91 protein-coding genes and 1 pseudogene (1 of these 92 running past the window's edge) are annotated in these 115,343 nt (G+C 61.8%); 44 read left to right on the top strand and 48 right to left on the bottom strand.

Features of this window, described 5'->3' with window-relative positions:
- The first annotated feature begins 1,356 nt into the window (after positions 1-1,356).
- The 11 genes from O1W68_RS18690 (at position 1,357) to O1W68_RS18740 (ending at position 20,595) form a co-directional block, all read left to right on the top strand.
- Positions 1,357-2,178 carry a hypothetical protein gene (locus O1W68_RS18690; protein WP_269306115.1) on the top strand — a complete coding sequence of 274 codons (822 nt, stop codon included), beginning with the start codon at positions 1,357-1,359 and terminating at the stop codon, positions 2,176-2,178.
- A gap of 133 nt (positions 2,179-2,311) precedes the next feature.
- Positions 2,312-2,887, top strand: a complete 576-nt coding sequence (locus O1W68_RS18695; RefSeq protein WP_269306117.1) for a TerD family protein — start codon at positions 2,312-2,314, stop codon at positions 2,885-2,887.
- Between the two features lie 177 nt (positions 2,888-3,064).
- Positions 3,065-3,475, top strand: a complete 411-nt coding sequence (locus O1W68_RS18700; protein WP_269306118.1) for a hypothetical protein — start codon at positions 3,065-3,067, stop codon at positions 3,473-3,475.
- Positions 3,472-6,258 carry a hypothetical protein gene (locus tag O1W68_RS18705; RefSeq protein ID WP_269306120.1) on the top strand — a complete coding sequence of 929 codons (2,787 nt, stop codon included), beginning with the start codon at positions 3,472-3,474 and terminating at the stop codon, positions 6,256-6,258. The genes O1W68_RS18700 and O1W68_RS18705 overlap by 4 nt, the downstream gene beginning before the upstream one ends.
- Before the next feature lie 55 nt (positions 6,259-6,313).
- On the top strand, positions 6,314-9,919 hold the full coding sequence (locus O1W68_RS18710; protein WP_269306122.1) for a tubulin-like doman-containing protein: 3,606 nt from the start codon (positions 6,314-6,316) through the stop codon (positions 9,917-9,919).
- Positions 9,919-12,627, top strand: a complete 2,709-nt coding sequence (locus O1W68_RS18715) for a hypothetical protein (protein ID WP_269306124.1) — start codon at positions 9,919-9,921, stop codon at positions 12,625-12,627. The genes O1W68_RS18710 and O1W68_RS18715 overlap by 1 nt, the downstream gene beginning before the upstream one ends.
- Position 12,628: 1 nt before the next feature.
- Positions 12,629-15,040 carry a hypothetical protein gene (locus tag O1W68_RS18720; protein WP_269306125.1) on the top strand — a complete coding sequence of 804 codons (2,412 nt, stop codon included), beginning with the start codon at positions 12,629-12,631 and terminating at the stop codon, positions 15,038-15,040.
- On the top strand, positions 15,037-17,757 hold the full coding sequence (locus tag O1W68_RS18725) for a GAP1-N2 domain-containing protein (RefSeq protein WP_269306126.1): 2,721 nt from the start codon (positions 15,037-15,039) through the stop codon (positions 17,755-17,757). The genes O1W68_RS18720 and O1W68_RS18725 overlap by 4 nt, the downstream gene beginning before the upstream one ends.
- A 40-nt stretch (positions 17,758-17,797) precedes the next feature.
- A complete protein-coding gene (locus O1W68_RS18730) occupies positions 17,798-18,832 on the top strand; it encodes a hypothetical protein (protein ID WP_269306127.1) in 1,035 nt (344 codons plus the stop codon).
- Positions 18,829-19,986 (top strand): TRAFAC clade GTPase domain-containing protein, encoded by a 1,158-nt coding sequence (locus O1W68_RS18735; RefSeq protein ID WP_269306129.1) that lies wholly within the window; start codon positions 18,829-18,831, stop codon positions 19,984-19,986. Before O1W68_RS18730 ends, O1W68_RS18735 begins: the two co-directional genes overlap by 4 nt.
- A gap of 15 nt (positions 19,987-20,001) precedes the next feature.
- Positions 20,002-20,595 carry a hypothetical protein gene (locus tag O1W68_RS18740; protein ID WP_269306131.1) on the top strand — a complete coding sequence of 198 codons (594 nt, stop codon included), beginning with the start codon at positions 20,002-20,004 and terminating at the stop codon, positions 20,593-20,595.
- Between the two features lie 19 nt (positions 20,596-20,614).
- On the opposite strand, the gene O1W68_RS18745 is transcribed toward O1W68_RS18740, so the two are convergent.
- The 5 genes from O1W68_RS18745 to O1W68_RS18765 form a co-directional block, all read right to left on the bottom strand.
- Positions 20,615-20,923, bottom strand: coding sequence for a hypothetical protein (locus O1W68_RS18745; protein ID WP_269306132.1), 309 nt, complete (start codon positions 20,921-20,923; stop codon positions 20,615-20,617).
- 339 nt (positions 20,924-21,262) lie between these two features.
- A complete protein-coding gene (locus tag O1W68_RS18750; RefSeq protein WP_269306134.1) occupies positions 21,263-21,649 on the bottom strand; it encodes a hypothetical protein in 387 nt (128 codons plus the stop codon).
- Positions 21,634-22,857 (bottom strand): WXG100-like domain-containing protein, encoded by a 1,224-nt coding sequence (locus O1W68_RS18755; RefSeq protein WP_269306136.1) that lies wholly within the window; start codon positions 22,855-22,857, stop codon positions 21,634-21,636. Before O1W68_RS18755 ends, O1W68_RS18750 begins: the two co-directional genes overlap by 16 nt.
- Positions 22,858-22,919: 62 nt before the next feature.
- The gene (locus tag O1W68_RS18760; RefSeq protein WP_269306313.1) at positions 22,920-23,222 is read right to left on the bottom strand and encodes a WXG100 family type VII secretion target; all 303 of its coding nucleotides are present in this window, start codon (positions 23,220-23,222) and stop codon (positions 22,920-22,922) included.
- 2 nt (positions 23,223-23,224) lie between these two features.
- The gene (locus tag O1W68_RS18765; protein ID WP_269306138.1) at positions 23,225-23,548 is read right to left on the bottom strand and encodes a WXG100 family type VII secretion target; all 324 of its coding nucleotides are present in this window, start codon (positions 23,546-23,548) and stop codon (positions 23,225-23,227) included.
- A 453-nt stretch (positions 23,549-24,001) separates the two neighbouring features.
- Here O1W68_RS18765 and O1W68_RS18770 point away from each other — a divergent pair, with 453 nt between their 5' ends.
- On the top strand, positions 24,002-25,213 hold the full coding sequence (locus tag O1W68_RS18770) for a Fic family protein (RefSeq protein ID WP_269306140.1): 1,212 nt from the start codon (positions 24,002-24,004) through the stop codon (positions 25,211-25,213).
- A gap of 439 nt (positions 25,214-25,652) precedes the next feature.
- On the opposite strand, the gene O1W68_RS18775 is transcribed toward O1W68_RS18770, so the two are convergent.
- Entirely contained in the window at positions 25,653-26,579 is a 927-nt protein-coding gene (locus tag O1W68_RS18775) for an SMI1/KNR4 family protein (RefSeq protein WP_269306142.1), read from the bottom strand.
- 438 nt (positions 26,580-27,017) lie between these two features.
- Here O1W68_RS18775 and O1W68_RS18780 point away from each other — a divergent pair, with 438 nt between their 5' ends.
- A complete protein-coding gene (locus tag O1W68_RS18780; protein ID WP_269306144.1) occupies positions 27,018-27,635 on the top strand; it encodes a hypothetical protein in 618 nt (205 codons plus the stop codon).
- A 325-nt stretch (positions 27,636-27,960) separates the two neighbouring features.
- On the opposite strand, the gene O1W68_RS18785 is transcribed toward O1W68_RS18780, so the two are convergent.
- Positions 27,961-28,323 carry a hypothetical protein gene (locus O1W68_RS18785; RefSeq protein ID WP_269306145.1) on the bottom strand — a complete coding sequence of 121 codons (363 nt, stop codon included), beginning with the start codon at positions 28,321-28,323 and terminating at the stop codon, positions 27,961-27,963.
- A gap of 345 nt (positions 28,324-28,668) precedes the next feature.
- Here O1W68_RS18785 and O1W68_RS18790 point away from each other — a divergent pair, with 345 nt between their 5' ends.
- Positions 28,669-33,516, top strand: a complete 4,848-nt coding sequence (locus tag O1W68_RS18790; protein WP_269306147.1) for an AAA domain-containing protein — start codon at positions 28,669-28,671, stop codon at positions 33,514-33,516.
- A gap of 163 nt (positions 33,517-33,679) precedes the next feature.
- Here O1W68_RS18790 and O1W68_RS18795 read toward each other — a convergent pair whose 3' ends face one another.
- The gene (locus tag O1W68_RS18795) at positions 33,680-34,306 is read right to left on the bottom strand and encodes a DUF2510 domain-containing protein (RefSeq protein ID WP_269306150.1); all 627 of its coding nucleotides are present in this window, start codon (positions 34,304-34,306) and stop codon (positions 33,680-33,682) included.
- 243 nt (positions 34,307-34,549) lie between these two features.
- Here O1W68_RS18795 and O1W68_RS18800 point away from each other — a divergent pair, with 243 nt between their 5' ends.
- From O1W68_RS18800 to O1W68_RS18860, 13 genes are all read left to right on the top strand, one after another.
- Positions 34,550-36,301: a TerD family protein gene (locus O1W68_RS18800; protein WP_269306152.1), complete on the top strand. Its 1,752-nt coding sequence runs from the start codon at positions 34,550-34,552 to the stop codon at positions 36,299-36,301.
- 86 nt (positions 36,302-36,387) lie between these two features.
- Entirely contained in the window at positions 36,388-37,695 is a 1,308-nt protein-coding gene (locus O1W68_RS18805; protein WP_269306154.1) for a plasmid pRiA4b ORF-3 family protein, read from the top strand.
- 413 nt (positions 37,696-38,108) lie between these two features.
- Positions 38,109-39,167, top strand: a complete 1,059-nt coding sequence (locus tag O1W68_RS18810) for an ABC transporter substrate-binding protein (protein ID WP_210729889.1) — start codon at positions 38,109-38,111, stop codon at positions 39,165-39,167.
- Entirely contained in the window at positions 39,164-40,075 is a 912-nt protein-coding gene (locus O1W68_RS18815; protein ID WP_269306157.1) for an ABC transporter permease, read from the top strand. Before O1W68_RS18810 ends, O1W68_RS18815 begins: the two co-directional genes overlap by 4 nt.
- Complete coding sequence (locus tag O1W68_RS18820) at positions 40,072-40,908, top strand: ABC transporter permease (RefSeq protein WP_269306159.1); 837 nt, start codon at positions 40,072-40,074, stop codon at positions 40,906-40,908. Before O1W68_RS18815 ends, O1W68_RS18820 begins: the two co-directional genes overlap by 4 nt.
- Positions 40,905-42,011, top strand: a complete 1,107-nt coding sequence (locus tag O1W68_RS18825; protein ID WP_269306160.1) for an ABC transporter ATP-binding protein — start codon at positions 40,905-40,907, stop codon at positions 42,009-42,011. Before O1W68_RS18820 ends, O1W68_RS18825 begins: the two co-directional genes overlap by 4 nt.
- 32 nt (positions 42,012-42,043) lie before the next feature.
- A complete protein-coding gene (locus O1W68_RS18830; protein WP_269306161.1) occupies positions 42,044-44,089 on the top strand; it encodes an acetate--CoA ligase family protein in 2,046 nt (681 codons plus the stop codon).
- A gap of 54 nt (positions 44,090-44,143) precedes the next feature.
- Positions 44,144-44,950 (top strand): SDR family oxidoreductase, encoded by an 807-nt coding sequence (locus tag O1W68_RS18835; RefSeq protein WP_136171585.1) that lies wholly within the window; start codon positions 44,144-44,146, stop codon positions 44,948-44,950.
- Position 44,951: 1 nt separating this feature from the next.
- Positions 44,952-46,532: a thiamine pyrophosphate-binding protein gene (locus O1W68_RS18840; protein ID WP_269306165.1), complete on the top strand. Its 1,581-nt coding sequence runs from the start codon at positions 44,952-44,954 to the stop codon at positions 46,530-46,532.
- Positions 46,529-47,953 (top strand): aldehyde dehydrogenase family protein, encoded by a 1,425-nt coding sequence (locus O1W68_RS18845; RefSeq protein WP_269306167.1) that lies wholly within the window; start codon positions 46,529-46,531, stop codon positions 47,951-47,953. Before O1W68_RS18840 ends, O1W68_RS18845 begins: the two co-directional genes overlap by 4 nt.
- A 94-nt stretch (positions 47,954-48,047) precedes the next feature.
- Positions 48,048-49,205 (top strand): acyl-CoA dehydrogenase family protein, encoded by a 1,158-nt coding sequence (locus O1W68_RS18850; RefSeq protein ID WP_136171587.1) that lies wholly within the window; start codon positions 48,048-48,050, stop codon positions 49,203-49,205.
- A 4-nt stretch (positions 49,206-49,209) separates the two neighbouring features.
- Positions 49,210-50,181: a DMT family transporter gene (locus tag O1W68_RS18855; RefSeq protein ID WP_269306169.1), complete on the top strand. Its 972-nt coding sequence runs from the start codon at positions 49,210-49,212 to the stop codon at positions 50,179-50,181.
- A gap of 31 nt (positions 50,182-50,212) precedes the next feature.
- Positions 50,213-50,827, top strand: a complete 615-nt coding sequence (locus O1W68_RS18860) for a TetR/AcrR family transcriptional regulator (RefSeq protein WP_269306170.1) — start codon at positions 50,213-50,215, stop codon at positions 50,825-50,827.
- 182 nt (positions 50,828-51,009) lie between these two features.
- Here the strand turns inward: O1W68_RS18860 and O1W68_RS18865 are convergent, their stop codons facing one another.
- Positions 51,010-51,492, bottom strand: a complete 483-nt coding sequence (locus O1W68_RS18865; protein WP_136171589.1) for a DUF4188 domain-containing protein — start codon at positions 51,490-51,492, stop codon at positions 51,010-51,012.
- 108 nt (positions 51,493-51,600) lie between these two features.
- On the opposite strand from O1W68_RS18865, the gene O1W68_RS18870 reads away from it, so the two are divergent.
- On the top strand, positions 51,601-52,230 hold the full coding sequence (locus tag O1W68_RS18870) for a MerR family transcriptional regulator (protein ID WP_136171590.1): 630 nt from the start codon (positions 51,601-51,603) through the stop codon (positions 52,228-52,230).
- Positions 52,231-52,251: 21 nt separating this feature from the next.
- Here O1W68_RS18870 and O1W68_RS18875 read toward each other — a convergent pair whose 3' ends face one another.
- From O1W68_RS18875 to O1W68_RS18950, 16 genes are all read right to left on the bottom strand, one after another.
- Entirely contained in the window at positions 52,252-53,085 is an 834-nt protein-coding gene (locus tag O1W68_RS18875) for an NmrA family NAD(P)-binding protein (protein ID WP_269306171.1), read from the bottom strand.
- Between the two features lie 9 nt (positions 53,086-53,094).
- The gene (locus O1W68_RS18880; protein ID WP_442972415.1) at positions 53,095-55,026 is read right to left on the bottom strand and encodes a hydantoinase B/oxoprolinase family protein; all 1,932 of its coding nucleotides are present in this window, start codon (positions 55,024-55,026) and stop codon (positions 53,095-53,097) included.
- On the bottom strand, positions 55,026-57,125 hold the full coding sequence (locus O1W68_RS18885; RefSeq protein ID WP_269306173.1) for a hydantoinase/oxoprolinase family protein: 2,100 nt from the start codon (positions 57,123-57,125) through the stop codon (positions 55,026-55,028). Before O1W68_RS18885 ends, O1W68_RS18880 begins: the two co-directional genes overlap by 1 nt.
- Positions 57,126-57,396: 271 nt before the next feature.
- Positions 57,397-58,071 (bottom strand): SRPBCC family protein, encoded by a 675-nt coding sequence (locus O1W68_RS18890; RefSeq protein ID WP_269306175.1) that lies wholly within the window; start codon positions 58,069-58,071, stop codon positions 57,397-57,399.
- The gene (gene cutA, locus O1W68_RS18895) at positions 58,068-60,563 is read right to left on the bottom strand and encodes an aerobic carbon-monoxide dehydrogenase large subunit (RefSeq protein ID WP_269306177.1); all 2,496 of its coding nucleotides are present in this window, start codon (positions 60,561-60,563) and stop codon (positions 58,068-58,070) included. The genes O1W68_RS18890 and cutA overlap by 4 nt, the downstream gene beginning before the upstream one ends.
- Positions 60,560-61,198, bottom strand: coding sequence for a (2Fe-2S)-binding protein (locus O1W68_RS18900; RefSeq protein ID WP_269306179.1), 639 nt, complete (start codon positions 61,196-61,198; stop codon positions 60,560-60,562). Before O1W68_RS18900 ends, cutA begins: the two co-directional genes overlap by 4 nt.
- Before the next feature lie 2 nt (positions 61,199-61,200).
- A complete protein-coding gene (locus O1W68_RS18905; protein ID WP_269306180.1) occupies positions 61,201-62,118 on the bottom strand; it encodes an FAD binding domain-containing protein in 918 nt (305 codons plus the stop codon).
- Positions 62,119-62,198: 80 nt separating this feature from the next.
- A complete protein-coding gene (locus O1W68_RS18910) occupies positions 62,199-63,674 on the bottom strand; it encodes a uracil-xanthine permease family protein (protein WP_269306182.1) in 1,476 nt (491 codons plus the stop codon).
- Positions 63,675-63,816: 142 nt separating this feature from the next.
- Complete coding sequence (locus tag O1W68_RS18915) at positions 63,817-65,466, bottom strand: PucR family transcriptional regulator (protein WP_269306184.1); 1,650 nt, start codon at positions 65,464-65,466, stop codon at positions 63,817-63,819.
- A gap of 26 nt (positions 65,467-65,492) precedes the next feature.
- Positions 65,493-66,665, bottom strand: a complete 1,173-nt coding sequence (locus O1W68_RS18920) for an XdhC family protein (RefSeq protein ID WP_269306185.1) — start codon at positions 66,663-66,665, stop codon at positions 65,493-65,495.
- A gap of 147 nt (positions 66,666-66,812) precedes the next feature.
- Positions 66,813-68,207 (bottom strand): amidase, encoded by a 1,395-nt coding sequence (locus O1W68_RS18925; protein WP_269306186.1) that lies wholly within the window; start codon positions 68,205-68,207, stop codon positions 66,813-66,815.
- Between the two features lie 47 nt (positions 68,208-68,254).
- Complete coding sequence (locus O1W68_RS18930; protein ID WP_269306187.1) at positions 68,255-69,973, bottom strand: PucR family transcriptional regulator; 1,719 nt, start codon at positions 69,971-69,973, stop codon at positions 68,255-68,257.
- A gap of 41 nt (positions 69,974-70,014) precedes the next feature.
- The gene (locus O1W68_RS18935) at positions 70,015-71,511 is read right to left on the bottom strand and encodes an amidase (RefSeq protein WP_269306189.1); all 1,497 of its coding nucleotides are present in this window, start codon (positions 71,509-71,511) and stop codon (positions 70,015-70,017) included.
- A 96-nt stretch (positions 71,512-71,607) separates the two neighbouring features.
- A complete protein-coding gene (locus tag O1W68_RS18940; RefSeq protein WP_269306190.1) occupies positions 71,608-72,717 on the bottom strand; it encodes a ring-opening amidohydrolase in 1,110 nt (369 codons plus the stop codon).
- 142 nt (positions 72,718-72,859) lie between these two features.
- Positions 72,860-74,398, bottom strand: coding sequence for a carboxyl transferase domain-containing protein (locus O1W68_RS18945; RefSeq protein WP_269306192.1), 1,539 nt, complete (start codon positions 74,396-74,398; stop codon positions 72,860-72,862).
- On the bottom strand, positions 74,377-75,579 hold the full coding sequence (locus O1W68_RS18950; RefSeq protein WP_269306194.1) for a CaiB/BaiF CoA transferase family protein: 1,203 nt from the start codon (positions 75,577-75,579) through the stop codon (positions 74,377-74,379). Before O1W68_RS18950 ends, O1W68_RS18945 begins: the two co-directional genes overlap by 22 nt.
- Before the next feature lie 120 nt (positions 75,580-75,699).
- Between O1W68_RS18950 and upp the strand changes: the two genes are divergently transcribed.
- The gene (gene upp, locus O1W68_RS18955) at positions 75,700-76,323 is read left to right on the top strand and encodes a uracil phosphoribosyltransferase (RefSeq protein ID WP_269306195.1); all 624 of its coding nucleotides are present in this window, start codon (positions 75,700-75,702) and stop codon (positions 76,321-76,323) included.
- Positions 76,324-76,357: 34 nt separating this feature from the next.
- Here upp and O1W68_RS18960 read toward each other — a convergent pair whose 3' ends face one another.
- From O1W68_RS18960 to O1W68_RS18975, 4 genes are all read right to left on the bottom strand, one after another.
- Positions 76,358-77,740, bottom strand: a complete 1,383-nt coding sequence (locus O1W68_RS18960) for an outer membrane protein assembly factor BamB family protein (protein WP_269306196.1) — start codon at positions 77,738-77,740, stop codon at positions 76,358-76,360.
- On the bottom strand, positions 77,737-78,912 hold the full coding sequence (locus O1W68_RS18965; protein ID WP_269306198.1) for a hypothetical protein: 1,176 nt from the start codon (positions 78,910-78,912) through the stop codon (positions 77,737-77,739). The genes O1W68_RS18960 and O1W68_RS18965 overlap by 4 nt, the downstream gene beginning before the upstream one ends.
- 160 nt (positions 78,913-79,072) lie before the next feature.
- A complete protein-coding gene (locus O1W68_RS18970; RefSeq protein ID WP_269306200.1) occupies positions 79,073-80,299 on the bottom strand; it encodes a globin domain-containing protein in 1,227 nt (408 codons plus the stop codon).
- A 2-nt stretch (positions 80,300-80,301) separates the two neighbouring features.
- On the bottom strand, positions 80,302-80,775 hold the full coding sequence (locus O1W68_RS18975) for an RrF2 family transcriptional regulator (protein ID WP_269306202.1): 474 nt from the start codon (positions 80,773-80,775) through the stop codon (positions 80,302-80,304).
- Positions 80,776-80,931: 156 nt separating this feature from the next.
- On the opposite strand from O1W68_RS18975, the gene gdhA reads away from it, so the two are divergent.
- Complete coding sequence (gene gdhA / locus O1W68_RS18980) at positions 80,932-82,275, top strand: NADP-specific glutamate dehydrogenase (protein WP_269306204.1); 1,344 nt, start codon at positions 80,932-80,934, stop codon at positions 82,273-82,275.
- Between the two features lie 61 nt (positions 82,276-82,336).
- Here gdhA and O1W68_RS18985 read toward each other — a convergent pair whose 3' ends face one another.
- Both O1W68_RS18985 and aztA read right to left on the bottom strand, forming a co-directional pair.
- On the bottom strand, positions 82,337-83,962 hold the full coding sequence (locus O1W68_RS18985) for a long-chain fatty acid--CoA ligase (RefSeq protein WP_269306206.1): 1,626 nt from the start codon (positions 83,960-83,962) through the stop codon (positions 82,337-82,339).
- 93 nt (positions 83,963-84,055) lie between these two features.
- Positions 84,056-84,688 carry a zinc ABC transporter ATP-binding protein AztA gene (aztA, locus tag O1W68_RS18990; RefSeq protein WP_269306208.1) on the bottom strand — a complete coding sequence of 211 codons (633 nt, stop codon included), beginning with the start codon at positions 84,686-84,688 and terminating at the stop codon, positions 84,056-84,058.
- Positions 84,689-84,717: 29 nt separating this feature from the next.
- On the opposite strand from aztA, the gene aztB reads away from it, so the two are divergent.
- The 4 genes from aztB to aztD all read left to right on the top strand — a co-directional run bounded on the left by aztB (position 84,718) and on the right by aztD (position 89,094).
- Complete coding sequence (aztB, locus tag O1W68_RS18995; protein ID WP_269306210.1) at positions 84,718-85,620, top strand: zinc ABC transporter permease AztB; 903 nt, start codon at positions 84,718-84,720, stop codon at positions 85,618-85,620.
- Entirely contained in the window at positions 85,620-86,852 is a 1,233-nt protein-coding gene (locus tag O1W68_RS19000; protein ID WP_269306213.1) for a WD40 repeat domain-containing protein, read from the top strand. The genes aztB and O1W68_RS19000 overlap by 1 nt, the downstream gene beginning before the upstream one ends.
- Entirely contained in the window at positions 86,849-87,754 is a 906-nt protein-coding gene (gene aztC, locus O1W68_RS19005) for a zinc ABC transporter substrate-binding protein AztC (RefSeq protein ID WP_269306214.1), read from the top strand. The genes O1W68_RS19000 and aztC overlap by 4 nt, the downstream gene beginning before the upstream one ends.
- A 101-nt stretch (positions 87,755-87,855) precedes the next feature.
- Positions 87,856-89,094, top strand: a complete 1,239-nt coding sequence (aztD, locus tag O1W68_RS19010; protein WP_269306216.1) for a zinc metallochaperone AztD — start codon at positions 87,856-87,858, stop codon at positions 89,092-89,094.
- Between the two features lie 105 nt (positions 89,095-89,199).
- Here aztD and O1W68_RS19015 read toward each other — a convergent pair whose 3' ends face one another.
- Positions 89,200-89,475: a hypothetical protein gene (locus tag O1W68_RS19015; protein ID WP_269306219.1), complete on the bottom strand. Its 276-nt coding sequence runs from the start codon at positions 89,473-89,475 to the stop codon at positions 89,200-89,202.
- A 180-nt stretch (positions 89,476-89,655) separates the two neighbouring features.
- Between O1W68_RS19015 and O1W68_RS19020 the strand changes: the two genes are divergently transcribed.
- The 3 genes from O1W68_RS19020 to O1W68_RS19030 all read left to right on the top strand — a co-directional run bounded on the left by O1W68_RS19020 (position 89,656) and on the right by O1W68_RS19030 (position 93,109).
- The gene (locus O1W68_RS19020; RefSeq protein WP_269306316.1) at positions 89,656-90,291 is read left to right on the top strand and encodes a SanA/YdcF family protein; all 636 of its coding nucleotides are present in this window, start codon (positions 89,656-89,658) and stop codon (positions 90,289-90,291) included.
- A gap of 102 nt (positions 90,292-90,393) precedes the next feature.
- Positions 90,394-91,401 carry a class I SAM-dependent methyltransferase gene (locus O1W68_RS19025; protein ID WP_269306221.1) on the top strand — a complete coding sequence of 336 codons (1,008 nt, stop codon included), beginning with the start codon at positions 90,394-90,396 and terminating at the stop codon, positions 91,399-91,401.
- A gap of 112 nt (positions 91,402-91,513) precedes the next feature.
- Positions 91,514-93,109, top strand: a complete 1,596-nt coding sequence (locus tag O1W68_RS19030) for an ABC-F family ATP-binding cassette domain-containing protein (RefSeq protein WP_269306222.1) — start codon at positions 91,514-91,516, stop codon at positions 93,107-93,109.
- 75 nt (positions 93,110-93,184) lie between these two features.
- Here the strand turns inward: O1W68_RS19030 and O1W68_RS19035 are convergent, their stop codons facing one another.
- The 4 genes from O1W68_RS19035 to O1W68_RS19050 all read right to left on the bottom strand — a co-directional run bounded on the left by O1W68_RS19035 (position 93,185) and on the right by O1W68_RS19050 (position 96,444).
- Positions 93,185-93,985: an acyl-CoA thioesterase gene (locus O1W68_RS19035; protein WP_269306223.1), complete on the bottom strand. Its 801-nt coding sequence runs from the start codon at positions 93,983-93,985 to the stop codon at positions 93,185-93,187.
- A 99-nt stretch (positions 93,986-94,084) separates the two neighbouring features.
- On the bottom strand, positions 94,085-95,347 hold the full coding sequence (locus tag O1W68_RS19040) for an RNA polymerase sigma factor (RefSeq protein ID WP_269306225.1): 1,263 nt from the start codon (positions 95,345-95,347) through the stop codon (positions 94,085-94,087).
- Between the two features lie 4 nt (positions 95,348-95,351).
- Positions 95,352-95,783, bottom strand: coding sequence for a YciI family protein (locus tag O1W68_RS19045; RefSeq protein ID WP_269306228.1), 432 nt, complete (start codon positions 95,781-95,783; stop codon positions 95,352-95,354).
- Positions 95,784-95,910: 127 nt separating this feature from the next.
- Positions 95,911-96,444: a CGNR zinc finger domain-containing protein gene (locus O1W68_RS19050; RefSeq protein ID WP_269306230.1), complete on the bottom strand. Its 534-nt coding sequence runs from the start codon at positions 96,442-96,444 to the stop codon at positions 95,911-95,913.
- Positions 96,445-96,482: 38 nt separating this feature from the next.
- On the opposite strand from O1W68_RS19050, the gene O1W68_RS19055 reads away from it, so the two are divergent.
- The gene (locus O1W68_RS19055) at positions 96,483-97,514 is read left to right on the top strand and encodes an EamA family transporter (RefSeq protein ID WP_269306231.1); all 1,032 of its coding nucleotides are present in this window, start codon (positions 96,483-96,485) and stop codon (positions 97,512-97,514) included.
- A complete protein-coding gene (locus O1W68_RS19060; RefSeq protein ID WP_269306233.1) occupies positions 97,511-98,191 on the top strand; it encodes a nucleoside/nucleotide kinase family protein in 681 nt (226 codons plus the stop codon). Before O1W68_RS19055 ends, O1W68_RS19060 begins: the two co-directional genes overlap by 4 nt.
- 12 nt (positions 98,192-98,203) lie before the next feature.
- On the opposite strand, the pseudogene O1W68_RS19065 reads toward O1W68_RS19060, so the two are convergent.
- The 6 genes and pseudogenes from O1W68_RS19065 to O1W68_RS19090 form a co-directional block, all read right to left on the bottom strand.
- A pseudogene (locus O1W68_RS19065) lies at positions 98,204-98,561 on the bottom strand (VOC family protein).
- 107 nt (positions 98,562-98,668) lie between these two features.
- Complete coding sequence (locus O1W68_RS19070) at positions 98,669-99,166, bottom strand: SRPBCC family protein (RefSeq protein ID WP_269306235.1); 498 nt, start codon at positions 99,164-99,166, stop codon at positions 98,669-98,671.
- 40 nt (positions 99,167-99,206) lie between these two features.
- Positions 99,207-100,346: a serine hydrolase domain-containing protein gene (locus O1W68_RS19075; RefSeq protein ID WP_269306236.1), complete on the bottom strand. Its 1,140-nt coding sequence runs from the start codon at positions 100,344-100,346 to the stop codon at positions 99,207-99,209.
- Positions 100,339-100,965: a TetR/AcrR family transcriptional regulator gene (locus O1W68_RS19080; protein WP_269306238.1), complete on the bottom strand. Its 627-nt coding sequence runs from the start codon at positions 100,963-100,965 to the stop codon at positions 100,339-100,341. The genes O1W68_RS19075 and O1W68_RS19080 overlap by 8 nt, the downstream gene beginning before the upstream one ends.
- Positions 100,962-102,497, bottom strand: a complete 1,536-nt coding sequence (locus O1W68_RS19085; RefSeq protein WP_269306318.1) for a class I adenylate-forming enzyme family protein — start codon at positions 102,495-102,497, stop codon at positions 100,962-100,964. The genes O1W68_RS19080 and O1W68_RS19085 overlap by 4 nt, the downstream gene beginning before the upstream one ends.
- 58 nt (positions 102,498-102,555) lie before the next feature.
- The gene (locus O1W68_RS19090) at positions 102,556-103,215 is read right to left on the bottom strand and encodes a nitroreductase family protein (protein WP_269306240.1); all 660 of its coding nucleotides are present in this window, start codon (positions 103,213-103,215) and stop codon (positions 102,556-102,558) included.
- Positions 103,216-103,393: 178 nt separating this feature from the next.
- Between O1W68_RS19090 and O1W68_RS19095 the strand changes: the two genes are divergently transcribed.
- The 3 genes from O1W68_RS19095 to O1W68_RS19105 all read left to right on the top strand — a co-directional run bounded on the left by O1W68_RS19095 (position 103,394) and on the right by O1W68_RS19105 (position 107,239).
- The gene (locus tag O1W68_RS19095; RefSeq protein WP_269306242.1) at positions 103,394-105,301 is read left to right on the top strand and encodes a flavin-containing monooxygenase; all 1,908 of its coding nucleotides are present in this window, start codon (positions 103,394-103,396) and stop codon (positions 105,299-105,301) included.
- A 32-nt stretch (positions 105,302-105,333) separates the two neighbouring features.
- On the top strand, positions 105,334-106,302 hold the full coding sequence (locus O1W68_RS19100) for an isopenicillin N synthase family dioxygenase (protein ID WP_269306244.1): 969 nt from the start codon (positions 105,334-105,336) through the stop codon (positions 106,300-106,302).
- 88 nt (positions 106,303-106,390) lie between these two features.
- Positions 106,391-107,239: an aldo/keto reductase gene (locus O1W68_RS19105; protein WP_269306246.1), complete on the top strand. Its 849-nt coding sequence runs from the start codon at positions 106,391-106,393 to the stop codon at positions 107,237-107,239.
- Between the two features lie 12 nt (positions 107,240-107,251).
- Here the strand turns inward: O1W68_RS19105 and O1W68_RS19110 are convergent, their stop codons facing one another.
- Both O1W68_RS19110 and O1W68_RS19115 read right to left on the bottom strand, forming a co-directional pair.
- A complete protein-coding gene (locus O1W68_RS19110; RefSeq protein ID WP_269306248.1) occupies positions 107,252-108,802 on the bottom strand; it encodes an FAD-dependent oxidoreductase in 1,551 nt (516 codons plus the stop codon).
- A 50-nt stretch (positions 108,803-108,852) separates the two neighbouring features.
- Positions 108,853-109,869, bottom strand: a complete 1,017-nt coding sequence (locus O1W68_RS19115; protein ID WP_269306250.1) for an AurF N-oxygenase family protein — start codon at positions 109,867-109,869, stop codon at positions 108,853-108,855.
- A 171-nt stretch (positions 109,870-110,040) separates the two neighbouring features.
- Between O1W68_RS19115 and O1W68_RS19120 the strand changes: the two genes are divergently transcribed.
- Positions 110,041-110,985 (top strand): ADP-ribosylglycohydrolase family protein, encoded by a 945-nt coding sequence (locus O1W68_RS19120; protein WP_269306252.1) that lies wholly within the window; start codon positions 110,041-110,043, stop codon positions 110,983-110,985.
- Positions 110,982-111,491 (top strand): O-acetyl-ADP-ribose deacetylase, encoded by a 510-nt coding sequence (locus O1W68_RS19125; RefSeq protein ID WP_269306254.1) that lies wholly within the window; start codon positions 110,982-110,984, stop codon positions 111,489-111,491. The genes O1W68_RS19120 and O1W68_RS19125 overlap by 4 nt, the downstream gene beginning before the upstream one ends.
- A gap of 14 nt (positions 111,492-111,505) precedes the next feature.
- On the opposite strand, the gene O1W68_RS19130 is transcribed toward O1W68_RS19125, so the two are convergent.
- From O1W68_RS19130 to O1W68_RS19145, 4 genes are all read right to left on the bottom strand, one after another.
- Complete coding sequence (locus tag O1W68_RS19130) at positions 111,506-112,180, bottom strand: NUDIX hydrolase (RefSeq protein ID WP_269306256.1); 675 nt, start codon at positions 112,178-112,180, stop codon at positions 111,506-111,508.
- Positions 112,181-112,218: 38 nt separating this feature from the next.
- Positions 112,219-113,505 carry a T3SS (YopN, CesT) and YbjN peptide-binding chaperone 1 gene (locus O1W68_RS19135; protein WP_269306258.1) on the bottom strand — a complete coding sequence of 429 codons (1,287 nt, stop codon included), beginning with the start codon at positions 113,503-113,505 and terminating at the stop codon, positions 112,219-112,221.
- A 150-nt stretch (positions 113,506-113,655) separates the two neighbouring features.
- Positions 113,656-114,357, bottom strand: coding sequence for an excalibur calcium-binding domain-containing protein (locus O1W68_RS19140; RefSeq protein WP_269306259.1), 702 nt, complete (start codon positions 114,355-114,357; stop codon positions 113,656-113,658).
- A 155-nt stretch (positions 114,358-114,512) separates the two neighbouring features.
- Positions 114,513-115,343, bottom strand: the 3' portion of a protein-coding gene (locus tag O1W68_RS19145) for a hypothetical protein (protein WP_269306262.1). The gene runs 279 nt beyond the window's last position; the window shows 831 of its 1,110 coding nt (coding positions 280-1,110); its start codon lies beyond the right edge, outside the window; it ends in the stop codon at positions 114,513-114,515.

Below are 115,343 nucleotides of genomic sequence, written 5' to 3' on the forward strand. Positions count from 1 at the left end.
TTGCGCACGATGTCTTCCGCGGAGTTCCGCTTCCGTCCAGCCATGTTCTCCATAGTCCTATCCGCCCAGCTCATGGGCAACAAGACTCTAAAACATGATGGCCCCGTTCGCCGGGGACACGCCAGAACTGCTGTGACTCGTGGTCGAGCGTAGCTCTGAGGTCGTCATCGCTCGCGCCTCGCCGGATTGGCAACGCGGCCTTCACAGCGCACTTGACGATTTGGTCGGTCACGTCTTCCGCGGAAAAACGCCACGATTGCTCTATAAGGGCCGGCGACCATGATCTCGGTATCCGTAACCGTGTCTTGGCAGTCGATGTGGATGGGACCGGTCGCGGTCCGGATCGGTATCTAGCAGCTGATGGTCGTCTTGCCGGCGCCGGTGGTCTCGATCATGAGTCACCATGGTGCGCCTCGAGCACTCCAAGAGTCCGCCGCACTCGCCTGCCAGGTAGTCCGGTCGACGGATCCACACGTGCTGGATGCCTGAACGACGCCGAAAATGGCTCGCGTGCGCTGTTTCTGGAGATCGATGCGGTATAGATGGTTATTCTGCCTTTGCCCGAAGTGATGCTGCTCGAGCATTACTATCTCTTGACCGCGCGACCCCGGTCAATTGCACCCTGTAGTCAGCTGCTCTTCCAGCGCAGGCGCCCATCCTTCGCTGTGCCGCACACCATGGCGGTACCGGCCTTGGTTACTCCTGGGGCACCCGGCACATCACAGAATGACCCGGGTTGAACGACACCAGGAAGTGATTCGGACGGGTCTGGCACTGGTACAGCCGGCGGCGTGTAAGCCGGTGGTGGTGGCGTGTATGCGGGCGGAGGAGGCGTGTATGTCGGTGGCGCCGGCACATACACCGGCGGTTCTGTGGCGACCATCGGCGGGATCGTGGTAGCTGTCGTGGTGGTCGCTGTTGGAGTTGTAGTGCGCGTCGTTGTCGTTGTCGTTGTCGTTGTCGGTCGGGCAGTCGTGTCGACCTGGGGGAGGGGCGGCACGGTGACTTGTACGGGGTCGCCTGTTTCGACGTTCGAGTCTTCCGCTGAGCATCCCCCCAGCACAAGCGCGCTAAGCGACAAACAGACTGCAGTGGCAGTCACGCGCTGATGAAGCGAGGTTTTACGAGATACCGTACGGAACTTCAAGTAATCGCCTGCATTCGATTTGTGCGGGGCTGAGTGCGCCCACGTTCAGTAGGAGACTTCGGCTGGACATTACTATGCGTTACATCGCTACCTGATGAAACACATTGCCGCAGTTCCCCGATGCCCTGACGGACAACCTCTGACTGAACAGGACCACGATGCTGCCACCGTTTTCACCCAGCCTGAAGGAAAAGGACGCTACCAAGTGGATGGAGTCGCTTAGTGGTGTCATCGGCGAGGGAGAAGAAATACGGGCGCTGGCACGGATCAGCACGTTCAGACCGCTGACAGATGGACTGGCGATAACAAATCGTCGTTTGATTCTCTTCCTGAGCACAAGCCTGGATTCCAAGGGGCCGCTGGTTGAGATAAGTGCACTCGAGATCGGTGCCTGCGAGATCAAAATGCGTGCCGCAGGTCGCACTCTGGTGGTATGCGCCGATGGAAGAGAGCCGCGGAACGTCGCAACGGTGAAGGCTTCGGATGCAGACTTCGTCGTCGCTCGAGTGAACTCCATCGCCGACGCGCGGACAATCGAACGTCCAACAGTCGACGTTTACGACCCATTCACCACACCGTGGGTAGAGCCAACGGCTGCCCAAGGGTTCGGGCCGCCGGGACCGACCTCCCAGCCACCGCTTACATCGGAGCTCTCAGAGAACGTCGAAACCACTGAATGCTCGGTGAAAACCCCGTCAGCGGACGTAATCGTCGAGGGGCAGGCGCCTTCGCGGAAGCGTCTGGTACCACTCTGGAAGACGATTCCAGCCTGGGCTTTCATCGCGTTCTTTTCACTCGGTGTGGTGGCGGGTGCTTTTGCTGATAGTGACAACATCTCGCTGGTGGCGCTGTATCTGTCTTTGCTACTGATCCCACTCCTCGCCTTGTCGAGGGCACGACGTAACTCGATCCGGCGACGCGCGAAGTCGGCAGGCACGACTCCCAGGTTCGGGTTTGCGGAGAGGAACTGGCTTCCGGTTGGGATCGTTCTCGGTGCCGCTTTGTTTGTCGTGTTCGGCGTGACATCTTAGGGTCATTCAAACGGACTAATTGTGACTGTTCACAGTGTTCGCAAAGCATTTATCTGTTAAAAGTAAAGAGCTGTGCTCGTATGTAGTCCAAAACGATCGATCTCGATCTCTGCGTCGAAGAAGGAGTCGGATCATGAGCGTGACCTTGGCCAAGGGTGGAAACGTCTCCCTGAGTAAGCAGGCACCGAGTCTCACCGCCGTTACTATCGGACTGGGCTGGGATGTCAGGTCGACCACAGGTGGTGACTACGATCTCGACGCAAGCGCCATTGCTCTCGGGGGCAACAAGAAGGTTCTCAACGAGCTCTTTTTCGTCTTCTACAACAATCTGAAGTCGCCTGACGGGGCCATCGTGCACACCGGCGACAACAGAACCGGTGAGGGCGAGGGTGACGACGAAAGCATCGACATCGACCTCGCCGCATTGTCTCCCGAGATCGTATCCATTGTGTTCCCCGTTTCGATTCACGCTGCCGAAGAACTCGGACAGAACTTCGGGCAGGTAGTCAACGCGTTCATTCGCGTCGTGGACAAGGCGGACGGACGCGAACTGGCTCGATTCGATCTGAGCGAAGATGCCTCCACCGAAACAGCAATGGTGTTCGGTGAGCTGTATCGGCACGCTGAGGAATGGAAGTTCCGAGCCGTCGGCCAAGGTTATGCTTCGGGTCTGGCCGGAATCGCCCGCGACTTCGGAATCAACGTCTGAGGTAGGCCATAGGCCGCCGATGCGGTCGGCCGGCACTTGAAACGCCCGCCATCGCCGATGAATTCATTACGAATGAGTCTCAGCAGTAACGCAATAGATAGAATCGTCGATTCCTCGGGAAACGGTTCGCGTTGCGTCATCGTCTGCGAACCCGAGTCAGTCTGAGGAGACCACGCATTGGCTTCATCACCGGATCCGTTCGGTTACGGCAACGACAGAGGATCCGGTTCACCACCGCCTCTGCCGTCTCATCAGCCGGCTGGCGTCCAACCGAGCTCCTCGCTTTCGGTCGCAGGTCCACCCTCGGCCTACCTCTTGGCTTCCGGTGCACTTGCGTTGATCGGTCTTGTCGTGGGAGTCGCGCTCGGAGCCTCCGGCCCGCTGGCGGTAATCGGATGGGTGCTCGCCGGGCCAGCAGCGATAGGGGTGCTGTCGGCATTCACTCTGCTGGACACCAATCGGAGGGCACGTCCTGTCTACGCCGAACCAACGTGGATCCGGCCGGCGTACTGGGCCGTCCTGGCTATCGCGGCAATCGGAATAATTGTCTGCGCGCTGCGCATCGCTGACTGGATTGGTCGACTGTGAACAAAGCGAAAGCCAGCGCACTACTCACCGCTGCATTGGTAGGGCTCGGCGCCACGGTGGCGATCGCTTTGGCACCAGTGGCGGCTGCCGCTCCCGGTGGCGCCGCCGTATCTGACTTCGGCGCATGCCTCGCGGCGCAGCGCAGCGGCGACTTACTACTCATGATCGATGAATCTTCGAGCCTCCAAACATCAGATCCGGACGGCGCGCGAATCACGTCGGCCAACTATCTGCTGGATCAACTCGCGAAATTCCAAGATTCGTCAGGGATCGATCTCGATGTCGCGATAGCGGGGTTTGCCGATACCTACTCTGTCGAATCCAACTGGACACCCCTTGGCTCAGGAACTCTTCCGGCACTCAAAAGTTCGGTCGACGAGTTTCGTGATCGCACAAACGGAATCGACACCGACTACTGGTTGGCGCTGGATGGCGCTCGAGCGTCGCTCGGGGACCAGACCCAGGCCGCCGACGGGGTAGACCCCTGTCAAGCAGTTGCATGGTTCTCGGATGGCAAGATCGACTTCACCTCGCGCAGCGATACACGCAAGCCATACGCTCCCGATCAGCCGCTCGATACTGCTGAAGACGTGACGCGCGTGGTGGGGGCAGCCACTGAGTCCATCTGTCGCCCCGGTGGTGTGGCCGATCAGCTCCGTTCGTCAGGCGTTGTACTGTTCGGTATCGGCCTCGCCGCGGGTACAGCATCTCCAGCGGACTTCGATGTGATGCGATCGATCGCGACCGGTGAGCGCACCGGCTCGGCACTATGCGGCAACATCACGACACCCAGCCCTGGTGACTTCTACCTGGCTCAGAACATCGACGACCTGCTCTTTGCGTTCGATGCCTTCTCCACGCCCGGTCAAGCACCGCTCACTCGCGAATCCGGGGTTTGTGCCCTCACCGTGTGTGAAGAAGGGAAACATCGGTTCGTACTCGACGATTCGATCGATTCCGTATCCGTACTGGCCTCGGCAGATGTCCCAGGGTTGATACCGACACTGGTTGCGCCGGATGGCTCCGAGCTGCCACTTCCGACATCAGAGGCAGATGTGACTGCAAATGTTGCGGGTGTGGACGTCGCCTACCGCTGGCAGTCGGCAAGAACCCTGTCCTTCGACATGGCCAATCCAGGTGCCGAACAGTGGCAAGGCGTGTGGGCTTTGGCTTTCGTCGATCCGACGGGCGATGCTGCAGGAGCTCGCTCCAAATCGAATATCCATATCTCAGGAAATCTATTTCCTGAGTGGAAAGGGCAACGCACTACCGCTATTCACAGTGGCGAATCGGATGTGCCAGTCGATCTCGGTATCGTCGATGCGGCTCGAAACGAGGTAGATCCGAATGCGTTGCTCGGAACTGCCGCCCTGTCAGCCACTCTGATCGAGAGCGACGGACAACAGACAGTCGTCGGTGCGAGCATCCCGAAGGACCAGATCTCCGAGCCCCTGCGACTGGACTTGACCGACGTTGCCCCAGGACAGGCAACCGTGCGCCTTACTCTCGATGTGACTACAGCGGACGCTACGACACCGAGTGGCGCCATCGAACCCGGGACGGCTCTCGCACCACAGTCCGTCGACATCCCGTTGGCCGTTGCACCACCGATCGGCTTTCCGGCCTTGCCGCGGACCGTCGACTTCGGCACCCTCGAAGGCGCAGGGACGTTCTCGGCTGATCTGCCGGTCACCGGTCCAGGGTGTGTCTGGCTGCCGCAAGAGATGACGGCGGCAATCCTCGGGTCGCCGGACGGTGTCGGGAGTGTCGGTGTATCGACCTCGGGAGCTGCAACCGTCGACTCTTGCCAGGAGCTCGGTGATGGCCAGGACGGTACATTCCCACTCGCACTGCAGGTGGAGGACGCAGCCAATGGTCCGATCAACGGAACCGTGCAGTTGATGGTCGCCCCCAACGGAGAAGCAGACCGTGCGTTGCCCATCGACGTCGAATTCCGGGCAGAACTGGAAAAGCCCCTCGATACCAGCAACGCTCTACTTGCCCTGCTCGTTGCACTCCTGCTCGGCCCGGGTATCCCACTGCTGATGTTGTACGGCGGAAAGTGGTACACGGCGAAAATTCCTGCTCGCACACTCAAAGGGCAGCAGTTCCCCGTCACGATCGCGGGCAGCACGGTCCTTCGCAGCGGTTCACCTTTTGCATTGACCGATCGCGACCTGATCGAGGTCGTCCGTGGTCTCGATTCGCCGGCACGATCGCTCGATGTCGCCGGCGTCCAGCTACGTACACATGTTGGATGGTCACCTGTCGGAGCGGGATTCGTGACGGTATCGTCGCCGGGGCGTGTAGGCGCCTCGTCCGTTATACCGGCGACACACGGCAAGAATTTAGAGGCAAGATTGCCTTTGGCGGTCCACAACACCTGGGTTGTACTTCATGATCCGCAGGGCCCCGCAGACTCGGCCACGGTCGTGTTGTTGATCGGTGACGACGCAGGCCCTACCGTTCGGCGGTCGGTCGTCGAAGACATGACGAACCGTTTGCCTAATGTGCTGGCAACGCTCCGTTCTTCCATCAACCCTGAGTCGAATCCCTCCGCACCGACGTCGCCGGCCGCCGGCCCCTCCGGTTTCGATCCCTTCGGGGGCGGCAGCGTCTCCCCGTCCAGTGCCGGCAACAACGACCCATTCGGTGGCGGACCCAGCAGGACTACGCCCACCCCTCGAACCCAGGAACCGTTCGGTGGACCTTCCGGAGGCCAGGGACCGACGCAATCGGGCCCGTCCAGTAAGCCATTCGATCCTTTCGGCGACGGTCGATGACAGCACGTACAAGAGCACCGAAAATGCGTAAATCAGCTAATGGAGAGGTAGACGAATGAGGCGTTTTCTCGTCGTCGGATGCGGCGGTTCCGGTGGAGCCACGCTGGCGTACATGATGGATCAGCTCCGCTCCGACCTCGCCTCCCACGGCATCGAAGGTATTCCAGCCGGATGGCAGTTCATCCATCTCGATGTTCCGACGGCTCCTTCGCCCGGGCCCGACGGAATGGGGCATGTCCGTGATCAAGGCGGCACCTACGTCGGAACGGGTCCACAGAGCGACAGCTACAGCGTTCTCGACAATGCGATGAGCCAACAATTCATCGGCAAGCAGCGCCTCGACTCCATCGCGACCTGGGCACCTCGTGATCCGTCTGCGGTACACACTCCGCTGAGCACCGGAGCAGGACAATTCCGCGCTCTCGGCCGCATGATCACTTTGAGTCGTGCGGCTTCGGTTCGGGAACGGCTCGAAACTGCTTGGGGCAAGCTCAATCTCGTAGAGACCGATACAGAGATGCGAAATCTCGATATTCCGGGTGCCGGCAAGTACGACCCAGGTGAACGGCCTGTCGTTCTGGTTGTCTCGTCGATGGCAGGTGGTGCTGGGGCATCGATGGCATTGGACATTTGTCGCTTGCTCACCCTGATCACTGGAGTCGATCCGCGGCTCATGGGGGTGTTCATGGTCGCTCCGGATATTTTCGACGGTCTCGACGCCTCCGCCACCACCGGAGTCCGCGCCAATGCGCTCGCCATGCTCGGTGAAATCGTGGCCAGTCAAACGGGATCCGCACGAGACCACGATGTCTCGATTCTTCGCGCACTCGGACAGCAGAACGGTGAAGGGGAACTCATTCCCTTCGCCCGGGTGTTCCCAGTGGGCCGATACGTCGGTGCCGAACAGACGCTGTTCGGCGACGGTACCCCCAACGCGATCTACCGTGGTCTCGGTCGAGGACTGTCGGCGCTGATGATGAGCCAGTCGGCCACCCAGCAATTCGTCGAGTGGGATCTGACCAACGGTGGTGGAATCGCAGGCAGCCGTGAGTACCTCGGCTGGGGAAACAAGACCTGGAACACGTTGCCGTGGGGATCGTTCGGATTTGCGAGTCTGAGTATGGGCCGTGATCGTTACGCCGAGTATTCATCCCAGCGACTCGCACGAGCGAGCGCGGACAAGCTGCTCCGTGGACATGTGCAGCCAGGGAATCGCGCATCGGAGGATGAGCAGGCCGCAGCAGTTCTCGACAATCAGTGGGGCAACATCTGTGCAGCGCTGGGGCTTCCGACCGGACACACAGACGCGAACGCTCTTCCCCAGGACATCGGAATGTGGATCACGACGACGGTCCTACCCCGGTCCGAAGTGTCGACGCTCGCAACCCACGTGATCGACGACTCGCTCCGCGACTACATTCCGTCCGGCAACGGTCTCAATGCTGCTGCGTGGGTCCCGGAGGTCCATCGGAACCTCAACGGCAGGCGATCGGCGTTGCTCTCCGGTGCCCAGAACGCCGCTTACTCGGCAGCGTTCCGTTGGCACCTCGACTTTGCGGACAAACTCGAGAAGGTCGTTGGCGACGCTGTAGCCGAACTCGGCCTTCCTTATGCGACGGCTCTCGTCAAGCGGGTGTCGAAGTACATGCAGAACGTGGTTCTGCCGACGGCACAGGACCTCGCGAAGCAGGCACCGGGAGACATCGCCGAACCACCAGAAGACGTACGCGCAACCTTGGCTGCGCTCAAGGGCACTTTGTCGAACGCACAAGAAGTCGTCGTGAGCGTGCTCGACGGCACCCGCCGCATCGTAGAGCGTCAGATCTACGCGACACTTTCGTCGCATCTGAGCGCAGCGTCGGGCGCGATGGTCGCCGAGGTGTTCGACCCCTTGGTAGCTGCGCTGAACGAATCTCACACACTGCTTCGGCAAGCCTCGGTGGAACAACCGCGTGATCTCGGTCTGGCTCGATTGCAGACCGATCAATATGCGGCGTGGCCGTCCGATTCGGACGAAAAGGTTCCGTCTCGGTTCGCCGAGGCAAACAACGAAGTGATGCTGACCAGTTCGAGCGACTTCAAGATGCGATACGAGCTGGACCTTCCTGCCGCGACCGGAAGCAGTGCAACGGATCGGCGAGCGTTCGGTGACTCCGTCGCTCGGGCGGCGGCTCAGGTCATCACAGGCCTGTGGCCCACCATCGACGGCAGTCGTGCACCAGGGGAGACAGTTCGGCTCGTCGAACGCACCGCGTCGTGGCGCTCACGGGTCTTTCCGACGAACCCAGCAAGCGGAGAGTCCATCATCTCCTCACCCGCGGCATACAACGTGCACACCCGGCCTCATGAGCTGCTCGCCAGAGCCCGCAAGTTCGTCAGCCGCACCGGAGAATCATTCGACAAATTCTGCTCGGTTTCCTTGCACGACTTCGTCACCGGGGGAGGTGCCGCCGAATCGGAACTGGCAGGCCGACGTCGAGACCTGGTGTCGAAGTTCGGCGAAGCCATCGCGCTCGCAAGACCTCTGGCCAGCGTCAACGAGACTGCGATGCAAGCGATTCACAACGACCAGCAGATGAAGTACCGCTTCAAGTTCTCAGCGATCCCGTTCGACGGACAGAGTATTGCCGACGATCTCTCCGCCGAACTCGAACGAAGTGTGCGGATAGACCAGACGACCAAGGACGTTCTGGTCAACGCACTGACCGATGAGAAGCAGATCAAGCGGATCGACATCTTCGGTTCGTACCCCAACTACTCCCCGCTCGCATACAACTCGGTAATCGGTCCGGCCTCCCGACAATGGCTGGAGTCTTCACCGTCGCAGCGTAAGGCGTTCTGGCACTTGCGTCGTGCACGTCCGTTGGCTGCCTCGTTGCCGATGCACCAGTCCGAGCGTCAAGCGATGGTCGGAGGCTGGCTGCTCGGGCAGATCCTCGGACGAATCTTCCTCCCGAAATCGCCGTTCATCGAACCGGCACGGATCTGGGACGGTGAGGCTGGGAGATGGCTCAACTTTCCGAACCCGTTGCTGACTCCGCCATCGGAGTTCGCTGCCGACTACGATTGGCTGCCGGCTGTGATCGAGTCGGTTTTGTTGGCGATGGCTCAGTCGCACGAACCGCCGGTGATGTCGTCGATGCAGCCCTACCGTGCGCTCAGAAGACTCTACGACTCCTCGACCGAGGACGAGGTCAGCGGCATCTTCGCTTTGTCAGCAGCTGCACACCTGACCGACTGGCTCCGGACCGGAAACACCGGAACCGGGTTGGCCTCGGCAGTTGCCGATACCGGTGAATCTGTCACTCCACAGGATCGCGCCGCCAGAACGAAGGCCTGGCTCGAGGAGGAGCGTGCCTTCGTAGGCAAGCACTACATGCCTGCTGGCTCTGGCGGGGCCGTCGGCGAGGCAGGCGCCGTCGGTGGCGGAGTCTTCTCCAACATCACCGTTCGGGCGCAAGCAACGAAAACTCCTATCTACAGGGATCTGGCACCAGACGTGTTCTGGGGCACCGGTAAGTTGATTTCGCTGATCGACGAATGCCTCGCCGCTGCACTTGAACCGTCTCGAAGTACCGACACACCGCCTCCCGCGCCTCCGGTCGGATCGTGGTCGACCGGTGCGGACTCGTTCGAGATCCCACAACGAGGAACGAACTGATGGCTGCACTTACTGTTTTTCTTGCGACCCCCGGTGTTGCCGGTGGGATCAAAGATGTTCTGAAGGATCTCTCTGCAGTCGGGTTGATACGCCCGTTCCTATGGGTGGACGGTTCGGAGGCGGATCGTTCGCCAGTGGCCGCAACCAGGGTCGAGCACGGTCGCGAGTACGACACCACGATCGAGGAAGTCGTTGCTTCGCAACGGATTCTCACGCTCCGACTGTCCGTGCTCGTGCCTCTTACCGGACAGTCTCCGGCATTGAGCATCGATACAGAGCGCCGAGTAGCCGAGTTGTTGGCCTCGACCTCGGGTGGAGCTCGCGTCGTGCGGTTGCGGTTGCTCCTCGGCCGACCAGGTTGTGTACCGCCCACCAACACGGTTTTGGCGCTCGACGGTTGGCACAACATCCTGATCGCTCCAGAAGATGCACGCGGCCCGGGTATGGGGCACATCGCACTCTCCGCCGAGGACAACGGTCTCGAAATCGGACGCCATGCGGCGCCGGTTGTGGCGGCTGTGTCCGGGCTATGGGCCGACGTCGAACATGCCCCCTTCGATGACAAGCCCGTCCTTCCCGGCAACTTACTCAGCCTTACGCGCTCGTTCTACCGACGTTTGGACACTTCGGAGGTCGAAAATTCGCTGCGCAGACAGATATTCGAACAAGACGGCCAATTGCCTCTACCCCGCGAAGGTGGCGCGCCCGTCACGTACATCGATGATGTACAGCTGGCGACGCACACGATGGCCCGCAATCTGTGGGACAAGCATCGCGCAGTACTGATGGGTGACCGCGTCCCCTATGCCGTCGAGCAGACCCAGATCATTGGATTCTGGGCTGCTTTGAAGATGTTCTTTTCGTTTCTCGGTGCAGCGCTCCGCAATGCACCTGCGGCTTGGTATGCACGTGTAGTCGACAGCGTCTCTTCCTCCGTCGCCGGAGCCGTTCACTCAACGGTGTTCGGCGAGAATCCGTCTGCCTACGAGGTGGTGGCCAACGGTCGCACAACACAGGGGCGGTCGGCCAGCTGGTTCCAGGTAGGTTCGGCCACGCACCAACTGCGCAGTTCCATAGAGTCGATGGACGACGAACGACACCATGCTGCGCGCGCGGACCTCTCCGACCTTTGGCAGGACTACTCACGTGCTGCGATGACTCTTGCAGATGGGGGTGCGAGGTCTGCCGAGTTGCCGCCAGTGCAGATCGGCGCGAGCCGAGGTGTCCTACGACGGGCATCGGACGTAGTACCGGGGCCGGCCGAACAATTCGATCGCATCCCTGGTGTCGTTGCCGCAACGGTCGAAGTCGACAGCGTCGACGCGACCGACGTGATCGGTGCGAGCCAGCTTCGAAGCCGGTTGAGCGAATTCGACCAGGACGCGTCGTTGGGTATCGAAGCGCGCCGGACCGGCTCAGCACTCGACGAGTGGCGCTCGCGGACGGGCAATAGTTTCGCCGTTGCTGTGGGCACCACACTCGCGCGCAACTTCGACGACCGCCATCGTGAAGTCAAGGACTTGCTGGCGAGGCTCCGGGCGCACGCAGACAGACCGGCACCCGCAGAGAGCAAGGGACACAACAAACTTGCGCGGTGGATTCAGATCACGTCGGTGATCCTGGTGTTGGTGATCGCGGCGTCGGCGGTCGGGATCGCGCAAGCATGGTTCGACTGGTGGATCGGCGCCCTCGTCATCGTGGGATCGATCGTTCTGTGGATCGTCGTACTCGTGTCCGTGTTCCTGCGAGGGCAACGCGACCTGTTCCAGGACCTGAACAGACGTAAAACTGCAGCAGCGAACGAGCAGGCGGACGAGGCGAATCTCAGAACTGCACTACGCGATTTGGATCGGTTGAGCGACGCTTACTCTCAGTACCTCTCATGGAGTCGAGCGCTGGGCGCGTTCCTCGCTGAACCATTGGGGCCGAACACATTTCAGCGGTCGCGTGAGGGCAGGATTGCGTGGGGTCTACCCAAGAACACAGCCATCGGGTATGCGAATCCACACCCAGATCAACTGGCGAGCACCGCGGAATACCTTCGGCAGGATCTGTTCGGTCTGGGCTGGCTCAGTACACCCTGGGAGCGGGCAATGGTCAACGCCGGAGAGTCCTTGGGCAGCGATGGTCGAGATATCAAAGCCGATCCGACGCTGTTGTGGCGAGCTCCGGGAAGCGGATCTGGGTCCTCATTGGACCGTTGGTCGAGAGACTTCTTTCGAGGATCGTTCGCCTCTACCGGTGCCGCTTTGATGTGGGACAAGGCGCGGACGAACCTGATGGGTCCGAAGTCGGAACTCGTGCAGTCGCTTACCGGACAAATCGAAGTTCTTCTCGACGGCACCAAAACATTCGTGCCATTGAACGACTTCCTGGCGGGGGTCGCGGACGCACCTGGCCAGGGACGAGTCGATCATTTCGATCGCGGAATGGTCACCGACCTTGCAACCACACAAGGTATGACTGCAGTCAAGGACGATGTCCGGCAGCGTGGTTGGGCCGGTATCGGGACGGTCAGCGTTGCAACACAGATCAGCGACGGACTGTCCGTCGACCAGTTGACCGTCGGATCGGGCGACACAACGGTTGTGGCCGCACAGGACTGGACGGTCCCGGAGATGCCCGACCGTCACAGCGTCGCAGAGTCGAGGCCGGTTGACGCTCCCGAAAGCTACGACCCACCGCAGAACAGAGAGTTCAGATTCTGACATGGCGACAGATAAGCAGGCTCGACGCTCCACGGCGTTGACCCAGTGGGCACAGGCCGCAGCAAGCGTGGGTTTCGGTGTTCCGACTGCCCGCGACATACAGACGATCTCGAGCGATCCCGACGGGTGGTCGAAGTCAGGGGTGTCACCCGCGGCGTCCGACTGGGCCGACACGATCACTCATATCAATCACCAGATCAAGTTCGGGATGGACCCGTTGGAGGTGCTCCGCCACCTCCCGGAGGAGTTACGAACTCCGCGAAGCGGTCCGGCCAAGCCCACGATCGCCACCTCCAGCTCCACGTCCCCGGACGTCGAGAAGCCGACTCCGAAAGCGCCGGACACCAAAGCAGGGGAGCGGACACCTATCGACGCGTTGTTGGCGTGGCGAGCGGATCGGATTGCAGCAGGCGATACCGCTGCAGCGTCGATCAAGGACGTCACGTTTCACAACCTGATCAAGTACGGCCATACCTCAGCGACGCAGATTCGCAAGCAATTGCGAGGACCATCGGTGTCCTTGGCGGGGAGTATCGCCGAGGTCTTCTCGAACGCAGGTGCAAAGGATACGAAAGCGGAAGCCGAAGTGCCGAGTGCTGTTGCCCCGGTCGAGGAAAGCACCAGGGTGGATCCCGCCCCAACTTTTGTCGTCCCGCCGGGGACCGCGCGCCACGGAAGAAAGGACGAGCCGCAAGCGTCGACACCGTCGCCCGCTCTTCCAAACAAGTCCGAGTTCAGTGGTCTCGAGTCCTCGGACTTCTGCGAGTACAACTTCGAGAGCACGTTCCAACCCGAGCCACTGAAGGTATCCAACGCCGGTGATGGGCGCCGGTTGTCATGGTCACCGCACCCCGATGCCGACGGCTCGATCGCCATCTATCGTGTGATCTCGGGTGAGATCAACGCACCGTACAAGCCTGAAGCAGGTGAGCTCCTGGGCGTGACATCACTTACGACGTGGGTCGACGACCGACCGCCGACGTCTGCAGTCCGCAACTATCAGGTGTGGTGCCATCGCGGACATGATGCTGCGGACGCGACGATGCAACAGCCCGACAAGATTGCGTACGGCGAAGCGGTAAGTCCTGTGACGGGATTCGAGCTCACCGAGGACGTGGGCCGGGTGATCGGCCGATGGTCGGCTTTCCAGGGGACCAGAGCTGTGCGTATCTATCGAATTCCCCTGGACGGTATGTCCCCGGTATCCAACGATCCCCGATACCAGATCGAACAACACGCCGACAACCTCACCGGCTTCGTCGACGAAGATGTGGTGCGTGGCCAAAGGTACTTGTATCGGGCAATCTCGGAGGTCTCGGTCGCTGATGGCGTGCGACAAGCCGCGCCGTCGCAGGGCGAGATTCTGGTTTCCGTCGTTCTCGAACCAGTAGAAGACCTCACAGTCCACCCGGACCCGGATCCGAACAAGCCCTCCTTCGAACTGGTTTGGACGACACCCGAATCCGGCCATGTTCTCGTTTACCGCACCGAGACTCCACCCGACGCTGGGCTGCGTTTCGCAGTCCTGGCGGAAGGTGCAATCGAAGTAGAAGGCTTGTCTCGCCAAACCCAACTCGCTCAACCTATCGAGGCTGGTGAGGGTGGCACGTCGCGGATGCGGAGAATTCCCTGGCCTGCGGGCTGGGACCGCGCGTATCTCACACCGGTCACCCTTCTCAACGGTTCGGCTCGCGTCGGGAAGACGACCGTGCAGACCCGCCCGATCTCGCCGGTGACCGACGCGCGGATAGTGGAGCGTTGCGCAAACCAGCTGGTGACCTTTGGCTGGCCGAAGGCAGCAGCGAGTGTGTACGCGTACTACGGGCCTAGAAATCATGTGCCCGAAAATCTGCTGGAAAGTCAACCGAATCTGGAGATTTCGGCGACCCAGTACAAGCGCGACGGGGGTTTGTCCTTCAAGCGGCTACCACCCGGAGGTTGTTCTGTACATCTCGTTCCGATCGCTTACTCGCGCGGTGAACGGGTGGCCGGCACGGTAACCACTTTGGACTACAAAGGTCTCGCAAGTATTTGGTATCTGCTCAATCGAATTGTGACACCGAACGGTGGAACCCGTCTGGAGATCACAATGGGCGCCGATGGCGACCTGGAGCCACCTGCCCCGTTCACTTTGGTCTACAACCACGAAAGGCTACCCCTCAGCGCACGAGACGGTGAGGCTCTGCTGTTGAGCGATCAGAACGATCATTCCGGTCGCGAGATGCGGCAGTTCCTTCCCCCACGCTTGGTCCCACAGTGGACTCCGACCGGCTGGAGTGCAGACGCAACCAACCGCCGCGGATATGTCAGATTGTTCTTGGACATAGATTCGGCGCGAGCGAAGTCGTATGCGTTGCTGGACCCGCCTGTCGCACAGCTTCTCTTGGAGCCCGATGCGAGACCGGACCGGTGACACCGTCGGCTCCGACACGTTTCGCACACCTGATCTACACGTCGTTCGACGACGGCTCGGGTAGTGGAGGCGGATGGCAAGTCAAGGATGTCTCAGGAGACCTGGATCCGGCCGAGCGTGACGCTCTGACGGCCTGGGTATCGACTCGATTCGATCTGCAGCCGGTGTTGGAACGGTATCCGACGCCGGAAGCAATCGAAGGCCGCGAGCGTCGGTTGATGTACGCCGCGGTACCGGGTGGTGCGGCCTACTGGCATACCGCCGAAGCAGGCACCGATGGATCTGGTCGTCCGGGAAACATCTTCGCGCACGTTGTGTTGGACCGTGCCATCGACGATCCGATCCCGGCCTTTCGGCCTATTCAACTGTGGTTGTCGCCCTCCTGGTCGATGCCGTACGGGCCGGCGGCCACGAGATCCGCAGTTGTATCTTCGACGTCGCTTCCGGAACCCGGCAGTGCAATTACCCGCGAGAAGGTGCTTGCATTCTTGACAGATGTCAGCGTGTTTCGCCTCGGAGTGCTTCAAGTTCTGCTCGATGCCGTGGCACAGGCGTGGGAAGGTGGACCACCGGTGGTGCTGCTGACCGAGAACTCGGAATCGGGCACCCTGTGGATCGGCGCTGTCAGCTTTTTCATGTCGCCGGCGACGAGCAGGCGATTCAACTGGAGCACTCACGATCGAGCGGGCGCGGTTGTTGAAAATATCGGGAGAAGAGTTCATCTCACCGTCGCCCCTGATTCCGAGAAGGAGTCCCTCCAAGCTCTCAGCGGCATAGTTGTCCTCGACTCACAGGACGATCCGATTTTGGGAGTGCTCGACGGGGTCCCGCATCGTACGCACCACGGGGTCTCGGTCGAGGTCACGCCGTGGTCGATGTTGGCACAAGCGTCGCTGAGCGACTACGCGACCGCTCTGTCCGTCGTCGAACTTCAGGACGCTATAGCGGAGGAGGCGGGTGGTGAAGGGTTGTCGCCGATGTGGCCATTGGCGATCGCAGTGCTGTCGTTCCCAAGTCTGGAAGACGTCAGGCGGGAGGCGTCGAGAGTAGTCTCCGAGCATCGACCGGGATCGCTTGTTCCCGAGTCACGACTCGCGGTAGTGTCCGACGAGATCGATGCGGAATTCGCGCCGCAGTCCGCGGTCGAGGCCATGGCCGCACTTGTTCGCTCGAAGTCGCACGGCCGCAATCCAACTGGCGCTCTCAGTAGCCTGATCAGACTTGCAGTGCGCGACGACGAGTGGATGAGCCTGCATCCCGCCGGTGAGATCGGAGCAGAGTTCGCAGGTTTGGCTCCGTCTGTCTTTTCGACCGATATCAGTGCGCTACTCGGCGAACTCTCAGGCTTGGCGTGTGATCGATTCGCTAAGAAGGCCGACCTGACAGTGCGCCTTCTTCGCATCGCAGACGTGCTCGTAGCGACCAATGCCGATGCGGCAGTGAGTTTCGACCTCGTCGAGCAGTTGTGCCAGGTTTTCGAAAATGTCGCAGCTGAATTGATGGATCCAGCAGCTGGACCGAGGATCGTCGCAACAGTAGGTCGTCGACTGGACGAGCGTACTTTGCGCGTAGTCGTCCGTCGGACTCTTGCGACCATGCCGCGGCTGAGGGAGGTTCGGTTCGGTCACCGATTTTCGGCGGAAGTCATCCGATGGGTCGCTCCATCGAAGTTGGACGTTCCAGCACTGTGTCAGATCGCCGATGAGAAGAATCAGCTCGAGTATCCCTACGACGTCGCGTTGTTCCTGGAGTATGTGTACAGCACGTTGATGCTTGATTGGGCCTCGCCTCCTGAACGGGCTCACGTGCGGGAATATGCCGGCCTTGCCGTGTGGGGAATCCTCGATGACCAACAGGAAAGGGCCGACCCGAGTGACCGATCCGAGGATCTTCGTGCGCTGTGTCGACTGAATACTCTGTCGCCGAGTGACGTCGGTGCCCTGTTCAAAACATTCGGCGAATTCGTTCCGCCCGAAGCCGCGCGTCAAGTGGTTCTGTACGCGGAGGACACTGCTGACTTGGCCACGGTCCTGGCGCACCTCATTGCGGCGGGCCACCGGCCGAAACTTGATGGTTGGCGGGTGAAGTCCGACCAGGTGACCATAGCGTGGGGCGCGTTACGTGGATTGGCAGATTGGGGTGACTTGACTCGCTCCGCTGTCGCGAATTTCATCGATACTTACTTCGATCCGATCATGAATGACTACAACGAACTCTTCGGTCGCAGTATTGCGGCATCAGAACTAGCGCAAGATCTTTCGCAGAAACTTGGACTTCTTTTCTATGTAGCACAGTCGATGGGGCATGATGTTTCGGCTTATACGGCCGAATGCCGTTCGCATCTGATCGCGACTGCCGAGTCCCAGTCCGGTCAGCTTCGTGCCTTGATGGCACGGAGTGTCGTCGATGTGTCTCGCATGGCAGGTAAGTCGTTCATCGATTTCGTCGAGCAGCGCTATCAGCGACCATCGGCACGTCCCTCCAGGGAGGACGAGTTCTTATCCGAACTTGTCCGGAAACAGTTGTATTTGGGACCGTCGGACTCGGATTCACTGCGCGATGCAATGTGGCCTCTCGTTCGTGACATGGCCGCACACGATGCCGAGAGAATCTTTGCGAACTACCCGCGTTGTGTAGGGGAGTGGTTGGAGGCACACGGTATTCGTCGATACATCTCGGATATCAGGCCAAGCGAAGATCGAGGGGCACAGTGGTAGACAATGCAACAATGCAGGATCATCGAAAGGACACCATCTGATGGTTACCTACGTGCTGGACGGCAAGAGTAAAGCCCACCTGCCGAAACGGCCACTGATGGTGTCCATGTCGGTGGTAGGTGTCGCAGGAGCCGCTGCACTCGACGTCCGTCACAGCGGCGTCTCTGATCCCACTGTGATTGCGCACAGCCCCGGGATGCTCATCCTGCCCAGGGTGGAGTACGAGATGCTGCTTGTAGCCATTCCCGCGCAGGGCAATTCGACCTTCCCGAGTGGGACGACGATTCACGTTTCGGTCGCGGTCGATAGTTCGAACGAACCAGACCCTGATCGTGCGCAGCTCACCCCGCGCGATGTGTCAGGTTTGAGTTATCTCGAGCTCGCCACGATCGGTCCCGACGGTGATCGCATTGCCGTAGTCACCCGCTTGGAGGAGCCTGAGATCGAACTCGGGCCCTTGGCGTCGTCAGCGCGGGCCGCGGCCAGGTCGGTGCTCCGCGTCGACCAATTGTCCGATAGTCAGCAGACCATGCTCGACATCCGGGTGGACACCAGTGCCTCCATGTTGCCCGCGATTGCGGATGGCAGTGTGCGCGCGATCATGGAGATACTCGCGGGAGTGTCCACCGTGATTTCGTACGATCGAAATCCCGAAGTAACGATGGTCGGAAACACGTCGGCCGGTCTTCGGTACGGTGGACCTGGTGATCTGGGATCGACGGTCCATGCGCATCTCGAAACAACGAAGCCAGGCATCGGCTTTGGAAATGGCGACCAATTCGACGCCCTGAGACCGGACTCTATGGTCGTCCTCGTTACTGATTCGCCATCAGACTTCGTCGCGAGTGGACGCGAGTCGGCTGATTCGCGATTCGCCTCGATGATCGCGTCGTCATCGCGAGCAGCGCAACGTTGCCGCGCTTTCGCAGGCGCGGTCGTAGTCCCCGCGCCGGACGGCTCCGACACTGCAGACTATCTGGTCTCTCGACCATCAGAGGTCGAGGAAATTGTTCGGTCGTTCCTCCGCCCATTGAACGATCGTATCGCCAACGATGCGCGAGGATCCTCGATATGACCAAGTGCCCCAGGTGCTTCAATCATCTTTCACCCGAGTGGTTTGCGTGGACGGCCGAGACATCGACGGAAACAGAATCGAATGAGCGCGCATCAGCGTACAGCGGCGTCCCCGTGGTTATGGGTACGACGATAGAGTTACGCAAGCCGGAGAACGGGCCTCCTGATTGGACTCCCACTCCTAACTACGCTGAGGAACAGCTCGGCCGGCCTGCTGTGGATTTGTGTCCGATCTGCCATTTCAAGTTACCGGCGTACTGGCGGTGGGGAAACGCCACCTGCATCACGATGGCCGGAGCTCGCGCAACGGGAAAGACTGTCTATATCGCGGTCATGATCAAACAACTGCAGCGTCTCGTGGAGCGGCAGGGGCAATCGGTCGATCCAGCCAACCAAGAGACCGAGCGTAACTATCGCGAGTTCTACGAACGCCCCCTCTATGAGGAACGGGGCCTTCTCGAGCCCACTCCCACCGTCAACACAGCGAGTTCCTACCAGCGGGATCCGCTGATCTTCAGCTTGGGAATCTGGCAAGGAGTCAAGCAGTACTTGGTGATTCGCGACGTCGCTGGTGAGGATCTGGAGAACGCGAATACCGAAGGACATGCCTGGCACTTCTTCGGTCTGGCCGATGCCGTCCTGTTTCTGTTCGACCCGCTGCGCGTCGAGGAGATTGCGCACCAGTTGACGGATCTCATTCCCATGCAAGGCTACCGAGGCGGCGATCCCAGGGTAGTTTTTCGCACGGTCACCGACCTGATCAACCGCCAGACTCCGCGCATTGCAATGATCTTGTCGAAGTTCGATGCATTGCAAGCTCTCCAGAACGTCAACGGCAGCCAATGGAGTGAGATCATGTCCAATCCGGGGGCGGCATTCTCACGCGACCCGGGCATGGACAGCCCGACATACAACGAAGACGATGGTCGGTTGTTGCACGAAGAAGTGAGTAGCTTGCTTCAGCGACTCGATGCGGGCCCTGTGATCCGATCAGTCACGAACACACAGACGGGGCAGGCATACCCTCATCGCTTCTTTGCCGTATCGGCGCTCGGAGACTCACCGGTCGGAAGTCGGCTCCACGACAACGGGATCTCGCCCTTTCGGTGTCTCGACCCCATTCGTTGGGTTCTCTCGGCTAACGGTGTGCTCTAGAACGGAGACGGTTTAATGACGCAGAACGACGATCCTTGGTTCGGCGGGAATGCGGCTTCCAGGCCGCTGCCGAGCACAGATCCCTTCGGTCTCGCTGGGCCGGCCGAGTCGGTGCTCGCTTCGCGCAACTCTTCTGCGGGCTGGACGCCGCGGGGATCTGGTGCGCCGTTGGTTGCAAGACCGATACCCATGCATGTTGCTTTCGGTGTGTTGGCTCTGGCTGCCGTGTTGTCGTTGTTGACCGCTCTTTTAGGTGTGCTGACCATTTTGGATCTGCAGGGTCGCGTTCAAAACCTGGTCGGTATGGAGCCCTCGGGGGCGGCAACCTTGTACACGGACGACTACATCGACGGAGCCACCATTGCTTTGGTCTTCGCAATGGTCGCAGTTGCCGCTGCCTTCGCGTTCGGATATGTCACGTTCGCGCGCGGCGTGTACCAGGGCCAGCACTGGCCACGAACGTGGGCTTCGGGACTCGCGGTGATCTCGTTGTTCGGACTGTTCGGTGGACCCTTGGTCGTGACAATTGTCGTACTCGGGCTCATTGTCGTCGGACTACTTTGGTTGCCGGTGTCGCGGAGGTACTGCGACTATGCATCCACGCGCTGAGCCGGGTCGAGGACTCGAATTAGGTTGCCGCCCGGAGAAATGTCGATGGTAGTGCGCCAGCGTTGGCGTACAACCACTCCAGCTGCCCGTCGACCACTGACGGTGTCCATACCCCGGTGAACGGGTGACCCGATTCGAGAGCATCAGCAAGGTCGGTAAGCATCGCGCTGATCGAGATCCACTGCGGGCCGCCGTCGTCCGCGCCGGCCTCGTCGAAGTCGGTCACGCATCCGTGCGATGGACCGGGCCTGGTGTCGACGAACAGTAGGTTGCCGTCGATGCCCGCGAACGGCACGAACTCTGACAGCCCAATGACCACCGAGCGCACGGACCGAATGGCAGATACCGGAGCGCATCCCAAGGTTCGTGCGCTTCGACCGACCCCGTGTCGAGTACATCGTGGCCCCGAATCCGCCACTGCGGACTCAGTATCCGCTACCGCGCTGCCTGTGTTGGGCAGGGGAGTAGCTGACGCCGACGTCCTAGCGGGCAAAGCCGAATGCGCATGAGATTAATAGTCTCCCCACCAATTAGGCAGTTGAATCCGCAATCGGAGCGCTCTGGAGTGCTCAGTCTCCACTCGAAAGGCGAGCGCAGCAAAGTTTTTTGCAAGCGAGGTAGTCGTTCGGCCGACCGATCTCGCTGCGAAAGGACTCGAGCGAAGTAATCAGTCGAAGAGAAACTCTGGATCAGCCGACGAAAGAATCTCCACTTGTCCCCAATCGCCCTCGGCGACATACAGGCCCTGTTCAAAAGAAAGATTGTCGATGTTGCCGAGGTCGACGTCGCCTGCTGCGTCTGTGTACTGCTGGGCCGATCTTGATATCCACTTGACCGCAGTGACTTCGCTGAAGACCAGCCTGCCGAGCGCGTAACAGTACTGCTCGTCGGGCTTCGGAGGTTTGTAACGTGCGCTTTCCGGCGTCAGAACCGCATCGAGCGCGAACGTGAACTGGCCCGGAGCCTCTGATATGGACAGCACGTAGCTGTCCTCCAGATACAGGCCGTTGAGCCCCTTCAGCTGCGAATAGTCTTTGTTCATGGCAAGTCCCATTCGATCGGAGTGTGGTTTCCAGTGCTTCTGCGCGTCACTTCGTTGCCGAACGGGTCGACTCGCTGACCATCGGCGTTCCTGATCTCTACGTGCGGATCTCCGCTTCCCGGTGCTCTATCGGTACCGCTCTTGATCGTCAACCGTGTCACACCGTTCTCGTCGATGTACTTCGGCGGCCCGTTGGCGGTCTGGATCTTGGTCCATCCTTCTGACTGCGCGTACTCCTCTAATTCGGACGCCTTCGGCTTGCTCCCGTTGGCGAACAGTTCATCGATGCTGCGCTTTGGCGGTGTGCGACGAGCAGCGTCGACAACCTTCTGGCCGATGGATTTCAGGCGCTGCAGCACTCGCTGAACCACACCCAGATCTGCCCCGACACGAACACCGCTGCCGATGCTTTTGGAAAAGGACCACGCAGCAATGCCGTCGCCGATCAGGGTTCCGTACTTCTTGATCGACTCAGCAGACTTCGCGGTGCCGACGACTGCCGACGCACCGAAGCTGATGCACGCCGCAGCGATCGATATCGCGGCGGTCATGGTGAGCTCTTCCGCGAGGTCTTCCAGGATTCCGTACAGCTGCGATCGGAGCTCGTCGATGTTCGCGGCGTACTCTTCGCAGGAGTCCGCCAGCTCGCCACAAGCGAATTGGATGGCCTGCAGGCCCGTTCGAAGGCCGTCCATGTCGTCTAGAATCAGATCGGTCTCAGTCGATTCGATGTCGAAGAACAGATCCTCCGCCGAGCGAAGGCGGGCGAGGACGTCGTCGATCCTCCCGCTCACACTCAGGTTCCGCCACAGCGCACCGGCCCGCCGAAGGTCCTCGGTATCACCGTCGGGTACCGGAATGCCAACCGCGTCCGCAATGCCGAAGGCGTAGTCCTCCAGACCGTTGCCGGTTCCTCCGGCTGACTGCTGCAGTGGAACAGTGCAACCCGGCATCACGGCAGGGAAAGACGGTGGTTCCGGCGTCGCGGTCGACGACCCGTTGGCCGCGCTCTCGGCCATAGCATGGTTGTGGCCGGCCTGATTGAGGACGACGCAGTAGTTCTCCAACGCTCGAACGACATCATCTAGCGATGTCAGCAGCGTCGATGCACGCTCGTCGTAAGTGGTGGCCCACTCCCGCGCTGTGTCGTGCGAACCGGCCATTCCACTCGCAACGGACAGCGCTGAAGTTGTCTCGGCGACGACTTCGTACGAGATCACCGCTGCGTCATTACACAGGGTCGCAGCCCAATACAAGACTGACGGTGATGCAGTTTGCTTGGTCACGAACGGCCCTGCAACAACATACTCGAATTACCCTCGAAGGCAGCCGAATACGCCGTCCACGCGGATCTCGTCGACACCGCCATGTCGGCTACAGTCTCGACGAGTGTCTCGCCGGAACTGACCCACTCTTGGTGTGCGATCTGGAACGAGTCCGCTGCTGGGCCGGTCCACTCCATCGACAGGCGCGCCACCGCTGCATCGGCCGCGAGCACGCGTTCTCGAACGAGGGACGCAAAGCTGTCAATTCTGCGCGTCAACGCTTGAAGTTCGTCGACATCGACCGAGTAGTTGCCATCCATCACTAGTCGAGGTTCAGAGTTCGGATGGAGAAGTCGTTCGCCGAGTCGGTGGATTGATACTCAACGCTCGAAAGAGTCAGCCCGTCGATCAGGCTTTCTAGGCGATCCACCACCATTCCGCCATGGTTACGCACAGCAGACCACCTCGCGAGGAAGTCATTGGCAGCCGCCCCCGACCAGTGGTCCCTGACTGTTCCTTCAATATCCGTCGACATGGCAGCGAAGCCCTCATGGAGTTCGTGTGCGATGGAGGTGAGTGTCTCAGCAGCAGTAATCATGGTCGCCGGATCGGCATCGAAGGTGTCCGGGCCTTCCGCGTCGGGCATCAGCGTGCCCGACGCGGCACCGAGGGACAGGCGGTAACGCATTCGCACACCCCGACAAGAACTGCATTCAAAAGTGGACCCCCCAGTCTCGACTCGTGAGCAATCTACACGAAGACGCAAGCGGTTCTGCCCAGCATGTAGAGGGCAATGCTGGTGAGGGCCTGTGGTTCGATCCACCCGTGGGACGAGCAGCCTTGTCGCCAGCAGCGGCGGTTTACTCAAGGCTCCGTTGTCTCCGGCAAGCCTGCTGCTGAACCGCCGCACTCTGCGGCAAGCGTCATGTCAACCGAAGTGCCCCGAGCGGCCAGGACTGTTTTCGCATCGAATGCTCCGCCTTTGTCACAGATGTGTGACGCTAACCTGCCAGGATCAGCGGTTGCAAATAAGGGCTTTAGATGGCGTTACTGAATCTTCACCAATGCATAGAGGTATAAAGCTTGGTATGGTGGTCCGATGGCCACTGATTCAAATCTCGGTCTGGCGGCCGTCGAGTACGAGAGTCGGCCGTGGCAGGCGTCATCCATGCATGCATCCAGAACCCAGCGCAGGTTGCACGCGGGGGACTACCGAGCTGCCGTCCTTCCTCGGATCGGCGACCTCGAGCTTCAGCTTCCTGCTGAATTGTCGGCTGAATCCGAGGATGCGCTGCGTGAAATCGTTCGGTTCGATGAGTACGCGTCGAAGCGGCTCGGCTCATCCACAGAGCTGGCGCCAATGAGTTCGATCCTGCTGCGATCCGAGAGCGCTGCCTCATCACAGATAGAGAACCTCACCGTTGGCGCGCGTTCGTTGGCTCTCGCCGAGTTGGGCTCGACGAGCAGTCGAAATGCGTCGATCGTCAGCGGCAACGTACGGGCCATGGAGGCAGCACTCGCAGTGAGTGCGACGGTATCTGCAGAGTCGGTACTAGCCATGCACCGGGCACTGATGGAGCCGGCCGATGACCCTGATGCAGGTCGTTGGCGCACTCAGCAGGTGTGGATCGGTGGCTCTGATGTCGGTCCGCACCACGCTGCCTTCGTTCCGCCACATCACGATCGGCTTGCGGCGTCGTTGGACGATCTTTTCGTGTTCGCATCGAGGGACGATCTTCCAGTCCTTCCGCAGGTGGCCATTGCCCATGCACAGTTCGAGACGATTCACCCGTTCACCGATGGGAGCGGACGTACCGGCAGATCACTGATACATACGATGCTTCGACGGGCAGAAGTAATCGAACGTGTCACGGCCCCATTGTCCGCCGGTCTGCTGACGGACACGGCGACCTACTTTTCGAGCCTCGGCGAGTACAGAATGGGCCACGTCGAACCGATAATTCGGCGCTTGAATGCCGCGACTTTCACAGCAGTGTCGAACGGTCGAACATTGATCGACGAATTGGCAGCTGCAAGAGATCGTTTCATCGGAGTCGTTGTCGCGCGCCGCGAATCCGTCGTATGGAGTCTGATCGATGCACTTATTGCACAACCCGTGATCGACAACCCTTTCGTTCAGAGGACGTTCGATGTCAGTGATATGTCTGCTCAACGAGCCATCGACCGACTCGTCGCCGCGGGCGTTCTCCACCAGACGTCGAATGGGCGACGGAACCGCGTGTGGCAGGCAGACGAGATCCTCGATGCACTCGACCGTTTCGCCGAGCGCACCCGTCGGGCCAGGTGGTAGCGACACTGTTCGTGTTGTCAGTTGGACCTCTCAGGTGCGAGCGCTACCGGAGGGCGTCCGCGATCCCCGGCGCGAGGTTGTCGACGGCGTAGGGGATCGACAGTGACCCGCAGCCGAAGGTGCCGATCAGCCGCAGGGTGGTGACCCGGTCTCGGAAGGATCGATAGCTCTTTCCCGCACTATCAAGCTGGGAAGTCGCCGAGCTCAAGTACGGGCGAGGCCGAGGTCTCGGAAGGATCGAATTCGGTTTCGTCCCGCGAAGTTTGGTCGTCAGCAACAACGGAGTATCCAGTCGGTCCGGATGCTGCAGTTCACCAAAAACCGTGCCGAACAGTCCGACCATGCTGTCGAAGGGCTCGGACTTCCGGCAGAGGTAGACGCTCACGAGAAATGCTGTGCAGCGCCAACGCGATGCTGCGGACCGGTCCAGGAGTCCAATCTAGTTGGCGTACAACCACTCCAACTGCCCGTCGACCACTGACGGTGTCCACACCCCGGCGAACGGGCGGCCCGACTCGAGAGCATCAGCGAGGTCGGTGAGCAACGCGCTGATCGAGATCCACTGCGCTCCGCCGTCGTCCGCGCCGACCTTGTCGAATTCGGTCACGCATCCGTACATTGGACCGGGTCTGGTGTCGACGAACAGTAGGGTGCCGTCGACACCCGCGAACGGCACGAACTCTGGGAGCCACGTGCCCACCGAGTCCCCGGCCATCGACGTGCTCAACTCGTCCTCGTCCATGTCCTCGGCGAATTCGCCCCAGACCTCGAGCTCCACTTGACGCTCGTCGATCACGCGCTCGAGATCGAACAACTCGTGCGACGGCAGCAGCGGCACCCACGCATCATGTGGAAATCCGTTGACCGACCTGAAAAGCGCCTGCAGTTCCTCGGGCCAGCTAACGCCGGTGCGTGCGATGGCGTCGTCGATGGCGATCTGCTCAGCGGGGACCACAGGTGCGGTGTCGAGATAGGTGCTGAGCCACAGCGCAATTCGGTCCCATTGATCGGTGACGACACCCATTGGGATAGAGAACTTCGTGGGACCCTCCTGTGCACTCGGCATCGTCTGAATAGGCTGGTACGCGGGTTCGCTCCGTCCCATCGTGTACTCGATGGCGGCATGCACCCGGCGACGGAGTTCGTCGTCACTCAGGTCCTGGTCGCCGAACGGGACCGAGTTGCCCGGCTCGTCGTCGACGACGACATTGCCGAATTTACCGATCAGCGTGCCGTCCTCGGTGTGCGTGAGCGAACGGCCCATCGCGACGAGCTGCTTGATCGCAGTCTCACGATCATGCGCCTCGCCACCCCGTGTGGCGATTCGTTTCGTCTCGCTGTTCCAGATCGACACATACCATTCCATTGCGTTCTCCTCGGTTGCGGTGTCTTTGCCACCAGCGTCTGCATGCTTGGCATACGGCGTCGATCAAAAGTGCTTCTTGTTTGACATGTCCGCGGTGAAGCCTGCCAATGATGCCCGGTGGATCCGGGCACTACTGCGGACCGCTGGTACACCTGCGACGACTCGGCTTCTACGTACCCTGATGCGTCCATGGTGCCTGAATACCAACACTGTGGAGCATCCTGCGTCGAAGCACTGCGTCAGGCGTCGTGCAAGGTGGTGGGTCGCCTTTTGGTGCAGGTGGCACACCAGGATAGTGCCGGAAACGGGTGGGTAACAGAGCCGGTTCGACAGTAGTCGGCAGCGGAGCTCGGCAGATCTGTCACCGGTAGATGAAGTCAAAGTTGTATGCTTGCGCGGTCCGCGACGAACGCGGGCAGGGGATGCACTGGGGGGCGCATGCGTTTATCAGCCGTGGCTGCAGTTCTGATGACATTTGTTCTTGTCGCTGGATGTGGGGGAGAGGAAGACCCCTCCTCGCAGTCCGATCGAGCGAATGCGGAAGCCCCACAATTGGAATCAGTCCCATCCTCTACGTCGTCGACTACCACGCAGCGTGCCTCAGCGACGACGAGCGCGGCGTCGACCAGCACGGGCGTTCCGATAATCCGTAAAGGCAAACAATCGCTCCGCCTGGCGGATGCGCAGGAAACCGATAGTTGGATCGAGGGAAGCTACGAGGTGCCGAAGGTGCCGGAACCAGTTCAGGCACTCGCCACCAACGTAGGCTGTTACTCGGACAGAGAACTGGAGTTCAGGTTTTCTTTGGAATCAGGAACCCTGAATATTGCTGTGGCGCAGAGTCAGGACAGCAAGAGCTCATCTGCGATTCTGCAGTTCAGCTTGCTTGCCGATGGGCGATCCGTGGACGTCAGAAAGGTCTCGTTCGATCAGCAAGCTGTGCTGACGACACAGCTCGACGGTGTCAGCGTAGTGAGGGTTCGTGTTGAGCAAGTCGACAGCTCTGGAAATTGCGACACGACGACAGCGCTACTGACGTCTGTAGAGATCGTCTGAATCGGGGCCACCGAAAATGTCGAGCAACAATGACGATCACCCGCCGCGTTGGACCCATATCGTTGCTGCGATTGCGGGTGCCGTGGTCGCCGTCGCAGCAGTAGTCACACTTGTAGCGCCGATCTTCAAGACTGCGGATTCGTCGGCGGCCGGGGCGAGTGGCTCCTCGGAGGGCCCACAAGGGGATCTTGATTCACGTGGGCTGCGATGTCCCGAAGGCGAAACCGGGTGCGCGGCTCCACCGACTCAGAACGACGTGCCAGGATCCGACTGCACCCTACCGGGCATTACACAAGTGTGGGGTCTTGACCCGGCACTCGATGCATTACTCCTGGATGTCGAGCACGACGGGGATGCATGCACTGTGCGACCAAACAGTGTCTCCGAACTTGCGGGCGGGACGCTCGATGACATCACCAGGGCGCAAAGTGGCTCTGTCCCCGATGTTCTCAGAGAATGCGCGCGACTGTCGGGCGAGCCTGTCGTAGCGTGCAACCAGCCGCACGAAATCGAGTACGTCGGCGCCCAGTTCGACCAGAGGGTCAGTGGGAGCCCAGACTCGACATGCTCTGAGCTCGGACGTGAGTACGCCGCGACGACGTACGACGGTTCGGGCGTCAACTTCGGGGTCGTCGAGCAAGGAGACGGTAGGTCCGTGCGATGTGCGCTCGTTATCGAGCATGGACATGCGACAACATCCATTCGGGCGAAATAAGTTTCGATACGAATAGGCGTGCCTGTGAGGAAGCTGCCTCAGAGCCTGGATCACTCAACCCCACGAGTCAACTGAACCCAGGGAAGTCCCACTCGTTATTGGTTGAAGCAGAATAGTTCTCCGTCCCGCAGGCCGCCCGGGTTGCTATGAACCAGTGGACTCACCTCACCCTGGCACGCAGGGCGGGCCCGCTGCAGGGTTGCTGTCGGCAGACCCGCGCGCACTTTCCTCTTGCTAACGGATTACGTGTCGGAGGCAACCGATAGATTGTCCGCGGGAGCGAAGACGTCGCCTCCGGGGGCGAATTTGGAGTTGGCAGTGGCTAGTCGGGAACACGACGCAGAACTCAAGGGGCGGGTAAAGCGCCTCATGCAGTTCCTCCGCGAGATCGTAAAGTCTCGCACCAGTCCGGTGTTGCAGGTTCAGCAGCACGCGCAGGTCGAATGGCTGTTCCGTGATGACGGGGTCACCCAGGTCGACCCGTCGGTCGTGCACGGCGGCATCGCTGTCCGTGCCTCACGAGTCAGCATCGAAGATCCGCCGCCGGTCCCGAAGGTTCTCACAGGATGGCTTGACACGAAGCTGGTTACCGATAGTCGAACGAAGTCTCCGAAGCTGTCGGAAACCTGTTCGTTGCCCGGTCTCGACGCCATCCAGCGAGACTCACCAGAAGCGGAGACAGTGCGCAGCGCATTCGCTGAGTGGTTGCCGACGTGGCAGGCCTGGGCTGCATCCGATCGCATCAGGCGACCGCAGGCAGAGTTCTATCAGGCGCTGCAACGCATGATGCAGGAACTGTCTGCCCGTCCGGAATCCGTCGAACTGGTTCTGGCATCAGGGCTGCTTTCTCTTGCGTCGTTCGACACCGAAGACGCTGTGCAGACCCATCTGATCACTCAGAGCGCGTCGGTTGATCGTGACGAAGCAACCGGTGATCTCGTTGTACGCCTGACACCGATGAGCTCGCCACGACTCGAGGACACCCAGCTCCTTACGGGTAGATCAGATTTCGATTCCTCGGGTTCGCTCGGTTTGCAGAAGCAGCTACAACAGCAGGCCGCATCGCCGCTGAGTGATGGCGTTCTGCTGTTCCTCAAAGACTGGGCACCGCGGGCCCTGACACAGACCATCGAGGTCAACGAACTACTGGAACAACCCGCTGCCAAAGCGGACAAGATGCTCACGCCGTCACCAGCATTGGTGCTTCGTAAGCGTGGGGCGTTTGCACTGGTCGAGTACTACGAGAAGATGATCGCCGACGTCGAGGCGGACGATTCCCCAGTGCCTCTGGGATTGGCTCAGCTGGTGGAAGCGATCGAGCCCGACGACCGTCTCCATTGGCTACAGAGCGTCGGCGCTGCCGCTTCTTCGACACTCGCCGACGATCCTCTTTTCCCGCTTCCTGCCAATGCCGAGCAGTCACAGATCCTGGAACGGTTGGGTAAGGACAGCGGCGTTGTCGTCGAAGGTCCGCCTGGAACAGGCAAGACCCACACCATCGCCAACCTCGTCTCGGCGTTGTTGGCTCGCGGTCAACGAGTCCTCGTCACGAGCGAGAAATCGCAGGCACTCCGCGTACTGCGGGACAAGTTGCCGGTCGAGATGCAAGAACTCTGTGTCTCCATCACCGATCTTGCACGAGGTGGCTCGCACGAGCTGAACAAAAGTGTCGCGACGATCGCCGAGCGCAAATCCTCGTTCAACGAGCGCCTCGAAGATCAACGAATCAAAGATTTTGCTGCCCGACGGCAGGCCGCCCGGCAGAATCGCTCAGTCATCCTCGAACGCATTCGCTCGCTGCGGGAAGCCGAAACCTACCAGCATCCTCCTGTTTCCGACGGATACGAAGGTAGCGCAGCGTCGATCGTCAAGCAGGTAAAGGCAAACGAGGCGGCGTATTCGTGGCTTCCCGGGCCACTGCACGCGAAGCAACCTTCCCTGTCCGGCAAAGAGATCGGTGAACTGCGCAAGCTCATCAGTACTGCGTCACCGACTCAGAGTGCTCGGCCGGCCAAACTACTTACTCCTATCGAATTCTTGCTGCCGGATCGGCCGGCACTGGAAGAGCTTTTCGCCCGAGCTACCACGCAGGTTTCGACAGATACCGCCGAATCCGCGCAGCTCATCGAGATTCTCGGGGGCGTCGACCTGTCTACTGCGCAACAGGTTCGGTCGCTGTGCGAGAGTTTGCATGGTCTCGTCGACGACGTGCAGCAACTCTCGCCCCAATTCCAGCAACTGGCCGACCGTGTCCTGTCCGGCGATGCCGACTACCTCTGGGCGCGTGTTGATTCTCTGCCCGCGATTCTCGATATCGCGGTGCGAGCAGACTCCGCGGTGGGCCCGCGAGATGCCTACAGCTCGGACTCCACATCTCAGGGCCTGACTGTCCTCAACGCGTTGGCCGTCGCTCTGGAGACAGGTGCGAAATGGAAGTCGGGTCGATTCTTCAAGAGCGTTCAGCAGCGAGCCTACGAACAGTCAGGCATTGTCGCCACCGTGGATGGTGCTCCCGCGGCCGACGCCAGCGCACTCCGTGCAGTGGCGGAGCACGTGAGGGCTTTGGACGCTATCCGCTCAGCGGGGATGCTCCTCGCCGACCTGCGCATTTCGGTAGTCGTCGACGGATCGCGAGGCCTGCAGATCAACAGCTTGCAAGGCACGTTCCGATCCTTGGATGTTATTCGAAACGTTGTAGCAACTCGTGATCAGTTGGTCTCTCAGCTCAGGTCTATTTCGCATTCGCACCCGAGGGTTCGTTCGCTGGCCGAAGCGTCATCGATCGCCGGCGCGGCCGGTGCTATAGCCACGAGGTCGGATGTGGAAAGCGCACGCGCGGAGTTGGATCAGCTGGTCCGATCCGTGTCGCTCGAGGCGGACAAAGCTCCCTCACCCGAGGGAGAGGTATTGATCCACACGCTCGATTCGGCTGACTTCAGCGCGTTGGAAGACTCAGTCGATCAGTATGTCTCGGCGTGCAGTGAAACAATCAACCAACTGCGGTTGACCGAATTGGAGTCCCGTTTAGCCGAAGCAGCGCCCGCCCTTGCGAAGCTCGTTCGAACTACGGCCGGCGACGAGCAATGGGACCGAATCGGTTGGGAACTCGACAAAGCGTGGGCGTGGCGACGTGCCCAGGAATGGATTGTCTCGCAGCACCGAACCGGTAGGGAGCAAGAGCTCGATGCGGAACTCGACGCCGTCGACGCCGATATTGCGCAACTGACATCCCAGCTTGCCGCAGCGTGCGCGTGGCGCGACTCGCTCAAGCGGATGACTGCCACGGAAGTTCAAGCACTGCAGACATACCGCGACCATGTCGCCAACATCGGTATGGGCACTGGCAAGTATGCGGAGAAGTACAGCAGCGCAGCTCGTTCGGCGATGCTCGAAGCGCAGAGCGCGGTCCCGGCCTGGGTGATGCCGCTTCAGCAAGTTCTCTCATCCATTCCAGCAAAACCCAATACGTTCGACGTCGTCATCGTCGACGAGGCCAGCCAAGCAGACATCACGAGTCTGTTCCTACTCTGGTTGGCGCCACGCGTCATCGTCGTGGGCGATGACAAGCAGTGCACACCGAGCGAAGTGTCGAGCGGCGCGCTCGACACGATTTTCGATCGGCTCGACCTCTATCTGGGTGACCTACCTGAGCATGTGCGCACAACGCTTACTCCGCGGTCGAGTCTGTTCTCGATGCTGCGGACTCGATTCGGCCAGGTGGTCCGGCTACGTGAGCACTTCCGGTGCATGCCGGAAATCATCAACTGGTCGAGCAACCAGTTCTACCGTGATTCGCCGCTGATCCCGGTTCGACAGTTCGGTGCAGACCGGCTCCCACCGCTGGCTCACACCTATGTCGAAGGCGCCGTTCATCTCGGCAAGGGCGCAACGCTCAGAAACGAACTCGAAGCAGCCGCCATTGTCGACCAACTGATCGAGTGCTTCGACAACCCGGCCTACGACGGCAAGACCTTCGGAGTCGTGGTGCTTCAGGGCCGCTCACAGGTCGACGTCATCGAGAACCTCCTGATGCGCCGGGTGTCCGCCGAAGTGTACGAAGAGCGGAAGCTGAGAGTCGGTACACCACCCGACTTTCAGGGCGACGAACGTCATGTGGTGATGCTGTCACTGGTCGTCGCCCCAGAGCAGAAGTTCATCTCCTTGACTCAGAGCGAGTACCAACGCCGCTTCAACGTGGCTGCCTCACGCGCGCAAGATCAGCTTTGGCTGTTCCACTCCGTGACGGCGGATCGACTGAAAGCAGGTGACCTCAGGAAGTCATTGCTGACCTATATCAGCTCGACCTCGCCGGTTCCGGCAGAAGCCATGCCGGAGAACGTCAGTCGTGACGTTCGCCAGTCACCGTTCGACAGTCTCTTCGAGCAGCGAGTGTTCAACGATATCGTCGCTCGCGGCTATCACGTCAACCCCCAGGTCGAGGTCAACAGCCGCCGAATCGATCTGGTTGTCACCGGTGGCGCGTCGAGGCTGGCCGTCGAGTGCGACGGCGACGCGTTTCATTCGACTCCCGAACAGCGGAACGCCGATCTGGAGCGAGAACAAGAGATCAAACGCGTCGGCTGGACATTCTGGCGGTTACGCGAATCCGAGTACTACCTGGACCAGGAGGCTGCGCTTTCGTCCCTATGGGAAACGCTCGACACACTCGGTATCTCCCCGTACTCGGTGAACGCCTCCGCAGGACAGGAGGCGCCGACGACATGGGCCCCGATAACACTGACCGCTGACGAATCGGTCGTGGAAGACATTGCTGAAGAGGAGGCCCTTGCTGGTGCCCCCGTGATGTCTGGTGTGGCGGCAACTCGGACGCGCAGGATAGAGCCCATCGCTCAGGCTTCCGAGGTCTCCTCGGCGCAGGTGGTGCGTGAATCGCAAACTCCGATAAGTGAACCAACCGAATCATCACGTCATCTCGACGATGCGGTATTAGCGCAGCCGAAGCGAGGAATCGTCTCTCGCAACGATGTCCGCGAGCGCTTACTCCAGCGATCTGCTGCATCGGAAGTGTCAGCCGACGAGATCGCAACTGACCTGGGAGTCGACGAGGAGATCGTGCGCGCCGTCGGTAGGGGACTGGTGGTCGAAGGCGCCCTGGAAGAGATCGCCGGGCACTACCGCACTGCGCAGCAGGTAGAGACGAAATGATGACCGCACTCGAAATCCCCCAGTCTCTGGAGAGCTGACTCGGCGGGCCTCGGCGGTTGCACCTCGGCGCAGCCCGCGACATGTTCGACGACGCGACCGACTGAATCGGTGTTCAACTGCGCGACGCAGCCGAACAGCTGGGACGATCGGTCTGAGGACTCGCTTACGGTGCGCCGAAGCCGTAGGTGTAACTCCCCGTCGTCCAGTTCATCGTGGAGTGGTACTTGTAACCACTCATGGTCCCATCTCCGTTGTCTTCGTTCGAAACAAAGCACTCGAATACAGTCGTTGTCGCAGTGAGATCGTCGGCCGATCCTCCGCTCACTGGTGAACACGATACCGAAATGATCGGCCCATCAACGATGCCTTTCGAGATGTGGTCCTCGGCCATCTTTTTGATGCTGCTTTCGATGCCGCTTACCGAAATGAGCCTCGAGACCCTTTCGGAGTCGTCCGCCTTCTTCTGTGCTGCGGCAGCGGCTGCGACACGGTCGGACTCTTGTTGTGCGGCTTGATCGGCGGCGTCCTGCGCAACTTGTCGTTCCGCCTCTACGTTCGAGTCGTGAACTACCGTGGCGGTAATTCCTCCGACAGCTAACACGAGCAAAGCTGCGGCAGCGATGATGACAAGTTTCTTGGATGGGCGCCACCTCGGGGTCTTCACGCTGGTGGGCGCCGAGGGTCCCGATGGCTCCGGCAGATCCAGCCACGTCGAGCCGTTCCAATACCGCTGGCGGCCATCCGGGGTCGGATACCATCCAGGCTGCGCGGACAGTGATTCATCGGGCATTCGTACGATCCGTTCGTGACAGGCTTTCCGAGGGCCGGTAGCGGGAGTACTACGGCGAAAGTGCTTTTCAATTATCCAATGAGAAACTGGACATATTCACCAGTTCGTTCATTCGAGTGAATGAACTTCTGTCTCGGGCAGTTCACGTCAGAGTCCGGGACTGGATTGTGTTCTGGTGGTGTGCTCACCGTAGATGCTGCATAGTGACCGGAGATCGGACCGCTATCGTCGGAAGCAGGAAAGATGCGCAATGCCACTACGGCCACGGACGACCGCTGGGTCGTGGTCGATGTTGAGACTTCCGGCCTGAAGGCAAGCCGCGACCGTGTTCTCAGTATTGCCGCATTGACGATCGACGAGAACGGCAATGTCGGCCGCGAACTGTCTACCTTGGTGAACCCGGGTTGCGATCCTGGTCCGGTGCATATTCACAAGCTCACTCCGGATCGGCTGGCAGGTGCGCCGAAGTTCGAGGATGTTGCTCCGCAGCTCATGGAGATGCTGGACGGTCGAACGATGGTCGCGCACAACGCGAGCTTCGACCATGGGTTCTTGAAATTGGAAGCTATGCGCGCAGGTGTGGACATGCCCACCAAACAGCGGCTGTGCACCGTCGCGTTGTCACGTCGCTTACAACTCGACCTACCGAACCACAAACTCGCGACGCTCGCTGCACATTGGAAGGTCATGCAGTCCAACGCGCACGATGCATACGACGATGCTGTCGTTTTGGCGCAGATCTTCACCCATAGTTCGCGTCTGGCCCGATCGTTGGATCTGCCACTGCCGGTGACGATGTGCACCGAGCGCTTGACGCTGTATCCGGACTCCGTCCCACGGACCGACTGCGGTTGGGAGAATCCGGGCCGGTTCGACCCGTCACAGGGGTTGATCCAGGGGATGCGCGTCGTAATCAGTGGAAGCACGAATATTCCACGGCTACAACTGGCCGCCCGTCTCGATCGGGCAGGGCTCGACGTCATGAATTCGGTGAGCCGCTACACCAGTCTGGTGGTCTGCTCCGATCCGACATCCGAGAGTGGCAAGGTTCGGCGCGCCCGCGCCAACGGGCTGGAGGTCGTGGGCGAGTCGCAGATCCTCGACCTCCTCGACGCAGTGCGTTCGGGGACTGCCAAGGGCGCGAGGGCATCGGTCGTCGTTACTTCGCCACTGTCACCTCCGGCTAGCCTCGGGGCCGACAAGCCGTGGCAAGACCGACGCGTACTGGTGATGGGTGGGTCGCACGTCGAGTCTGTCTTGATGCGTTCGCGATTGATTCAGCTCGGCGCGACGCCGGCAGTGAACCTGAGTGCGGGTGTGACCGACGTTCTGGTGCTGACCGATGGTGATGGCGACCCTCGGATGCCGCGAGTCGCCGAACGTGGATTAACAGTGCTCACCCCGGTGCTGGTCGACAGTGCGTTGAATCTGGACCACCCGGTTGCAGTTGGCCCCGTACGACCGAAGATTGCCCCTCTCGTTCCGCGGGGAGGTGTTCTCGACCTCGACCCGGGCATGACTTCGTTGTCCGTCAACGTGTCTTGGCGAGCAAGTGACACCGACAGCGCGCCCGTCGATGTGGTCGCCTTCCTGCTCAACAGCGACGAATTAGTTTCGAGCGAGGAAGATTTCGTCTTCTTCAATGCACCGGCGACGTCGGACGGTGGAGTTACGCTGACTATTGATGGGGACAGTGAACAGGGGATCGGCATCGATCTGACGTCGGTGCCAGCCGACTGCGAACGGATCGTGGTCGCGGCAGCAATCGAAGGCGACGCCACGTTCGGTGATATCGGTGCTGTGTCGATCGCTCTCGACGGGCATGGGGCTCCCGTAGCCACAGCGGTTCTCGACGCGGCGACGACCGAGCAGTCATTGCTCCTTGCCGAAATCTACCGCCGAGGAGCGGGCTGGCGGTTCCGCGCAATCGGTCAAGGGTACGACGACGGTCTGGCGGAACTTGCCGTGCGATACGGCGTCGAGGTGGACAGCTAGCCATCGATTTTCGGGAGGGATTGGTTGCAAGTTCGCTGATCTGGCCTTCAAAGGCCGGCGGTTGCGGTTGAGCTAATGTCGTGCGGGTGACGGAGACTGACCGGCCTGTGTTGTTGACAATCAAGGTGACACTGGATGAAGTGGAGCCACCGGTGTGGCGGCGTCTTGCTCTGCCTTCGAACCTGCTTCTTCCCGAGTTGCACAACGTGATTCAGGATGCGATGGGCTGGGAGGACCGACATTTACACGCATTCTCTTCAGGGGAAGGCGGTGCCGGTGATGGTCAACGGTTCGAGATGCAGTTCTCGCTCGACGAAGGCGACGACGGTACCGGGATTGCCGAGGACGACATCCCGATAGGCCGGTTGCTGTCCCGGGTGGGTGACAGCCTCGGATATCAATACGATTTCGGCGACAACTGGGAGCACCGGCTCGTCGTGGAGGCAATCGGCAGGCTGGGTGACGACGGCGTCCGCTGCCTCGGCGGTGAGCGCGCGTGCCCTCCCGAGGACTGCGGGGGACCGTACGGATACAAGGACTTCCTGGAGGCCCTCGCCGACCCGGGGCGTGAGGAGCACGAGCACTATCGCCAGTGGGCTGGAACGTTCGAGGCAGGTCGATTCGAGGTGGACGAGGCCAACGCGCGGATTGTGTCCAGGCGCGATCTCAGTGACCTGAGTCGACTGGTCACCCGTGCGACGCCGTTGTTGGGAACGATCCTCGACCGCGCGCCGCTCGACTACCACCGATTTCTCACGCCTATGCTTCGACTCATCGACTTCGACGACGTCGACGTGGACCCAGTCATCTCCGGCGTCGCCATGGAGAAGCTGTCCTGGATGCTTGCTCGCATCGGCCCGGAAGGGCTTCAATTGACCGCTGCCAACTACTTACGACCCGTTGACGTCGCGGCAATGCGGGACGAGTTGGACTGGGGGCGGGACTGGATCGTCAACTCCTCGCGTGAAATCGACAATCATCAGGTTCATTGGATGCGTACCGCACTGAAAGACCTCGGCCTCGCCCGAGTGCTCAAGGGGCGACTGATCCTGACACAGGATGGTCGAAAACTCGCCAACGATCCCGTAGGTTTGTGGCGCCGTGCAGTCTCGAGATCCCCACTGGGCAAGTCCGACCTGGAAGTTGACGCCGGGATTCTGCTTCTGGTGACTGTGGCAGCAGGATGCGATGGGACCGAACGTAACGCGGCGATTTTCGATTCGCTGTCCGCCATCGGGTGGAGGGTGCCGGACTCGGAGCGTCCGTACACGCAATACCTCGCACGGCCGACACTCGACCTTCTCACCCTCGTAGGAGCTGTTGGATCGGGTCTCGGACGACGAGATGCCGGACCTGACTGGGGTCGGTCGTTCGCACGACAGTGCCTCGGGTAGTTGCGCCGTCGACACGCATATCGTGACCTAGGATTGCACGGAATTCGGGATCCATTCGGGCCGATCGGCGCGGCCGTCAACTAGTCCCGATCGAAGCATGCCGTTGTTGGAAACGGTCTATGCGCGGACGAGTTGTATTATGCGACAACTTGTTCCACGAAGTATAGGTGAATCACCGGTGCCGGCGCATTCGCGTCGAACGTTCTTTTTTCAGCACTGTTCGGTCACGCGAGAAGATGGAGTACTGCGTCGCGGTCACTCACGTTCGAGGCCCGGCCTATTGGAGCGGATTCACGTAGCCCACCCGATTGTCGGCGAGCTCGGAACTAGACGCGCATCACATCTTGACTTTCATCATGACGCACGCCACACTTCATAACTAACTGGCGCGTCAGTCAACTAAGGAGTCGAGCGTGAGATCAGCGAAAATTGGATCCCGAGTCGCAGTAGGGCTGGCCGCACTGCTAGCTCTCTCTGCGTGCGGGGTGGGCGGTGATCCGTCGAAAACCCTCACCGTCACCATGTGGGGAGGGGCAGGTCAGCAGACCCACATCGAGAGCTACGTGACTCCGTGGGCGAAGGCGAACGGTCTCAAGGTCCGCCAAGACTCGCCCTCGGACTACGCGAAGATCGCCGCCCAGGTCGACAATGGCAACGTCAAGTGGGGCGTGGTCGAGGTAGAGCCGAACTACGCAGAGACTGCTTGCGCGAACGGCACCCTCACCCCGTTGTCCGAGGAGGTGAAGGCCGCGGCCGTCGCCGCGAACATCGATCCGAAGTTCATGAGCGACTGCGGTATCCCAGTCTTGTTGTACGCGTTCACTATCGCCTACAACACGGACACCTTCCCCGACGCTCACCCCACCACCTGGGCTCAGTTCTTCGACACCGACACTTTTCCTGGCAAACGCGGTTTCTGGAATTACGCCACCGGCGGCATGTTCGAGGCCGCACTGCTGGCAGACGGGGTAGAGCCGGAGAATCTCTATCCGCTCGATCTGGATCGCGCATTCCGCAAGCTGGACACGATCAAGGACGACATCGTCTTCTACGACACTGGAGACGAGCAGGCTCAACTGGTCGCCAGTGGCGAAGCGCCCCTGGTCCAAGCCTGGAACGGTCGAGTCGGCCAAGCTGCGGCTGAAGATCAACCCATCGCAAACGAATGGGGAGAGAACCTGATCTCGCACGACCAGGTGGTCATCCCCAAGGGCTACCCGAACACAGAACTGGCGATGGACTGGATGGTCCACTTCCTCGGCGACGTCGAGGGCCAGGCCCGTGATGCCGAAGGCAGTCTGTTCGCACCCGTCAATCCCGCGGCGCTCGACGAGGTCCCCTCCGATATTGCCAAGGAACTCTCGACCTACCCGGCCAACATCGAAGAATCGGCCGGCGCGATCGACTACCGCTATTGGGCCGAGCACTACAACGAAGTCACCGAGCGACTGAATGCGTGGGCCATCTCATGAGTCATGTTCTCGAAGCCCCGGTCGAAGTGACGGCTCCCAAACCGCCGAAGAGTGCAAAGCCGCCGTGGCGGTCACGCTTCGAGACCAACGGGTGGTCGCTGCTGCTGTTGCCGGTGGTGGTGTTCCTACTCGTGGTCTTCATCGCGCCACTTATCATGATGTTTTCCAAGAGTTTCACCGATCCCACTGTCGGACTGGATAATTACCGGGCGATCTGGGAAAACTCCCTCTACCTGAAGGTCCTGAAGAACACCTTCGTCGTCGCAATCGGCACCACGGTGCTGACACTGCTCATCGCGTTCCCCTATGCGTATTTGATGACTCTGGCGACCCCGTTCTGGCGAGCCGTGATGATCATCGCGGTCCTCGTACCGTTCTGGACCAGCCTGCTGGTACGCAGCTTCGCGCTGGTGCTCGTGCTGCGGGACACCGGCGCGCTGAACACCGCCCTCGACTCGATGGGCGTCATCGACGAACCCCTGCCGCTGCTACGTCACATGTCGGGGGTGCTGTTCGGCATGGTTCAGATCACGCTGCCGTTCGCCGTGCTGCCGCTATACGCCACGATGCGCGGGATCGACCGTCGGCTGCTCCAAGCGGCAGAGAGTCTCGGGGCCAGGCCCTCGCTGGCATTCGCCAAGGTCTACGTGCCGCTGACGATGCCCGGCATGTTCGCCGGCGTGATCCTCGTCTTCATCCAGGCACTCGGCTACTACATCACGCCCGCCCTGCTGGGCGGTCCGCAGAACACGATGATCGGCGAGCTCATCGTCCAACAAGTCAGCACAGTGCTGCGGTTCGGTTTCGCAGCCGCGCTCGGTGTCCTGCTGCTCGTGAGCACCCTCGTACTCCTCGCCATCGCCAGCCGATTCGTGGACATGAAGAAATACTTGATGGGGCAATCATGACTAGACTCCTGACCCGCGCGGCGCTGATCGTCGTCGCCGCGGTGACCATTGCGTACCTCCTGATGCCAGTACTGGTCGTCATCCCGATGTCCTTCTCGGACAGTGCTTTCCTGCAATTCCCACCGAAGGCGTTCTCCACCCGCTGGTACGAGCAGCTGATCAACGATCCGACCTGGATCGAGTCGGCGCTGGTAAGTCTGCGAGTGGCGGTCCTCTCGACCATCTGTGCGGTAGTGCTAGGCGTGCTGGCCGCTATGGGCCTGGTCCGCGGAAAGTACCCGTTCCGCGGGGCGCTCACAGCACTGCTGCTGGCGCCGGTCATCGTGCCGTACGTCATCGTCGGCCTCGCGGTCTACATCGTCTTCCTCAAGATGGGGGTGACCGAGACGACGCTCGGCTTCGTGCTGGTGCACACCGCGCTGGCGGTGCCGTACGTAATTATCAATGTGGCCTCCGGGCTGGTCAGCTTCGACCGAGGGTTGGAACTCGCGGCGCAAAGCCTCGGTTCGGGACCGATCTCCACCTTCTTCCGCGTGACATTCCCGAACATCGCAGCCAGCGTCTTTGCCGGAGCCCTGTTCGCCTTCATCACCTCGTGGGACGAGGTCGTCAGCGCGATCTTCCTCTCCGGACCGGAAATGACCACGCTGCCGGTGCGGATCTGGTCCGGCGTCAAGGTCTCGGTCGACCCGACCGTCGCCGCCATCTCCGGGCTGACCTTGTTCGTCATCATCGGCTCATTCCTCTTGTTCGGGGCAATGAAGCTGATCCGTCTGAGCATTCGCACGTATCGGCACCGCAATGCCGGCGCCACGATTGGAGCAACGTCATGAGCACAGCAACCCTGAAATCCCCGGCCACAAGCGAGAAGCCAGGCGCGGCCATCACCGTCACCGGCGTGACCAAGAAATACGGTCAGGCCACCGTGTTGGACAACCTGGACCTCGACATCCGCGGTGGCGAATTCCTCACGCTGCTCGGCGCCAGCGGCTCCGGAAAGTCCACGCTTCTCAATATCATCTCGGGCTTCATCAAGCCCACAGACGGCAACGTCGAAGTCGATGGTCGGATGCTCACCAAGGTGCCACCCCACAAGCGCGGCTTCGGAGTGGTGTTCCAGAACTACTCACTCTTCCCCCACATGACCGTCGCCGAGAACGTGGCCTTCCCGCTTCGCCGCCACGGGTGGAACAAGGCGGACATCAAAAAGGGCGTCGCCGACGCCCTGGAGCTGGTTCAGCTCGGTCACCTCGGAGCACGGATGCCGTCGGAGCTTTCGGGTGGGCAGCAGCAGCGCGTGGCGCTGGCCCGCGCGGTGGTATTCCGCCCACCGGTGCTTCTCATGGACGAGCCCCTCGGTGCGCTCGACAAGTTGCTGCGCGAGCAATTGCAGCTCGAAATCCGTCGCCTCCACAAGGAACTGGGCATCACCTTCGTCTTCGTTACCCACGACCAGGACGAGGCCCTCGCGATGTCCGACCGCATCGCGTTGCTCCGAAACGGCGCAATCGTCCAGGTCGGCACACCCGAGGAGCTCTACAAGTCCCCGAACTGCACCTACGCAGCAGAATTCATCGGCGCGTCGAATATTTTCTCGGGCACGATCACCGACGGTGTCTTCTACGAGAACGACACTGCGAACCGCTTCCGGGTGCCGGCCACCGAACCCAGCGGAACGGCCAGCGTCATGCTGCGCCCCGAACGAATCGGCATCATCGGCGTGGGGGAGACCATCGCCGCCGACCACGACAAGATCGACGGAACTGTCGAGGACACAGTCTATTTCGGAAACTGTCGGCAAGTGCAGGTCCGGACGTTGGACGGCCGTTTGCTGATCGCCCGCACGCCCGTCCCGCACATGGCGGACGCGGTCACGCCCGGCGCATCGGTACACGCGCATTGGCCCACAGTCGACCTCACCGTCCTCGATCGCTGAACCAGCCTTACTGAAAGAGGAGTTTCATCGCTATGGCTAACACCACGATCGTCGGCGCAAGCCTGCGCGTCTTCACCGATCCGGAGTCGGTTGCCGTCATCGGGGCGTCTGCGGATCTGTCGAAGTGGGGCTACTGGCTGGCCCGCGGCGCACTCAGAGGCCGCGATCGGCGCAGCGTGTATCTGATCAACCGCAGCGGCGCCGACATCCTCGGCGAGCGCAGCTACCGGAGCATCGCGGACCTACCAGCCGTGCCGGAACTGGTGGCGCTGTGCGTGCCACCGGCCACGGTGGGCGCAGTCGTCGACGAGGCATTGGCACTAGGAGTGCGCGGATTCCTCGGTATCACCGCCGGAGCACCCGGCGAGCAGGAGATCGGCGAGCGGATCACAGCAGCAGGCGCCCGGCTGGTCGGCATGAACAGCCTCGGCATCTTCGATGCTTCCACCACACTGCAGCTGGCCTGGGGTGAATTCACCCCAGGCTCCATCGCGATCATCTCGCAGAGCGGACAGCTCGGTTCGGAGATCGCGACGCTCGCAGACCGCGCCGGATTGGGTATTTCACGGTTCGTCTCCATCGGAAACCAGACCGACGTAATAGCGGCCGAGCTGCTCGAAGACCTGATCGGCGATGAGCGCACCAAAGTCGTTGCTCTCTATCTCGAAAGCTTCGCCGGCGGCCGGCAACTGATCTCGACGATCGCCCGACTACGCGCGGCCGGCAAGCACACGATCCTGTTGACCGTGGGTGCCAGCGCGGCCAGCACCCGGCTGGCTCGTTCGCACACCGGATCGATGACCTCCGCACTCGATGTCGTGGATGCGGCAGCGCGTGCCGCCGGCGCGGTGCGAGTGAACACCCCCACCGAGATCATTCAGGTGGCGCGACTGCTGATGTCGGCGCACCTACCCGCCGGCGGCCGTGTCGGCGTAGTCGGTGACAGCGGGGGACAGACCGGTATCGCGGCCGACGTTGCATCCATGGCCGGGTTGGAAGTTGCGGCGTTCAGCGAACCACTGGCGGGCGCCCTGACGGACATGCTGCCGGACGGTGCTGCGGTCAGCAATCCCGTCGATCTCGCCGGAGCCGGCGAGAAGGACTTGGCCACCTACGCCACCGTCGTCGAGCAGATGCTGGCATCGGAGGAAGTGGACTCGGTGCTGTTGACCGGCTACTTCGGCAGCTACGGCGTCGACACACCAACTCTTGCCGCCTGCGAAACCGGTTTGGTCGAGCGAATGGCGGCTTCGGCTCGCGCGGCAGGTAAGCCATTGCTGGTGCATTCGATGGTGGCAGAGGGCCCCGCGATCGAGGCGATGTGGGAACACGGTATCCCGGCCTACGCCAGTATCGAGGCTGCGGTGTCCTCCCTGTCCTCTGTTACCGCCCTGCAACGATCCGGTCGAGAGATGACCGTATCGGCGCCAGACCACACTCCGATCGGCCCGGGATATCCTGCGGCTCAATCGTTTCTGCGTCGAGCTGGGGTCGAGTTTCCTGGCAGTGGCCGCGTTCTCGTGGCCCAGGACATCGACCGAGCAGCCGCTGAGCTCACGGCTCCTTTCGTCCTCAAAGCCGCTTGGCTCGAGCACAAGAGCGAGGTCGGCGGCGTAGCGGTCGGTCTGCGAGACGTGACGCATGCCCGCGAAGCCTTTGCCCAGATGCACGGCACGCTCGGCGACGGCGAGTACATCCTCGAGGAGATGGACCGGCGCCCGGACGTCGTGGAAATCCTGCTGGGTGTACGCCGCGATCGTGACCTCGGACCTGTCGTGGTCGTCGGAGCTGGAGGCACCGAGGCGGAGGTTTACCGTGACGTCGCGATCGAGATGGCGCCCGTGGATCGCAGCACCGCCGCGGCGATGATCGAGCGACTCCATTGCCACGCACTGTTACTCGGTTGGCGCGGCAAGCCTGCGGTGGACATCTCCGGACTGACCGATCTTGTCGTGGCAGTCTCCGAACTTGCCGCCGCCCACTCGAGCATCTCGGAGATCGAGCTCAATCCGCTACGCGTAGGACCGAACGGCATCGTTGCGGTGGACGCACTGATCATCGAAGAACCCCCCTACTGAATCTCTTCAAAAGCCCAAATCTTCTCAGAAGCATTGACAAGCAAGGACATCGACATGACTGCACCAGATATTCGTAACGAGTTCGCCGGCCGCGTCGCCGTTATCACCGGCGGGGGATCGGGGATCGGCCGGGCCATCGCAGTACGCTACGCCGCAGCGGGAGGCACCGTAGCCGTAGTCGGGCGCCGCGAAGAGCCGTTGCTCGAGACCGTCCGCCTCGCCGAGGCTGCCGGAGGGAAAGGTGAAGCATTGACCTGCGACGTACGCGATGCCGCAGCGGTCGAGGCGTTGATCGACGGCGTCGTCGAACGGCACGGCCGCCTCGACGTGCTGGTCAACAATGCCGCTGGCAACTTCGTCGTGCCCGGTGAGAACCTGTCACCGGGCGGCTGGAAGGCGGTCATCGACATCGTCCTCAACGGCAGCTTCTACGGCACTCGCGCTGCCAGCAAGCACATGCTCGCCGCCGGCCGGGGCGCGATCCTCAACACCATCGCCACCTATGCGTGGCACGGACACCCTGGCACCGTGCACAGCGCCGCAGCAAAGGCTGGGGTGGTTGCGATGACGCGAACCTTGGCAGTGGAGTGGGCTGCGCGCGGTGTCCGGCTCAACTGCATCGCGCCGGGACCGACGGAGACCGAGGGCGCCGGCGCCGCGCTGTGGCCCGACGAGAAGGCCCGTGCCCGTGTACTTTCCAGCGTGCCGGCGGGCCGGTTCACCACACCCGAGGAGGTAGCGGAATCCGCGGCCTACCTGCTGTCCGACCGGGCCGCCTACGTCACCGGCGAAACCCTTGTGGTCGATGGCGGGCAGTGGCTGGGCAAGGCGATCTACACCGATCCTCGAAACGAGGCCTGAAATGGCAACTGACATGAACGGCGGCCAAGCGCTGGTTGCCGCGCTCGAAGCTCATGGCGTCCGGACGGTATTCGGTATTCCTGGTACCCACAACCTGCCGATCTATGGCGCGCTCGCGGAGTCGCAGATCACCCACGTGCTCACCCGGCACGAGCAGGGGGCCGGGTACGCGGCCGACGGTTACGCGCGCACGTCGGGCAAGCCGGGAGTGGCGATTACGACGTCCGGCCCGGCCATCCTCAACACCGCTGCCGCTGCAGCCCAGGCATACTCCGATTCCATTCCGGTGCTATTGATTTCGCCAGGACTACCCCTGCGGCACCCGAGCAATGGCAACGGCATCCTGCACGAGATCAAGAACCAGACCGGCGCAATGGATTCGATTGTGGGTCATAGCCAACGGGTGACAAGCGTCGCGGAGATCCCGCTCGCTGTCGCTCAATGTTTCGCCGCAATGACCTCTGGCCGACCACGACCGGCGTACTTGGAGATCCCTCTCGATATTCTCGACGAGGCGGCACCCGTGACCATCCTCGGCCCGATTGCTCAGTCCGCGGTGACTGCGCCCGTGGCTGCACTGGAGACGGCCCGCGCATTGTTGGCAGCGGCAGACTCGCCGTTGATCATCGCGGGCGGCGGGTCTTCTGGTGCGGCAACCCCATTGCGGGAGTTGGCGGAGCTGCTGGGAGCTCCGGTGCTGACCACCACCAATGGCAAAGGCGTACTGCCGGAAAGTCACGACCTCTCGCTCGGGGCTGGCGTGCATCTGCCGTCGGTCAAGGACCTGGTCACGGAGTCCGACGCGATACTCGCCGTCGGCACCGAGCTCGCGCCTTCGGACTTCTGGTACGGGCCGCTCGAGGCGGAGGGGAAGTTGATCCGTATCGATATCGACCAGACATCGTTGTGCACCAACGCGATTCCTGAGGTGGCACTGATCGGTGACGCGTCCGCGACTTTGCGCGCGCTCATCGACGGGTTGGTTCGCGAACCCGCTATGCAGCGTGCTGCGCAGTGGCGTATCAGGCTGCGGTCCGATTCAGAGGTCGAGGGCAAAAACTACCTGGGCATTCTCGCCGCACTCGACAAGGCGCTGGACGAGGACGCGATACTCGTCGGCGACTCCACCATGGCCTGCTACTACGGCGCCATGGCGAACCTGCCGTTGCACCGGCCGCGTTCCTTCCTCTACCCGACGGGTGTCGGCACTCTCGGCTACGGACTGCCCGCAGCGATCGGCGCAAAGATCGCGGCGGGTGACCGGCAAGTTGTGGCGATGCTCGGTGACGGCGGCGTGATGTTCACCATCGCCGAACTTGCCGCGGCCGCGGAACTCGCTGTGCCGCTGCCGATCATCGTGGTCGACAACGGCGGCTACGGCGAGATCCGCGACGAGATGATCGAACGATCCGACCCCGTCCACGCGGTGGGCTTGGCCGCCATCGACTTCCCTGCGCTGGCCCGCTCGATGGGTTGTCTGGGTGTCGGCCTGGAGTCCTCGGCCGACTTGACCGACGCGGTCACGAAAGCTTTCGCGGCCGATAGGCCCACCGTCATTCACATTCGCGAGGAGAAGTCATGACCGCACCGCAGAACTGGATGCGCGACACCGTATTGATAGGCGGGCGCTGGGAACCGCGCTCGACTACGACGGATGTGGAGAATCCTGCCACCGGTGAAATCGTCGGCCGGGCCGCGTCCGCCACCGTGGCAGACGTGAACCTTGCTGTCGCGGCCGCAGTCGCCGCGGGTGTGGGCTGGGGCCGGACCACCGGAAAGCAGCGCTCGGCGGCACTGGAAGAACTGGTGGCCGCACTACGTGATCGCCGGGACGAGTTGGTCGCAGCAACGATCGCAGAGGTCGGTGCGCCGATCACGGTGGCCGAGGAGGCCCACGTGGATTTGGCGATCGAGATCATCGAGTCCTTCGCCGTCATTGCACGGGACACCCCGCTACGTGAGCGAACCGGCAACTCGGTGCTGCTGCGTCGCCCGGCGGGGGTGGTCGCATGCATCACGCCGTGGAACTATCCGCTCTACCAGTTGGCGGCGAAGGTCGGTGCGGCCTTGGCAGCGGGGTGCACCACGGTGCTCAAACCCGCCGAGCTGACTCCGATCACCACGTACCTGTTCTGCGACGCGGTGCTCGAGACCTCGCTCCCCGCCGGGTTGGTGAACCTGCTGCCCGGCTCCGGAACCGTGCTCGGGCCTGCGCTGACCGAGCACCCCGATGTCGCAGTGGTGTCCTTCACCGGCTCCACCACGGTGGGCCGTCAGGTGGGCCGCTCAGCGGGCGAGCTGATCAAGCGGGCGTGCCTCGAACTCGGCGGGAAGTCCGCCTCGGTGCTGCTGGCCGACGCGGACTTCGAAGTCGCGGTACCCGCCACAGTGGACGCCGCGATGCTCAACAGCGGACAGACGTGCAGCGCGTGGACCAGGTTGTTGGTGCCGCAGGAGCGCTACGACGAGGCCGTGACGTTGGCCGCGATGCGTGCCGACGCGCTGGTGGTGGGGGATCCGACCGATCGCAGCACCGATCTCGGTCCGTTGGTCTCGCACAAGCAACGACTGTCGGTGCTGGCTGCGGTCGACGGCGCGATCGAGCGCGGCGCGCGGGTCGCGGCAGGCGGCTCGGATCCAATCCCCGGACTCGACGGGCATTACGTGCGCGCGACGGTTCTGTGCGGTATCGAACGCGGTGATCCGGTGACAACCGAGGAGATCTTCGGCCCGGTCCTGGTCGTCGAGGCCTACGAGGACGAGGACGACGCTATCGCGCTGGCGAATGCCACCGACTACGGGTTGGCCGGCGCGGTGTGGTCGGCGGATGCGGAAGCTGCACTGGAGATTGCGGCACGACTCGATACCGGGCAGGTCGATATCAACGGCGCGTTGTTCAACCCGCTGGCGCCGTTCGGTGGCTGGAAGCTCTCCGGTCTGGGCCGTGAGCTCGGTGTGATCGGCTTCGAGGAGTTCACGGAATGGACGTCGGTGCAGATGTGAACCATTGAATACGAGCAACTTTCGCGCATCTATTTACATTTCAGACACTTCGGTACATAGTTAACTGACCAGTCAATTAAGAAAGGCCATCAAGATGACCCTCACCGCGTTCGAGCCCTGGGCCCTCACCACCGAGCAGCGCGAGATCGTCAAGCTCTGCCGCGACTTCGCAGCGAAGGAGATCCGCCCCCGTGGCCGCGAGGTCGACGAGGCCGACACGGTCACACCCGTCGATATCTTCCAGAAGGCCGCGCAGGTCGGCATCACCGACTACATGATCCCGGAGGAGTTCGGCGGCGGCGGGTTCACCGACGTCTTCACTCAGTGCCTGGTCCAAGAGGAACTGTGCTTCGGTGATCCGGGTATCGGCAACTTCGTGTGCTCCAACGGCTTCTTCTCCGACCCGATCCTCGAGCTCGGCACCGATGAGCAGAAGGAAAAGTGGCTGCGTCCACTGACCGGCACTTCGCCCCTGCTGACGGCTCTCGCGACCACCGAGCCGGGATCAGGTTCGGACGCCGCATCCATGGTCACTTACGCCACCAAGGTCGACGGCGGATACAAGATCAAGGGCCAGAAGGTGTGGATCTCCAACGCCGGCGCGGCCAGTCAGTACGTAGTTTTCGCCAAGACGGACCGCAACGAGCGGTCCAAGGGGATTACCGCATTCCTGATCAAGAGCGACGTGGCGGGTCTGAGCTGGGGCGAGCCTATGAAGAAGATGGGCCAGCGCGCAATCGTCTGCCGCGAGCTGTTCTTCGACGACGTCTTCGTCCCCGACGAGGATCGACTCGGAGACGAAGGCCAAGGCTTCATCGGTCTGATGAAAACCTTCGATATCTCGCGCATCGTGCTCGGCGCAGCGGCCGTCGGCTCAGCGCGCGCGGCCTACGAGTTCGCACTCGACTACGCCCGTAACCGCACCCAGTTCGGCAAGCCGATCATCGAGCACCAGGCCGTCGCATTTCGGTTGGCAGACATGGCAAATCGCATCGAGTCCGCGCGCCTGCTGGTATTGCATGCAGCTCGTTCACTCGACGCCGGCCACGATTCGACAGGGCTGGCTGCAATGGCCAAACTGACGGCTTCGGAGATGGCCATGTTCGTCACCCACGCGGCGATCCAGACCCTCGGCGGTTGGGGCTACTCCCGCGAGTTCCCCGTCGAGCAGTGGATGCGCGACGTCAAGCTCGAAGAGCTCGAGGAAGGAACCTCGGACATCATGCGACTCGTGATCTCGCGGAAGCTCTAGCCACGTGTCACTGTCGACCAAACGCCCAGGCGCCGAAGCGAATCCGGCCACCCCGCCGCACGTCGCTGTCGCCTGGGCGTGCGGCGTCTTGTCGGCCGTAGTCTATGGACTCACACCGACGATTGCCGCACTCTCCTACGAAACCGGATTGACACCGACGATGCTCGTCGCGCTGCGCAGCATCTTCGGGGCAGCAGCGATCCTGCTGTTCGCCTGGGCCACCGGCCGGATTCGACGTACGTCGTGGCGGACACCAGCGAAGCTGATGCTGGTGTGCGGGCCCCTGTTCGGCTTTCAGCTCCTCTGTTATTTTGCGGCCGTTCAGTCCACCGGGGTGCAGGTCGCGGTCGTAGTGGTACACGTCTACCCGGTGTTCGTCCTCCTGATGGTGTGGCTGACCTACCGCCAGCGGCACAGCCCGCTGGTTATCGCGTTATGCCTCGTCATGATCGGGGGAATCGGGCTGGTCGGCTGGACCGGGGCGGCAGACGTCAAGCTGGCGGGCATCGGGCTCGCAGTGGCCAGCGCTTTGGGCTATGCCCTGTACCTAGTGCTCGGTGAGCGGTGGGTGCAAGAAGTGGGAGCCGTGGTCGCCGGCGGTCTGGTTACGGCGGGCGCTGGGCTGACCGCTGGGGCGGTCGCCTTGGTGACCTGGCAGAGCCTGGCGATCACATCGATGGGGTGGGTGTCGGTGATCCTGCAGGGGGTCTTCATGATTCCGGTCGGCATCGGCTGTGCGTTCTATGCGGTGCGCAGGCTCGGTGCGGTCTCGTTGAGCCTGCTGGGTTTGCTCGAGCCAATAGTGGGTGTGCTGGCTGCAAGCCTTGTCCTCGCAGAGTCCCTGATGCCTGGACAATGGGCCGGAATGGCGGTAATTCTGCTGGCGTGCGGGGTACTGCCGTGGGCGACCTCCACGAAAAGGCAGACGCGAACGCTTTCGTCCGCGAGTCACTCCACTGCTTGTCCGATACGGTAGCCAACAGTGATGAGAAGGAGTGGTGATCAACATGGCACGCCCGAGTGTCGAGGCCGAGCGTAGGCAGCAAATCCTGCAGGCCGCATGTGAAAGCATCGCGGAGTTGGGGTTCCGGGGCGTCCGGGTAGCCGATGTGGCGAAGGGAGCCGGCATAAGTAGTGGCACCGTCCACTATTACTTCGAGTCGAAAGACACGTTGCTACACGAAGCATTCGCGTTCAACTTCGAGAACTCGCTCCAGCGCCGCAAGTGGATCGGGGAGGGCAAAGAATCACCTCGTGCGCACCTGCACCACTTGGTGGAGTCTTACCTACCCGCTGGACCCGAGACCATCACAGCGTGGCGAGTGTGGGTGGAACTCTGGGCGGCAGCACTCGGCAGCGCGGAGCTACAAGCGCTCAACGACACCATCTACCAAACCTGGCGGGGAATTGTTCGTGCCACCGTAGACGATGCCGCAGCAGAGGGCGTCCTCAACCAGGCCGCCGACCCTGCCGACCTGACGGACATGCTTCTGAGCATGCTCGACGGCTTGGCAATTCAGGCCTTGAACAAGTCCACCCACGTCACGCAGGAACGCATGCTCGAACTATGTGACTCCTATATCGATTCGATCATGCTCGCCGCCGACCCCATCCGGACCTGAAGCCCTGGTAGGCAGCACAACGCGTTTCGTTGGAAGCGAGCAACGATCATCTGCGTCTTCGACCGCACGACGCCGGTCGTCCGCGCAGCCTCGAGGGAGGACTTCATGCTGGGTGCTGTGCCAGAAGGGTCCTACGTGATTGGTCGGTTTCGGAACCGAACTGCCACATCCGGAATCCCCATTCATGACCCCGCGATGCGTGCTCTCGCTGTCTCACTGCGCTTTCCTACTGCGACCGATCTGCCGGCTGCGGCTAGCCCCATGATGGGCATGTTCGAGTAGATCGACTCGTGCTGACCAGGGCTGACACGGTATGTCTCGTGGTAGACCCCGACGTCGCCGCCGGCGCCGACGCGTTTGTTGAACGCCTTCCATGCCGGTAGGTGTGGATCGTTCGGGTTTTTCGCAAATGCTTCGAGTTGGTCGAAGCTGCGCCAGTATTGCACCACGGTGATCGTGCGGCCCCCCAACGACATCCGAGCGCCCAGCAGGCCCTTGTCAGGGTGCTGTTGTAACTCTTGCAGCATTCGCGGCATGGCGAGGAATGGGCCGATCCACTTGTGGATCTTCCATAGCTTGTTGAGGCGTATGCCGATGAGGAAGACGACGAACTCACTTTCGACCACTGCGGTGTACCGGCCGGTCTGGACTCGACTTCGGATCATGTACGCATCCCTTCGTTGACGGCTCCGCAGTCGATTACACGGCACCGATAGCGTCTTTATCCATAATGGATAGTGCTACTATCGATAAATGATGTCAAGGGTACAGCGGTGAGGGTTTCCGAACTCAGCCAGCGCAGCGGGGTGTCCATTGCATCCATCAAGTACTACCTGCGTGAAGGTCTGCTGGTCGGTGGCGCGCAGACGGCGACCAACCAAGCTGTGTACAGCGAACATCACATCCGCCGACTGCGGTTGATTCGCTCCCTGATCGACATCGGGGGACTCTCGATCTCGCATGTGCGCGCAACACTGGCCGCAGTCGAAGATGACTCGACGTCGATCCACGACGCATTCGGGGCGGTCATGCATGGCCTCGACCAGCTCCCCGACGAAGACGAGCCGGTCGAGGTGAAGACTGCCTATGGTGAGGTGCAGACATGGCTCGCCGACAGGGATTGGAATATCGAGCCGAATGCTCCCGCGCCACACCGGCTGGCCGAACTTGTTGCCACACTGCGCAGATTCGACTTTCCGATAACGCTCACCGACTTCGATGCAGCAGCCGATACCGTCGAGCGGACCGCCAAGGCGCAAGTGGAATACGCCCGAGCCATGCCGGACCGCACGGCTGCCGTCGAGACGATGCTTCTCGGGACCGTGATACTCGAACGAGCCCTCGCCGAGATTCGACGCCTCGCGCTCGAAGCCGCCAGCTTCCGAATCGATAGGGACAAGTAGGCGCTTGCGTAACTGGGCGGTTCAGCGAACCAGGGCACGCACCGGTGTCGGGTCCCGTCCGAGCAAGGCCTTGGTTGCCATTCCGCCGGCCAGGAAGTCTCGATCGTCGTAGAACTCGAACATCGCCCCGAGCCGGGCCCGGCCATCGACGCCGAGGCTCTGCCCGTGGGCGTGCATCCATTGCTCGACATCGAGTTGTTCCACCGCCACCGACCGTGAGGTCATCTCCTCGACGAGTCGAACCATGTCGCCGACGCTCATTGCCTCGGGGCCGCCGAGTTCGTACGTGGCCCCATGATGCTCCTCGGCTGCCAACAAAATTCGGGCGGCAATCTCGGCGACGTCGCCGAGGCTTACGAAGGAAAACTTCGATTCGGTGCTGTACGGCACCACGAGATCGGTGGATTCTCCGGTGAGTATCGAATCGAAATTTTGGGTATAGGCGCAGGGCTGCAGGATGGTCCAACGCAGTGAATGACGTGAGGCGAATGCCCGCAGGTCGTCCTCGCATCGGGCTTTGTCCATATGGTGCGGCATCCGCGGACTGTAGGGCCACGCGACCGAGTGGTAGGCAACATGATCCACCCCTGCCTCACTCGCGGCCTCCAACGCTCGCCGTAGCGCGGCAGGTTCGTCCGGATGCAGATTGGGTGCGATGAAATACACCCCGGCGCAGCCGGTGAATGCTGCCTTCAGACCCTCGCCGGTGTCCAGATCGATCGGATGATCCGGCGCGGTGCGGCTCAACTGCCGGACCGTGGCCGGCCCGTCGAGGGCGGCGACCACGGCCTTTCCGGTCTTGCCTGTGGCACCGACGACTGCAATGTCGGTGCCACAGGCGGTTTCACTGTTCACGGGCGAACGTCAGCTGTCGAGGAAGTCGTACTTGGCGAACTTCGCACCGCCGGAGAGCCGTTCGTAACCGGGCCCCCGATCGAAGAAAGGCTCGTTGTCCGCGCGTGCGGCGCGCATCTCGGCGCGAAGCTTCTCCGACGCCGAAGCATCGGCTTGCGCCTCGCCCTCCGCAATGACCACACCGTAGTCAGCGGCCGCACTCTCACGAGAGACCTTGTTCCACAACACGTCACGCTCCACCTCGTCGAGGGGGCGCTCCAGCGGGTCGCCCCAGCCGCCGCCACCGGTGGTGCGAATCCGGAACGTCTCCCCGGCACGGATCGGCTCCGCGTCGGTGAGCGCGTCGAAGAGCCGTTCGTTGGGCTCACCCGGATTGATCACCACGGAGAACGGCGATCCGGCCTTGCCGCCCTTGACGCCCCAGCAGGCGAGGATGGAACGGTCGGCGATGGACATGAAGTGCGCATCCTTGAGCATGCGGATGTGCTTCTCGTACCCGAGGCCGCCACGGTAGCGTCCGGCTCCGCCCGAATCTTTTGCCAGACCGAGCTTTTCGACGATGAAGGGGAACCGGCTCTCGGTGAACTCGGTGGGCAGATTTCGCGAGTCCGGCACCACGTGAATGGTGTCCTCACCGTCCGCGTAGTAGCGACCGCCCGAGCCACCGCCGAGCACCTCACGCATGAGGTAGGACTGGCCTTCGAAGTCCTCACCGTAGACGCCGGTGTAGCGGATGGTCTCCTGGTCGGCGGGCATGTTGCCGTCGACGGCCTTCGCGATGGCACCGGTGAGCACGCCGAGCAGCCGCAGGATCACGAACGTGCGGGCGTTGGTGGGCGCCGGGAAGATCGGAGTGATCAGCGTGCCCGGCTCCGGGAACTTCATCTCGATCAGAGGGATGATGCCCTCGTTGACGTCGAGCTCGGCCATCCGCTCCGGGGTGTCGGCGAGACTGCGAAGCACCGGCGCCAGCCACTTCGCCAGGAAGTTGCCGTCGGCGTAATCGCCGCAGTGGTTGATCGGCCCCTTCGCCTGCGGTCCGGTGCCGGTGAAGTCGAGGATCAGCCGCTCGCCGCCCTCGTCCTCGGGCGCGGTCTTGGTCATCGTGATCCGCTGCACGTGCAGCATCGGCTCGTCGACGCCGTCGTGCTCGGCGTAGTCCTCCCAGGTGTACTCCCCAACAGGGATCTTGGACAGGATCTCGCGCCGATAGGTTTCGGTGCAGGCATCCATCGAAGCGTCGAAGCAGCCCTCGATGGTCTCGACGCCGTAGCGTTCGAACAGTTCCGTCAGCCTGCGCGCACCCATCAAACAGGCCGAGCACTCGGCGTCCAGGTCGGCGGCCAACGCGTCCGGCATCCGGGAGTTGCGGGTCATGATTCGCAGCGCCGCCTCGTTGGGCACGCCCTGGTCCCACAGCTTGATCGGCGGGACCATCAGCCCCTCCTCGTAGACCGAGGTGGCGCCGGACGGCATGGAGCCGGGGCAGCAGCCGCCGATGTCGTCGTGGTGGCCGAAGGCCTGCACGAACGCGACGACCGAGGGCTTGTCCGCCCCGGGCAGCGTCGCGAACACGGGCACCGTGACGCAAAGGTCGGGGAGGTGGCCGATGCCACCCTCTGAGAGGTAGACGTCGTTGTGGAAGAAGACGTCCCCGGGCTTCATCGTGTCGATCGGGAAGTCGCGGACCACGGGCTGCACGAGGGCGGAGTAGGAGCGGCCGGTGAGCTTGCGCATGTTCCGGTCGTAGATTCCCGCGCGGAAATCGTGCGCGTCGCGGATCATCGGCGAGCGGGAGGTTCGCGCAATGGCAGTCTCCACCTCCATTTCGACGCTCGCGAGATACCCGGCCACGATCTCGACGAGGACGGGGTCGGGCGCGGGTGCGTCGACGGGAGTCAATCGGTAGGGCTTGTTGTTAACCATGTCGATGACAGTCATCAGTGCGCTCCGTTCGAGTCGAGATTCCTGGTGATGCGGATGTTTCCGAAGTTGTCGATGTGAGCGGAGAATCCGGGATCCACCGGCACGGTGGAGCTGAACTCTTCGATGACGGCCGGTCCTTCGATGGAGTCACCGGCACCGAGCGCCGGGCGATCGTAAATCGCGGTCTCGTGCCAGCCGTCGAAGTAGGCCCGACGCGTTCCCGTTCGTGCGACTTCGGCGCCGCTTCCCTTGGCAATCTCGGACAACACCGGTCGCTTGATCGGGCCGATACCGCTGACCCGCAGGTTGACCCACTCGACGAACTGGCTCTTGTCGCTGCGGAAGTCGTAACCGTAGAGCTCGCGGTGCGCTTCGTGGAAGGCCTCCGCTGCTTGATCCATCGTCGACTGGGTGATGTCGCCGTCTACGATCGGCACGCGAACCTCGAAGGCCTGACCGAAGTAGCGCAGATCCGCGGTGCGTGCGTACTGGCGATCTTCGGGCGCGAAGCCCTCTCCTGCCAGTGCTGCATCGGCACGCTCGGCGAGAACTTCGAGTTCGGACTGCAAGTCCTCTGCACGGAGACGGTCGTGCCGACTGACGTGAGTCTGGACGTAATCGTTGCGCACATCGACGGTCAGCAGACCGAAGGCGGATACGTTACCTGGATTGAGCGGTACCAGAACATCTTTCAGTCCCAGGATGTCCATCAACCTGCAGGCGAGCAGTGAACCGGATCCACCGAACGTCACGAGGGTGAAGTCGCGTACATCGAGTCCGCGCTTGACGGAAATCTGACGAAGTGCGTTGGCCTGATTCCAGGCGGACACTTCGAGGATTCCGGTTCCGCAAGCCTCGATCTCCAGCGACAACTCTTGTGCCAGTTGTTCGATACCCTTCCTTGCCAGATCGGTATCGAGCGGGATCTCACCGCCGAGCAGGTGGGGAGGTATCCGGCCCAGGAGTACATGCGCATCGGTGATGGTCGGAGCGGAACCGCCGTTGCCGTAACACATCGGGCCTGGATCGGCACCGGCAGACTGCGGTCCGACGCGCAGGGTTCCCTCAGGAGTCATCCAGGCAATCGACCCGCCGCCGGCGCCGACGGTGACCACGTCGATCATCGGAATCTTGGACGGATAGTTTCCGACGCGTCCTTCGGTCGTCAAAGCAGGCTCGCCGTGGACCACTACGGTCACGTCGGTGGAGGTGCCGCCGCCATCGCAGGTGAGCACCTGATCGACGCCCGCTGCACTGGCCACCAACGCTGCACCGAGGGCGCCGGCTGCGGGCCCGGACAGAACAGTCGTGATCGGCTGATTGACAACCTCTTTGGCGGAGAGAACACCACCGTTGGACTTCATGACGTAGAACGGAACATCGCGGGCTTCACCCGACTCGGTGGCGAACTCACGCAGCCGGGTGGCGATGTTGTTGACGTAGTTGCGGATGTTCGGCTTCACGGCCGCATCCACCAATGTCGTAATGGACCGCTCGAACTCGCGGTACTCACGCAGAACTTCGGTCGAGATGCTGACCGTCGCCTCGGGGTATTCCTCGAGGAGGATGTCCCGCACGCGCTGTTCGTGATCAGGGTTGGCATAGGAGTGCACGAGGCACACACCGAGGGTCTTGACTCCCTCTGCCTTGAAGAACCGTGCAGCATCGCGAACATCGTCCTCGTTGAGCGGACGAATCTCGGTGCCATCGAAGTACAACCGGCCACGAATGGTGCGGACGCGATGGGCCGGGACGATACGTTCGGGTTTGACCCAGAAGTACGAGTTGCCGTAACCGTCGGGTACCGACTGGCGAGCAATTTCGAGCACATGCTCGTAGCCCTCGGTGGTGATGAACCCGAGGTTCTCGACCTTGCCTTCGAGCAGTTTGTTGGTGGCAACGGTGGTGCCGTGACTCACTGCGCTGAGCGAGTCGCCCGTGACCCCGAGTTGCTGCAGGACTTTGTCGATCCCAGCGAGGAATCCTTCGGCTGGATCTGCCGGAGTGGAGGGAGTCTTCGTGGTGGCCATTTCACCGGACTCTTCGTCCACTGCCACCACATCGGTGAATGTTCCACCGGTGTCGATCCCGACCCGAATCTTTCTTGGCTCCACGCTTCCTCCTTGATTGGGTTCGTAGGCAGCGCGACCGCCGATCGGGTCTGCGCATGCCTGACGTCTAGTGATATTGGACTCCTTCAGCGCGTCAGTATCTTTGTCACAAGGTGCCAAACTCGCTCGCTTCATTTGTGTTTCCCGACGCGAGGAGCGGGCGGGGGACTGGCACACATTGCGACGGCAATGCGAAAGGCCGCTCTCCCTGACGGGGAAGAGCGGCCTTTCGCAGTCGAGGTTGCGCTGGGAATCACTCCCCAGTAGTGGTGACCTACCGTTCTTTTCGAACCAGGATGCCGCCCACGAGAACACCGGCCAACGCGATGGCCGCCCCGGCCGCAGCGGCGATCAAGACACTCTGCGCCGACGCACCTGCCGGCGCCGGACCTGCGCCGACACGCTGCGCACCAGCACCGATCGGTAGAGCAACACCGCCGGTGGCTGCCTCCGGCGCGGTACCGTCTGCAGCGGCCACTGCCGTAGCGGCAGGAGTCGCCTCTGGAATCCCGTTGGCGATGACGCCATCGAGTCCGTTGAAGAACACACCCGCCATCTTCTTGGCGACACCGGTGATCATCCGCTGACCGACGCCACCGACCATGCCGCCGACGACGGCATCGGCGTCGTAGCTCAGGAGCGTGCCGCCACTTTCGGTCGGCTCCAACCTGATGGTGACGTCGGCGCGCACCGTGCCCGGCGCTCCTGCCCCGGAAGCGGTCATCACGAAGGACTCGGGTCGGTTCTGCTGCGAGAGCCTGACCTCACCGTCGTACGTGCCCTTGATCGCAGCCACACCGGCAATCAACGAGAGCTTGTAGTGGTCGTCGCTCAATTGATCGAGTGACTGCACTCCGGGAATCGTCGCCGCCAGCACTCGGCCGTCCTGCATGCTGTCGTACACCTCCGCCGGAGGTGCTGTCAGCTTCGCGGTGCCTGCGATTCTCATGAGTTCTCCTTGGGTGATTCATCTTCCGACTCGGCACTTGCGTGTGAGAGTCGGAGCTCGAACAGGTCGGATGGGGAAATGGGCATCGAGGTGATCGGTATGCCCTCGGCGTCTTCGATAGCTGCTGCAATGACGGCGGTGGTCGGGATGACTCCGGCTTCACCGGCGCCCTTCATGCCCAGCGGGTTGAGTCCGGACGGGGTGACGGTGTGGTCGATCTCGATCGAATCGGGGACCTCGGTCACGAACGGCAACAGGAAGTCCATGAACGACGCGTTGAGCAACTGCCCGTGCTCGTCGTAGACGATCTTCTCGTAGAGCGCCCCGCCGATTCCCTGCGCGACGCCGCCGTGGATCTGGCCTTCGACGATCCTCGGGTTGATCACGTTGCCGCAGTCGTGAACGACGGCGTAACGCTCCACGTGGATCTCTGCCGTCACGGGGTCGGTTGCCACGATGGCAGCGTGAATACCGGACGCGAACGTCGACCGCGGCGGAGAGTAGTAACCGGTGGCCTCCAACCCCGGCTGCTCGCCCTCCGGGATCGGCGGAATCGTCATGTCGGTGTCCGCCACGTTGGCAAACTGTGTTGCAAGCCGGGACTCCGCATCGAAAGCGTACCGAAGCGGATTCGACAGTACGGCAACAATTCCAAGAGTAATGGACGTGCCCTTGGCGCCGGGTTCGGTACCGATTTTGCAGACGTGTCCACCGCGTAGCTCGAGGTCGAGTGGATCGATCTCGAGTGCATTGCCGGCGACCTTCTTCGCTTTCTCCGCCACCATCTGGGCTGCAACGTGGAAGGCCGAGCCTGCCATGACTGCACCACGAGATGCGAAAGTTCCAACGGCATAACCGAATCGACGGGTATCGCCGGTCACGATCTCGATGTCGGACATGTCCACGCCCAAGTCGTCGGCGACGATCTGGGCGAAGGTCGTCTGGTGGCCCTGTCCCTGGGTGGTCAACCCGGTCGCGCCCTTGATCTTGCCCGAGGTTTCGATGAGGACGTGTGCACCCTCGTAAGGTCCTGGTCCGGTGCCCTCCACATAGGCGCCGACACCGATTCCGACACTCCGACCCTCCGCCGCAGCCTGTTTCTTGTAGGCGGGGAAGTCGTCCCAGTTGATGAGGGCTTTCAGTTTGTCGATACCGGCCTGGTAGTTGCCCGTGTCGTAGATCAGCGGACGGCCGTCCTGGAACATCAGACCGAAGTCGTAGGGCATTTCCTCGGGCCTGATGATGTTCTTCTCGCGAACCTCGATCCGGTCCTTACCGAGATACTTGGCGATCGCATCCATCGACCGCTCCATCGCGAAGACGCCTTGCGGTCGACCTGCACCGCGATACGGGATGACGATCACAGTGTTGGTGTAGAGCGAATAACCATTGACGCGAAAGGACACCGGCTTGTATGGGCCGAGCACCTGCGTCGCAGTATTGATGAGAACGATGATCCCGTACGGCAGGTAGGCGCCGTTGTCGTGCCAGAGCGTGAAGTCGAATGCGAGCATGCGGCCGTCGTCGTCGAATCCGACCGTGACTTCCTGCACCTGACCGCGTTCGTGGGCGCTCGAAATGAAGTGTTCGCGGCGGTCTTCCACCCATTTGACTTCGTTCGAGATGCCGGCCTTGCCGAGTTGGCGGGCGGCCCAGGTCACCATGACTTCCTCGGGCCAGGGATGCATGATCTTGACGCCGAAGCCGCCGCCGACGTCGGGGGCGATGCAGTGCACCTTGTTCATGGCCATGCCGAGTCGAGCAGCGACAGCAGCGCGGACCGAGGTCGAGGTTTGCGTCGACGACCAGAAGGTCAGGGTTTCCTCGTCACTGTCCCACCGTGCGTAGACGCCTTTGCCCTCCATCGGCATCGACGCCGATCGCTCTACCTCGAGGTTCAGCGTGATCCGGTGCGGCGCGCGCGCCAATTCTGCATCGATGTCACCGAAACCGTGGTGTAGGTGCGCGGCGACGTTATCCGGCACATCGGCGTGGACCTGTCGGTCGGCGCGGCGAGCGGTATCGATCCCCACCACCGGGTCGAGGATTTCGTAGGTCACGTCGATACTGGCGCACGCATCCTCGGCGACATACCGGTTGCGCGCCACCACCATGACGATCGCTTCGCCGACATGATTGACCTCGTCTTTGGCCAACGGAAAACCGTTGCGAGGAGCAATAATTGCGGGGTGGGGGATAAGCAGCGGTAGGCCCTCTGCCATCGCCTCGGAATCCTCGGCCAAATCCTCGTACGTGTAGACCGCGTGGACGCCCGGCATATCGAGCGCCGCATCGACGTCGATGTCGGTGATGCGTGCGTGGGCATGCGGCGATCGAACGAATGCGGCGATCAACGCCCCATGGCCCAGATCGTCGAGATACCTACCCTCTCCGCTGAGCAGTCGGGTGTCCTCCGAACGTGCCAGCGGCTGACCGAACAGGGGGGCGGTGCTGTTGGACGTCTTGGCTGCGGTCTTGCTTGCGACGCTCATGCTCTTCCTGCCCGTCCGCCGACAGGATTGGTCTTGCCCCGTACTTTGCCTTCGAGCGCGGCCCGGCTCGACTCGTCGTCTTTGCCGAGGGGGAACTCACCCGCTCGCTCGCGCTTGATCTCGGCAGCACGCAATACCGATGCCTTGATGTTCTGGTAACCGGTACACCGGCAGATGTTGCCGGCAATCGCCTCGGTGGCTTCCTCCTGTGTCGGAGAGTCGTTCTCTTCGAGGAAAGCTGCGATGGTGGTGACGAATCCGGGGGTACAGAAACCGCACTGGAGTCCATGACAATCCATGAATGCTTGCTGCACAGGGTGCAAGGTACCATCCGGTTCCACGAGGCCCTCGACCGTTGTCACGGTGTGGCCCTCGAGGCTGGCAGCGAGCATCAAGCAGGCACGAACGGGCTTGCCGTCCAACAAGATCGTGCATGCACCACACACTCCGTGTTCGCACCCCACGTGTGTCCCGGTCTGCTTCAAATTGTGACGGATTGCGTCCGAGGCGATGGTGCGTGCAGGAACGAGGATCGTGTGCTTTGTGGCATTGAGGGTGAACGTCACTTCTACGTGTTGTTCACCGGTCTCGGCCATCAGATCGGAAAGCTGCTGTTCGACGTCTTTGGTTGTCATCGTTATTTCTCTCCGGCATCGACACGGCGGGTCGACTGCCTGGTTGCCAAGGGAAGTGCTGCATCGCGTGCGGCCGCCATGACTACTCGTGCCGTCAGTGCCGCAACGAGCTGTGATCGATACCGCGCAGTTGCATGAATATCTGCCTCGGTTTCGACGCGCTTACGCGCTGCCTCGGACAAGACGTTCCACAAGGGATCTCGGTCGTCGGAGACGGAAGCTCCCCCGATGACGTCGGAATAGTCGATGACTTCGCCGAATTCACCGGCAGAGACGTAAGTGACGCGGGCGTTCGTCACTACGCCGTCCTCGACCTCGACGCGTGCTGCGACGCCGACGAGCGCGTAATCGCCATGCCGACGGGCGATTTCGTCGATCGCTGTGCCAACGCCCCTTCGGGCCGCCGGCACGGTTGCACTGATCGCGATCTCGTCCGGTTCGAGGGAAGATTCCAACGGGCCCAGAAACAGATCACGCGCGGCGATATCGCGACGGCCCCGCACCGACTGCACGGTCACCGAGCCGTCGAGCAGCAGCAGTACCGCAGGAACTTCCGCCGACGGGTCTGCGTGGACGATCGAGCCGACGGTGGTTCCGCGGTTCCTGATCGTCGCGTGAGCCACCAACTGCAGCGTGCGGTTGAGCAGCGGCTGCACGTCGTTGGCTCCGAGATCCGAAGCCAACGACGCATGCGTTGCAAGCGCCTGGAAAGTGACGCCCGATTCTGCCGACGCGGTGATGGAGTCGAGTTGATCGATCCCGGTGATGTCGACGAGATTTCCTGGCGCTGCCAAGCGCATCGACAGCATCGGAATGAGCGATTGCCCGCCTGCCAGGACCTTGCCATCGACCCCCGCAAGGACCTCGCACGCTTCCTCGATCGACCGGGGTCGATGATATTTCAGTGGCGAAGGTTTCATAGTCCGATCCTGCCTGCCCGTGCTCATAAGTGTTTCGTCGAAAAGTGACAAAGGCCACTGGCTGATGTGGCAATCGCTTACTAGCGCACCGGATCGAGGGTGTCGACCTCTCCGTTGTCGCCAGCATCTCTATTGTGTCGTGGTCCCATGGCGTCCCCGAGTTTGCGCTGGTCAGGGTCGGTGTCGTCAGGGCTCGCGGTATATCCGGGCCTCATGTGCTGGGGAGCGATGCGCGCGCACAGGTGGTACAGAGCGATCACGACGATCGTGCCCAGCGAGATCCCGGTCAGGGAGAACGTGTCGGTGAAGACGAGGGCCGTGTCACCGATGGCAAGAATCAGGCCGGCCGCGACGGGCATCATGTTCAATGGGTTGCCGAAGTCGACACCGTTTTCTTTCCAGATCTTCGCGCCGAGGAGACCGATCATTCCGTAGAGCACAACGGTGATTCCGCCCAGCACTCCGCCTGGTGTCGCTGAAATTATGGCACCGAACTTCGGCGAGAATCCCAGGATCATCGCGATGATGCCGGCCGCGGTGTAGGCGGCAGTGGAGTACACCTTGGTTGCTGCCATGACACCGATATTCTCGGCGTAGGTGGTCGTAGGCGAGCCTCCGACGGCGCTGGCCATGACGGTGGCAATGCCATCGGCTGCCAGTGCGCGGCCCATCATTGGGTCGAGATCGTCGCCGGTCATCTCTGCTACGGCTTTGACGTGCCCGGCGTTTTCCGCGATGAGTGCGATGACACCCGGGAGCACGAGGATGATGAACGCCAGACTGAACGAGGGGGCGTGGATACCGACAATTCCGTTGGCCTCATCGGAGAACGGCGGTAGGCCGAACCACTGGGAGGACTCGACGCCTGCCCAGCTGACGCGGAAGTGTTCGGTCACCTCGCCTGCGGTGGCGTCGTACGAGGTGATCGGTCCCAGTGCGAGGTCGAGAATCCAGGACAGTGCGTATCCGAATATCAGCGACAGCAGAATGGCGATGCGTCCGAGGAACCCCCGGAGTGCAACGCTCATGACGATCAGTACGAACATCACGATCAGTGCGACCCACTGGTCCTGTGGCCAGTAGAGACTCGCTACCACCGGTGCGAGGTTGAATCCGATCAACATCACCACCGCGCCTGTGACGACCGGGGGCAGTATCTTGACCACCACGCCGCCGCCCATGAAGTGAATAGCGACACCGATGACCGCCAACACCAACCCGGACACCAGGATTGCGCCGGTGACCTCCGCTGATGTTCCGCCCTGTGCTCGAATCGCGGCGACACCGCCGACGAAGACCGCCGAGGTTCCCAGATAGCTGGGGATTCTTCCCTTGACGACCAGCAGGAAGAAAATCGTGCAGAACCCCGACATGAGAATGGCGAGTTGGGGATTGAGGCCCATGATGATCGGGAAGACGAAAGTTGCCCCGAACATGGAGACGACGTGTTGTCCTCCGAGGCTGACAGTTCGCCCCCAGTTCAACCGCTCGTTCGGTGCGACGACTTCGCCCGGAAGGATATTCTTTCCGTCCCCGTGAATCTTCCAGATCGGCATTGTGAAGCCTTTCTATTTCGTTGTAGTCGCAGCGGTTTCACGAATTGCGGTTCATTCCTATATCGCTATAGAAAATGAACGGTATTGCTGTCTTGCGGAACCACCATGAGCGTAATCTGCCAATATTTCGATTGGATGACCGTCACATGTGCTGATCGATACCGCGCATTGCCATTATCTTGAGAGCCAAAGACAGGTCCAAACGTAAATCAGGGCGTTCGGTGAAAGGACCCAATATTTTCTCGAGCTTGACGACGCGATATCTCAGAGTGTTGTAGTGGAAGTGCAGATTTCGGGCAGTTTCGGCGATATTGATATTGGTGGCGAGCAACATTTCGAGTGTCTTTCGCATATCCTGCGCTTCCACTGTCTGCTCGGTCAGTTCGTGCAGAGTTTCTTTGGTGAACGAAGTGAGTTCATCATCATTCTCGACCAAGCTGAGTAAACGAAATACCCCCAGATCGTCGAATGCGGTGACGGCCCAGGTTCCGTAGATCTGACGGCCTACTTTCAGTGCGGTTCGGGCCTGACCGTAAATCCCCGGAATGTCCTCCACCGAAGTGCAGGGGCGTGAGATACCCACGGCGAAAGGCTGTCGGCCGCCTCCGCCGTCGCCGCGCACACTTTCGATGATGTCGCGGATCGCGTTCACCGTGTTCGGCCCGGCGCCCATCATGATGACGGTTTCGGTACCGAGTGCGGCAATTGCAGCGCTCGGATCCCGCTGCGCGAGCGCACCTGAAAAAGCCATCATCTGCCGGTCGACGAGCGGCATGCGGTCGGGTGCTTGCCGCGTGACATCGTCCCCAGGGGCGGGTTCGATGACGACGACGACCACAGGTCTGCCGATGTTCCAGCCGAAGCGTTGGGCGTGCGCCACCGCGTGTGCATGTTCCCCACCTCGGCCCAGCAGAAGATCACGTAAGAAATTGGCGCGGTGCTTTTCTTCTATCGTCGACAGGGCAAGGTCGCGGGTCACGGCGAGCGCGAACACTGCGGCCGCCGCGTCGACCGCGTACAGATCTTGCGTGGAGAGCTGTCGATGTCGGCTGAAGGCGGCGACCCGTCCGTGGTCGATGCCGTTCGCCGAAATCGCGCATACCGCGATCGCACCCTCATCCGTCGTGCGCAACCCGAGGCCGCCATCGGTCGAATCGGTCTTCAACCTTCCGGTGCCGTCGAGTGCCGAGCTGCGGCAGAGCGCCCGAACTTCCTCGTCGGAGCCTGCCGTCGCCAACCTTCTTCCGTCGGAGGTGGTCATCAACACCGCGAGATCGAGCTCCGCGGCTGCCGCCGAGGCCAACTCGGCCACCCCGCCTCCGGCAACCATCTTTGCCACCAACAGACGTCGCAGCCGCTCCGACCGGTACATCGCCCGTACCTGCTGCCTCGCCCGATCGCGCACGCCTCGCGCCAGGATGTGATCGAGTGCGAACGATTCCGACACTGCGATCAACGGCAATTCCAGTTCATCGGCAACGGCGCGGGTGTCGGCATCGATGGTGGTGCTGTCTTCGTCGAAGTGGATGACGATGCCGGCGACCCCGACAGAATGTGCGGCCGACACGAACGAAGACAGCGGTTCGGTCGACTGAGCGAGTGCGAATCCTGTTGTGAGAACAAGGTCGTGTGCACCGATCCAGAACCGAATGCCTTCGGGGTTTTCGATGAGGTTGAGGCGATCCACGACTCGACCGAGGCCCTCGCGCCCGGCGAGGACGACACTTTCGGACAGAAAGTCCGTGTGAAGAATGCTCTCCACCGTCGCACCCTCGGCTCCGCCGTCGGTCACCCGGTCGGCGATAGTGGAGGAGCGGGTCAGCAACGTGCGCCCGATCCGAGGTCTACCCGCTCGTCTACCGATGCCGACAGCGAGTTGCGTTCGCGATGAATCGGTCCGTGAAGCGTGCGCAGTTCGAGGCCGGTGGCGTTGCGAGAGGTCTTGAGAACCTCCGCCATGATCGACACTGCGGTTTCGGCAGGGTTGCGGGCGCCGAGATCGAGGCCGATGGGCGAGTGCAGCCGGTTCAGCTCGGCCTCGGTCACTCCCCGGCCGCGGAGAAGGTCGACGCGGCGGTCGTGGGTGGCACGGCTTCCGAGCGCGCCGATGTACACCGCAGTGGTTCGCAGCGCATGTTCGAGCAGCGGGATGTCGAACTTTTCGTCGTGGGTCAACACGGTGATCACGGTGCGCTCGTCCACGGCAGCGGTTTCGAGGAACTTGTGTGGCCACGCGACCACGACTTCGTCGGCATCCGGGAACCTCGCGCGCGTCGCGAACACTGCGCGGGCGTCGATGACCGTGACGTGGAAGCCGGCGAACTTCCCGAGTCGACACATCGCCGCGGCGAAGTCGATCGCTCCGAAGATGTACATCCTCGGGGGCGGTCCGAACAGCTCGACCATTACCTCGAGCGGGCGATCCTGTTCGCTGCCGCCGTGTGCGAGGACTGCGAGCCCGGACTCGCCTGCCTGCACGAGGTCACGGACCTTGTTCCTGAACGACTCGTCACCGTCGAGAACCTCTGCGAGGCCCGGTCCTGCAGATTCGTCCCAGGTGCGGTCCTCACTGACCACGGCATGCCGAGTCGGCATACCGACATCAAGGTCGGTCAGCACCGCCACGGACGTACCCTCGGCGATCAGCCGCGCTACTTCGGCGAACTCTGCACATGAGTGTCCGCTGATCAGCCGAAGGAATACTTCGATGGTGCCGCCGCAGGTCAGTCCCACGCCGATCGCATCGTCGTCGGCGACGAAGTAGGTCTCGGTTCTGGCAAGTCCATCGGCCAGCACTTCCTGGGCGAGTTCGTACAACGCGCCCTCGATGCAGCCGCCGGACACACTGCCGACGACGTCGCCGGACTTCGAGACGGCCATCGCAGCGCCCGCAGGTCTGGGGGAGGACTGCCATGTGCGCACAACCGTCGCGAGAGCGAACGGTTCGTGGCGTTCGAGCCAAGGGGCTAGATCGTCGAGAAGATCTCGCATGGCGTCGCTCTCCTTTCAGGAGTGAAGTGATGGTCATCACGTTAGCGTCCAGACGTCCGGTTACCAGCGACAGAGTTCGCCCAAATAATGTAGAAGTGATTGTCGGAACTCGCCATCGCGGCAGGAACTGTCCGGTGCCGACAGCTGCTATCGCCGAGTCTGCCGCATACACAGCGCTGCCGCAGCGAGAGCGTTGTGCTCCTGCCACGGGCGGGCCACGATCTGCACTCCGATGGGAAGCCCGGATTCAGAGGTCGCAACCGGTACGACCACGGACGGCAGGCCTAGGATGCTGATTGCTCGGCTGCTGGCCAGCGCTTCGGACCACGACAGCACCGTGCCCTCGACGTCGAATCGCGTTTCACCGATGGGCGGTGCCACGATCGACGCGACGGGAAGAATCAGTACATCGCCCATCGTGGACAGAAGTTCGTGCCGCAGGACGCTGCGCTCCGCCCACAGTGCCTCGGCGTCGGTGCGGGGGGTGGCCCGGACCGCTGCGAGAATTCCTTGAATGTTCGAGCCGAATCCAGTGGCAGGCCCGTACTGCAGGATGTCCGTCTGAGTTTCGGCGGATCGCATCCGCGTGAAAAGATCGTTCGCCTGCCGCAACGCCGCGCCCGAGTAAGGCTGCATCGACTTCACCGAAGTTGCCAACCGCTCGGCCGATTCTGCGACGGCTGCGACAATATCTGCAGACACAGGGACGGTGCCTTCGCCTGCGGCCCAGCGGACGTCGAGCTCATCGAGATGCACGCCGACCGGATCCACCCATCGATATTCGGGCGAGGACAGGACGCGCAGCATCAAAGTCAGATCGTCGAGATTTCTCGACATCGGACCGATCGTCTGCACGCTGCCGTGCATGGTGGCTGCGTTCGTCAGCACTCGCTCATCGACCATGACACCGGGATACTGGCCGTCGGGGGAGATGCGACCATTCGTGGGCCGTATCGAACACAGGCCCGTGCAGTGCGCGGGCCATCTGACCGAGCCGCCGAAATCGGTGCCGAGTCCGACAACGCTCATTCCTGAGGCGATCGCGGACGCTTCACCACCGCTGGAACCACCGGGGGAGCGGTCGATTCCGTCCGGCGACAAAGGATTCAAGGTATATCCGAAGAGGTCGTTGTGGGTGAGTCCGCTGGCACCGAACTCCGGGGTGTTGGTCTTCCCGATCAGTACGGCGCCTTCGGCACGCATCCGGGCGACTGCCGGTGCGTCGACGCGAGGTACGTTGTCCGCCAATGCCGTCGAGCCTGCTGTTGTTCTGACGCCGGCTGTGGCGATCAAGTCCTTGACTGTGAACGGGACGCCGGCGAGGGCCCCGACGGATTCACCGCGTGCCAGGCGCGCATCGATCTCGTCTGCAGCCTGCCTGGCTGACTCGGTGGCGACCGTGACGATCGCGTTGAGTCGCGGGTTCGCCCGATCGATGTGAGAGAGGTGCTGCTCGATCACCTCGCGGGCAGACATCGAGCGAGAAGACACGGCCTCGGCGACCGAGCGAGCATCGGCACCGATCGAATTACCTTGTAACACAGGACAAACTCCTCAGCTGCTCGGTCGACTCGACATGGATCACCGCGTTACAAGCCCTTCATCTCCACTACCCGCAGCGCCAGGGCGACATCCAAACGCAGGATCGGGTCCGTCGTGAAATGACCGAGGATGCTTTCCAGTTTTCCGATTCGATAGCGCAGCGTGTTGTAGTGGAAATGCAGGACGCGCGCTGTTTCGGCGACGTTGCAGTTCGTATCCAGCAACGCCTGCAGGGTTTGACGCAGATCGATTGCTTCGGCATCCTCTCCCGACAGCGAACCGAGCACCTCGGTCGCGAAGGCCTGCAGCTCGTCGCCGTCGTCGACGAGGGAAAGCAGCCGGTGCACCCCGAGGCTGTCGAAATGTGCCACCGAACCTGCACCGTTCATGCGGCGACCGACCATGACAGCCTTGCGCGCTTGATCGTAGGCCCGCGGAATGTCGGCCACGGAGTCGATGACGCGACTGACTCCGGTTCCGAACGAATTTCTGCCGCCACCACTGTCGCCCGCGACGGAAGCGATCAGATCCTCGACGACCGCGCGCGCATCCCCTTGCCCTGCGGGCATCAGCGTCACCACTTCGTGGCTGAACCCGACGACCGGAGCGAACCGGTCGCGGCGGCGCACAACCTGTTGCCAAGCAGCGGTGAGCCGCTCGTGCGGCATCCGCCCGACGACCGGTGGTTGAACCGATTGTCCTGCACTCGCTTCCGCTACCTGGTCGAGCTGCGCCACGATGACGACCATGCTTCGATTCACATCCCAATCGAGCTGGGAGCAGTACTCGATGATCTGATCGGTGGGCTCGGATGCACCGTTGAGGACATCGCGCAAAAAGTCACCGCGGAACTTCGATTCCACGGCAGACACCGCGAGCTTCTTCGTCACTGCCAACGCGACAACGGTCGCAGCGCGCTCGAGTGCCTGTATGGTCACCGGTCCGAGACCGCCTGACCGTGCAACCGCAACGATGAGGCCGTGATCGGTGCCGCCGGCATTGATCGGTGCCACCGCAATCTGACCGGAGGCCATTCCGGGTGCCGGTTGAAGACCCTGGTGGAGACGTTCGGTATGTAGTCGGCCGGAGGGATCGAACAACGGCAACTTCTCGAGTGCTTCGAGGTCTGCGCTCGCTCCCGCTGTGGCCTGCACTCTCCCGTCGGGGGAGCAGATGACGACAGCAGTCTCGAACAGGGTCGCCACTTCGTCGGCGATCTGGGGTAGATCGCCGCCTTCGAGGACGATCGTGGTCAAGGCGCGGTGCATGCGGTCGGCGACATCGAGTGCCCACGCCTGGCTGTCGACCAGGTGGGTGTACACCTCGGACATCACCTCGTCGAAGCCGATGTCCCGGGGGATGAGGAACAGCGGAAAGGCGAGTCGATCGGCCGCGTCGATCATCGCTGCGGGGACGTCGCCGAAGTATCTGCCCTCCTTGACACCGAGCGCCGCGGCGCCGCGTTCGGAGAGACCTTCGACGAGTTCGACCAGTGAATGAGCGTCGAACGGGCGACCGGAGTCCGCGTGTCGCAGGGGAAAGCCGGTGGTGACCAACAGTTCGTTCGGCTTGACCCACGGCAGGATGTCCGGCACCTCGATGACGTTGACCCGTCGAACGACCTTCTCGAGACCGCCCTTGCCCGCGATCAACTTCGAGCCGGTCAGGCTGGGAAGCGCAAGAAGTTCTTCCACCGTCAACGCGTAGCTTGCCGGAGTCGACAAAGCCCGTGTCCGCGGAGTGAGATCGCCGACAGTTTCATTCATTGTTCGACTTTACCTGTCCGCCGTTAGGCCAGCAGTGGGGGTCAGTTCGTCCGAAGCGCGGGAGGAAGGACGCTCCGGACCCACTGAGTTGCCTGTTCGTAGGCGTAAGCGAGCTGCAAGACCGCCCGGTCAGCGCCATGGCGTCCGATGATCTGGACTCCCATCGGAAGGCCGCGCTGATCGAACCCGACCGGCATCGCGGCGACGGGAACGCCGGTCATCGTCCACGGAACGACGGTCTCCATCCACCGGTGGTAGGTATCCATCCGGCGTCCGGCGATGCTCTCCGGCCAATGCGTGTCCTTGTCGAACGGAAATACCTGTGCGCTCGGCGCAAGAATGAAGTCGTATGTCTCGAACATTTTCGTCAGCGCCGTCTGCCAGCTGTTGCGAGCCGCTGCCGCCTTTGTGACGTCGAGCGCAGTGAGCGTTACGGCGTTTTCCATTTCCCACAGCATCTCGGGCTTCATCAGGGCGCGGGTCCGTGGGTCGTCGTACAGATCGACCATTCCAAGCTGCGCCCACCACCGCCACTTCAGAAACAACTGCCAGATGTCCTCCGGCTTGTAGTCCGGCAGGGCGCTCTCCACAGTGCAGCCGATCTGTCGGAACGTTTCGAACGAGGATTCGCACAGGTCGAGGACGCCGGGTTCGGTCGCCAGATAGCCGTCCCAGTCGCCGACCCAGGCGATGCGCGCCCCACGGAAGTTGCGTTCGAGGCTACGAGTGAAGATCTCGGGATCCTCGTCGATTCCCAACGGAGCGTTGGCATCCGGTCCCGCCATAGTGGAAAGAAGGTGTGCGACGTCGGCGACGGATCGCCCCATCGGTCCGGAAACGGCACCTTGAGCTATGAAGCCGGTTTCTGGAATTCGTCCCCAGGACGGCCGGAAGCCGACGACATTGTTGAAGGCGGCCGGATTGCGCAAGGAACCCATGTAGTCGGTGCCATCGGCCACGGGCAGCATGCGAAGCGCCAACGACACAGCCGCTCCACCACTACTGCCGCCGGCAGTGCGTGAGGTGTCGTACGGCGATACGGTCGTACCCCACACCGGGTTGTACGTTTGCGAGCCGAATCCGAACTCGGGTGTATTGGTCTTGCCGACGATGATGGCGCCCGCCGACTTGATTCGCTTGACGAACAGGTCGTCGGTGTCGGCGATCCGGTCCGCGAAGATGGGTGACCCGGAGGTGAACGGCAAACCCTCGACCGCCGAAAGATCCTTGACCGCATGCGGAAACCCGTGCATCCACCCGAGGTAATGCCCGTCCGCCAGCTGACGATCCCGCACCTTCGCCTCGTCGAGCAATTCCTCGCGGTCCCGCAACGCGATGATCGCGTTGACAGTTCCGTTGTGCAGTTCGATGTGGTCGAGGTAGGTGGTCATGGTTTCGACACACGACACCTCGCGGCGCTTGATCATGCCGCTGAGCTCGAGCGCATCGCGCATCACGAGTTCGTTCGGAGCACTGCTCGGGCCGGCGTACGCGACGGTTGCATCGCCCTCGTCGACGGGTTCGATGGCGTGTGCCATGCGCGTTCCTTTCAACTGGACGAAGACTGTGGGGACGATGCCGCGCCGAAGCCTGGATGTGCGGCTTCGGCGCGGCGCCGATGGAACGGGGTGTTGCTACTGGCCGAGATCGACGATGGCGGCAACGGGGCCGCCACCCTCTGGGCCCTGGTGTGCAGCCGAGACCGATACGAACACGGCCGGGTCGCCGGTCACGGACGCGGCGACGCCGCCCACGCACGCCTTGATCTGACGATGCCAATGCACGTCCGAGTCATCGAGCATTGCGTTGCGTCGCCCACGGACCATTCCGTCCTGGCTTGCTTCGCATTTGAGGAAGACGTTGACGAGCTTGCCGTCCAGGTCGCTGGTGCGCGGGCGCTCGGGGAGTTCGAGACCGGCGTCGCGGATCGCATTCCAGATGCCGTCCTGATCGAGTGCATCTTTCATGACGCTGTGACCGATGCGGTAACGGCCACCGACGCCGCGTGCGTTGCCGACGACGACGATCTGAGCGCGGTCGAGCTCGACGCCCGAGGAGCAAGAAGCGACTGCGGAGTACAGTTCACGGCTGTGCATGACGTCCTCGTCGGTCGGCATGTCGATTTCGCCGAGGGCGACTGCAATCCCCAGTGCCGTGCCTCCGTTCGACAGGTCCATCGACTCGTGAGTCTGCTCGGTCCAGACGGTCTTGCCACGGCTCTTGGCATCACGGATGGTGTGAATGGTCAGCAGCGGTGTCTTGGTCTGTACGTAGTGCACGTCCGCGGGATCGGTGATGCCGGCGTTGGCCATGGCATCCTTCACTGCCGCAGCGACTTTGGTGATCATCGCGGTGCGGCCGATGTCCTCGGGCATCAGCTGCTCGCTCATGGCGACGCCGACAGTCAGGCGTGGCTCGTCGGTCTTGACGGCCTTCTCTGCAGGCACGGTCGCGAAGATCGTCGCGTGCGGGCTGATGACGCCATCTGTTCCACCGGACCAGACGATCGGCACCTCGCCGACGTCATGGGCGCTACGGGTTCCCTTCGCAGACAGCACCTCGCGGAAAGCGCGGTCGGCGATGATGCGTGTGTAGTCGTTGACGCCACCGTTGCCCTCGGTCTTGCCGATGATTGCGATAACACGGTCGGCGTCGAGCACTCCGTCGTCGACGAGCTTGGCCAGCTCGCTAGCATCGGACACGTTGTGCAGCGGGACCTTGCGAACCTCGATTGCTTCGGGCACTGAAATCTCCTCTATTGGGGAACTGTGGGTACTGCAGAGTCAGCCGGTAGCCACACGGTGCGGCACCCTCACTCTTGTGACGCTACTTACAGGCCGGGGTACCTGCACTGGCAAGGATTGCCCAAACCGGCAGGGTTTTTCGTTATTTCGATACACCCAAGCTGCGATAGCGGCTCAGGCGAGACGCCACCAGATCCTTCGGATCGGCCGCCAGCAATTGGGCTAGCTCATGTTCGAGCACTTCGCCGAGCCGAGACAGGAACTCCGCGGGCTCATCGGCGGCGTCCGGACGCTCGGCCACGATTCGGTCGACGACCCCGTTTCTGAGCAGGTCGAGGCTGCGCACACCCTGTGCATCCGCCATCTCGGCGGCGCGATCAGTGGTGTGGAACCTGATCGCGGACGCTCCCTCCGGTGGCAAAGGGGACAGCCAGGCGTGCTGTGCACAGAGCACTCGATCGGCAGGGAGCAGAGCGAGCGCGCCGCCACCTCCGCCTTGGCCCAGGAGCAGGCAGATCGTCGGCGCCGTCAGGGTGGTCAGTTCGACCAGGCAGCGGGCAATTTCACCGGCCAGACCGCCCTCCTCCGCCTCCTTGCTCAGCGCAGCGCCCGCGGTGTCGATGACAGTGACCAGCGGCAACCGAAGTTCCTCCGCCAGTCGCATCCCGCGACGCGCTTCCCGCAACCCTGCGGGCCCGAGCGGCAGATCTGCAAAAGTGCGGTCCTGGCCCAGCAGCACGCAGGCCGAGGCACCGAATTTGGCCAGTGCCAAGAACAACCCTGGTTCCCATTCGCCTGCACCGGTTCCCTGCAGCGGCGTGACGGTGTTCGCCGCGGCCTTCACCAGTCGCCGGACCCCTGGCCTGTCCGAGCGTCGTGACCGACCGATCGACTCCCAAGCGGGAACATCGTCCAAACTTTCGAGCGGCACGTTCGGTACCGGCGGCGGTGGCTCATGGGGAGCGCACAAGACCGCAAGTGCTGCGATCGCAACCTCGCGCAACTTCTCCGGGGCCACCACTGCGTCGACCAGACCATGGGCGGCCAGATTCTCCGCCGTCTGCACGCCGGCAGGAAAGTCCTCGCCGTACAACGCCTTGTAGACGCGCGGGCCGAGGAACCCGACAAGTGCACCCGGCTCGGCGGCAGTCACGTGCCCCAACGAACCCCAAGAGGCAAACGCTCCACCCGTCGTCGGATGGCGAAGATAGACGGCGTAGGCGAGGCCCGCCGACTTGTGCGCTGCGACTGCAGCCGAAATCTTGACCATCTGCATAAAGGCGACAGCGCCCTCCTGCATGCGAGTACCCCCCGAGGTAGGTACCGCCAACAGCGGCAAACTCTCGGCGGTGGCACGCTCGATCGCCAGAACCAATCGCTCCGCCGCCGCGACCCCGATCGAGCCCGCCAGAAACTTGAACTCGCACATGACGATTGCGACTCGGCGGCCATCGAGTAACGCCTCGCCGGTGAGTACGGCCTCGTCCAGCCCGGTACTCGTCCGGGCCGCATCCAGTTCGTCGAGATAGCTCTGCTCCGGTGGTCCGTGCACGCCTATCGGGGCCAGTGGCTCACTGTCCCATCTGAAGAAGCTCTCGTTGTCGACGACCATTTCGACGAGTTCGAGTGCCCCGAGCCGGGGCGGCGCACCCGCGCGAGTCATCGGGCTGTCTCGAGCCATGCGCGAATGGAGTCACCGTGTTGATCGAGGGTAGGCGGCGCAGCGTGGGTTTCGCGCATACCGGCACCGTCACAGTCGTCGTCGAAGCGTAGAGGCGGTCCAGGCAGGCTGATCGTGCCCAAGGCGGAATGGTCGACGTCGATCAGCAGCCCCTGCGAGCGCGTCTGTTCCCAGGTGTAGACCTCTGCTAGATCGCGGACCCTGCCGGCTGGAACGCCGAGATCATTCAATACTCCGAGCAGCTTGTCGCTGGGCCATTCACCGAACTTCTCCTCGACCGCGGCGATGACCGCATCCCGGTCGGCGACCCGTTGCGGATTGGTAGCCCACTCCGGCCGGTCGAGTCCGAACTCGGGTGCGAAGCGGCGCCACAAACCTTCACTGCCCACCGCGATCTGGACCGGACCCTCGGCCGAGTGGAACAGCCCGTACGGGCAGATCGACGGATGATGCCCACCGGTCGGGCGAGGCACCTCACCGGCAACGGTGTAGCGAGTGCCCTGAAACGCGTGTACCCCGACGATGGAGGCCAACAGACTGGTGCGTACCACCCGGCCGCGGCCCGTGGTGTTGCGCTCGTGCAGTGCAGCGACCACGCCGTAGGCGCCGTTCATTCCTGCCAGCAGGTCCCCGATCGGGACGCCCACCCGTGTCGGCTCTTCTCGTGACGGCCCGGTCAACGACATCAACCCGGCTTCACCCTGAGCGATCTGGTCGTACCCGGGTCGAGCACCTTCGGGTCCGTCGTGACCGAATCCGGTGATCGAGAGCACCACCAGACGTGGGTTGAGTTCGAGCAGCTTCTCCATGCTGAATCCGAGACGATCGAGTACCCCTGGCCGAAAGTTTTCGACGAGTACGTCCGCACGACCGATCAACTCGGTCAGCGTCTCGCGGCCATCGTCGGCCTTGAGGTCGAGAGCAATGGACTCCTTGTTGCGGTTGCAGGACAAGAAGTACGTCGAATGCCGTTCACCGTCTTCGTCCGGAACGAACGGCGGACCCCAGCTTCGGGTGTCGTCACCGCCGGTGGGTGACTCGACCTTGATCACGCGCGCACCGAGATCGCCCAGCATCATCGCTGCATGCGGTCCGGCCAATGCGCGGGAAAGATCGACGACGAGACAATCACTCAATGGACCGACGGAGTTCACGGGCCCAACGGAATCAGGAGGTGTCATAGGTCACGAGTCAACGTGCATGCCGTCGGGAAGTCCCTGGCAAATGTTGCCGACACTGGGCGGGCTGCTCGGCACATTTTCGCTTGCGAACCCGCAGCAGGGACCCCTTAGTCTTCGACCATGGACATGCATGTGGTCGACCATCCGCTCGCGGCAACACTTCTGACGACGATGCGTGACGTGCGCAGTGACAACGCGTCCTTTCGGTCCGCCTTGCGGAAACTGACCCACATGTTGGTGTACGAGGCGATGCGCGATGCCAAGGTGGAGCAGTTCGAGGTGAACACTCCTGTTGCACCTACTGCCGGAGTACGGCTCGCGCATCCGCCACTGCTGGTACCGGTCCTGCGTGCCGGACTCGGGATGGTCGAGCAGGCGAGCGCTCTGATCCCGCAGTCAGGGGTCGGCTTCGTCGGAATGGCGCGAGACGAGCAGACCCTCGAGCCGGTGCCGTACCTCGAGTCGTTGCCCGTCGATCTGTCCGATACCCCGGTGTTCGTTCTGGATCCGATGGTGGCCACCGGCGGGTCGATGTTGCGCACGATCGAACTGTTGGTCGCGCGCGGAGCCACCGATGTAGCCGTCGTATGCGTGGTGATTACTCCGGAAGGCGTTGCAGCATTGAGGAGTTCGACTTTTCCGATACGGCTGGTGACGGCGAGTATCGACAAAGGGCTCGACGAGGATGCCATAGTGGTACCCGGACTCGGCGACGCAGGGGACCGTCAGTTCGGCCCGCGCTGACGAACCCTCGTATCTCTCCGGTGTATCGCGGCCATCACGGCAACGGTTTCAGCTGCGCCAGAGTCGAACTCGACTGAAGTACGTACCTCCCGTCGCCGCCTTCGACATAGGTGTCCATCGATGACGACGACCCGGGCAGCATCTTGGCGTACTCGGCCGACCACAGCTCTTCGCCGGTCCGAACGTCGACAGCGGCTAGCAACCCCTCCGTGGAGGTGAGCACCGTGTCACCGTCGCGCGCGATGATCGACCACGATTGGTCGGAATGCCACAGTTGTTGCCCCGAACGTAGGTCGATCGCTGTCGTGCTCTGATCGAACCGCAACAGCCCGACGTCTCCGACTACCGCATTCAACGTTCCCAGAGTTCTCGCTTCGTTCCACTCGTCCGCCGGTCTGTCGAAGACGAGTTGATCGCTGCGCCAGCGCTGTTCACCGCTCACGCGGTCGAACGCAGTATCACCCAGGACGAAGGGAATCGAAGAATCCGTCGGCTCGTCGATGGACAAGTAGTGCTCGGCTGCACTCGACGAGGTGGCCAGGGGATCACCGGTGCGCGTGAATGCGATCGTTCCGGTGACATCGGAGGATCGCGAGTCGCAATCGTAAGTGGAACCGATGGCGATGTCACCCGAAGTTCGGTACTGCGCGATGAGGCAGTCACCGAGGACATCCGACGACCACACCGGGACACCCGTCTCAGCGTCGAACGTGGTGAAGCTTCCGCCGAGATCGAAGTGTGCGAGATCTGAACCGATCATCAGTTGGTCTGCGTACTGGTCTTCCCAGCCGCCCGAGACGTCGAGTGGAACAGTCCAGTCGGCGTCGTAGTCGTCCAGGGTTCCGCGGTGGAGCTGAACCTCGCCGCCTTCGAGATCGCCTTCGGCGACGTAGATTCGATCGTTCGCGACGGTGGTTGCAAAGATATCCGGTGCACTGTCGAAGTGCCGAGACTCACCGGTCTCGATATCGAACGTGACCAGTCCGGGTGCCTCACCGTACGAGGGTGAGTGGCACACGAGTTGCCCGCCCAGGGGTGTCTCGGCGCATGCCGCGAGATCACGCGCAGGGCTTGTCCATTTCACGTCGCCGGTATCGGCATCGACGCCGACCATGACTGCGTCGGAGTTAGGGGAGTCTCCATCGGGTACAACCGCAAGAGTGAGCAGGATGTTTTCGGCACGAATGGCGCCCGCGCCCCACGGATACTCCGATCCGGTTCGGGGGTCTGCATAACTCGCACCCTCGAGACCGCTCTCGGATACCTCTGTGGCCCAGGCTAACCCAGGCGCGCCGGGGGTGGAATCGGTGATGCGCTTGGTCGTCGTCGTGCGATCCTGTGTCAGCGTCACGGTTGCCGCCGACACCGTGAGGACAGCCGCGGCTCCAGCGATCATCAGTCGAGTGCGAGGCTTCATGACAGGTCCAATCTCGGGGTCGACGCCAGTTGCTCCAAGACTGCTGTATCCCAGGGTGTTTCCGTCGCGATCGTGACTGTAAGTCCCGATGGGGTCGGTACCGAGACCGACGTGCCGCTCGTGTACCGACCTGGATCGGGTTGCGCCGTGTCGCCGATGGTGATGGTCAACTGTCCTGCGGCACTGTTCACTACCTGGCACAATGCACCGCCCCCGTGGTGGGTACGCAACGATCCGAGAGACGGCGATGGGGCCAGTGATTCGGTGTTCGCTTGCCGTAGAGCAGCATTCAATGCAGAGATATCCGGGGCGGTGAACGATCCAGTGGTGTCGGAGAAAGCCGAGGATCCGCAGTCCGCCGAGTTTCCCGGAGTACCGGCCGGAGGAGCACTCGAGGTGATGAACGCTGGGTCGGTCGCGATATCGGCGAGAATGTCGAGCGGAATCGGAAGATCCTCCTGCTGACCGGGCGCGGAGAGATACACAGCGATCCACGAACCATCGGTACGGTACGCGAATGCACTGCGCTCGGAGGTTCGCTCGCCGTTGACTTCCTGCCAGGTGTCATGAGTGTCGACGACAGTCCCGTCGGGCATGGTTCTTCGCTCGTCGAGATTTCCGGCGACACAGGGCGGTACCGAGCCTGTGCTCTGTGAGACTCCGACGCTGAGGTAGCCCGACCGGTTGTTCCGCGAGATGGAAGCCGTGGCGTTCGTCGAGTCGACGACCTCTTCTTCGGCTGCCCCTTCGCGTTCCGGAATCGGGTCGAAGTAGGGGATCACCCCGTCATCGAACTCGGTGTCGCCGGGCAGTACTCGGACCAATGCCTCGGACATCAGGTGTGCCTTGGGTCCGCTGAACCATGGGGCCGCAGGGTTGTCGTAGCTCTGCACCGAGGAGACAAACAGGCTCGAGTACAGGGTCTCTTCGGGTTCGTCCACAGCGGTGCATCCCGGAATCACTTGCGGGTAATCGACTTCGGGGGTGACGAGCACGTACTCCTCCGGTGTGGGAGGCGGAGTCACCGTCGAGGTGACGGGCTGCACCGTCAACTCCGGTTCCTCGGGTGTCGCGGTGAGACCGGCGACGACGATCCCCGTTGCGATGATCGAGGTGACTACCAGAACCATCATCAGTGTGCTGTGCCGATCCGGCGCCGCGTGCTCGTCCATGGTTCTCGTTCCAACTCGACATATCGTTGGCGGCGGTCGCCGTGATGTCCACAAAATACCATTTGCCTTGGTAACGAGAGGTGCGGCGCGGGTGCATGGGTGAGCCGGTGAGGTCGGCTGTCGTTCGCCCCGACCTCACCGGCGAGAATACTTCTACTACTTACGCGGTGCGCTGAATCCCCATGCTGTCCGGACCGAAGACCTCGAAGTGAATGTTCTCGGTCGCCACGTTCTTGTCCATCAATGCGTTCCGAATTTCGAGCATGAAGGGCAACGGTCCGCAGACGTACGCGTGTGCGTCGGGTGCGACGTCGATGTTGTTCAGCTGCGCGCGGCCCATGCTGATCGAATCGTTGGAAGGACGCGCACCGAGGTTCTCGTACCAACGGTGCAGGGTCGCCGAGGGGATGCGATCGACGAGGTGACCCAATTCGGCGCGGTGGGCATGATCGCTCTGGGTCCGGTCGGCATGCAGCACCGAGATGGAGCGCGTGTCATTGTTTTCGGCCAGGTAGTTCAACATGCCGATCATAGGAGTGCAGCCGATTCCCGCCGACACGAGCAGCAGCGGTGCATCGTCGTCCGTGAGCATCAAGTCACCGAACGGTGTGGTCACATCGAGAATGTCACCCTCGAAGACGTTGTTGAACAGGTAGTTCGACACTTCACCGGCAGCTACTTCCGAACCGTCTGCGGATACCTTCGCAGGGATGCGCTTGACGGTGATCCGCCAGTCAGCGTCCGCTGGAGCCGAGGACAGGCTGTACTGCCGAATCTGGCGCGCCCCGTCCTCGAGGTGAACCGCGACGGAAAGATACTGGCCCGGAATGAAACTCGGTAGCGGGTCGCCATCGAGGGAGGCGAGCACGAACGAGACGGTATCTGCCGATTCGAAGCGTCGGTCGAGCACGCGGACCTGCCGCCACACATTACCGATCTCGACGCCCGCGCTCTTGTACAAGCCGGCCTCCATCGAGATCAGCATGTCGGCCATCATCCAATAGACCTCCGTCCACGCAGCCGCAACCTCTGGTGTGACAGCGCTTCCCAGTTCCGTGGCGATCGCGGCAAACAGGTACTCGTAAACGACCTGGTATTGCGCCGGTTCGATGCCCAAAGAGGCGTGCTTGTGGGCAATACGGGAAAGGATCATGTCCACCCGATCCTGGTCCTCTTCCAGCTGCAAGGACGCGAATGCGGCGATTGCACCCGCCAATGCTTTCTGCTGCTCGCCCTGCTTCTGGTTACCGCGGTTGAACAGATTTCGTTCCAAATCGGGGTGATCGATGAACATGGTGCGGTAGAACGTCGTCGTGATGTCACCGATGGCAGCACCGACGACTGGGAGCGTGGCCCGGATGACCTCTTTGGATTCTGTGGAAAGCATGTCTATTCCCCGATCATTGTTTTCACTGTTGGCGACCTGCTGGGCATCGCAGGAAGTGTGAGCAGGACCCCGCGCGTCGGTTGGCTGATGACGTCTTCGATGAGGAGCTCGTCCAAAGAGGCGAAGAACGCTTCTCGTGCGCGCCGCAGTGCCGGCCGCAAAAGGCAGCTGGCTCGTAGCGGGCACGGGTTCGATCCATCACACTCGATGACCTCCGACTCGCCTTCCAGACGGCGTGCGAGCCAGCCGATCGATGCAGTTCTACCGAGCTCGGTGATAGCCAAACCACCACCGCGACCGCGGCGAGCATCGACAATTCCGAGCTCCGACAGACGAGCGATCACCTTGGCAGCATGGGTGTACGAGATCGCCAATTGCTCGGCAATGTCCTTGCTGCCTGGGCGATCTCCAGGCTGTTCGACGGCCAGGCGCATAACGATTCTCAGGCCGAGATCGGTGAACCGGGTCAACTGCATGTCTCGACAATATTTCAATATGCATTTGAGATACCAATTATGTGAGCCACGAGACACTATCTGCCCGTCGGGATGCTGGAAGGTAGCCGGGATCATCACGGGACAGGTCTGGTTGTTACCGTCATGTTTCGTATTTCTCACCCAGGAGGCAAGTGCGTGTCCACGCGTGACCAGATCGAAACGATTTATGAGCAAGTCCTGAAGCGCAACGCCGGCGAGCCCGAGTTTCATCAGGCGGCCGCCGAGGTGTTCGACTCGCTCAAGGTCGTCATCGATCGCCGCCCGGAATACGCCGAAGCCGGACTCATCGAGCGCCTGTGTGAGCCGGAACGGCAGATCATCTTCAGGGTTCCTTGGGTAGACGACTCCGGATCGGTACATGTCAACCGTGGATTCCGCGTGCAGTACAACAGCGCGCTCGGACCCTACAAGGGCGGCTTGCGCTTCCATTCCACCGTCAACCTGGGGATCGTCAAGTTTCTGGGATTCGAACAGATCTTCAAGAACGCCCTCACCGGCCTTCCCATCGGTGGCGGCAAGGGCGGTTCGGACTTCGACCCCAAGGGGCGGTCCGAAGCCGAGGTGATGCGGTTCTGCCAGTCGTTCATGACCGAGTTGCATCGCCACATCGGCGAATACACCGACGTTCCTGCCGGGGACATCGGCGTCGGAGGCCGCGAGATCGGTTATCTGTTCGGCCAGTACAAGCGGCTGACCAACTCGTACGAATCAGCGGTGCTCACCGGCAAGGGAACCTCCTGGGGCGGTTCCCAGGTGCGGCGTGAAGCAACCGGGTACGGCGTCGCGTACTTCGTCGCCGACATGCTCAAAGCGCTCGGGACTTCCCTCGACGGCAAGACTGCCGTCGTGTCCGGTTCCGGGAACGTCGCGGTCTATGCGATCGAGAAGGTTCACCAACTCGGCGGCAAAGTCGTCGCGTGTTCGGACTCCTCCGGCTACATCGTCGATCCCAACGGCATCGACCTCGAGCTTCTCAAGGAAATCAAAGAGGTGCGACGCGAACGTATAGGCACCTACTGCGACACCGTCGCGGGAGCGACGTTCACCGAGGCGGGGTCGATCTGGGACGTGCCCTGCGATGTCGCCATGCCGTCGGCAACTCAGAACGAACTCGACGCCGACGCGGCGAAGATCCTGGTCGCAAACGGGGTCAAGGTGGTGGCCGAAGGCGCCAACATGCCCACCACACCCGCAGCGGCTCAGATTTTTCGCGACGCATCCGTCGCCTTCGCGCCGGGCAAAGCTGCCAATGCGGGCGGCGTCGCTACCTCGGCTCTCGAAATGCAACAGAACGCATCCCGTGACTCGTGGAGCTTCGAATACACCGACGAGCGACTCGCGGCGATCATGCGCGGCATCCATCATCGGACGATTGCCACCGCGGAGGAGTACGGCAAGCCCGGCGACTACGTGCACGGTGCAAATATTGCAGGCTTCATCAAAGTCGCCGACGCGATGATCGCGCTTGGAATCGTCTGATCCTTTTTCAAGGGTCGTAGAGCGATCTGCCGTCGTGACGAAAGATCGCTCTACGACGCCCCTACGACAGCTCCACGACGTCGAGCTTGCCGTCGGCGTGATTGCTGCGCAGCCGCTTCTTGTCGTACTTCCCGACGCTCGTCTTGGGTACTTCCTCGATGAATGTCCAGCGTTCCGGCAGCTGCCAGTGGGCGACCCGGCTGGAGAGGAACTCACGTAGTTCCTCGGCGGTCACTTTGTCGCCGTCGCGCACGACGACGGCAACCAGCGGACGCTCGTCCCACTTCTGATCCGGAACACCGATGACTGCTGCCTCGCGCACAGCGGGGTGTTCCATTACCTGGTTCTCCAACTCGACCGAGGAGATCCATTCGCCACCGGACTTGATGATGTCCTTCGATCGGTCCGTCAGCCGCAGGAATCCACCCGAAGAGATGGTGCCGACGTCGCCCGTCCTGAGCCAGCCGTCATCGAACTTGTCGGCAGCATCGCCGCGGTAGTAACTGCCCGTGATCCATGGACCGCGAACCTCGAGTTCGCCGACCTGCTTGCCGTCCCACGGCAGTTCGTTGCCGGCGTCGTCGACGAGTCGGGCGCGGACAGCGGCCACGAATCGACCTTGTGTGCAACGAAGATCGAACTCGTCCTCGGGGGAGAGTCCGGCGTCGGGCCGGCCGGAGGTGCCGAGCGGAGAGGTTTCGGTCATGCCCCAGGCCTGGGTGATGTGAACGCCGTACTCGTCGTGGAATGCACGCATCAGGCTCGGTGGGCATGCGCTCCCACCGACCACCACGTCGCGCAGGCTCGACAGATCGGTGGGGTGCTCGGTCAGGTAGGAGTGGAGTGCCTGCCAGATCGTCGGAACGGCGGCGGCGGCGGTGGGGCGCAGGGTGGAAATCATTTCGGCCAGAGGCGCAGGCTGTAGATACTTGTCCGGCATGATCAGCGAGGCACCGACCATCAGTGCGGCGTAGGGGAGTCCCCAGGACATGGCGTGGAACATCGGGACGATCGCAAGTACCTTGTCGGACTGTGCAATTGCCATGGCGTCGGTCATGCATGCCTGCATCGAATGCAGCCAAATCGAGCGATGCGAATACACGACTCCCTTGGGGTCTCCGGTGGTTCCAGAGGTGTAACACATTGCTGCGGCGGATCGTTCGTCGAGTTCGGGCCAATCGAACTCTTCGGGGTGTCCCGACAGGAAGTCTTCGTAACCGAGCACTGTCATGCTCGCCGGTGCCTGCACGGCCGACGCGTCTGCACCGACGACGATCAGGTGGCGCACGGTCGACATCGTGGGAAGCAGCGGCGTGAGCAGTGGTAACAGGCTCGCGTCGGCGATGATGACCTGATCTTCAGCGTGTTCGGCGATAAAGGTGAGCTGCTCCGGGAACAGTCTGATGTTGAGAGTGTGCAGCACCGCGCCCATGGCGGGCACCGCCATGTACGCCTCCATGTGCGCGGCGTTGTTCCACATGAACGTTGCCACGCGCTGGTCGCCGTCTATGCCGATGGCACGAAGCGCGTGTGCGAGTTGTGCTGCGCGCCTACCCAAATCGCCGAAAGTGACCGTCGTCGGGCCGTTGTCACTCCAGGTGGTGACCTCGGCGGCAGAGTGAATCGTGGTGCCGAACCGAACGAGTTGACCGATCGACAGCGGGGTGTCCTGCATGGTGCTCTTCACGAAATTTTTCACTCCTCGGGTCTCGAACGACGACACCGCGGTATGTGCCGTGCATCACAGTATGCACAGTCCTGACTTCGTCGGCCGAACCAGCTACGAGTTCAGGATCTCGCCCCGCCCGAGCATGATCGTCGCGTGGGCGCGTCGGGCGTCGTCCGCGTCATGCGTGGCCATCACGACGATGGCTCCCCGTGCTGCTTCGTCGTCGATGACGCCGTCGATGATCTCGCGGGCCTCCATGTCGAGACCGGTGGTGGGTTCATCCAGGAGGACGAGATCGCCGCACTCGACGAGCGACTGGGCGAGGAGAGCGCGCTGACGCTGGCCACCGGAGAGAGTCGACAGTCTGCGTGAATGCAGTTCGGTGAGTCTTAAGCGTGCGATAGCGGCGTCGACGGACTTCCTGTCGGCCGAACCGGCCCGACCGAGAATGCCGCGCCGCGGCCAGGTGCCCATCTCGATCACCTCACGCACACTGACGGGCATGCGATCGTTGACACCACTGCGTTGCGGGACGTAGCTGACGTGTCGTCGGCCGATGTTCACCGTTCCAGAAGTGGGGCGAACGATGCCGGCGAGTGCCTGCAGGAGCGTCGATTTTCCGGAGCCGTTGTGTCCGACGAGGGCGGTGACGGTGCCTGGCACGAAGCTTGCGCTTACATCCGTCAATGCAATGGTCGATCCATATGCAACGGACAGGGATTGCACCGACACCGATTCGCTCATGACAACCATTGTCACATAGTATCCTCGCCGTGGACTGGTTACTAGACCCCCTGGCGGTTTCTTTCGTGCAGCGTGCCCTTTTTGCCGGAATGTTTGTGTCGATCCTGTGCGCACTCGTCGGCACCTGGGTCGTGTTGCGCGGCATGGCATTTCTCAGCGATGCGATCTCGCACGGAATGCTGCCCGGCGTTGCAATCGCCTATTTGATGAGCGCAAATCTGATGGTCGGTGCCGCCGCGAGCGCAGTGGTGATGATCGCGGGAGTGGCATGGGTGTCGCGCAACTCGTCCCTATCGGAGGACACCGGCATCGGACTGCTCTTCGTCGGCATGCTCGCACTCGGGGTCGTCATCGTCTCGCGGGCGCGGTCCTTCGCCGTCGATCTGACGGCCTTCCTGTTCGGCGACGTGCTCTCCGCGACGTATACGGACTTGGTGTTCCTCGCGTTCGCCGCCGTGGTCGCGTTGGCGGTGTCCGTCGTCGCCTATCGACCCTTCGTCGCGCTCGTCTTCGACGAACGTAAAGCGCAGACGTTCGGCTTCAGACCCCGCCTGACGCACGTGGTTTTGCTGGCGCTCGTCGTGCTGGCAGTCGTGGCATCGTTCCGCATCGTCGGGACGCTGCTCGTGTTCGGCTTGCTCGTCGCACCATCGGCAACCGCGTACCTATTCGGCCGCCCGATCGTGCAGTCGATGATTATCGCCACGCTGCTCGGGTGGTCGGCCACAGTGATCGGTCTCGTTGTGTCGTGGAACGCGAACACCGCAGCGGGCGCGACCATTGCCGGTCTGGCGGTGCTGCAGTTCTTCGTGATCGCGACCGTGAAATCGAGTCGGGAAGCTTTGAGAGCCAAGCGGGCGGAGGCGCAGCAGATGGGGCCGACCGACGTCACTCGACCCGGGAATCGTAAATGCTTCAGTGAGGAGTTTTGATGTATGTACCGAAATTGATCATGACCGTCGGTGTATTCACAGTGGCGATTGCAGGATGTAGCAGCGCCGAATCCGCGACAGAAGTCCCCGCCGAATCGACGGCCGGTGCTGCACGCACCGGGAGTGACCTCGCCGCGGAGGCTGGATCGACGGAGGTCGAGGGCCCGGAACCGCGGCTGGTGATCGCGGACGCCGACTCCGGACGGATCGAGGTCATCGACCTGACGACCGACGAATCCGTCGGTTCTTTCGACGTCGGGAATCCAGCCCAGCTGACCACGGTGAACGGCCGCTACATCGTCGCGGTCGATGGCGAGGGCGGACGCGTCGACTTCCTCGACCCGGGTTCGTGGACCATCGAGCACGGCGACCACTCTCATTCGTACATCAAGAACCCGGCCACGATCGGATCGCTCGAGGGCGAGGATCCCAACTACATCGTCACGGGTGATCGCAAGGTGGCGGTCTTCTACGACGGCACGGGAACGGCAGACGTCGTCGACTTCGACACGCTGAGCAAGGGTGAGGTGACCGTGGCCACCACGATCGATGCTCTCGCACCCCACCGCGGCATCGCCGTCCCTGTGTCCGATCAGTACGTCGTATCGCGAGGGGGTGACGAGGACGATGTGCCGAACACACTCGAATTGCACAACGAGGCAGGCGAACTGGTGCGTACTCTCGATGGGGCATGCCCCGAGATGCACGGCGCGGCTGTGTTCTCGCGTTACTTCGTGCTCGCGTGCGACGATGGCGTACTGAAGGTCGAGGACGATTTCACTACGGCCAAGCTGCCCTATCCGACGGTCGGAAATCGGGCATGGTCGTTCGACCATCAAGGCAAGGGAGCAATCGTCTCCGCGGCCACCGCCGAGGGAGTGCTCGCACTCGACACCCGCTCGGGCCGTTGGGTCGAGGCGAAAACCGCAGACGAGACACTCGCATCCGGCGTGTCAGGTGACGGGAAGACCATCTTCTCGCTGCAGACGGATGGCACCTTCCGCACATTCGACGGGGTGACCGGCGCGGAACTGTCGTCGACGCCGGTGCTGTCCGCGCGGTACGACGAAGACGGCCCGGTGCCGTCGGTGCAGGTCGGCGGCAACAGGGTGTACGTCTCCGACCCAGTAACAGACACTGTCGTCGAGATCGACTACCGCGACGCAGGGCGTATTTCCCGCACCCTCGATCTCGGCTTCTCGCCTGCATCGGTCGGCGTGGTCGGCGCATGAAATATATAGTGCTGCTGGCTATTTCGCTTGTTTTACTCTTGACGGCGTGCTCGGACGCGGGTACTTCCGACAAGCCGACCGTGGTGGTCACGACGAACATTCTCGGTGACATCACGTCGAACGTAGTCGGCGAGCAGGCAGACGTACTGGTATTGATGCCGCCCAATTCGGATCCGCACTCGTTCGAAATCTCGGCGGCGGAGGCCGCTCAGGTCGAGTCGGCTGAGCTGTTGATAGCCAATGGCCTCGGGTTGGAGGGCGGTGTTGCAAACACAATCGAGGCCGCACGCTCAGAGGGCGTGGACGTCGTCGAAGCAGGGCCCGCCGCCGACCCCATCGCGTACGTGACCGGGCAGTCGGCGGGAGTGCAAGACCCACATGTCTGGACCGACCCGAACCGAATGCGCGCTGTGGTCGACTTGATCCGCGATGCGGTGAAGGAGTCGGTAGCGGGGGTGGATAAGTCCGCAATCGATTCTGCTGCTGCGCAATACGGCGCGCAGCTCGTCGAACTCGATAAGCGTATGGGTGAACGATTCGGAATGATCGCACCGGACAAGCGCACATTGGTGACCAACCATCACGTGTTCGGCTACCTCGCCGATCGATACGACTTCGAGATCATCGGAGCGATCATTCCGAGTGGCACGACACTGGCCTCGCCCAGTGCATCGGACCTCTCCGACCTGGCCGGGACAGTACGTGCAGCAGGGGTGAGAACGATATTCGTCGACTCCTCGCAGCCCGACCGGTTGGCGCAGGTTATGGCATCGGAGGCCGGCGTGGACATCGGCGTGGTCGAGCTGTACACCGAATCGTTGGGTGACGAGAACTCCGAGGCGTCGACGTACCTGGACATGATGGAGTACAACTCGACGATGGTCGCATCCGGCCTGTCGTAGTGCACTTACGGAATCGAAGCAGACCAAAACTGTTGCAACACTTGGACTGTCTCAATTAATGGTTTTGACAATCATTTCCAACAAGCGGTATATTTCCGTTCATGAAAATCATTCGTTCGTATCGCAACCTCGGCGCGGTAGTCGCGCTGAGTACTTCGGTCGCGCTTCTCGCGGCCTGCTCGTCCGAAGCCGGCACGGAAGCGGAGTCTGTCGAAACCACTGCCGAAACGGCTGCTGCGCAGTCTCATTCGGAGCCGCAACCGCGGCTGGCCACCAGCTACGACGGCGGCGTACTGATCCTCGACGCCGCAACGCTCGAGACGGTCGAGGACATCTCCGGCATCGAAGGTTTCACTCGGCTCAACCCCGCCGGTGACGGACGGCACCTCTTCGTAAGCGGCTCAGGCGCTTTCACCGCCCTCGACGCCAGTACTTGGACCGATAGTTCGCAGTCGTATACGTCCACTCCTGCGTTGACCGACATCGAGTTCGACGCAACCACCCCGGGGCACGTCGTGCGACACGACGGCAAGACGGTGCTCTTCGATGACGGTACCGGCAAGGTCGAGATGTTCGAGTCGGCCGCGCTGCTCAAAGGCAGCAAGCCCGAAGTCGAGAGCTATACGACGCCGGAGGCTCATCATGGTGTCGCAGTGGCGCTCTCGGATGGCTCGCTGCTCACCACCATCGGAAATGAAGACGAGCGCACGGGCATCGTCGTGCTCGATGCCGATCGCAAGGAGATCGCCCGGAACGAGGAATGCCCGGGCGTGCACGGTGAAGCTGTTGCCGCTGATGAGACCGTAGTCGTGGGATGCGAGGATGGCGTGCTCATCTACCGTGACGGCGAGATTCGCAAGGTGCAGAGTCCGGACGCCTACGGCCGGATCGGAAATCAGGCCGGCGACGAGGACTCGCGGATCCTGCTCGGTGACTACAAGAGTGATCCTGATGCCGAGCTGGAGCGTCCGACCCGCGTGTCGTTGACCGATACCGCCACGGGTGAGCTCACGCTGGTAGACCTCGGCACCAGCTACACGTTCCGTTCGCTCGGCCGCGGACCGGACGGGGACGCGATCGTGCTCGGCACCGACGGAGCGCTCCACATCATCGACGTCGACACGAAGGCCGTCGCCGAGACGATACCGGTCGTCGATGCCTGGGAAGAGCCCGTCAAGTGGCAGGAACCGCGTCCGGCGTTGTTCGTGCAGGGCGGCACCGCATACGTGTCGGATCCTGCCGGCAACTCGGTTCACGCGGTAGATCTGGCAACCGGCGAAGTTTCGACCTCCGGCGAACTGGCCCACACGCCCATCGAGCTGACAGGTGTCACCGGATAGTAAAAACCCGCACCGAGATGTCGATGACTCCGGGCTCGTTCTTTCCCGGCGTCGGCCCGCTCGGAGTTGTAGGTGCAGACGGTTGGGCCGGAACTTCGCTGAGCGCTAAGGCCGATCGAGGTAGAACTCCGCGATCTCGGTGGCGACGGCTGCCACCGCCGAAGCGAGATCGGGTTCCATGTCGAGTGCTTTTGCCAGTTCGGCGCCTCGGAGATCGCGGGTTCGCAGGAGCTCCCAGGCCTGCTCGACGGCACGTACCGAGGTCGCGAAGTCGAGTTCTGGGCGGTTCGAGCGCAGCGCCGTTGCTGCCCAATCTGCATCGAACGTTCCACGGGGAGGTCCGAACACTCGCTCGCCGGAGGTGTAGCTCTTCGGTTCCATGTACGCCGATGGTAGCGACATTCGCGCCACGCCGGATCTCCCGTTATTCGGACAGAAGCGTGCCGATCCTCGCAAGGTAGGTTGGCTGTCGTATACGTGAGACATCACATGCACGGTGACGATCGGAGTCGGGTGAGTAGGGCGAACAACGAACGTCGATCGAAAACGTTTCGCCGCACGATGATTCGTGCGGTCGGCGCAGCGATCGGAGTGGTCCTCGCGATAGTCCTGGCATCGGCGGCCTGGGTCGCCGTGGTGTCGTCCGGTCGTGTTCACGACGTTGCGGACGCACCCGACGCGCCGGTGGTCATCGTGCTCGGCTCGCAAGTTCGAGATGGCAAGCCGATGAAGTTTCTCTCCGGCCGGCTCGATGCCGCCATCGAGGTATACGACTCCGGGAGAGCACAGGCGATTCTGGTGTCCGGCGACGCACATGGCCGCTCGGGCAACGAGATCGCGGCGATGACAGAGTATCTCGTCGACGCCGGAGTCGATCGCGACAAGATCGTCGGCGACGACTACGGTCTTGATACTTTCGACACCTGCGCCCGTGCATCGGACACGTTCGGCGTGAGTAAGGCACTGATCGTAAGCCAGGGTCTGCACGTGTCACGTGCCGTCGCACTGTGCCGCGACGCAGGCATCGATGCGCACGGGATCGATGCCGAGTGCGAATGCAACTGGCTGGCGGTTGTGAGGAACTATGCGCGCGAGTGGTTGGCTCGCCCCAAAGCGGTACTCGACCTACTCTCCGGCCGTCCGCCCGCCGTCGTCACGCCCCCGGACGGAACGCTTACCGCAGTGTCCAGGGGCTGACGGACGCGAGTGCCAGTTCGACGATGTCGTAATTCGGTCCTGGAAAACTAGAACGTGTACTAGTTTGAGGTCGAGGATGACCGTCGTCGAAAGGGTGTAGACGTGGACTGGTATCGGATCAAGACCGCTGTAACGGGAATCAAGAGGCTCGCGACGCTTTCGGACGAGGACAAGCAGTCGGCCATCGACGCATTTCAGTTCTTCCAACGCATGCAAGCCGGTGAGTCGACCGACACAGCTGACGAGACCAAGGCCGTCGCGGACTACTACAAGGTCCTGAACAACATGCTGTCGGTGTTCGATTTGGAGAAGCTCTACATTCCGCCGTTGCTCGATGGAAAGCAAGGGCTCTACGGCAACCAGATCCTGCTCGAGAAGGCGCTCCTGAAAGAGTTGGCGTTGAAGGACTCCGCCCAGTCCCATCTACTCGACATGGGATGTGGACGTGGCCGAATCGCGCACCACTTGGCCACGCTGACCGGAGGGCAGGTTTCGGGCTACAACATCGACCCCAATCAGCTCGAGAATGCCGACGAATGGGCGGCCAGATGTGGCATGAGTGATCGACTGCACTTCAAGTTCGGAGATCACCACAAGCCTCTCGACTACGAGTCCGAGTCCTTCGATGGCTGCTTTTCCGTCCAGGCAGTCTGGCCGTTCTTCAAGAAGGACGAGCTCGATGCCCACGCCGAGGAGATGTACCGGGTCCTCAAACCAGGCGGACGCTATGCCTGCTCGGAGTACCTGCTGACGCCGTACTTCGACTGGGAAAACGAAGAGCACGTCACCCTTCACAAGTTGTTCCTGCCCACGCTTGCAGCGACTCAGTCGATGTACCCGGCAGATGTGTGTGCGGCCCTCGAGCGAGCAGGCTTCCGGATCGTGCTGTCGGCTCCGTCGAAAAGCGAAGCATGGCCTCTGTGCGATGAGAAGGCCAACCTGATACGCCGCGGACGCAAGGCAGTTCGCGGGCTGGAAAGAGTGAAGGTCGTGCCGCCGTGGGTCGAAGAGTCGCTCCAACTCCTTCAGACCGGAGCCGAAGCCTGGAATCAGGCCGAGCGTGCGAAGATCGCGGACCTCAACTGGCGGATCGTGGCAGAAAAGGTCTGACAGGACGGAGACCAGCGCCGATGTCACAGCAGCTCACTGCGCTCCGCCCGGTACAGTGGGCGGGCTGGTTCAACACTGAACCGGAACCCGTATCCCCAGGAGTTGTTTTTCGTTGAGCTGGATCCGCTTGAACGACGTTGCCAAGGGATACGACCAGAAAGTGATGCTGCGTGAGGTCTTCTTCCGCCTCGCAGACGGTGACCGCGTCGGCCTGATCGGTCGGAACGGTACCGGCAAGACCACCCTCCTGCAGCTGTTACTCGGTCGTGAGACCCCGGATTCGGGCACGGTCGACGTCACCGAGGGCGCACGGATCGGTTACTTCTCGCAGTTCTCCGAACTCGACGGCGAGCGCAGCATCCAAGCCGAATTGGAATCGCTGTTCACCGAGGTTCACGCGATCGAACTAGAACTCGCCGAGGTCGAGGGCAAGCTCGGGGGAGACCTCGACGAGAAGGAGATGTACCGCCTCGTCGACCGTCAGGCCGAACTGCTGGACCTGATGGAGCACAAGGGCGGCTGGACGTACCACCAGGAAATCGACACCGTGCTCTCGATGCTCGGGTTCAACCCCGAGCGCCGCGAATTGGCGGTCGACCGGTTGTCCGGCGGTTGGCGAAACAGAGCAGCTCTGGCCAAGATTCTGATCGAAGCCCCGGATGTGTTGTTGCTCGACGAGCCGACCAACTTCCTCGACGTCGCAGGCATCGCCTGGCTCGAGCGGTGGTTGCGCGACTTCCGTGGCGCACTGCTCGTCGTCTCGCACGACCGTGCATTCCTCGAGCAGGTCGTCACCGGCATAGTCGAAATCGAGAACCACCACCTGCAGACATACGAAGGCAGCTACTCGGACTACGTTCAGCAGAAACAGTTTCGGCTCAAGAATCTCGAACGCGAGTTCAGCAACGAACAGCAATTGCTGGCCTACGAACAAGAGGCGATCAGCGACCGCAAAGAAGCTGTCAAAAACCCGAGTGGTGTGCTCAAGCGTCGTCTGGCGAACATCAAGAAGAGCAAAGCGCCGCGTCCGGTGGACACCGTCGTCTCCGCGATCTACGGCGGACTCCATGTGCACGACAACCTGGCCGAGATCTCGGGAATCTCGAAAAGCTATGGCGACCAACAACTCTTCGACAGTGTGTCCTTCACTGTTCATCGCGGAGACCGCATCGCCATCACCGGGCCGAACGGCTGCGGCAAGACTACGTTGGTCGATATCCTCACCGGTTCGGAACAACCGGACAGCGGAAAGATCAAATGGAAGACCAAGGCGCCGTCGTTCATCTATTACAACCAGGTGCTCGCCGACCTCGACCTCGATGACACGGTCACCCATTCGGTCAACGCGATGCCCGACAGCCTGGCCCTGACGGCGACGAAGAAGGAAGTCAATCGCTTCCTGACATTGCTGCAGTTTTCCGAGATGGACCTCAAAACGCGTATCGGCGTGCTGTCCGGTGGGCAGAAAGCGCGTGTGGCGTTGGCGCAGTGTCTGTTGTTCGGCGCCGGTGTGATCGTGCTCGACGAACCGACCAACCACCTCGACCTGCAGAGCACCCAGGTGCTCGAACGGGCATTGATGGCGTTCCCGGGAGCCGTGATTCTCGTGAGTCACGACAGGTTCTTCGTCGAGAAGGTCGCGTTCCGGCAACTGTCCTTCGACGGCAAGGGCGGAGTGCAAGAAATCGCAGGCGTTCACATGGCGTAGTAAGCGCCCGTTCTGCACACTATCGGGCGGTATCGACGGGATCCCGTCGATACCGACCGATAGTGTGCAGAACCGTCAGTCCTTGTAGTAAACGACCTGATGGCTGGTCGCGAGCAGGCTGCCGTCGGTGCCCCATAGTTCGGCCGACTGATCGAAATATCCCTGATTGAACCGTCGGGTGCTCGCGGTACCGAGGACATAATCGTCGGACTGGATCTTCAGGTCTTCAGTCGTGGCGAAATAGTGGATGGTGAGCGAAATCGTCCCTGCTGGAACGAATTTGCCGCGACGCTGAAACACGCGCGGATAGAAGATGTCGCACATCGAGGTCAGTGACGCGAAATCGAGCGGCCGCGGGGGAGCGTCGCGCACCCATAATGTCGCGGTCGAGTCTGCTGACTCTTCTTCGATGAGTTTGCCTGCTGCGAAGCGCATATCGTAGTTCTTTGCCCAAGCGATGAAATCAGGGAAGCTTTCATCGTCGAGATCGGACGGCGCCGGTGCGGCAGGGGAAGATGCCTCGACGTCGTTCCAGGTTTCCCGACGCGTCCCGAACACTGCCGTTGCGGTGGTGGCGACCACGCCGTTCTGAGTCAGTTCCAGATACCAATGCTGATTGCTGCGGTTGGTGCGAACAGCGCGAGTGGAAACTTCGAACGCACCGTCGGCAATGGGGCCGGCGAAGTTGATCGTGATCGAAATCGGTTCGCCGAGCCGATCGGGATGTTCTTCGACAGCGCGAATCAACGTTGCTGCTGTGAGACCGCCAAACGGTCCGACCATGTTTTTGTATGAAGTGGATGTGTGGCCTCGAACGACGCCGTCGCGGACAGCCTCCAGCGTCAGTGCGTCGTCGAAGGCGTGTGTGTCGGTCATGAGGCTCCCGGAAGTGTGTTCAATACTATGCTGCGCGTCATAGTATCCGAGTCGAAGTATCAAGGCAGTGCTGCCTGCACCCAATCGAGGTCTCGTCGATCACCGCGGAGCACTTCCAAGTCCGGCGGCCTTGGCGGTCAACACCGCTCGCTCACGCTCGTTGCCCGCCAACCTTGCAGCCTCGAGTAATTCGATGCGTGCTTCGTCGATTCGACCGAGTTGGGCAAGAAGGTCTCCTCGCACACTCGGCAACAGGTGGTAACCGGACAGCGTTCCCGCACTGACGAGCTTGTCGACGTACTCCAGGCCGATGACCGGGCCGTAGGCCATCGAGAGAGCTGCTGCAAGATTGAGATCGACGACCGGCGAGGGCGCCAGCTGCTGTAATGCCTGGTACAGCAACACGATTCGCTTCCAGTCGGTATCGGCGAAAGTCGCCGCGACGGCGTGGCATTCCGCGATCCCTGCCTGCAGGCTGTACGGGCCGCGACCACGCCCGATAGCGTCGGCGCGTGCCAGCGACGTCAGGCCTCGGGTGATCTGCCCGCGATCCCACCTTGTGCGGTTCTGCTCGGACAACAGAATCGGCACACCGTCGGGGTCGGTGCGAGCGCCGAACCGTGACGCAGTCAGTTCCATCAACGCTACCAAGCCATGTACTTCGGGCTCGTGCGGAACCAGTTCGGCCAGGATGCGTGCCAACCGCAGCGCTTCGTTGCTGAGGTCGGTGCGCATCCACTCCTCACCCGAACTGGCTGCGTAACCCTCGTTGAATACCAGATACACAACGCTGAGGACCCCTCCGAGCCTGCCGGCAAACTCCGCACGCTCCGGAACCTCGAATGTGACTTTTGCCGCGGTGAGCGTCTTCTTGGCCCGCACGATGCGCTGCTGAACCGTCGTTGTCGGTATCAGAAACGCCTTCGCGATCTCTTCGGTTGTCAGCCCACCGACTACTCGAAGCGTCAATGCCACCTGAGCTTTTCGATTGAGAACCGGATGGCACGCAATGAAGATCAGCCGCAGGATGTCGTCGTCGATACGGTCGGGATCCCACGTCTCGTTTTCGACTGCCGAGGCGTCGTTGTCCAACGCCCGGGCAAGGTGCGCATACCGCTCGTCGAGTCGATCCTTGCGGCGCCATCCGTCGATCGCCCGCCTTCTTGCGACCGACGTCAGCCATGCGGCCGGGTTGCGGGGAACGCCCGAAGTGGGCCACTGCTCCACGGCTTCGAGCAGGGCCTGTCCGGCAAGATCCTCGGCGAGATCGAGATCGCCGACAGTTCGGGTGAGCGTGGCGAGAATTTTCGCCGACTCGATCCGCCACACGGCCTCGATCTCGCGTCGAACATCTGCGGTCATAGTTTCAGGAAGAAACAGGTCGATCGGTGCCGAGCTCTTCGCGCCAACCCGCTTCTTTGCGAATGTATTCGTTGCTCTGATCGAACTCTTCCATCTCGGTGACGCGACGGACCTCGAGCTTCACTCCGGGGCCGAGCGGGCAGCGCTTGGCCCATTCGACGGCCTCGTCCTTCGACGAGGTCTGGATGATCCAGAATCCCGAGAACAACTCCTTGGTCTCTCCGTACGGGCCGTCGGAGATGACCGGTGTCTCGGCATCGAAGTCGACGATGAAGCCCTCTTCCGGCCCCGCCAATCCTTCACCCGCAAGGAGTACCCCGGCCTTGAGTAGCGACTCGTTGTACGCACCCATGGCGTTGATGATCTCGGCAAAATCCATGTCCTTGGACGCTTCGATGGCCTCGTCGGTGGTGCGCATGATCAACATGTACTTCATTTCGGTTCTCCTCTGCTTGCGGGACGTCCTCTTCGGTCCTCTACCTATACGTCGAACGGGTCGAGAATCGATCGACATCAGCTGAGAAAGAAATCTACTTCCTTGGATGATTCGGGCTCGCCGACCGTCACGAACCGCCTCGCCTGGCGCGAAACGCCGCGACCGCAGTCCTGTTTCCGCAGGAAGAAGAGCAGAATTTGCGGGAACGGTTGCGGGAAAGGTCGAACACGATGCCGCCGCAGTCGGCCGCGCAGACGTCGAGCCTGGAGAGTTCGTCGGCACGAATCACATCGATCATCGCCATGGCAGTCTCGACGGCGATCCTGTCGGCCAAAGGTCTGTCATCGCTCACCGCATGTAGATGCCAGTCGACGTCTCCATGTCGGACCAGCCGCGGCAGTGCTTCGGCGTCGGCGAGGATCTGGTTGACGATCACCACGGCGCCGTCGCGGTCGCTGATGAGCATTTCTCGTAACAGTGGCCGCAGCGCGCGTACTGCGTCGAGCTCGGCGAGATCGCCGTCGAATCTGCCGGTGTAGCCCTGCTCGACGAAGAACGCTGACAGTTGTGCGAGCGTCGTCATCGTGTCCGGATCCTCCGCCGAGTTCACCAAGACGACAGCGGACAGCATCGCCCCTTCGGTGTCATGAGCAAAAATCATGTTGACACCTTACATCGCAATCCTTAACGTAAGGTGCCATGACGAGTTTGACCGATGACATTCGCGTGCAGCCAACCTCCCGGTTGGCCTCGGGACTCGGCCTGGCCGTAGTGTCCTCCGCGGCGTTCGGCCTCTCCGGACCACTGGCAAAGGGGCTTCTCGACGCCGGTTGGACTGCTGGGGCCGCGGTGACCGCGCGAGTTCTGATCGCAGCAGCGGTCCTTGCTCTTCCCGGTGCCTTGGCGATGCGGGGCCGCTGGAATCTCGTACCCCGCAGCCTGGGAACCATCGTCGCGTACGGGGCGATCGCGGTCGCGGGATGTCAGCTCGCGTTCTTCAACGCTGTCGGTTACATGCAGGTCGGTGTTGCACTACTGATCGAATTCACTTCGCCTGTCGCAGTCATCGGCTGGATGTGGTTGCGCCACAAGCAACGTCCGACGGTCAAGACCGTCTTCGGTGCGGCAGTGGCGGCGGTCGGACTGGTGTTCGTGCTCGACTTGATCTCGGGTGCAGCGATCGACCCGATCGGAGTTCTGTGGGCGCTCGGTGCGATGGCCGGAGCAGCCGTCTACTGGATCATGTCGGCCGAAGAAGGGCACGGTCTACCGCCGTTGGCGCTCGCGGCGGGTGGGCTGTTGTTCGGCGGAATGATCCTGATGCTGGCGGGGTTGGTCGGGATCGTGCCGTTCGCCGCCACCACCTCGAATGTGATCCTTGCCGGTGCAAGCGTGCCCTGGTGGGTGTCGATCGCATTGTTGGGCGTGGTCACAGCCGCACTCGCGTACGTCTGCGGAATCGCTGCGATCCGCAGGCTCGGCTCGCGCCTCGCCTCGTTCGTCGGGCTTACCGAGGTCCTGTCCGCTCTCGTATTCGCATGGCTCTTGCTCGGTGAGACACCGCGGCTCGTACAGGTGTGCGGTGGTGGCCTCATTCTGCTCGGGGTTGTGATCGTCAAGCTCGGGGAGCCGAAAGGTGATCCTGCCGGTGCAGGGCATGATGGATGTGTGGGTGGTATTTCGCCGGTGGCGTGCGCGCCCGAGCCTGCCGAGAGGAAAGTTCTGGAGTGAGCAAGCATCAACCGGTGTATCGCGCGGAATCGTTCGATCGGATGCTCGAGTACATGGCCGAGCGAGCTCGCGACTCGATCAGCTCCGGCGAACGAAAGATCTTGGGTATCACCGGTCCCCCCGGCTCAGGAAAGTCGACGGTGTGTAAGGCTCTCGGCGAGGTGCTCGGAGCGAAGGCCGCGATCGTCGAGATGGACGGATTCCACCTCTCGAACAGCGAGCTGAACAGACTCTCCATGCGCGACCGCAAAGGGGCGCCCGACACGTTCGATGTGGACGGGTACGTCGCCTTGCTCGGGCGCCTACGCAAGCAGGACTCCGAGGTGGTCTACGCACCCCGATTCGATCGCGGATTGGAGGAATCGGTCGGATCAGCAGTGCCGATTCTGCGCAGCACTGCTCTGATCATCACCGAAGGCAACTACCTGCTGTCCGCGGACGGGGGATGGCAGCGTGTTCGACCGGCACTCGATGAGGTGTGGTACCTCGACGTCTCACAGAGCATTCTCACCGAACGATTGATCAGCAGACAGCGTCGTCACGGGAAAGCGCTCGCCGATGCACGTATGTGGACCGAACGAGTGGATCTTCCCAACTCGAATATCGTTGCAGGGGCGCGTGAGCAAGCCGATCTGGTGTTTGCAGTGCCAGAGGATCCGAATTCATACCGCGGATAGCCCCGATGTCCATCACGGGCCCCAAACTCCGAGTTCGTTGCCACTGGGATCGGTGAAGTGAAAGCGTCGACCGCCGGGAAACTCGTAGGGGTCGTTCAGCAGCATGCCGCCGGCTGTACGTACGGACTCCAACGTCGAATCGAGGTCATCGGAATACAAGAGTACGAGTGGGCCGCCCCTCGGTGCAGGTTCGTCCACCAGCGCCAGGCCGCCCACTTCATTGCCGTCGGCACCGACGATCCCTGCATACCCAGGGCCGTAGCTATTGAAATCCCACCCGAATGCGTTTCGGTAGAACGCTTGGGCACCAGGGAGATCGGTCACGAAAAAACTCGATGTAGTTCAGTCGATGATGCATGTTCTCGGTCATGGTGGAGATTCTCACATGGAGTGCGAGCACGATGTGCCACCTGCACGCCGAGCAAGTGGATTCCCGCCCAATCCGGTGCGAGCGGAACACCGTGCCCGCCCGGTGTTCTACGAGGCAGTCGGCTCTGCGAGGATTCCGTCGATTTGGCACATTGCTGTCACCAAGTCCTCATCCATCTTCATCTCAGCCATGGGTTGCATCTGATCCGCGGTATCGAAAGTCATCGTCGTAGTCATCCGGGTCCGACCGTCGATGTCCATCAGTACTACGACGGCGTGCGCAGTGCCCATGTCTTCTATGGGTTCCCAATTGTCGTCGGCAAACCCGTCGTCGAAGGACAAGGTTCGCGGAGCATCGATTGCGGTGATCGACCACCGTCCCCGAACTTTCTGCCCGTGGGAACCGAGCATGTAGTAGTGCGCCACCCCGCCTGGTTCGAATTCATGGGTCTCGAACGTCGCCGGCGACGTATTTGTAGCCCACCACAGTTCGAGCTTGCGCGGGTCTGCCCAGATCTGCCAGACGCGTTCGACTTGCGCGTCGAACTCGGCAACGATCGTGAAGACGAGGTTCTTCTCGTCTTTGTCGGTACTGATGACAGTCATCGCATCTCTTCCTGCTCTTCTCGACTCGTCGAGTTTCTTCTCATGAGCTCGCGCCCAGCGCGGCGTACGTGGCCTGTAGATAGTGCTCAGCTCGATCGGATCCGATGATCCCCTCACCCATGCGATTCATCATGTAAGAGAACGTCATTCCGCTCTCGGGGTGCATGACGACCAGTGACCCACCCCATCCGCCCCAGAAACATATCTTCTCGTCAGGAATGTAAGGAACCGTCTCCAATTGGGGCAGCGCGAATCCGATCCCGAAACGAAGCGGCACACCCAAGGCCAAATCGACGCCGCTACTCTGCTCGTCGAACGCAAGCTCTACCGCGTCGCGTCCGAGCAGACGTACACCGTCGACCGTTCCGCCGAGTGAGAGCGCGGACAAGATCGTCGCGACGGAGCGAGCATTGCCGTGACCGTTGAGCGCACCCAGCTCGGCGCGGCGCCAGGGCGCGGTGTTCGCGGACTCGGCGTCGATCAGCGGGCCCAGGAAGGTCCGGCGTCGCACTTTCGACGGGTCGGGAATCTTCGACGAAGTGCTCACGGGTGGCGGCACGACGGCGGCGATGCGTGCCCAGTCCTGCTCGTGAGCACCGATCTGGAAGTCGGCGCCGAGAGGGCGAGCGATATCTTCGGCGACGAACTGCGCCAACGTCTTACCCGCTGTGCGGCGCACGAGTTCGCCGACGAGATGCCCTTGCGTCGCGGCGTGGTACCCGGACGTGGTGCGCGAATCCCACCACGGCGCTTGCGCAGCCAATCGAGAAGTGGCCGGCTCCCAGTCGTACATGTTCTCGGTGGTGAACGGTGCGTCCCAACCCGAGACGCCGGATGTGTGCGACAGCAGGTGCCGCACCTCGATATCCTGTTTGCCGTTGGCCTCGAACTCGGGCCAGTACTTCGCAACCGGTGCATAGGGGTCCAGGAGTCCGCGATCCATCAGCATCAATGCGGCGAGGTTGGTGACCGTCTTGGTTGTCGACCAGACATTGGTGATCGTGTCTCGAACCCACGGACGAGTGCAAGCAGAATCGCTGTGCCCGCCCCAGATATCGACGACACGGCGGCCGTCGATGTCGACGACGACCGAGGCGCCGAGTTCCGCACCCGAGTCGATGTCGGCAGCCAACGCATCGCGTACCTGACGAAAGCCCGGTTCCCAGTCTCCGTCAACCATTGCTCGACGCGCCGAGCAGTCGGTGCACGGCGAGATCGACGTAGGTGTCTGCGACGGCTTCGATGCTCAGATCACCTCCGTCATGGAACCAGTTGCTGATTCCGTTCAGCATGTCCGTCACCGCGAAGGCGGACACGCGGGCATCGGACACCGTGAACTCCCCGGAGCGCATACCGGCGGCGATGACCTCGCGCACGCGTCGTTGGTATCGACGCCGGTAGTCCTCGATCGTGGCTCGATGTTCCGGCGTCAGCGAGGCCAGCTCGTGGAGCCCGACGATGTACTCGACGCGTCGGAGGTTGAGGTGTACGAGATGTGCCCGCACCAGCGAGGCCAATCGTTCTGTGGGCGTGCCCGGTGCGTCGAGCAGCGGCAGATTCTCTTCTGAGGGCTCCTCGGTGACGGTGAGGCAGACTGCGAAGAGGATGTCTTCCTTGGACTGGAAGTGGTGGTACAGGCTTGCCCCGCGGATCCCGACTGCGTCGGCGATGTCACGCATGCCGACGTTGGCGTACCCGTCGCGAGCAAAGATCTCTGCCGCTTTCGACGCTATGTCCTCGCGGCGGCGTTGCGTTCGGATCTGGCGTGGGACGACGGCTTCTCGGTCGGGTGCGGTCATACGGGCTCCTCCGCCGCGGTGGCCATGGTTCGAAGGTTCCTCTTGAGGATCTTGCCCTGCGCGTCGACGGGTAGTTCTTCGACGATGTGCACGGATTTCGGAGCCTTGTAGGTCGCCAGTTCGATCCGGCAGTGCTCGATGATGGCCTGCGGATCGGGGGTGCACCCCTCACGCGCAATGACGAATGCTGTCACTGCCTCGGACCAATAGGGATCAGGCACTCCGACGACGGCGGCACGCAGCACCTCCGGGTGTGCGTGAATGGCGCGTTCGACTTCTTGCGAAGATACATTCATTCCCCCGGTCTTGATCATGTCCTTCATGCGATCGTAGAAGAACAGATTTCCGTCTGCGTCGACACGCACCATATCGCCTGTGTGGACCCAGCCGCCACGGAAAACTTCGGCGGTTCGTTCCTCGTCTTTGAAGTATCCGAGCATCACCGACGGAGTGCGACAGACCAATTCGCCGATCTCGGTGTCGTTGCCTTCAGCGTCGACGACCTTGACCTCGAGGTGTGTGACCGGCTTACCGATCCACGACGCGTCGCCACCGGGAATGTCGTCGAGGGTGGAGAACCAGCCGACCGAACCCAGTTGGGAAAGTTCGGACTGCCCCCAGTAGGTGCCCCAGATCGCCTCAGGTGCAGCGCTCGCCCACGCATCGATTGTGTGCGGGGAGACCTGGCCACCGTAGGTCAGACAGCGTCGAACCTGCCCGACGGCCGCGGTGCCGAACGACGGGTTTCGCGCTAGCGCCATATAGAATGTCGGTGTCTGGGCGATCACCGAGACCTTCTCGTCGGCGATGATCTGGAGCGACTGTGTCGGGTCGGCGGTTGCAGGTAGCACGAGTGTTGCGCCCATGAGGGTCAGCGTGGTCATCGATCCGAGGCCGGCGATGGTGTGGAACGGCATGACGAACAGCCAGGTGTCCTCGGGACCGGTCCGTAGACCCCAACTCCATGCAGGCGCGGTGGAGATGAGGAAGTTGCGATGCGGGATCATCACGCCCTTGGGTGCGGCCTCGGTGCCGGAGGTGTAAATGACCATGGCGACGTCGTTCTCGTCCATCTCGACTTCGGGATCGGTCAACGGTGTTTGCGCCGTCAGTTCTTCGTACTGTGCGCCGAACGTGACGAGCGTCGTCGACTCGGGCTTGACGCCGGAGATCGTGTCGGCGAATTCGACGTCGGCGACCACCACCGTTGGCTCTGCATGTTCGAGTTGGTGCCGCACCTCCGCGGACCGATACATGACGTTGATGCCCGTGAACGCGGCACCGATCTTGAGGGTGCCGTAGTACGCGATGACGACGTCGACGCTGTTGCGTGCCATCGACGCGACTCGGTCACCGTGCCGCACACCGAGTTCGAGGAGAAGGTTCGCGAACTGATTTGCCCGGGCGTCGAGCTCCCCGTACGTGGTGACCAGGCGTTCACCGTCGGCTCGGTAGCTGATGAACGCGGTCTTGTTCGGCTGCGTACGCGCGTGTCGACGGAGTTGATCTCCGATGGTGGCTCGGCCGATCATGGAACGGTGATGCTGGGCAGTGCCGGTCACGTGTCTTCTCCTGGAGAATTCGGTTGGCTCAGAGCGAGGGGGACAGGGCTTGCTCGAACATCGGCTGGGAGAACGTATCCAGGGCGACTATCTGCTCGACGGGATCGCGGCTCAGCTTCTTGGGGAACGAACGCTCGGGGTACCCGACGGCGATGTGTGCGGCGGTGATGTAACCCTCTGGAATCTCCAACAGCTCGCGCACCTTGGGTTCCTCGGCGCACAGCAGAGTGGTCACTGCGGTGGCAACTCCCTGGTCTCGCAGGCTCAGGCACAGGTTCTGCACTGTCGGATAGATCGACGCACCACCGACGACGGAGAGTCTGCCGAGTTCGTGATCGGTGGGGTGAAGTCCATCTTCTGCAGCGCACACGACCACGATTGCGGGTACCTCGGCCAGGTGACGGGCGAAGAAGTCGGCGTCCTGCACTGTCTTCGGGAGGGCGCCGACGGCCACTGTTCCGCCGGTGATACCGGAGAAGTAGGCATCCCACATCGGCAGATACAGTTCGGCGAGTGTCTGTTTGCGAGCTGCGTCGCGAACGACGATCCATCGCACCGGCTGTCGGTTACCGCCCTGGGGTCCGAAGCGGGCGACGTCGAAGGCCTTTCTGAACACCTCGTCGGGGACCGGATCGCTGAGGTATCGCCGGCAGGTTCCGGTCGTGCGCATTGCCTCGGTGAGCTCCATGTTGAATCCCTTCGCCTGTCCACTGTTAGGTAGTGCCTGAAGCATTGTGTGGTGTATGCCACATTGTCAAGTGGCAATTCTGTGGCTCCAGCCAGATACCTGAAGTGCTTGCGGAAATTTGCCTAACTGTGGTTAGTTTCAATGGTCCGTTCTCCTCGGGCGCTGAAGGAGGTCTTTCATGTCTGCACCTGTGAACGATGTCGATCGCGACCGGCTGGCTCGGGCGCTCGACTCGGCAAACATGCCGAGCCTGGTCGCAGTGCTGTATCAACTCACCGGCGATCACGCCTGGCTCGAGGCCCCATATCGCCCGACCCGCAGTCGTGGGATGGACGACAACGACGCAGGCGGGTTTGCGCCCGACGTTGCGGACGCCATTCGATCGGCCGCACTCGACGCCATCTCCGACCGGACGAACGGCACGCCCTCCGCGATTCCGTCGCCGTCCAGCGAACAACTCGTGGAGATGATCAGTGCCGCGGTAGGGGAGTCCGTGCCACCGGAATTCGCGTCGATGATCGCCGAGGACATGGGCTTTACGCCGATCGAGGATCAGGAGGTCACGCGCAGTGAGCTGTCGGTCATCGTAATCGGGGCCGGGGTGTCGGGCATGCTCGCGGCCATCAAGCTGCGTGAAGCCGGGATCGAACACGTTGTCCTGGAGAAGAATTCCGACGTAGGCGGCGGATGGTTCGAGAACACGTACCCCGGAGCCGGCGTCGACACTCCAAGCCACCTCTACTCGTACTCCTTCGCCCCACGAGCGTGGAGCACACACTTCGGCAAGCGCGACGAGGTCTGGCAGTACCTCAGCGATGTGGCTACCGATCACGACCTTCGGGACCGGATCCGATTCGACACCGAGGTCTCCACGTCCGTGTACGACTCCGAGCGCCAGCGGTGGACGGTCACCACGACCAGCGGCGAGATATTGACGGCAGACGTGGTCATCACAGCCACCGGCCAACTCAATCGCCCGAAGGTTCCCCCCATACCCGGCCTCGACTCGTTCCGTGGACCGATCTTCCACACCGCAGAGTGGCCCGAGGGTCTCGACCTGACGGGCAAGCGCGTTGCCATAGTCGGCACCGGTGCCAGCGCAATGCAGGTGCTTCCTGCTATCGCGTCGACGGTGGGTCACGCGACGGTGTTCCAGCGCTCGCCACAGTGGGTGGCGTCGAGTGACGTTTATTTCGCCCCCATAGACGACGACGTCAGCTATCTGATGGAGACGGTTCCGCTGTATAGGCTTTGGTATCGAGCGCGACTTGCTTGGAACTTCAACGACCGCGTCCACCCGTCGTTGCAGGTCGATCCGGAGTGGGAGAACCCTGCACAGTCGGTCAACGCGATCAACGACGCGCACCGCCGAGTATTCACCCGATACCTGGAGAACGCGCTGGAAGGCAGGCCGGATCTCATCGAGAAGTCGCTACCGGACTACCCCCCGTTCGGCAAGCGGATGTTGCTCGACAACGGGTGGTTCGCTGCCCTTCGCCGTGACAACGTCACCCTGGTGGCCGAAGGTGTCGCCTCGATCGGTGCTGACACAGTGCGGGGACAGCAGGGGACCGAGGTCGAGGTCGATGTCGTCATCCTGGCAACCGGCTTCGAGACGCACAAGTTGTTGACACCCATCGACGTTCGCGGCCGCTCTGGTAGATCGATCCGCGACGGGTGGGGCCCCGAGGACGCTCATGCGCACCTGGGCATCACCGTGCCGGACTTCCCCAACCTCTTCCTGACCTGCGGGCCCGGAACCGTCCTCGGGCACGGCGGTAGCTACATCACCATCGCGGAATGTCAGGTCCGCTACATCATGGATGTCCTGAAATACATGTCGGACAATCGAATCGGTGCAGTCGAGTGCAAGCCCGAAGTCGAAGAAGACTACGTACGACGACATGACGAGGCGCACTCGCGCATGATCTGGACGCACCCGGGGATGGACAACTGGTACCGAAACGACGCTGGACGGGTCGTATCGACATTGCCCTGGCGCATCGTCGACTACTGGGAAATGACCCACAGCGCCGACATGGGCGACTATCTCCTCGAAGAGGCACGGCAGGCATCGAGCGTCTGACAGAGCAGACGGAAGCGTCGATAATGGAATGCATGCTTCCCGTTCTCGATATGTCACTCGTCGACACCGATCCGGACGGCTTCCGGGCCGCCCTGTTGGACGCTGCACATCGATTCGGCTTCTTCTACCTGGTGGGCCACGGTGTGCCGCCGGCTCGCAGCGAGGAAGTCCTTCGACTCGCTCGCTCGTTCTTCGCCCTCGCGCCGGAGGAGAAGGACGAGATCTCGCAGCTGAACAGCCCACACTTCCGCGGCTACTCACGCCTGGGGGGCGAGCTGACCAACGGTGAAGTCGATTGGCGTGAACAGATAGATATCGGCCCCGAACGGCCTGTTATCGACGGCGCCGAGGGCTATTGGAATCTCCAAGGACCGAACCTCTGGCCGTCTGCACTCCCAGCTCTCGAGCCCGCGTTCGAATCCTGGGAAGTGATCATGTCCCAACTCGGGTTGCGAGTCCTGCGGCATTGGGCGTCGGCACTCGGCGCTTCCGAAGACGTGTTCGACGACGCATTCGCAGACAGTCCAGCGTCCTTGATCAAGATCGTCCGGTACCCCGGAAGCTCCGACAATCCGCAGGGCGTCGGTGCACACAAGGACTCCGGCGTCCTCACGCTCCTCCTCGTAGAACCGGACTCGGTGGGATTGCAGGTCGAAATCGAGGCGGGTGAATGGATCGACGTACCTCCCGTCGACGGCGCATTCATCGTCAACATCGGCGAACTGCTCGAAGTTGCGACGCAAGGCTATCTGCGTGCGACGCGACATCGAGTGCAAGCACCTCGAGCCGGCGCCGACCGAATTTCGATCCCCTTCTTTCTCAGCCCCGCGCTGGACGCCGTCATTCCGATCGTGTCGCTGCCCGAAGAGTTGGCGACGAAGTCCGCAGGGGTCGAGGCCGATCCGAACAATCCGATCTTCGACACCTATGGTGCCAATGCCTGGAAGTCGCGTACGCGAGCGCACCCCGACGTCGCCGAACTGCATCACGGGATCGCTTAGGCGTCTCACCTACGACCCGATCCGTGTAGATCTTGCTTCCGCGGGTACCCGAGTGCAGTATTCGATTGCGAACGGAGATGAAACACTCGTGAGCGTTGTCCCCACCATCACGTTGAACGACGGACACACCATTCCTCAACTGGGTTTCGGTGTGTTTCAGATCGAACCGGACAAGACCGCCGAGGCAGTGAAGACTGCCCTCGATATCGGTTATCGCCACATCGATACAGCCCAGATGTACGGTAACGAAAAGCAGGTCGGGCAGGGGATGCAGGAGTCCGGCCTGAGCCGCGGTGACGTCTTCGTGACGAGCAAGCTCAACAACGGATATCACCGCCCGGACGATGCGCGCACGGCATTCGACAAGACGCTGTCCGACCTCGATACCGACTACGTCGACTTGTTCCTCGTCCACTGGCCGCTACCGACGCGATACGACGGAGATTACGTCTCGACGTGGAAGACTCTCGAAGAATTCGCGAAGGACGGCCGCGCGCGCAGCATCGGTGTTTCCAATTTCCAGCCGGCGCACCTCGAGCGGCTGGCGAAGGAAATGGATACCGTTCCGGCAGTCAACCAGGTCGAGGTGCATCCGTACTTGGCGAACGAGGATGTTCGACGCTACGGCCGTGAACACGGCATCGCGACCGAGGCCTGGTCGCCGATTGCGCAAGGCAAGGTTCTCGAAGATCCGGTGCTCGCGTCGATCGCGTCGTCGACCGGCAAATCGACCGCGCAGGTTGTGCTGCGCTGGCATGTGCAGCGCGGCGACATCATCTTTCCCAAGTCGGTGACGCCGGACCGTGTCAGGGCGAACTTCGACATCTTCGACTTCGAACTCGGTGACGCCGATATGGATGCGATCACCGCTCTCGATCGTGGTGAAGATGGGCGTACCGGGCCGAACCCGGACACGTTCGACATGATTCCCGACTGACACACCGTCCGGTCAAAGGCGGCGCAGCCAACTGCGCCGCTTCAGGGGCGCAGGAGAGCCGATGTCGGCGAGCATGCCGCAATTGAAGTCGGCGACCAGATTTGACACGGTTCCCTGTGCGCACGACTTGTTGGTACCGATGAATGCTGACGGCCCCCGTTTGATCCAGCCGGTGACATAGGTTCCGGGAAACTTTGCACCGCCCGGTGATTCGAGGACACGGCCATCATCGTTCGGAATGATTCCTACTTGTTCGTCGAACGGCACACCCGCGATCGCCACACCGCGGTAGCCGATCGACGTCAAAACCAGTCCGGTGTCGACGGTCTCGACTTCACCCGTCGCGACGCTGAGAACCGTGCCGTCGATGCCCGTGTCGAGTGCCATGCGATCGAACTCGACACCGGTCACTACCGCATCACCGAGAATTCGCTTGGGGGAGAGGAGATAGCGCAGCATGATTCGCTTACCGCCTCTTCCCTCCGAGCCTTCGAGTCTCTGCAGCAGGCGCAATTTCTGAACGACTGCATGCGAGAGCTCGTCGGTTTCGGTCAGTGCGACCGTGGCTGCGTCGAGCACAATCTCGTCGCGATGAATCGAAACGTCCACCCCCGGGGTGCCGAGTAGGCCGGCGAACTCTGGAACCGTGAAAGCCGACTGTGCGATGCCGCGCCGGCCGACCACCAGTACCTCTTCGATCTTGGACTCTCGCAATGCTTTCAGAGCGTGATGGGGCACGTTCGTGCCGACGAGGCGGTCGGGATCGATCGTCAGGATTCGGGCCACGTCGAGGGCAACGTTTCCATTGCCGATGACGATCGCACGTTTGTGGGACAGGTCGTAGTGGCGATCGGCATGGTCGGGGTGACCGTTGTACCAGGCGACGAAGTCGGTGGCCGACCCACGACCGGCAAGCTTGGCGCCGGGAATCGTCAACTCCCGATCCGAAGATGCACCGACTGCGTAGATCACGGCATGATGCTGATCCAACAGCTGCTGGTGCGTAATGTCCTCTCCCACCTCGACACCGAGATGAAACCGGAATCCAGGCTGCGCAGCGATGGTGTCGAACAGTCGAGATACCTGACGGGTCTTTTCGTGGTCCGGCGCTACGCCCAATCGTGCCAGGCCGTGCGGCCGGGTCAGTCGGTCGTAGACGTCGACCTTCACACCAGGCTGGGTGAGAAGTTCATCGGCCGCATACATCGCCGAAGGTCCCGATCCGACGATGGCCACGCGAAGCGGCTGGCGCTCTCTGGTGACTGCCGGAGCCGGTGACACCGGTGCAAGCAACGGACGCGCAGGCCGTTCCCGCTTGTAGAAATCTGCATTGATCTGCAGAAACGGCAACTGCGCTTCGGTGAGCTTGGCTTTGGGCACGATTGCATCCACCGGGCACGCCGAGACGCAGGCACCACAGTCGACGCACGAGGACGGGTCGATATGCAGCATCTCGGCCGTCAGGAAGTCAGGCTCGTCCGGCGTCGGGTGAATGCAGTTGACAGGGCACGCGTAGACACATGACGCGTCGCTACAGCATGACTGAGTGACGATGTGAGGCATGAACTTCCTGACTTGCGACCCGGCTTAGTGGAGAGAAGTGAATTCGAAGCTCAGGCTGCGAATTGGCTGGAGCTGCGATCGGGTTCGCTGCGGTAGCGCGACGCTCTGCCATCGATTCCGCACACCTTCCACAATAGCTTTGCCGAGCGATTCATCATTCCGGTGTCTGTGGCCAGCATGCGAACGTCTCCGAAATAGTCCTGCAACGTGTGCTGGGATCGTTCCGTGCCCCAGAACAAGTCGTCTTTGACGTACTTCGGAATGTCGAACTTCTGCCAGAACTTCTTCGGTGGAATGGCGATGACGTCGCACAGGATCCGCATGGTGATGGGGAATGCCAACGACAGCAAGAAGCGTCCGACCCTGGACATCTTCGGCACCCGGCGACGCAAGAGCTGGTGCGCGAACGAGATGTGACGGGCTTCCTCGGCGACATGAATGACCATGACGCTCTGCATGATCGGATGAATCTCTGCACCCGATCGTAGAAACGCTTTCTGGATGTGATCGATCGGTTCCTCGCCGGCGAGGACCCCGACGAAGAACAGTTCGGGCAACAGCGTCGAGAACAGTGGGATGATCGGGGAGATCAACTTCATCGGACGGTTCATACCTGGCACGTCTGCATCGATGCGGTTGACCATCTCTTGGAACATGAGGGTGTGATTGCACTCCTCGATCGACTCGTGGGTGCAATAGCGAGCCTCGGCTGAGTCGTTCGGCAGCGAGAATACGTATTGCATCATCCCGCGAATGAGGATGTTCTCGAACTGCAATCCGACTTTGGCGATATTGGCTTGGCGCCACATACCGATAGCGATCTGACGGTCTTCCGGTAGCGCCTGATACCAGGCATGGCCGCCGAGCGGGTCTGTTGTCGCCGGGAGTATCCATCGGCGGTCGTCCTTGGTAACTTCGAACTCGCGAGAATCCCAGTCGATATCGACGTACGGATCGAAATGCTTGTCCACGGATCCTTCGGACAGGAGTCGAAGCGTCTCGTTGTACTGCTCGGCGTCCGCGTCGGTATCCGCCGATCGCGTGCGCGGTGCTGACGAAAGTGTCATCGCTGCTCCTTGGTTGGTTCGAAGGTGGGAGTTAATGTAACTCGTCGTATCAGTAAATGGAAGTACCTTTGCCGGCCGGCTCCTGCCGCTACCCTTCTCACCTCCCTTGATTTGGCTATTAGCGCGATTCTGCGCTAATGTAAGCGCAGAATCGAGCTAAGGGAGCAGTAAGTGAAAGTTACGCCGCTACAAGCCGATCGCGCCGAAGGCGTGCTACTGGGCACCGCCGCAGGAGATGCGCTCGGCGCTGGGTATGAGTTCACACACCCGGTACCGGGCACCACCGTCGACATGATCGGTGGCGGAACATTCGATTGGGCCCCGGGGGAATGGACCGACGACACGTCGATGGCCGCTGCCATCGCTCTGGCGTCACGAGAGGGCGCAGACGTTGGAACCGGTGACGGCCTCGACGCCGTCGCCGCGAACTTCCTCGCCTGGTACGACACAAATCCAGCAGATATCGGCAACCAGACGCGGGCTGTGCTGCGACACCGAAGTGCAAGTGCGTCGGAGATGACCAGGTGTGCAGATGCGCTCACCGGCAGAACCGGCGGTAACGGCTCGTTGATGCGGACAGCCCCGGTCGCACTCCGTTATCTCGACAGTGCAACGAGGTGTGTCGAGGCGGCCGCCGCAATCAGTGCGCTGACACACTCCGACCCGCGTGCCGCCCAAGCGTGCCAGATGTGGTCGTTCGCGATCCGCCATGCCGTGCTCGAAGGAAACTTCGACGGCGTTCGGCTGTGGGTCGACTCTGCGGAATCGTCAGCGTTTTGGCGGCCACTCCTCGACGCGGCCGAGCGCGGTGAACCGTCGGACTTTCCGAACAACGGCTGGGTCGTCCACGCGCTGCAGACTGCATGGTGGGCGATCGTGAGAGCAGACCAGGGTGGACCACAGCACCTTGTAGAGGCCCTCGAATTGTGCGTTCTTGCCGGTGGTGACACCGACACGACTGCAGCAATTGCGGGCGGACTGCTAGGGGCGAAATGGGGCGCGTCGGCTGTGCCGACGCGTTGGCGGGCGATGCTCCATGGATATCCCAAACTCACCGCGAACGATCTCGTCGCGATTGCCGGCGATATCGTGGCCAATTCAGGAGACACACCATGACCATTATCGATGTCATCGAAGGCGATATCACCAAAGTGCGCGTAGACGCCATCGTCAATGCGGCGAACTCGACGCTGCTCGGTGGGGGAGGAGTGGACGGGGCCATCCACCGATCGGGTGGGCCGGACGTGCTTGCCCAATGCAAGATTTTGCGGAATACGTCCCTACCCAACGGTCTTGCACCCGGTGGGGCAGTGGCCACGACGGCAGGGCTGTTGCCCGCCAAGTGGGTAATTCACGCGGTGGGTCCACGCTATTCGGCGCACGAGGATCGCTCCGGCATTTTACGGGCTGCGTACGTACGCAGTCTGGCGGTCGCTGATTCGCTCGGTGCGCGAACTGTGGCCTTTCCGTTGATCTCGGGCGGATCGTACGGTTGGCCGCTGGAAGATGCGATAGCGCAACAGCTTGCAGCAATCGTCGGTGCATACAGCCGAGTCGAGGTGGTGTCGGTGGTGGCCTTTTCCGCACGGGGAGCAAAGCTGACAACCCGGTTGCTGAGCTAACCCCACGCCGGGCCTCAGCTTTTGAAGAGGGCCGCAGCGGACTCCGGCAGCCGAGCGTCAGGGTTTCTGCGGTACAGCTCGGCCGGCCTGCCGGCGCCCGTGTTCGAGGACTCGCCGGTGCCGATCAGTGCACCCGCGACATGTCGCCTGAAAGTGTCTTTGGGAAGCTCTTTGCCGTAGACGACCTCATAGAGTCTCCTGAGTTCGAGCAAGGTGAAGGTGGATCCGAGCAGGTGCGCTGGGTCCACCCTCGAACCGTATCGCTCACGCAGATCTACCACCGACAGCGCCGCCATGGCGTTGTGGTCGAACGCGAGTTCAGAGATCGGCGATCCGTTGCGGATCTCCACGAGATCGACTTCGGCTACCAGGTTTTCGTAGGCCACTGCCGCCCCGTGCGCCATGGACAGCACCCAGCCACGATCGTCCCGGTCCGGCTCGTCGAACATCCCGATTTGATGAAATGAAAGGCCGCTGAGGCTTGCTTTGGAGCGAAGGGCGCGTTCGGCGGCATCTGCCAGTCGCTCGCCCGGATGTAGGAAGGTTCCGGGTAGCGCACGACCCCGAGGTGACGGTACGACGACGACGCACAGCACGTTCTCTCGTACCGTCAGTACTGCGACATCGACGGCAACCGACGGCCGCGGATAATCCGTCAGTGGGGTGTCGGGGTGATCCTGGGTAGCCACCCGCCCAGATTAGCGCACTATTGAGTTATGTCTACGAGCTAGTGCACATCGAACAGTCCGGGTTCGTCGAGCGAATCGAAGAGCTGAATCTGCTCGGGCCGGGGGGTGAGCTGTCGCGCGGGCCGGTGCGTTCGGTGCAGGCTCTCGGCAACATAGGTCCAGCTCAGTGCGAACGAGTCACACAGGACGGCTGCACGTATGCGTCGTTCGTCTCCGAGTCGATGTGCGTGATCGCGGAAGCGCTGCGCCATCCACCGTGCGCGTTGGGCCAACTCCTCGACGTCCTGGCTTCGGCACAGGGCGTCGACTGTCGCAGAATCCACGGGCCCACAGGTCAATTCGCATGCTGCACGGAGTGTGCCGAGTGTTCCTCCGTCGTCGGACCACGTCACCGGTGGATGCGGATCTTCGTGGCGATGAGTTGGATCGAAGACCGTCCCACCGACACGAAGTGCGAACGGTGCATCGATACCTTCGAGGAAATGCCCGAATCGATAGACCTGCACGGTCAATTGGCGGGGGATGAAGGTCCGAGTATCGATCGAGATACCCGCGAACAGTTGATCGCCGGCCACGACGAAGGTGATGTTCTTCCATCTACTGGTGAGCGAGGACATCATTCGCGACAGGGTCGCCGATTGCGACACCCCGGTGACCAGCGGTGCATGGATGCGGACCGACGTCGCATCGTGATCGAAGCACACGTGCACAGGCAATGTGAACCCGTCGATCCGAATATCGCCGTTCGATTCTCGAACGAGATCGAAGTGGGCATCGCCCGTTTGGACTATGAGGGAACGCAGATGATCGAGGTCGAGGGGGATCACTGCCGTGCCGTCTACTGTGCGGCAATCGACGGCAGTTCGGAACTGTCGACCATTTCCGCCCTCGGTTGCAGCCGACAGAAATGCCGGATGCGCGACGTTCCAGACCTCGCGGAACGCGCGGACTATCGAACGCGACATTTCTTCGGCGTTGTCGCGATGACCGAGCATCGAGCGGCTGACGAGCTGGCCGACCTCGGTCTCTCGTGCTGGAGTGACCCACCCCAGAGTGAACAGTGCCGCGTCGTCACCGGCCGGCGGTTCCACACCCGCGTATAGATAACTGCCCAGAACGGCAGTGCAAGCGATGGTGCCGTCGTGTGCGGCCTGGAGCGCGATCCAGGGGCTGTCCCCGTCCCCGCGATCGAGTCCGGATTCCGCAGTGAGCGTGAGGGTTTCACGGCGCGTCATATCCGATACGAACGTCATCAGGTCTTGGGCGTACGACGACCATGCTTCGTCGATGGAGTCCTGAAGGTCGATCTTGCGATTGTCCGTCACGATGACGCCTTCCCTCTCGTCAGGCGGCCGAATCCGCCTGACGAGAGGAACAGTAGCGATGGGGTCCGACAAGAGCGGCGGTCTCGAACCTCCCCGTGTCGACGAACGCGTGCAGACCGACACATTATGGACGGAAGGCGGAGCCGCGCTTCAGTTTTCGCAAGCCACGCCGTCTCCGTCGCGGTCGAGCTTCGAGCTGTATCCCGGCTCGCCGGCATAGATCGGTGCCGCTCCGGCTGCCCGGACGGCGGTGCAATTCGCGTAAGAGACAGCGGAAGGGACGTCGGGCACCGCGACCAAGGGCGCGGGCGGAACGAACACCGGTTCTGGCTCGGCAACGTACACAGGTGCCGGAGCCGGGACATACTGCGTTGTCGTCGGCACCGGAGGTCGAGCGTCGATAGTTTCTGGCTCTGGCGGCGGGACGACCGTGCTCGGTGCAGTCGTCGTGGGCGGACTGGTCGTGGTCGAGCGGGGAGTGCTCGTGGTCTTCGGGCTCGACGTCGAGGTCGTCACCTGAGAGACCGAGGGAGCGGAAAAGGCCCGTGAGCTGCCCATCTCATCCGACGCGGGCGGCGGGGTCATGATCGAGAAAGCGACCAATGCGGGTAGCGCCGCAATAGCCGGGGTTGCCCAGAGAACCCGTCCACGTGAGGGTTTTCCGAACGCGTAGAGCGTACCGGCGGCAATGATGCACACGCCTGCAACGAGTCCAGCGAACGAGAAGTCGGAGAGGGAGGCGAGTAGAACCAGAGCGCCGATGGCAACCGATATCCAGGCAATTATCTTGCCCAGCAAGGGGCGCGGCCGTTCTGGACGTGCGGCACCGGGAAATACATAGGGCTCGGTCATTGTGCGGTCCTCGCATCGGACTAGAGGTGCAGGCCACGAGAACTTGTCCGCTAACGGGATCACTCGCCGGAAGCGGCAGCCGCAGGTACTGCGTCGGCGGTGGCTGCTTGTACGAAGACCTTGTCGGATGCACGCCCTGCTTTGTTACCGGCCGATCAGGACGATTCCATCGGATCGTGCTCACCGAAGGGCTCCGCGAGGCGAATGCCTTGTAGAACTGCAGGTCGCAGCGCAGTCGGTACCTCGAGTGCATCTTCGGCGGTTACGAGAATTCCTTGATCTTGGAGGGAACGCACCCGATAGTCGATCAACTGTGCGGTACGCAGATCCTCGCCCTCTAGTCCCTCGTAGTCTTCTTCGGCATTGTCTATGGGTAGGTCGTCTGTCATCGCCGCGAGGAGCGTCTGAATTGCGAATGTGTTGGACAGTGCCATCGATACATCGTCCTCGACCGAGGTGAGCTGATGGCGGATGTGGTGTGTCAGCACATCTCGAAGCGCATCGACCGAGCGCGATCCGAAGGCGTCCACATTCCTGCCCGGCACCACGTTGCTGCCCTCGACCTCGAGTACCTCCGAGGCGATGGCTGCAGCCCAGTAGTCCAATTCGGTGAGGTCTGCGGCCGGATGGTCCGTCACATCGTCGGTATTCGCCAAGGCAGTCGACAGGTCGGGAACGTCGGCGATGGCGATCGAGGAGCCGACGCGTGCCACCAGAGCATCGACACCTGAGATCAAGGGCAGCGGCACCAGTGCTGCAGACTCCTCTTCTGCGGTGACCTCGGGCAGTTCGATGTCATCTGGCTCGAGCACGTCGGGATCGTTGTACACGAAGTCGTTGAGGTCTTCCATGCAGTGCGCGAAATCATCCTCCGAGCCCGTCCACGCTTCGGTTTCGTCGAGGAACGCGAGAAACTCGAGCACGCAGAGGACGATGTTGAGCGCGGCCGCATGCCCATTGTCGGGGTCGGAATCCTCGACCCGTTC

Origin of the sequence: Rhodococcus sp. H36-A4, from assembly GCF_027158005.1 — a bacterium.
GTDB lineage: Bacteria > Actinomycetota > Actinomycetes > Mycobacteriales > Mycobacteriaceae > Rhodococcoides.

What these genes read in the sequence shown, in the direction of transcription:
- O1W68_RS18690 (WP_269306115.1), top strand. Translation starts at nt 1,357, where the DNA reads ATGGAGTCGCTTAGTGGTGTCATCGGCGAGGGAGAAGAAATACGGGCG.
- O1W68_RS18695 (WP_269306117.1), top strand. Translation starts at nt 2,312, where the DNA reads ATGAGCGTGACCTTGGCCAAGGGTGGAAACGTCTCCCTGAGTAAGCAG.
- O1W68_RS18710 (WP_269306122.1), top strand. Translation starts at nt 6,314, where the DNA reads ATGAGGCGTTTTCTCGTCGTCGGATGCGGCGGTTCCGGTGGAGCCACG.
- O1W68_RS18715 (WP_269306124.1), top strand. Translation starts at nt 9,919, where the DNA reads ATGGCTGCACTTACTGTTTTTCTTGCGACCCCCGGTGTTGCCGGTGGG.
- O1W68_RS18720 (WP_269306125.1), top strand. Translation starts at nt 12,629, where the DNA reads ATGGCGACAGATAAGCAGGCTCGACGCTCCACGGCGTTGACCCAGTGG.
- O1W68_RS18730 (WP_269306127.1), top strand. Translation starts at nt 17,798, where the DNA reads ATGGTTACCTACGTGCTGGACGGCAAGAGTAAAGCCCACCTGCCGAAA.
- O1W68_RS18735 (WP_269306129.1), top strand. Translation starts at nt 18,829, where the DNA reads ATGACCAAGTGCCCCAGGTGCTTCAATCATCTTTCACCCGAGTGGTTT.
- O1W68_RS18740 (WP_269306131.1), top strand. Translation starts at nt 20,002, where the DNA reads ATGACGCAGAACGACGATCCTTGGTTCGGCGGGAATGCGGCTTCCAGG.
- O1W68_RS18750 (WP_269306134.1), bottom strand. Translation starts at nt 21,649, where the DNA reads ATGGGACTTGCCATGAACAAAGACTATTCGCAGCTGAAGGGGCTCAAC.
- O1W68_RS18760 (WP_269306313.1), bottom strand. Translation starts at nt 23,222, where the DNA reads ATGGATGGCAACTACTCGGTCGATGTCGACGAACTTCAAGCGTTGACG.
- O1W68_RS18765 (WP_269306138.1), bottom strand. Translation starts at nt 23,548, where the DNA reads ATGCCCGACGCGGAAGGCCCGGACACCTTCGATGCCGATCCGGCGACC.
- O1W68_RS18770 (WP_269306140.1), top strand. Translation starts at nt 24,002, where the DNA reads ATGGCCACTGATTCAAATCTCGGTCTGGCGGCCGTCGAGTACGAGAGT.
- O1W68_RS18775 (WP_269306142.1), bottom strand. Translation starts at nt 26,579, where the DNA reads ATGGAATGGTATGTGTCGATCTGGAACAGCGAGACGAAACGAATCGCC.
- O1W68_RS18780 (WP_269306144.1), top strand. Translation starts at nt 27,018, where the DNA reads ATGCGTTTATCAGCCGTGGCTGCAGTTCTGATGACATTTGTTCTTGTC.
- O1W68_RS18785 (WP_269306145.1), bottom strand. Translation starts at nt 28,323, where the DNA reads ATGTCCATGCTCGATAACGAGCGCACATCGCACGGACCTACCGTCTCC.
- O1W68_RS18795 (WP_269306150.1), bottom strand. Translation starts at nt 34,306, where the DNA reads ATGCCCGATGAATCACTGTCCGCGCAGCCTGGATGGTATCCGACCCCG.
- O1W68_RS18800 (WP_269306152.1), top strand. Translation starts at nt 34,550, where the DNA reads ATGCGCAATGCCACTACGGCCACGGACGACCGCTGGGTCGTGGTCGAT.
- O1W68_RS18815 (WP_269306157.1), top strand. Translation starts at nt 39,164, where the DNA reads ATGAGTCATGTTCTCGAAGCCCCGGTCGAAGTGACGGCTCCCAAACCG.
- O1W68_RS18820 (WP_269306159.1), top strand. Translation starts at nt 40,072, where the DNA reads ATGACTAGACTCCTGACCCGCGCGGCGCTGATCGTCGTCGCCGCGGTG.
- O1W68_RS18825 (WP_269306160.1), top strand. Translation starts at nt 40,905, where the DNA reads ATGAGCACAGCAACCCTGAAATCCCCGGCCACAAGCGAGAAGCCAGGC.
- O1W68_RS18830 (WP_269306161.1), top strand. Translation starts at nt 42,044, where the DNA reads ATGGCTAACACCACGATCGTCGGCGCAAGCCTGCGCGTCTTCACCGAT.
- O1W68_RS18835 (WP_136171585.1), top strand. Translation starts at nt 44,144, where the DNA reads ATGACTGCACCAGATATTCGTAACGAGTTCGCCGGCCGCGTCGCCGTT.
- O1W68_RS18840 (WP_269306165.1), top strand. Translation starts at nt 44,952, where the DNA reads ATGGCAACTGACATGAACGGCGGCCAAGCGCTGGTTGCCGCGCTCGAA.
- O1W68_RS18845 (WP_269306167.1), top strand. Translation starts at nt 46,529, where the DNA reads ATGACCGCACCGCAGAACTGGATGCGCGACACCGTATTGATAGGCGGG.
- O1W68_RS18850 (WP_136171587.1), top strand. Translation starts at nt 48,048, where the DNA reads ATGACCCTCACCGCGTTCGAGCCCTGGGCCCTCACCACCGAGCAGCGC.
- O1W68_RS18860 (WP_269306170.1), top strand. Translation starts at nt 50,213, where the DNA reads ATGGCACGCCCGAGTGTCGAGGCCGAGCGTAGGCAGCAAATCCTGCAG.
- O1W68_RS18865 (WP_136171589.1), bottom strand. Translation starts at nt 51,492, where the DNA reads ATGATCCGAAGTCGAGTCCAGACCGGCCGGTACACCGCAGTGGTCGAA.
- O1W68_RS18880 (WP_442972415.1), bottom strand. Translation starts at nt 55,026, where the DNA reads ATGACTGTCATCGACATGGTTAACAACAAGCCCTACCGATTGACTCCC.
- O1W68_RS18890 (WP_269306175.1), bottom strand. Translation starts at nt 58,071, where the DNA reads ATGAGAATCGCAGGCACCGCGAAGCTGACAGCACCTCCGGCGGAGGTG.
- cutA (WP_269306177.1), bottom strand. Translation starts at nt 60,563, where the DNA reads ATGAGCGTCGCAAGCAAGACCGCAGCCAAGACGTCCAACAGCACCGCC.
- O1W68_RS18900 (WP_269306179.1), bottom strand. Translation starts at nt 61,198, where the DNA reads ATGACAACCAAAGACGTCGAACAGCAGCTTTCCGATCTGATGGCCGAG.
- O1W68_RS18905 (WP_269306180.1), bottom strand. Translation starts at nt 62,118, where the DNA reads ATGAAACCTTCGCCACTGAAATATCATCGACCCCGGTCGATCGAGGAA.
- O1W68_RS18910 (WP_269306182.1), bottom strand. Translation starts at nt 63,674, where the DNA reads ATGCCGATCTGGAAGATTCACGGGGACGGAAAGAATATCCTTCCGGGC.
- O1W68_RS18920 (WP_269306185.1), bottom strand. Translation starts at nt 66,665, where the DNA reads ATGCGAGATCTTCTCGACGATCTAGCCCCTTGGCTCGAACGCCACGAA.
- O1W68_RS18930 (WP_269306187.1), bottom strand. Translation starts at nt 69,973, where the DNA reads ATGAATGAAACTGTCGGCGATCTCACTCCGCGGACACGGGCTTTGTCG.
- O1W68_RS18935 (WP_269306189.1), bottom strand. Translation starts at nt 71,511, where the DNA reads ATGGCACACGCCATCGAACCCGTCGACGAGGGCGATGCAACCGTCGCG.
- O1W68_RS18945 (WP_269306192.1), bottom strand. Translation starts at nt 74,398, where the DNA reads ATGGCTCGAGACAGCCCGATGACTCGCGCGGGTGCGCCGCCCCGGCTC.
- O1W68_RS18950 (WP_269306194.1), bottom strand. Translation starts at nt 75,579, where the DNA reads ATGACACCTCCTGATTCCGTTGGGCCCGTGAACTCCGTCGGTCCATTG.
- upp (WP_269306195.1), top strand. Translation starts at nt 75,700, where the DNA reads ATGGACATGCATGTGGTCGACCATCCGCTCGCGGCAACACTTCTGACG.
- O1W68_RS18960 (WP_269306196.1), bottom strand. Translation starts at nt 77,740, where the DNA reads ATGAAGCCTCGCACTCGACTGATGATCGCTGGAGCCGCGGCTGTCCTC.
- O1W68_RS18965 (WP_269306198.1), bottom strand. Translation starts at nt 78,912, where the DNA reads ATGGACGAGCACGCGGCGCCGGATCGGCACAGCACACTGATGATGGTT.
- O1W68_RS18970 (WP_269306200.1), bottom strand. Translation starts at nt 80,299, where the DNA reads ATGCTTTCCACAGAATCCAAAGAGGTCATCCGGGCCACGCTCCCAGTC.
- O1W68_RS18975 (WP_269306202.1), bottom strand. Translation starts at nt 80,775, where the DNA reads ATGCAGTTGACCCGGTTCACCGATCTCGGCCTGAGAATCGTTATGCGC.
- aztA (WP_269306208.1), bottom strand. Translation starts at nt 84,688, where the DNA reads ATGAGCGAATCGGTGTCGGTGCAATCCCTGTCCGTTGCATATGGATCG.
- O1W68_RS19000 (WP_269306213.1), top strand. Translation starts at nt 85,620, where the DNA reads ATGTATGTACCGAAATTGATCATGACCGTCGGTGTATTCACAGTGGCG.
- aztC (WP_269306214.1), top strand. Translation starts at nt 86,849, where the DNA reads ATGAAATATATAGTGCTGCTGGCTATTTCGCTTGTTTTACTCTTGACG.
- aztD (WP_269306216.1), top strand. Translation starts at nt 87,856, where the DNA reads ATGAAAATCATTCGTTCGTATCGCAACCTCGGCGCGGTAGTCGCGCTG.
- O1W68_RS19015 (WP_269306219.1), bottom strand. Translation starts at nt 89,475, where the DNA reads ATGGAACCGAAGAGCTACACCTCCGGCGAGCGAGTGTTCGGACCTCCC.
- O1W68_RS19020 (WP_269306316.1), top strand. Translation starts at nt 89,656, where the DNA reads ATGATTCGTGCGGTCGGCGCAGCGATCGGAGTGGTCCTCGCGATAGTC.
- O1W68_RS19035 (WP_269306223.1), bottom strand. Translation starts at nt 93,985, where the DNA reads ATGACCGACACACACGCCTTCGACGACGCACTGACGCTGGAGGCTGTC.
- O1W68_RS19040 (WP_269306225.1), bottom strand. Translation starts at nt 95,347, where the DNA reads ATGACCGCAGATGTTCGACGCGAGATCGAGGCCGTGTGGCGGATCGAG.
- O1W68_RS19045 (WP_269306228.1), bottom strand. Translation starts at nt 95,783, where the DNA reads ATGAAGTACATGTTGATCATGCGCACCACCGACGAGGCCATCGAAGCG.
- O1W68_RS19050 (WP_269306230.1), bottom strand. Translation starts at nt 96,444, where the DNA reads ATGATTTTTGCTCATGACACCGAAGGGGCGATGCTGTCCGCTGTCGTC.
- O1W68_RS19055 (WP_269306231.1), top strand. Translation starts at nt 96,483, where the DNA reads ATGACGAGTTTGACCGATGACATTCGCGTGCAGCCAACCTCCCGGTTG.
- O1W68_RS19070 (WP_269306235.1), bottom strand. Translation starts at nt 99,166, where the DNA reads ATGACTGTCATCAGTACCGACAAAGACGAGAAGAACCTCGTCTTCACG.
- O1W68_RS19075 (WP_269306236.1), bottom strand. Translation starts at nt 100,346, where the DNA reads ATGGTTGACGGAGACTGGGAACCGGGCTTTCGTCAGGTACGCGATGCG.
- O1W68_RS19080 (WP_269306238.1), bottom strand. Translation starts at nt 100,965, where the DNA reads ATGACCGCACCCGACCGAGAAGCCGTCGTCCCACGCCAGATCCGAACG.
- O1W68_RS19085 (WP_269306318.1), bottom strand. Translation starts at nt 102,497, where the DNA reads ATGATCGGCCGAGCCACCATCGGAGATCAACTCCGTCGACACGCGCGT.
- O1W68_RS19090 (WP_269306240.1), bottom strand. Translation starts at nt 103,215, where the DNA reads ATGGAGCTCACCGAGGCAATGCGCACGACCGGAACCTGCCGGCGATAC.
- O1W68_RS19095 (WP_269306242.1), top strand. Translation starts at nt 103,394, where the DNA reads ATGTCTGCACCTGTGAACGATGTCGATCGCGACCGGCTGGCTCGGGCG.
- O1W68_RS19100 (WP_269306244.1), top strand. Translation starts at nt 105,334, where the DNA reads ATGCTTCCCGTTCTCGATATGTCACTCGTCGACACCGATCCGGACGGC.
- O1W68_RS19110 (WP_269306248.1), bottom strand. Translation starts at nt 108,802, where the DNA reads ATGCCTCACATCGTCACTCAGTCATGCTGTAGCGACGCGTCATGTGTC.
- O1W68_RS19115 (WP_269306250.1), bottom strand. Translation starts at nt 109,869, where the DNA reads ATGACACTTTCGTCAGCACCGCGCACGCGATCGGCGGATACCGACGCG.
- O1W68_RS19125 (WP_269306254.1), top strand. Translation starts at nt 110,982, where the DNA reads ATGACCATTATCGATGTCATCGAAGGCGATATCACCAAAGTGCGCGTA.
- O1W68_RS19140 (WP_269306259.1), bottom strand. Translation starts at nt 114,357, where the DNA reads ATGACCGAGCCCTATGTATTTCCCGGTGCCGCACGTCCAGAACGGCCG.